This is a genomic window from Clostridium sp. OF09-36, from assembly GCF_003481985.1.
GTDB lineage: Bacteria > Bacillota > Clostridia > Lachnospirales > Lachnospiraceae > Brotaphodocola.
The window spans coordinates 114,859-220,362 of sequence record NZ_QUMD01000003.1 but is presented as its reverse complement, the minus strand read 5'-3'; the positions used below and the strand labels follow the sequence as shown (position 1 = coordinate 220,362).

General features: G+C 48.9%; 95 protein-coding genes, 3 tRNA genes and 6 pseudogenes (1 of these 104 only partly in view). 15 read left to right on the top strand and 89 right to left on the bottom strand.

Annotated features, from left to right (window positions below):
* Positions 1–82: 82 nt before the first annotated feature.
* The 3 genes from DXA97_RS04375 to DXA97_RS04365 form a co-directional block, all read right to left on the bottom strand.
* Positions 83–454, bottom strand: a complete 372-nt coding sequence (locus DXA97_RS04375; protein ID WP_118718714.1) for a hypothetical protein — start codon at positions 452–454, stop codon at positions 83–85.
* Positions 455–712: 258 nt separating this feature from the next.
* The gene (locus DXA97_RS04370; protein ID WP_118718713.1) at positions 713–2,062 is read right to left on the bottom strand and encodes an MmgE/PrpD family protein; all 1,350 of its coding nucleotides are present in this window, start codon (positions 2,060–2,062) and stop codon (positions 713–715) included.
* Positions 2,063–2,074: 12 nt separating this feature from the next.
* Positions 2,075–3,334: an MFS transporter gene (locus DXA97_RS04365; RefSeq protein WP_118718712.1), complete on the bottom strand. Its 1,260-nt coding sequence runs from the start codon at positions 3,332–3,334 to the stop codon at positions 2,075–2,077.
* Positions 3,335–3,490: 156 nt separating this feature from the next.
* On the opposite strand from DXA97_RS04365, the gene DXA97_RS04360 reads away from it, so the two are divergent.
* The gene (locus DXA97_RS04360; protein WP_182436795.1) at positions 3,491–4,405 is read left to right on the top strand and encodes a LysR family transcriptional regulator; all 915 of its coding nucleotides are present in this window, start codon (positions 3,491–3,493) and stop codon (positions 4,403–4,405) included.
* Between the two features lie 12 nt (positions 4,406–4,417).
* Here the strand turns inward: DXA97_RS04360 and DXA97_RS19890 are convergent, their stop codons facing one another.
* The 4 genes from DXA97_RS19890 to DXA97_RS04345 form a co-directional block, all read right to left on the bottom strand.
* A complete protein-coding gene (locus tag DXA97_RS19890) occupies positions 4,418–4,741 on the bottom strand; it encodes a hypothetical protein (protein ID WP_147355537.1) in 324 nt (107 codons plus the stop codon).
* 304 nt (positions 4,742–5,045) lie between these two features.
* Entirely contained in the window at positions 5,046–5,189 is a 144-nt protein-coding gene (locus DXA97_RS20025) for a hypothetical protein (protein ID WP_182436794.1), read from the bottom strand.
* A gap of 13 nt (positions 5,190–5,202) precedes the next feature.
* Positions 5,203–6,621, bottom strand: a complete 1,419-nt coding sequence (locus DXA97_RS04350; RefSeq protein WP_118718709.1) for a sodium:solute symporter family protein — start codon at positions 6,619–6,621, stop codon at positions 5,203–5,205.
* Between the two features lie 36 nt (positions 6,622–6,657).
* The gene (locus tag DXA97_RS04345) at positions 6,658–7,824 is read right to left on the bottom strand and encodes a mandelate racemase/muconate lactonizing enzyme family protein (protein WP_118718708.1); all 1,167 of its coding nucleotides are present in this window, start codon (positions 7,822–7,824) and stop codon (positions 6,658–6,660) included.
* Between the two features lie 265 nt (positions 7,825–8,089).
* Here DXA97_RS04345 and DXA97_RS04340 point away from each other — a divergent pair, with 265 nt between their 5' ends.
* A complete protein-coding gene (locus tag DXA97_RS04340; protein ID WP_118718707.1) occupies positions 8,090–8,365 on the top strand; it encodes a hypothetical protein in 276 nt (91 codons plus the stop codon).
* A gap of 289 nt (positions 8,366–8,654) precedes the next feature.
* Here DXA97_RS04340 and DXA97_RS04330 read toward each other — a convergent pair.
* A pseudogene (locus DXA97_RS04330) lies at positions 8,655–9,241 on the bottom strand (SpoIVB peptidase S55 domain-containing protein).
* Positions 9,238–9,450, bottom strand: a complete 213-nt coding sequence (locus DXA97_RS21885) for a hypothetical protein (protein WP_347561450.1) — start codon at positions 9,448–9,450, stop codon at positions 9,238–9,240. Before DXA97_RS21885 ends, DXA97_RS04330 begins: the two are co-directional and overlap by 4 nt.
* Before the next feature lie 273 nt (positions 9,451–9,723).
* Here DXA97_RS21885 and DXA97_RS04325 point away from each other — a divergent pair, with 273 nt between their 5' ends.
* Positions 9,724–9,993, top strand: coding sequence for a hypothetical protein (locus DXA97_RS04325; RefSeq protein ID WP_118718705.1), 270 nt, complete (start codon positions 9,724–9,726; stop codon positions 9,991–9,993).
* A gap of 365 nt (positions 9,994–10,358) precedes the next feature.
* Positions 10,359–11,444, top strand: a complete 1,086-nt coding sequence (locus DXA97_RS04320) for an IS110 family transposase (RefSeq protein WP_118718704.1) — start codon at positions 10,359–10,361, stop codon at positions 11,442–11,444.
* 146 nt (positions 11,445–11,590) lie between these two features.
* Here the strand turns inward: DXA97_RS04320 and DXA97_RS04315 are convergent, their stop codons facing one another.
* A complete protein-coding gene (locus DXA97_RS04315; protein WP_118718703.1) occupies positions 11,591–11,809 on the bottom strand; it encodes a helix-turn-helix transcriptional regulator in 219 nt (72 codons plus the stop codon).
* A gap of 138 nt (positions 11,810–11,947) precedes the next feature.
* On the opposite strand from DXA97_RS04315, the gene DXA97_RS04310 reads away from it, so the two are divergent.
* The 4 genes from DXA97_RS04310 (at position 11,948) to DXA97_RS04295 (ending at position 14,461) form a co-directional block, all read left to right on the top strand.
* Positions 11,948–12,364 carry a helix-turn-helix transcriptional regulator gene (locus DXA97_RS04310; RefSeq protein WP_118718702.1) on the top strand — a complete coding sequence of 139 codons (417 nt, stop codon included), beginning with the start codon at positions 11,948–11,950 and terminating at the stop codon, positions 12,362–12,364.
* 15 nt (positions 12,365–12,379) lie between these two features.
* A complete protein-coding gene (locus DXA97_RS04305) occupies positions 12,380–12,604 on the top strand; it encodes a hypothetical protein (protein ID WP_118718701.1) in 225 nt (74 codons plus the stop codon).
* A 64-nt stretch (positions 12,605–12,668) separates the two neighbouring features.
* Complete coding sequence (locus DXA97_RS04300) at positions 12,669–13,133, top strand: Uma2 family endonuclease (RefSeq protein WP_347561449.1); 465 nt, start codon at positions 12,669–12,671, stop codon at positions 13,131–13,133.
* Positions 13,134–13,420: 287 nt separating this feature from the next.
* On the top strand, positions 13,421–14,461 hold the full coding sequence (locus tag DXA97_RS04295; protein ID WP_118718700.1) for a site-specific integrase: 1,041 nt from the start codon (positions 13,421–13,423) through the stop codon (positions 14,459–14,461).
* A gap of 127 nt (positions 14,462–14,588) precedes the next feature.
* Here DXA97_RS04295 and DXA97_RS04290 read toward each other — a convergent pair whose 3' ends face one another.
* Both DXA97_RS04290 and DXA97_RS04285 read right to left on the bottom strand, forming a co-directional pair.
* Positions 14,589–15,872: a lactate racemase domain-containing protein gene (locus tag DXA97_RS04290; RefSeq protein ID WP_118718699.1), complete on the bottom strand. Its 1,284-nt coding sequence runs from the start codon at positions 15,870–15,872 to the stop codon at positions 14,589–14,591.
* A gap of 53 nt (positions 15,873–15,925) precedes the next feature.
* Positions 15,926–17,218 carry a GntP family permease gene (locus DXA97_RS04285; protein WP_118718698.1) on the bottom strand — a complete coding sequence of 431 codons (1,293 nt, stop codon included), beginning with the start codon at positions 17,216–17,218 and terminating at the stop codon, positions 15,926–15,928.
* Between the two features lie 470 nt (positions 17,219–17,688).
* Here DXA97_RS04285 and DXA97_RS04280 point away from each other — a divergent pair.
* Positions 17,689–18,170: pseudogene (locus DXA97_RS04280) on the top strand (GNAT family N-acetyltransferase).
* Positions 18,171–18,264: 94 nt separating this feature from the next.
* Here the strand turns inward: DXA97_RS04280 and DXA97_RS04275 are convergent.
* The 25 genes and pseudogenes from DXA97_RS04275 to DXA97_RS04160 all read right to left on the bottom strand — a co-directional run bounded on the left by DXA97_RS04275 (position 18,265) and on the right by DXA97_RS04160 (position 44,468).
* On the bottom strand, positions 18,265–19,551 hold the full coding sequence (locus tag DXA97_RS04275; RefSeq protein WP_118718697.1) for a DUF1576 domain-containing protein: 1,287 nt from the start codon (positions 19,549–19,551) through the stop codon (positions 18,265–18,267).
* Between the two features lie 11 nt (positions 19,552–19,562).
* Positions 19,563–20,396 (bottom strand): undecaprenyl-diphosphate phosphatase, encoded by an 834-nt coding sequence (locus tag DXA97_RS04270; RefSeq protein WP_118718696.1) that lies wholly within the window; start codon positions 20,394–20,396, stop codon positions 19,563–19,565.
* 15 nt (positions 20,397–20,411) lie between these two features.
* A complete protein-coding gene (locus DXA97_RS04265; RefSeq protein WP_118718695.1) occupies positions 20,412–21,098 on the bottom strand; it encodes a uracil-DNA glycosylase in 687 nt (228 codons plus the stop codon).
* 170 nt (positions 21,099–21,268) lie between these two features.
* Positions 21,269–22,030, bottom strand: coding sequence for an imidazole glycerol phosphate synthase subunit HisF (gene hisF, locus DXA97_RS04260; RefSeq protein WP_118718694.1), 762 nt, complete (start codon positions 22,028–22,030; stop codon positions 21,269–21,271).
* A 25-nt stretch (positions 22,031–22,055) separates the two neighbouring features.
* Complete coding sequence (hisH, locus tag DXA97_RS04255; protein WP_118718693.1) at positions 22,056–22,664, bottom strand: imidazole glycerol phosphate synthase subunit HisH; 609 nt, start codon at positions 22,662–22,664, stop codon at positions 22,056–22,058.
* Between the two features lie 98 nt (positions 22,665–22,762).
* Entirely contained in the window at positions 22,763–23,533 is a 771-nt protein-coding gene (locus DXA97_RS04250) for a hypothetical protein (protein WP_118718692.1), read from the bottom strand.
* Complete coding sequence (locus DXA97_RS04245; protein WP_118718691.1) at positions 23,530–25,488, bottom strand: ABC-F family ATP-binding cassette domain-containing protein; 1,959 nt, start codon at positions 25,486–25,488, stop codon at positions 23,530–23,532. Before DXA97_RS04245 ends, DXA97_RS04250 begins: the two co-directional genes overlap by 4 nt.
* A gap of 67 nt (positions 25,489–25,555) precedes the next feature.
* Positions 25,556–26,560: an MBL fold metallo-hydrolase gene (locus DXA97_RS04240; RefSeq protein ID WP_118718690.1), complete on the bottom strand. Its 1,005-nt coding sequence runs from the start codon at positions 26,558–26,560 to the stop codon at positions 25,556–25,558.
* A 154-nt stretch (positions 26,561–26,714) separates the two neighbouring features.
* Positions 26,715–27,737, bottom strand: coding sequence for an electron transfer flavoprotein subunit alpha/FixB family protein (locus DXA97_RS04235; RefSeq protein WP_118718689.1), 1,023 nt, complete (start codon positions 27,735–27,737; stop codon positions 26,715–26,717).
* Between the two features lie 29 nt (positions 27,738–27,766).
* Entirely contained in the window at positions 27,767–28,564 is a 798-nt protein-coding gene (gene etfB / locus DXA97_RS04230) for an electron transfer flavoprotein subunit beta (RefSeq protein ID WP_118541787.1), read from the bottom strand.
* Positions 28,565–28,584: 20 nt separating this feature from the next.
* Positions 28,585–29,729: pseudogene (locus DXA97_RS04225) on the bottom strand (acyl-CoA dehydrogenase family protein).
* Between the two features lie 68 nt (positions 29,730–29,797).
* Positions 29,798–31,414, bottom strand: coding sequence for an AMP-binding protein (locus tag DXA97_RS04220; RefSeq protein ID WP_182436793.1), 1,617 nt, complete (start codon positions 31,412–31,414; stop codon positions 29,798–29,800).
* Positions 31,415–31,529: 115 nt separating this feature from the next.
* Positions 31,530–32,774, bottom strand: coding sequence for a CaiB/BaiF CoA-transferase family protein (locus tag DXA97_RS04215; protein ID WP_118718687.1), 1,245 nt, complete (start codon positions 32,772–32,774; stop codon positions 31,530–31,532).
* A 42-nt stretch (positions 32,775–32,816) separates the two neighbouring features.
* Positions 32,817–33,941, bottom strand: coding sequence for a hypothetical protein (locus DXA97_RS04210; protein WP_118718686.1), 1,125 nt, complete (start codon positions 33,939–33,941; stop codon positions 32,817–32,819).
* A gap of 127 nt (positions 33,942–34,068) precedes the next feature.
* Positions 34,069–35,178, bottom strand: a complete 1,110-nt coding sequence (locus tag DXA97_RS04205; protein WP_118718685.1) for a 2-hydroxyacyl-CoA dehydratase family protein — start codon at positions 35,176–35,178, stop codon at positions 34,069–34,071.
* 2 nt (positions 35,179–35,180) lie between these two features.
* Positions 35,181–36,416: a 2-hydroxyacyl-CoA dehydratase family protein gene (locus DXA97_RS04200; RefSeq protein WP_118718684.1), complete on the bottom strand. Its 1,236-nt coding sequence runs from the start codon at positions 36,414–36,416 to the stop codon at positions 35,181–35,183.
* 169 nt (positions 36,417–36,585) lie between these two features.
* On the bottom strand, positions 36,586–37,365 hold the full coding sequence (locus tag DXA97_RS04195; protein ID WP_118718683.1) for an acyl-CoA dehydratase activase: 780 nt from the start codon (positions 37,363–37,365) through the stop codon (positions 36,586–36,588).
* Positions 37,366–37,795: 430 nt separating this feature from the next.
* Positions 37,796–38,497 (bottom strand): GntR family transcriptional regulator, encoded by a 702-nt coding sequence (locus DXA97_RS04190; RefSeq protein ID WP_118718682.1) that lies wholly within the window; start codon positions 38,495–38,497, stop codon positions 37,796–37,798.
* A gap of 202 nt (positions 38,498–38,699) precedes the next feature.
* Positions 38,700–39,808 (bottom strand): annotated as a pseudogene (gene acrA / locus DXA97_RS04185) (acryloyl-CoA reductase electron transfer subunit beta).
* A gap of 20 nt (positions 39,809–39,828) precedes the next feature.
* Positions 39,829–40,629, bottom strand: a complete 801-nt coding sequence (gene acrB / locus DXA97_RS04180; RefSeq protein WP_118718681.1) for an acryloyl-CoA reductase electron transfer subunit gamma — start codon at positions 40,627–40,629, stop codon at positions 39,829–39,831.
* A gap of 13 nt (positions 40,630–40,642) precedes the next feature.
* Positions 40,643–41,785, bottom strand: a complete 1,143-nt coding sequence (locus DXA97_RS04175; RefSeq protein ID WP_118718680.1) for an acyl-CoA dehydrogenase family protein — start codon at positions 41,783–41,785, stop codon at positions 40,643–40,645.
* Between the two features lie 272 nt (positions 41,786–42,057).
* Positions 42,058–42,351 carry a hypothetical protein gene (locus DXA97_RS04170; protein ID WP_182436792.1) on the bottom strand — a complete coding sequence of 98 codons (294 nt, stop codon included), beginning with the start codon at positions 42,349–42,351 and terminating at the stop codon, positions 42,058–42,060.
* Positions 42,348–42,488 carry an AMP-binding protein gene (locus DXA97_RS21490; protein WP_182436791.1) on the bottom strand — a complete coding sequence of 47 codons (141 nt, stop codon included), beginning with the start codon at positions 42,486–42,488 and terminating at the stop codon, positions 42,348–42,350. The genes DXA97_RS04170 and DXA97_RS21490 overlap by 4 nt, the downstream gene beginning before the upstream one ends.
* Complete coding sequence (locus DXA97_RS04165) at positions 42,485–43,675, bottom strand: AMP-binding protein (protein WP_118718678.1); 1,191 nt, start codon at positions 43,673–43,675, stop codon at positions 42,485–42,487. Before DXA97_RS04165 ends, DXA97_RS21490 begins: the two co-directional genes overlap by 4 nt.
* 106 nt (positions 43,676–43,781) lie before the next feature.
* The gene (locus DXA97_RS04160; RefSeq protein ID WP_118718677.1) at positions 43,782–44,468 is read right to left on the bottom strand and encodes a GntR family transcriptional regulator; all 687 of its coding nucleotides are present in this window, start codon (positions 44,466–44,468) and stop codon (positions 43,782–43,784) included.
* A gap of 225 nt (positions 44,469–44,693) precedes the next feature.
* Here DXA97_RS04160 and DXA97_RS04155 point away from each other — a divergent pair, with 225 nt between their 5' ends.
* Both DXA97_RS04155 and DXA97_RS04150 read left to right on the top strand, forming a co-directional pair.
* A complete protein-coding gene (locus DXA97_RS04155; RefSeq protein WP_118718676.1) occupies positions 44,694–45,380 on the top strand; it encodes a hypothetical protein in 687 nt (228 codons plus the stop codon).
* A gap of 59 nt (positions 45,381–45,439) precedes the next feature.
* Positions 45,440–45,751: a hypothetical protein gene (locus DXA97_RS04150; protein ID WP_147355536.1), complete on the top strand. Its 312-nt coding sequence runs from the start codon at positions 45,440–45,442 to the stop codon at positions 45,749–45,751.
* Between the two features lie 123 nt (positions 45,752–45,874).
* Here DXA97_RS04150 and DXA97_RS04145 read toward each other — a convergent pair whose 3' ends face one another.
* From DXA97_RS04145 to DXA97_RS04095, 11 genes are all read right to left on the bottom strand, one after another.
* Positions 45,875–46,891, bottom strand: coding sequence for an AEC family transporter (locus tag DXA97_RS04145; RefSeq protein WP_243107552.1), 1,017 nt, complete (start codon positions 46,889–46,891; stop codon positions 45,875–45,877).
* A 77-nt stretch (positions 46,892–46,968) separates the two neighbouring features.
* Positions 46,969–48,105: a glycerate kinase gene (locus DXA97_RS04140; RefSeq protein WP_118718674.1), complete on the bottom strand. Its 1,137-nt coding sequence runs from the start codon at positions 48,103–48,105 to the stop codon at positions 46,969–46,971.
* A gap of 146 nt (positions 48,106–48,251) precedes the next feature.
* Entirely contained in the window at positions 48,252–49,151 is a 900-nt protein-coding gene (locus DXA97_RS04135; protein WP_118718673.1) for a dihydrodipicolinate synthase family protein, read from the bottom strand.
* Positions 49,152–49,262: 111 nt separating this feature from the next.
* On the bottom strand, positions 49,263–50,147 hold the full coding sequence (garR, locus tag DXA97_RS04130; RefSeq protein WP_118718672.1) for a 2-hydroxy-3-oxopropionate reductase: 885 nt from the start codon (positions 50,145–50,147) through the stop codon (positions 49,263–49,265).
* Positions 50,148–50,484: 337 nt separating this feature from the next.
* Positions 50,485–52,401 carry a PrpR N-terminal domain-containing protein gene (locus DXA97_RS04125; protein ID WP_118718671.1) on the bottom strand — a complete coding sequence of 639 codons (1,917 nt, stop codon included), beginning with the start codon at positions 52,399–52,401 and terminating at the stop codon, positions 50,485–50,487.
* A gap of 60 nt (positions 52,402–52,461) precedes the next feature.
* Positions 52,462–53,136 carry a GntR family transcriptional regulator gene (locus DXA97_RS04120; RefSeq protein WP_118718670.1) on the bottom strand — a complete coding sequence of 225 codons (675 nt, stop codon included), beginning with the start codon at positions 53,134–53,136 and terminating at the stop codon, positions 52,462–52,464.
* On the bottom strand, positions 53,114–54,031 hold the full coding sequence (ispE, locus tag DXA97_RS04115; RefSeq protein ID WP_118718669.1) for a 4-(cytidine 5'-diphospho)-2-C-methyl-D-erythritol kinase: 918 nt from the start codon (positions 54,029–54,031) through the stop codon (positions 53,114–53,116). The genes DXA97_RS04120 and ispE overlap by 23 nt, the downstream gene beginning before the upstream one ends.
* Before the next feature lie 202 nt (positions 54,032–54,233).
* Positions 54,234–55,007: an enoyl-CoA hydratase-related protein gene (locus DXA97_RS04110; protein WP_118718668.1), complete on the bottom strand. Its 774-nt coding sequence runs from the start codon at positions 55,005–55,007 to the stop codon at positions 54,234–54,236.
* Positions 55,008–55,171: 164 nt separating this feature from the next.
* The gene (locus tag DXA97_RS04105) at positions 55,172–56,551 is read right to left on the bottom strand and encodes a GntP family permease (RefSeq protein ID WP_118718667.1); all 1,380 of its coding nucleotides are present in this window, start codon (positions 56,549–56,551) and stop codon (positions 55,172–55,174) included.
* A 339-nt stretch (positions 56,552–56,890) separates the two neighbouring features.
* Complete coding sequence (locus tag DXA97_RS04100) at positions 56,891–57,346, bottom strand: MaoC/PaaZ C-terminal domain-containing protein (protein WP_118718666.1); 456 nt, start codon at positions 57,344–57,346, stop codon at positions 56,891–56,893.
* A 108-nt stretch (positions 57,347–57,454) separates the two neighbouring features.
* On the bottom strand, positions 57,455–59,032 hold the full coding sequence (locus DXA97_RS04095; RefSeq protein ID WP_118718665.1) for a CoA-transferase: 1,578 nt from the start codon (positions 59,030–59,032) through the stop codon (positions 57,455–57,457).
* Between the two features lie 234 nt (positions 59,033–59,266).
* On the opposite strand from DXA97_RS04095, the gene DXA97_RS04090 reads away from it, so the two are divergent.
* Complete coding sequence (locus DXA97_RS04090) at positions 59,267–60,754, top strand: sigma 54-interacting transcriptional regulator (protein WP_118718664.1); 1,488 nt, start codon at positions 59,267–59,269, stop codon at positions 60,752–60,754.
* Positions 60,755–60,998: 244 nt separating this feature from the next.
* Here DXA97_RS04090 and DXA97_RS04080 read toward each other — a convergent pair.
* From DXA97_RS04080 to murC, 29 genes and pseudogenes are all read right to left on the bottom strand, one after another.
* Positions 60,999–61,072 (bottom strand) — tRNA-Arg (locus DXA97_RS04080).
* Between the two features lie 250 nt (positions 61,073–61,322).
* Positions 61,323–62,627, bottom strand: coding sequence for an ATP-binding protein (locus tag DXA97_RS04075; protein WP_118718662.1), 1,305 nt, complete (start codon positions 62,625–62,627; stop codon positions 61,323–61,325).
* Positions 62,628–62,792: 165 nt separating this feature from the next.
* A complete protein-coding gene (locus DXA97_RS04070; RefSeq protein ID WP_118718661.1) occupies positions 62,793–63,023 on the bottom strand; it encodes an HPr family phosphocarrier protein in 231 nt (76 codons plus the stop codon).
* A 154-nt stretch (positions 63,024–63,177) separates the two neighbouring features.
* Positions 63,178–64,191, bottom strand: coding sequence for a response regulator transcription factor (locus tag DXA97_RS04065; protein ID WP_118718660.1), 1,014 nt, complete (start codon positions 64,189–64,191; stop codon positions 63,178–63,180).
* Positions 64,188–64,712, bottom strand: coding sequence for a response regulator (locus tag DXA97_RS04060; RefSeq protein WP_182436790.1), 525 nt, complete (start codon positions 64,710–64,712; stop codon positions 64,188–64,190). Before DXA97_RS04060 ends, DXA97_RS04065 begins: the two co-directional genes overlap by 4 nt.
* Positions 64,713–64,826: 114 nt before the next feature.
* Positions 64,827–66,404, bottom strand: a complete 1,578-nt coding sequence (locus tag DXA97_RS04055) for a histidine kinase (protein ID WP_118718658.1) — start codon at positions 66,402–66,404, stop codon at positions 64,827–64,829.
* Complete coding sequence (locus DXA97_RS04050) at positions 66,391–67,641, bottom strand: extracellular solute-binding protein (RefSeq protein WP_182436789.1); 1,251 nt, start codon at positions 67,639–67,641, stop codon at positions 66,391–66,393. The genes DXA97_RS04055 and DXA97_RS04050 overlap by 14 nt, the downstream gene beginning before the upstream one ends.
* Positions 67,642–67,724: 83 nt before the next feature.
* Positions 67,725–68,153, bottom strand: coding sequence for a DUF3783 domain-containing protein (locus tag DXA97_RS04045; protein ID WP_118718656.1), 429 nt, complete (start codon positions 68,151–68,153; stop codon positions 67,725–67,727).
* A 153-nt stretch (positions 68,154–68,306) separates the two neighbouring features.
* A tRNA-Leu gene (locus tag DXA97_RS04040) sits at positions 68,307–68,391 on the bottom strand.
* Between the two features lie 17 nt (positions 68,392–68,408).
* Positions 68,409–68,490 (bottom strand) — tRNA-Tyr (locus DXA97_RS04035).
* Between the two features lie 245 nt (positions 68,491–68,735).
* On the bottom strand, positions 68,736–70,808 hold the full coding sequence (locus DXA97_RS04030) for a glycoside hydrolase family 13 protein (protein WP_118718655.1): 2,073 nt from the start codon (positions 70,806–70,808) through the stop codon (positions 68,736–68,738).
* Positions 70,809–71,335: 527 nt separating this feature from the next.
* A complete protein-coding gene (gene ftsH, locus DXA97_RS04025; protein WP_118718654.1) occupies positions 71,336–73,144 on the bottom strand; it encodes an ATP-dependent zinc metalloprotease FtsH in 1,809 nt (602 codons plus the stop codon).
* A gap of 12 nt (positions 73,145–73,156) precedes the next feature.
* Positions 73,157–73,687 (bottom strand): hypoxanthine phosphoribosyltransferase, encoded by a 531-nt coding sequence (gene hpt / locus DXA97_RS04020; RefSeq protein ID WP_118543183.1) that lies wholly within the window; start codon positions 73,685–73,687, stop codon positions 73,157–73,159.
* A complete protein-coding gene (gene tilS / locus DXA97_RS04015; RefSeq protein ID WP_118718653.1) occupies positions 73,677–75,374 on the bottom strand; it encodes a tRNA lysidine(34) synthetase TilS in 1,698 nt (565 codons plus the stop codon). Before tilS ends, hpt begins: the two co-directional genes overlap by 11 nt.
* A 112-nt stretch (positions 75,375–75,486) precedes the next feature.
* Positions 75,487–76,893 carry a SpoIIE family protein phosphatase gene (locus DXA97_RS04010; protein WP_347561447.1) on the bottom strand — a complete coding sequence of 469 codons (1,407 nt, stop codon included), beginning with the start codon at positions 76,891–76,893 and terminating at the stop codon, positions 75,487–75,489.
* Positions 76,894–76,984: 91 nt separating this feature from the next.
* Positions 76,985–77,317 (bottom strand): septum formation initiator family protein, encoded by a 333-nt coding sequence (locus DXA97_RS04005; RefSeq protein ID WP_118718652.1) that lies wholly within the window; start codon positions 77,315–77,317, stop codon positions 76,985–76,987.
* Between the two features lie 40 nt (positions 77,318–77,357).
* Positions 77,358–77,687 (bottom strand): spore cortex biosynthesis protein YabQ, encoded by a 330-nt coding sequence (yabQ, locus tag DXA97_RS04000; protein WP_118718651.1) that lies wholly within the window; start codon positions 77,685–77,687, stop codon positions 77,358–77,360.
* Positions 77,687–77,971: a sporulation protein YabP gene (gene yabP / locus DXA97_RS03995; protein ID WP_182436788.1), complete on the bottom strand. Its 285-nt coding sequence runs from the start codon at positions 77,969–77,971 to the stop codon at positions 77,687–77,689. Before yabP ends, yabQ begins: the two co-directional genes overlap by 1 nt.
* An 89-nt stretch (positions 77,972–78,060) precedes the next feature.
* Positions 78,061–78,300: an RNA-binding S4 domain-containing protein gene (locus tag DXA97_RS03990; RefSeq protein WP_118718649.1), complete on the bottom strand. Its 240-nt coding sequence runs from the start codon at positions 78,298–78,300 to the stop codon at positions 78,061–78,063.
* Positions 78,301–78,517: 217 nt separating this feature from the next.
* Entirely contained in the window at positions 78,518–78,793 is a 276-nt protein-coding gene (locus DXA97_RS03985) for an HU family DNA-binding protein (protein WP_118718648.1), read from the bottom strand.
* A 226-nt stretch (positions 78,794–79,019) separates the two neighbouring features.
* Positions 79,020–79,952 (bottom strand): hypothetical protein, encoded by a 933-nt coding sequence (locus DXA97_RS20720; RefSeq protein ID WP_243107551.1) that lies wholly within the window; start codon positions 79,950–79,952, stop codon positions 79,020–79,022.
* Positions 79,913–80,764, bottom strand: a complete 852-nt coding sequence (locus DXA97_RS20715) for a hypothetical protein (protein ID WP_243107550.1) — start codon at positions 80,762–80,764, stop codon at positions 79,913–79,915. Before DXA97_RS20715 ends, DXA97_RS20720 begins: the two co-directional genes overlap by 40 nt.
* A 141-nt stretch (positions 80,765–80,905) precedes the next feature.
* Positions 80,906–81,661, bottom strand: a complete 756-nt coding sequence (locus DXA97_RS03975) for an exodeoxyribonuclease III (protein WP_118718647.1) — start codon at positions 81,659–81,661, stop codon at positions 80,906–80,908.
* Positions 81,654–82,577, bottom strand: a complete 924-nt coding sequence (locus DXA97_RS03970) for a sugar phosphate nucleotidyltransferase (RefSeq protein ID WP_118718646.1) — start codon at positions 82,575–82,577, stop codon at positions 81,654–81,656. The genes DXA97_RS03975 and DXA97_RS03970 overlap by 8 nt, the downstream gene beginning before the upstream one ends.
* A 195-nt stretch (positions 82,578–82,772) precedes the next feature.
* Positions 82,773–83,393, bottom strand: coding sequence for a signal peptidase I (gene lepB / locus DXA97_RS20710; protein WP_347560252.1), 621 nt, complete (start codon positions 83,391–83,393; stop codon positions 82,773–82,775).
* A 321-nt stretch (positions 83,394–83,714) separates the two neighbouring features.
* Positions 83,715–84,886, bottom strand: a pseudogene (locus tag DXA97_RS03960) (ribose-phosphate pyrophosphokinase).
* A 217-nt stretch (positions 84,887–85,103) separates the two neighbouring features.
* A complete protein-coding gene (locus tag DXA97_RS03955; protein ID WP_118718645.1) occupies positions 85,104–86,108 on the bottom strand; it encodes an ATP-binding protein in 1,005 nt (334 codons plus the stop codon).
* A gap of 73 nt (positions 86,109–86,181) precedes the next feature.
* Positions 86,182–87,267: a DnaD domain protein gene (locus DXA97_RS03950; protein ID WP_118718724.1), complete on the bottom strand. Its 1,086-nt coding sequence runs from the start codon at positions 87,265–87,267 to the stop codon at positions 86,182–86,184.
* A 266-nt stretch (positions 87,268–87,533) separates the two neighbouring features.
* Positions 87,534–88,912, bottom strand: a pseudogene (gene murC, locus DXA97_RS03945) (UDP-N-acetylmuramate--L-alanine ligase).
* Between the two features lie 238 nt (positions 88,913–89,150).
* Between murC and DXA97_RS03940 the strand changes: the two are divergent.
* Both DXA97_RS03940 and DXA97_RS03935 read left to right on the top strand, forming a co-directional pair.
* Positions 89,151–92,069: a transglycosylase domain-containing protein gene (locus DXA97_RS03940; RefSeq protein WP_118718644.1), complete on the top strand. Its 2,919-nt coding sequence runs from the start codon at positions 89,151–89,153 to the stop codon at positions 92,067–92,069.
* Between the two features lie 3 nt (positions 92,070–92,072).
* Positions 92,073–92,639 carry a hypothetical protein gene (locus DXA97_RS03935; RefSeq protein ID WP_118718643.1) on the top strand — a complete coding sequence of 189 codons (567 nt, stop codon included), beginning with the start codon at positions 92,073–92,075 and terminating at the stop codon, positions 92,637–92,639.
* Positions 92,640–92,738: 99 nt separating this feature from the next.
* Here the strand turns inward: DXA97_RS03935 and DXA97_RS03930 are convergent, their stop codons facing one another.
* The 7 genes from DXA97_RS03930 to DXA97_RS03905 form a co-directional block, all read right to left on the bottom strand.
* A complete protein-coding gene (locus DXA97_RS03930; protein WP_118718642.1) occupies positions 92,739–93,242 on the bottom strand; it encodes a QueT transporter family protein in 504 nt (167 codons plus the stop codon).
* A gap of 276 nt (positions 93,243–93,518) precedes the next feature.
* Complete coding sequence (locus DXA97_RS03925) at positions 93,519–94,391, bottom strand: YitT family protein (RefSeq protein ID WP_118718641.1); 873 nt, start codon at positions 94,389–94,391, stop codon at positions 93,519–93,521.
* 412 nt (positions 94,392–94,803) lie between these two features.
* Complete coding sequence (locus DXA97_RS03920) at positions 94,804–95,754, bottom strand: M20/M25/M40 family metallo-hydrolase (protein ID WP_347561446.1); 951 nt, start codon at positions 95,752–95,754, stop codon at positions 94,804–94,806.
* Positions 95,751–95,978, bottom strand: coding sequence for a hypothetical protein (locus DXA97_RS21880; protein ID WP_347561445.1), 228 nt, complete (start codon positions 95,976–95,978; stop codon positions 95,751–95,753). Before DXA97_RS21880 ends, DXA97_RS03920 begins: the two co-directional genes overlap by 4 nt.
* Before the next feature lie 118 nt (positions 95,979–96,096).
* Complete coding sequence (locus tag DXA97_RS03915) at positions 96,097–97,494, bottom strand: Na+/H+ antiporter NhaC family protein (protein ID WP_118718640.1); 1,398 nt, start codon at positions 97,492–97,494, stop codon at positions 96,097–96,099.
* Between the two features lie 196 nt (positions 97,495–97,690).
* Entirely contained in the window at positions 97,691–98,632 is a 942-nt protein-coding gene (locus DXA97_RS03910; protein WP_118718639.1) for a LysR family transcriptional regulator, read from the bottom strand.
* Positions 98,629–99,075, bottom strand: coding sequence for a hypothetical protein (locus DXA97_RS03905; protein WP_182436787.1), 447 nt, complete (start codon positions 99,073–99,075; stop codon positions 98,629–98,631). Before DXA97_RS03905 ends, DXA97_RS03910 begins: the two co-directional genes overlap by 4 nt.
* Before the next feature lie 209 nt (positions 99,076–99,284).
* Between DXA97_RS03905 and DXA97_RS03900 the strand changes: the two genes are divergently transcribed.
* Entirely contained in the window at positions 99,285–99,818 is a 534-nt protein-coding gene (locus DXA97_RS03900) for a DNA-deoxyinosine glycosylase (protein WP_118718723.1), read from the top strand.
* A 35-nt stretch (positions 99,819–99,853) separates the two neighbouring features.
* Here DXA97_RS03900 and DXA97_RS03895 read toward each other — a convergent pair whose 3' ends face one another.
* From DXA97_RS03895 to tkt, 5 genes are all read right to left on the bottom strand, one after another.
* Entirely contained in the window at positions 99,854–100,384 is a 531-nt protein-coding gene (locus tag DXA97_RS03895; RefSeq protein WP_118718638.1) for a shikimate kinase, read from the bottom strand.
* Positions 100,381–101,061, bottom strand: coding sequence for a flavin reductase family protein (locus DXA97_RS03890; protein WP_118718637.1), 681 nt, complete (start codon positions 101,059–101,061; stop codon positions 100,381–100,383). The genes DXA97_RS03895 and DXA97_RS03890 overlap by 4 nt, the downstream gene beginning before the upstream one ends.
* Positions 101,062–101,076: 15 nt before the next feature.
* Positions 101,077–102,744: a putative manganese-dependent inorganic diphosphatase gene (locus DXA97_RS03885; RefSeq protein ID WP_118718636.1), complete on the bottom strand. Its 1,668-nt coding sequence runs from the start codon at positions 102,742–102,744 to the stop codon at positions 101,077–101,079.
* A 340-nt stretch (positions 102,745–103,084) separates the two neighbouring features.
* Positions 103,085–104,062, bottom strand: a complete 978-nt coding sequence (locus DXA97_RS03880) for an ROK family glucokinase (RefSeq protein WP_243107549.1) — start codon at positions 104,060–104,062, stop codon at positions 103,085–103,087.
* A 195-nt stretch (positions 104,063–104,257) separates the two neighbouring features.
* Positions 104,258–105,504, bottom strand: partial view of a transketolase gene (gene tkt, locus DXA97_RS03875; protein WP_118718635.1) — the 3' portion only. The gene runs 742 nt beyond the window's last position; only the last 1,247 of its 1,989 coding nucleotides appear in the window; its start codon lies beyond the right edge, outside the window; it ends in the stop codon at positions 104,258–104,260.

Below are 105,504 nucleotides of genomic sequence, written 5' to 3'. Positions count from 1 at the left end.
AATCATCGTTGCCAAACCATCTATGCCCCTGCGCAGGTCCGTATAGCCAGCTGCAAGATAGATCTTTTTTAACCCGGTTGCATCATTCAGCATGAAGTAACACCTCCATAGTGCCTCGGATGACATCCATAGAAGCGTGGTTATAAATTTCAAGTGTCAGCCCTCTGGAGTTTCGAAGAACGGCTGCCGGTTTAACATCAAGGAAATCTGCTGATGAGATTGTTTCTGATGCTGGCACTGGAAGTTCCACAAAAGCCGGTTCTGGATTGCAAGCTTCCAGGCATGCTTTTCTAACCCGGCGTAAGCGATAATAATAATTCGCTTTGGTAATGCCATGCTCACTGCACCAGGTTTCAACTTTCATATCTGTGGGACGGTTCTGGCATTCCTGTATCTGTGCGGCCCACTGCCGTAGCCGAACCTGCTCAGCTACCAAACTTGTTTGACTGCTCATAGTCTGACCTCCATAGTCAGTCAAAAAAGTTAAGTGCTCAACTTTTTTAACTCTGTGTTGTATGAGACTATTATTACAGAAAATGAATCAGAAAAACAGGTACTTACTATAGTGCGTTTACGAAACATGCGCCCGCTGGGCGCACAAGTAAAAAAGAAGCCCCAACGGGACTTCTTTAAAAATCAGATATTAATCAGCTGTAAATAGTAACATTTTAATAATAAAAATCTGTTCAACGTTTTTCTGTAAAGCACTGCTTTATAACCCAGCAAATAAATCTCTTACATTATCCAAATCTTCCAGTTTCAGACAACGTTCCCATAACAATTCTGCCGCTTTATCAGAAATCACTCCTTCCGCCAACTGCTTATATTTCACTTTTAACTTATCCAGAGGCATGGCATCTCTCAAATCTCCCCAGGGTTCTTTCTCTACGATCTTAAACGAACCTCGTGCAGTTTGAACCTCCACAGCCGCTGCCCACTGTCTTGGATAATTTTGGGTCATCTCATCATCTATCTGTATTTCCGTCTTAGCAACTAAATCCAGAAGTTCAGGCTGCACAATCGATTCCATAGAAAATGTGTTTTTATCCACCCTTCCACGAAGCAGCGCTGCTGCTGCTCCTCCGGAAATACTGAATTTAGCCTCGCGGGAAGTCATAAAGGTTTTATTGTTTCTTGCCGTGATAGGCGCATCTTTATATGTAGTGATGATAATTTTGTCAATTTCTTCCGCTTTTATATCGTACTTCTCCTTCAGCTGCAGAGATGCGCTGATTGCTGCATGAGTGTGGCTGCAGGACGGAAAAGGCTTAATAGACAACATCTCTATCATATATTCATTGCCAAGCGTCTCAAAAAAGCGTTCTGGATTTTTCTCCTCTGAATGAGAAACGATAAATCCTTTTTCACCTTCTATGATTTTCCTGGCTCCCGTATAGCCTCGCTTTGCCAGCATAGAAGCCAGAAGACCATCAGCAGCCGCCTTTGCACAATGTAAGTATTTTGTCATGGCACCTTCCTGATTAAACTGCCACAGACCTGCCGCCATAGTACCGGCATTTCCCAGTGACCACACAAGCTGATCCCTGTCCAGTCCCATAATAATGCCGGATGCCATAGCCGCTCCAAAAACACCGCATGTTCCCGTACTATGCCAGTACTTATTCTGAGACACTCCCGCTGCCAAACTAATTCGGCAGGCTGCTTCGATCCCCAATACAATAGCACGAATCAGTTCTTTCCCTGATGCACCATATTTTTCTGCTGCTGCAATGGCTGCCGGTAAAATCGTGGTTCCGGTGTGCATACCTCCCGCTCCGTCATCAAACTCCAAAATATGACACCGATAAGCATTGGACATAGCAGCATAATGAGCAGAACTTTTTTTCCAACTGCCTACCAAGGTAGCCTCCGCCGGGGCTGCAGCCTCAAAAACCAAATCATCTATAATCGCAGCCTCGGCACTATCCGCTGCCCCCAGAATGCAGCCCAAATAATCAATCACTGCATCTTTAGCCTTAATCTTAGCTAGTTCAGGGATATCGTCATAAACCAATCCCAATGAAAAATCTGCAAGTTTTTCTGTAAGTGTACGATTATCCATGGCAACCTCTCATTATTTCTCTTCTGCTGCTTTTCTGCTCTTTATGATTCTAAACATAACAAATGTCATGACAAGAGAAAATGCACCAAACACAAGGAGGATTACGATAAATGTCTCCATAGCCGCTGTTGCATCCATGGTATCCAAAAGTTTTCCGGATATAATAGGAAGGAACGTATCTCCAGAATAGCCAATTGTTGCAATCAGACCAGTAGCAGTTCCGGAAAGAACCATCGGAACTCCAGCTTCACGAAGGGGTCCATAATATTGTCCTCTGGCTGCGCCCCGGAATCCGGTAAATACCAGATAAGTAAGGATAAATGGAATAGCCATAGCTGGAGACTTCGGCAGGAACAGAACAACCGCGGTAGTGCACATAAGCCCTAAAGTGCTGAGAGCCAATGCCTTTGTTGCACCCATTTTATCACCTAACCAGCCACCGATAAAGGAACCAACCGGCTGCATGTAGGTACTGATCATAACTGCTACTGCTGCCATCTGTACGGACAGAGAGAATTTGCTGGTACCAATCTTTGTAACATAACCTGACAGGTTTGCACTCATAGAATATGTACCCAAAACAATAAGAGAAACTACCCAGACTGCCGGATTCTTTAAGCACTGTGCCATCTGCTTTATAATGCTCTCTTTATATACAGCGCTTTCTTCCTCAGAATCATCGCTGAACACAAACCAGGAAGCAACACCGCAGGCTAATGTGATTACAGCGTCATAACGAAGAACTGCGACCAGACCATCCTCAATGGCAGCGAATCGGCTGAACAGCCACACTGCAACAGTTGCGATCAGCATCTTGCCCACATTACGGACACCTTCCTGGAAACCAAGGGCTTTACTCTCTCCGGCCATAGCCTTTCCAAATTGCCTGGTTGCTTTCACAAGAGCCGCCCAGAAAGTCAATGTCGTTGTAGCACCCATTGCCCCAAAAATAAAGACACCTACTTCATAGGACGGGAATGTACTCTCCCACAGAGCCAGAAGGGCCGTACTGATAAAAGAAAAGGTGAGCAGTTTTCTCGGTGAGAATTTATCTGCAATAATGCCGCCCGGGAAATAAGCAATCAATGACACGATAGAAAATGCACTGAACATCGTTGCAAACTGCGTATTAGTGATATTAAATCCCTGTATAAATGCCTCATAGTAAGTATTCTTTTCATAAATAGGCTGATAAATAATGTAAGCCCCTATTCCCAGTACAATAAACTGTATAAGCGCTTTAAAAGTTAATTTACTCTTTTGTACTGACATCTCATATACCTCCACCTTTTTATTTTTCTCACAGATTCTAGCTAAAATCTTTATAATTTGATTGTATTATACCGTTGTCATAAGTTCAAATATATATTATTATATGTGTATATAAGTTGTATCTTATTTCTTATGCCATAAAGGAGGGAACTTATGTTGAATCAGAAACAGGCAGAATATTTTCTGGAAATTGTCAACTGCGGCAGCATCACAGAGGCTGCCAAAAATCTTTTTATCTCCCAGCCTGCTCTCAGCCAAACCATCAAAAATATTGAAAATGAACTGCAGTTTCCTCTTTTCATCCGCGGGACTTCCCCGCTCCAACTGACTAAAATGGGCGAAAGAATGCTTCCCATTGCCCGGAGCATCATTTCCTTCAACCAGAATATCGAAAAACAGATCAAGGCCCTTCAGGAACTTCCTACACACACGCTGCGCATCGGAGTTCTCTCCGGCCAGGCCCAGGGAATCATCACTCATATTCTGACTGATTACATTGCCTCTCATCCCCAGGTTGAGGTATCCATCACCGAAACCGGCTCTCATGTAATTGAACAGCTGCTTATGGACGGAAAGATTGATATCGGAGTTTTAAGCGGAGCTCCGACTAACTCTTCCTTTAATTATGTCTTCATCCGAAATGACACCATGGTAGTGCTTGCACCTAAAACTTCTGATTTTGCTAAAAGACATGCCAATGCCTCTGCGATTAACTTTGACGAACTTTATGACCAACAACTTGTGGCAAAGACTATAGGAAGCTATTCCCGTCTTTTATTAGACACCTTGTCTCATCTGTATGGCATACCGCTGAAAATCAAATACGAATTTGAAAACCTGGCTCCCATCGTACCCAATTTCCCCAAACTAGGATGTCTTACTTTTTTGCCTATATCTTACTATAATGTCACTCCTGAATTATACGAAACCTCAAATTACTATTATATCAACTGCTCAGAAATCCATTACAGCGAATTTCTCTGTTTTCATAAAAGCCTCCACATATCGGATTATATTTCTGATCTTCTGGATGTAATGCAGAAACACCTCGCTCAAGCAAACAAGCAATAACCATCTTGTCCTTTATCGTTTTATAGTAAACCCATCTGCTGCATAGGGGCGGCAAAGCATCTTGCCATCTGCTCTGGCCTCCCCGAAATATACTGCCCAGAATGGCCGATAAACACTGGTAACGCCTGTAAATTCTATAGTCCGGCAGCGCTTTCCCAGCATTTTTCTGCTGAAGATAACCGCCACCTGCTTGGAGTCGAATTTCATATCCTCAGGTTCATAATCCTTTGGTTGAATCATACTTGCTGGTACATCTTTCACTTCAAGAGACGGGAGCATTTCCAGAAGGGCCACACTTCCTGTGCTGCCATTTCCAATCATGCGGATTGACTGCATGTTTTCTTGCTCCCTATTGCCACTTAACATTGTGCCAAGATTTTTTCGAAAACTGATTTTGTATTCCAAAATCAGATACTCTACATATTTCAGTTCAATATTGGACACTGTCCGTCCGCATGTAAACAACTTATTCAGCCATAAAGTTCCCTTTTTCTGAAGTTGTTTCTCCAAATCTTCTTTACTTAACGTGATAGATGTACACTCAATCTGCATATTCAATCCCTATCCTTTTCCTCTTGTTCCTGCGGGTTGGTATGTATAATTTTGATGATGTAGTTTATAAACACTGCCGACACGATAATCACCAGGCACCCGGTATTCCGAATTCAATCATAAAATTACTGCGCACATAAATAGATACCGTCAAAATCAGGACAATTACAAAATACAAAATCACCAACAGCCAATCAATGACCATAGAATCTCTTTTGTTCTTATCTTTCATGACCTCGCCCTTCCTATCCTTTCGCACATTCTCTTGTATATTCCTTACCAAACCGGCTGCCAATCAGAAATGCAATCAATGAAACAGGTACTGCAAAAAACGCTCCGTCAATATTGCCGATAGGTGTCACCACAGGATAGCAGAACTTAATCACAAAAAACGTAAGTCCGCCGCTTATCATAGCAGCCCAGGCGGCAACGTCCGTCTTCCTTCCCCGATAGAATAATCCCATAATTGCCATAACAAATTGAACTGACATCGTCATAGTTCCAAAAAACTTGGTAACATCTACAGAACGGGTAAAGTAAAATGCCCCCATGTATCCGATCAAAGCAAAGGCAGCGATAGAAATCCTTCCACACAGAATATTCTTCTGGTCCGACAGCGGAATCAGCTCACCAATGATGTCATTAGCAATCATCATGGCGCATGCCAACCAGACACTATCAAGCGTAGATATAATCGCGCCTAAAAGCCCCACAGCAAACATCCCTCGAATGCCTGATGGAAGAACCTGACACACCATTGCGATATATGATTGTGCAATATTGGTTCCTGGGCGCTCAGTCCCTACTACCAGCCCGGCAATGGTCAGCAGGAAATCCATCATAATAAAGATACAGAAACATGCTAAATAAGATCTGGCAGCTGAACGTGGACTGTCAGCAGCGGAAAACCTCTGATAAAGATTGGCATGCACATACACCTTCAAAGACACAAACATCAATGTTACGACTTCCAGCGTATTGGCTCCATGGAAAGGGTTCAGCATATCCTGCGTCGTATCTGGTCCATAGACCGCTGTCAGTTTCTGTATTAATCCTTCCCAGCAACCTACATTGCCCCAAAGAGCAGAAGTGGCAGCCGCAATCGAAACACACATACAGAAAAACAAAAGCATATCTGTCACTGCGACTCCCATCATTCCGCCGAAAATTGTCAAAACCACAACTCCCATCAGAATCAGCGGAACCACCCAGGTCACGCTCTCGCCAAACAAGCCTGCCACAACATTTTTTAACGCAACAATCTCTGAAATGGAAAGAAGCGTAATCAGCATATAAATTGCCATAAAGAAAGACACTTTCTTACCATAAACCTTTTTCAACATCTGCGGAATAGTCATCTCTGTACGCATACTGACTGCCGGTGCCACCCAAAGGGCCAGCGGAATCCTGGCCACATGAGCACCTACACACCAGATTCCCCAAGCAGCAAGGCCCGACATCGCCGCTGTCTCAACTGTATTCAGCAGCCCCGGCCCTCCATACCAAGATGCCACCAATGTCCCCACCAGAAGTGAAAATGGGATACTACGTGAAGCCACATAATAACTCTCTGCATTTTTGATTTTAGAAGCAAATTTCTTAACAATCAGAACCAAAAAACAAATAATCAGAAGAATCACAAGCCAGTCAATCACATTCAGCATAGTTTTCCCCCTCCATATCTCTTATCTTGCCAACCCTTAACCTACGAAACCGCCGTCCACACCTGTTCTCATCCGAATCGGATACTGATCATAAGGGAACTTCTTTTCTGCATCATCCACCAAATCAATTCCCAGACCTGGTGCATCCGGCACAATCAGATATCCCCTGTCACATTTAATGGTATCTGTCACAATCTCATTCAGCGGGAACTTCTCTCCAGTACCCGGCTGAGTCCTCATACGAGAATCATTTGGATATTCCTGAATTGCAAATGCGGCTGTAGAAGCATCCACATGAACGCTGGCTGCCGTACAGATTGGACTGCAAGGATTATGCGGCACAATCAGAAGGTCATTGGCCTCTGCCAGAACTGCAATCTTCTTCAGCCCTGTAATACCGCCGCACAGGATTACATCTGCCCTTAAATATCTCAATGCCTTGCGGTTTACAAGCATCATGAATTCCTGCAGCGTGTGGATTCTTTCACCGGTTGCAATAGGGATTTTAATATTGGCCGCCACCTCAGCCATGGCATCAAAGTTATCCGGCCGCACCGGATCTTCATAGAAATATGGGCGGAACGGTTCAATCTCATTGCCAAGGATGATAGCCTCTGCCGGATTCATGAATCGGGAACATTCCACACAGATATCCACATCATCGCCAATGTTTTCACGAACACGTCTCACGACGTTCACCGCATCACTGATCTTCCTTACATAAGACTTATTATATACCTTGTCCATAGGCTCGTCCAGAAATGGACATAAATGTCCCACCGCGGTAAACCCCTCCTCAATAGACGCCTGGCAACGTTCTAAAAGTTCCGGCAGCGTCTTACCCCGCACATGACTATAAGTTCTGATTTTCTCTCTGACTTTTCCTCCCAACAAACTATGAATTGGAACATTATAGTATTTTCCGGCGATATCCCACAATGCGATATCTACGGCGCTTACTGCTCCCATCAACGCCGCTCCCCGGAAATAGTTGGAATGCACCAAAAACTGCCAATGCTTCTCAATTTCCAATGGGTTTTTCCCAATCAGGTAATCCCGAAACAATGTATCGATAATAATGCCGGATGCCTTTAAAAATCCCCAGGCACCTGATTCTCCAATACCTGTAATCCCTTCATCTGTATAAATTTTTACAAACAAAAACTGGTTAACAGGAATAACTTTTACATCGGTAATTTTCATATTTTATTACCCTCCACCAACTTTTTATCATGAGTTTTTCACGTGAATTTCTCTCTGTAAGTTGATTATAATATGGAGGCAGACATAAAATCAAATATATGTTATTATATTTATACATAAGCATAAACTTATGAAAAGATGTTATTATTGATTTCTGTATGATAATCCAGTATAGTGTGAACAACATTTATATTGTTAGGTGCACTACGATATACTATAATTCATTAGGAAACAAAAGAGTGAACTGGTATTTAAGGAGAAAATTATGCATAATGCAACTCTTCGAAATATTGGTATCATTATCGGTGTCATTATCGGTTTGATCTCTATTTTAGCAATTGAGACACTTGTCTATTTCAGATATTTTGCATTCGTTCCCGACAAAAACGGTATGGAGGCAAAGTATTTCCTGCTGAAGGTTACCCCGTACAATAGCGGTACGAATGAATTCGGGGAATCTGTCGGCTATGGAAAGGGGAATCCAAAGATTATGAAATATCAAACGGTGATATTTTTTATGAGGATTTTGATGATACGTTAGTGCAGAATCCCAAGAAATCTGAAATCCCTGATATGATTGGTTTGTTGTTCCAGGTAATATCTTTGGATGAGGACAATGTGACACTTCTCATCAATCAGGAAGAATGTACGATAATGTACGGAGAAGAATTTGTTGTCTGTTCCTTGCTTGAAGTTCAAGATGGTGCCTCAACCAGTTATCGAGTGCAAATAACGCCATGATCTAACCACCATTTTAGACGAAAACCTTTTCTTTTGAATATAAAAAGCAGGTATTACAATGAAATACTCATTGCATTACCTGCTAAGGATCATTCCGCTGCCTCTAACATATTTTCAATAAATATTCCATATCCTCTGGTGGAGTCTTGAACAAATACATGGGTTACGGTCCCAATGAGTTTTCCGTTCTGAATAATAGGCTTCCGCTCATGCCCTGGACAATGCCGCCGGTAAGTTCCAGAAGTTCCGGGTCAGTGACCTGGATGACCAGGCTTTTATTCGTATGATTGCTGGAATAATCTACTTTCAGAATCTCTATCTCATAATCTTTTATCTCACCTGACACGCCGATCCTTAAGTATGCCAATCCTTTCGTCACATCCTGACGGTATCCGATTTCCACAGGCTCCTGAGTCACATTCTTCACAAACCGGTCATTGACAGTACCAAAGATTCCGGACTCTGTGTTGACCCTGACTTCTCCCAAAAGGGAACCGGGACCATAATAAATCACACCGGACATCACCCCCGGATTGCCAATCGTCCCTTTTTCAATACCGATGATTTCCGTATCATAAAGATTTCCCTGGGAAATTTCCACCACTTCTCCCGTATCACTGTCGCTGATGCCATGCCCCAACGCTCCAAAATTGCCGTTCAAATCAAGATAAGTCATAGTTCCAATTCCCTGGGTGTCGCTGCGGACTGCAGAAGCCCTGCTGCCGGTTCTACACTCATGCCTTCCTGATTAATCAGTTCTCCGGTTCCTATGACCATAACGCCATCGGATTTTAGATAAATTCCCACCGGAGCCCCACAGGGAATGGCGTAACGGGTGTCTACCACATCAACCTGAATTTCCTTCAGACGGATAAATCCAAACAAATCCAGTCCCAGCTGGTAACTTCCTTCCGTTTTTCTGCATAGGCTAAACGCCTGATTCCTTATAATCGTAATCTGGTCTGACGGGATATTGGGTTACTATTCACAGCTGATTAATATCTGATTTTTAAAGAAGTCCCGTTGGGGCTTCTTTTTTATCGTCATATTGCACTATATATAGTGGATATATTTGTAATCATTTATAGCCACTATATTTTGACGTTTTATGATGGTTGTGATATTATAAATATAACCACTATCAAAAGGAGATGCACTATGCCGACCATCGTTCAACACTACGACAAGAAAACTGGAAAGACCCGTGTTTATGAGTCTACTCCTCACTATGATCCTGTTACCAAACAATCGAGACCCAACCTTGCCAAATCCACTGCTCAACAAGCTGATATCTTGAAAGAGCAACTCGACTTCGCAAAGTCTGAAGCTGAATCAGCAAAGAAAGAGGCTCTCTTTGCAAAGATCACTTCCATTGTTGCTATTCTGGTAAGTATTGCAGCCGTTATTGTGCCAGTACTACTCGGATGATTATTAATGCAACCGCACAAATGACTATAGCTGCCACTGACAAAACACTCGCCTGGCGGCTATATTCCCGTGCATTGCGAACATCCTCCACAATTTTCCGCATAGTATCCTGCTCTGTCGGATTCATGCCCCTCGCCTCCTCTCTATATCAGATTTACGGTTTCAATCTTGTCTTCCGCATCTCCCCAGTGATATACTTTCTGTACAGGCGTTGCAGCGCCAAGTACAAAAGAAAGGAGCTTCCTGTATAATTCAAATGTAGGGGCCGCCAAGAAAGAAGGTTGAGAAAAAAATACCTCAGTGTAAAATAAGGTTACTGACTTTGCAGGGTTAGTAAAAATCTTATTAAACAAAGAGGTATCGAAATGAATTATAACACGCAGAACGCAAAAATTGCATCCATAACTGAAAAAACTTTGATTGTAGGAATCGATGTCGGCAGTGAAACTCATTATGCCAGAGCATTCGACTGGCGGAATTATGAGTATACGAAGAAACCGCTGGAGTTTAGCAATACAGAGGCTGGTTTCCTGACATTTAAAGCATGGATGGAGGATCTTGCAGAAAAGCATGGAAAAAACGTTGTGATTCCCGGAATGGGGCCAACAGGACACTATTGGTTTGCATTGGGAAAGTTCCTGCAGGACAACGGAATGAAGCCTGTGCATGTAAATCCGCACCATGTTAAAAAGTCAAAAGAACTGGATGATAACAGTCCAAGCAAGAATGACCGAAAAGATCCCAAAACAATCGCAGCGTTGGTAAATGAAGGAAGATTTTCTTATCCTTATATACCAACCGGTATTTACGCAGAGATCAGAAGCCTGTCGAACCTGCGCTTCCAGACGCAGGAAGAACTTACCCGAATAAAAAATCGGATTGCCAGATGGTTTTCTATCTATTTCCCTGAGTATAAAGACGTTTACGGGGATGTAAAGGTAGTAAGTGGCCGAAAAGTGCTGCAGATAGCACCGCTTCCAGAAGATATAAAAAAACTTGGAGCAGAAGGTGTAAACCAGATTTGGAGAGACGCAAAGCTGAGAGGCGCAGGAATGAAAAGGGCAAAGACCCTGGTATCAGCAGCCGAGCATAGCGTTGGAAGCAAAGAGGCACCGGAAGCAGCAAGAATAGAACTGAGACATCTTCTGAATGACCTGGATGTATATGCGACAAGATTAGATGAACTGCTTCATAGAATTGAAGCGATACTTGGGGAAATTCCATATGTTGATAAGCTGATGGAAATCAAAGGAATCGGTCTGATCACAGTCAGTGGATTTCTTGCAGAAGTTGGAGATATCAAGCGTTTTGATAATCCCAAACAGCTGCAGAAGTTAGCTGGATATGCAATTGTGACAGACCAATCAGGGAAGCACAATGGAGAAAGCCGGATCAGCTATCGTGGCCGGAAACGGTTAAGATATCTTCCGGAGACATCGATTGATCAATAACTTCACTTAAATGATTTCGAATTGTGTCGACCATAATCTCTGTCGATACCTTTTTAGGCTCCAGGTAACTCCGAATTGCCTGGAGCTCTTTTCTTATGGCAACAAGCTCAAAATAAATCTTTTTCAGCACTCTCTTCGCCTCCCCTTTATCTACTTTTTGTAGAATAACAGGGTAAAAAAATATAGTCCTGCGGAATTCCATATAAACGAGACATCATTTCTACCTCTGGAATACCCAGAATCACTTTACCTTTTTCCCAGTTAACTACAGTAGTTTTGCTTACTTTCATTGCTCTTGCTGTATCTTCCTGAGTCATATTGGCATTTACTCTGGCCGCCGCAAGGCTAATCTGAAATTCGGCCAATCCTATCACCTCCTCGATCTGTAATTTATTTTACTCTACTTTTTGTAAACTGTCAATACTTTTTGTAGAATTATTTTAATTTCAGTATTGTTATTTTTCTACTTTCTGTTATCCTATAGACATAGGAGGTAAGAATTAATGCCCGAAGAAATTTATAAGAAAATCTTTTCTAAAAATTTAAATCACTATATGGAAATAAATCAAAAATCGCAGACCGATATAATTAATGACCTTGGTTTCAATAAATCCGCTGTTTCAACCTGGTGCAATGGAACACGGTTACCAAGAATGGATAAGGTCGAAGCACTTGCTAAATACTTTGGAATAAATCGCTCAGATCTTATAGAAGAAAAAGACAATGCAGAAACCTCTGACGAGCCTTACTACTTAAACGATGAGACCCGCCAGATTGCACAGGAAGCATTTGAGAATCCAGAGCTGCGCACCCTCTTCCACGTTGCCAGAGACATCCCTCCAGAACGTCTGAAAGCACACATCGAATTTATGAAGAGCCTGAAAGCTCAGGAAAAGGGCGATCCGGACGAACCGTGCTAAGCAAAGGAGAACTATATGAATAACCCACTGCTGACAGAAGCCATCGGGGTATACTTTCTTGATATGGATACCGCTGTGGAAGAAGAAGTGCATCTAAACGAAGACGGCAGCTTTACCATTATCATAAACGCCCGGATCAGCCAGGCCAGGCAGATGATTGCATATCAGCACGCTCTGGAGCACATCATGCGGGATGATTTCAGCAAAGCCGATGCAGATGAAATTGAAAGGGCTATGTAACCCAGCACTGATTGTCATAGAAAAGTTTTAAAGAGCAATACTATTGCAGAAAGGAAGTGTTTTTATGCCATTATTAAAAGACTACTACACCGCAGAAGACTATTGGAATCTGCCAGAGGGTGAACGTGCGGAGCTGATCGATGGAAAATTCTACGACATGGCACCGCCAAGCCGGATTCATCAAAAACTCGTATCGGGCTTGCACTTCATTATTCGAAAATATATTTCAGATCACCACGGTTCCTGTGAAGTCTATCCTGCTCCATTTGCTGTTAACCTCGATGCTGACGATAAAGATTGGGTGGAACCGGATGTTTCTGTAATCTGTGATCCAAACAAGCTGACTGATCGCGGATGTTCTGGAGCTCCGGATCTGGTTTTCGAAATTGTATCCCCGTCCAGCCGAAGAATGGATTATAACCGAAAAAATACACTCTATTCCGACGCAGGGGTCCGCGAATATTGGATTGTCATCCGGCAAAAGAGCGCGTCACCGTTTACCACTTCGAAGACGATGCAGCTCCAGTGATTTATTCCTTTACGCAGGATATTCCGGTCGGGATTTATCCGGGACTGACAATCAAAATCAACGATTTACTGTAACCGTATGGAATTCTAGACAACTTAAAAATGCAAAAACCGCCCGGTATTGGCATACCGAACGGCTTTACATAGATTTCTCTTACCGGATTGCTCCGGCTTGATATATCAGCTTGAACACCTGAATTATATCATTCTCAGAGCGCTCTGGCAAGGGGTGTTATTTTTGTACCTATTTCTACCGTTGCGACATCGCAACGACCACACGAGAGGAGAATGATATATGCAAAGGCCAAAAAACTGAAATCCGGTTCCTATCGCTGTCTGGTCTATGATTACACAGATGGAACAGGAAAACGGCACTATGAATCGTTTACGGCCGACACACGCCGCGAAGCGGAACGTCTGGCCGCAGAATATGCGGCAACCAAAGAAATAAAGAAACGTCCTGATAACATGACAGTATACGAAGCACTGGACAAATACATCCAGGTAAAAGAGGGCGTGTTGTCTCCCACTACGGTCCGTACATACAAAAGCGCAAGACGGACACACTTTGACGATATCGGCAACCTGTCTATTCGGGATATTACAAACACCACCATACAAGCATGGGTCAGTGATCTCACCAAACGGCTGAGCCCGAAGACGATTGCAAACACCTACGGTTTTCTGGCGGCCACGCTGGATATGTTTCTTCCAGACCTGCGTCTGAAGATCGTTCTGCCGCAGAAAAAGGACACGCACTTCTACACTCCGTCCGATGCCGACATCAAAACCCTGCTGATGCAGATCTCCGGCACTGAGCTGGAGATTGCCGTGTTACTGGCTGCGTTTGGAACACTCCGACGTGGGGAAATCTGTGCGCTGACAGATCAGGACATCCGCGGGGACTATATTACAGTCAATAAAGCCTATGTGCGGGACGAGCATAACGAATGGGTCTTAAAAGAGCCCAAAACCTTTTCCAGCAACCGCACCATAGAGCTGCCGCACTTTGTCATCGAAAAAATGTCCGGTATCTCCGGGCAAATCATCAAAGTACATCCGGATGCACTCTCTGAGCGTTTCCGGCGCGCGATCCGATCATCCGGACTGCAGAAGTTCCGTTTTCATGATCTCCGACACTACTCTGCCAGCATCCTGCATGCCATTGGTGTGCCGGATCAGTACATCATGCAGCGCGGCGGCTGGGCTTCCGACCATGTTATGAAAGCTGTTTACCGGAATACGATCGATGAAGAAACTACAAAACAAAATGCGAAAATCATCAGCCATTTTGAGGGCATGCAACACGAAATGCAACACGAAAATTGAGAAGCCGCATAAACACTAGGTTTTTAGGCAATAATGCGTAGGTTCGATTCCTATCAGACGCATTTTTCTTTTACCAAAAAATCCCTGTGGCACATCATTCCATGTGCCACAGGGATTTTTTTAATACTTAATCCATCATTCCATTTTCATCAAAATACATCGGGGTCGGACCGCTTACATAGCTGATTCCGTCCATATCCTTAATGGAGTCATAAAGAGCCTCCGATACCTGGATTTCATCCAGACACAAGGTATTCTTGATGTGTACCACTCTTGCCTTCTTGTAATCCAGGTTGTGACAGCAGCGGATGCACATCAGCACTGCCTCTTTATCGGTATTGACATACAGCGGGATCGGACATGCATCCATGATTCCGGTAGTCAGCACGTTGGTCCAGGTCACTTCCCAGTCTACATCATTTAAGCAGCGTCTGGTCGTTACATCTGCAGAACCAAGACCGCAGCCATTATGATGAGCTTCCGGCGTGATGCCGCGGATAAACAGCTTCTTTAAATTCAGGGTCGCACCGAACGTATGCGTAATATTACGTCCGGTCACATTCGGATCATGACCGTTTCCGCTGATATTCTTTCCAATCTCATCAATGATCAAAACGTCAATATCATTGAATTTGAATTTTGCCATACGCTCTTTTGCAACAACCAGAAGACGTGCATCGGTCTCCATGAAATTGTCCTTGCCGCAGACTTCCATTGCACAGATATCATCGTATGCGTTCTGCACTACGCCAACGCCGAAAGCAAACGGACATTTTTCCAGGAACTGCTCTGCCACCTGCGGGATCAGTTCCGTAAAACGATGGAATCCAAAGCTGTGGAACATGCTTGCGCCTTTATGCTTTGCAATACCGATTGCTATCATCTTCGCAAGACCGCTCTCGTGAGGGCCTCGGAAATCGGTATGCGGCTTAACCTTATTAAAGATTACGATTCCGTCGGATTCGTAAGCATATTTATCGCAGTAAAGCGGAATGCCGTTCAGTTCACCATACTGCACCACCTCCATGGATGACAGGATCGGTACGCCCATGCTCTCCTCCGTGATATTATAACCGGCCAGCATCTCCAGCTGTCCCTCAGCACACGCGCCGCCGTGGCTTCCCATGGACGGAATGATAAACGGCTCTGCTCCCCAGCTCTTTAAGGTATCGCAGATGGTGCGCAGCATCACATCCAGATCCGGAATGCCGCGGCTTCCTGCTGTGATACAGATCCGTTTTCCTTTATAGCTTTCTTTGTTTTCTACTTTTTCAAGCTCTGCCAGCATATGTCCCTTAATATCTTCGATCTTGGTCGGATCATAGCTCTGGCGAATCGTTACCATATTCGGGATTGGAACATTCTCCATTCCCTGAATTGGTGTATGGACTTCTGGAAACTGAATAAACATTTAGTATCTCCTTTCACAAAACCGCTGTCATGTTTCTTTTTCGTACCCCTCTTTTATGCCATTCCGAATAAATAAAACAGCAGGATCATAAATACCAGTGTGATCAGTGGAATCAGGCAGGTAGTTACGAAGATCGGGAAGTAGGAATGACGGTGATCATTCTCAGTTACGTTCAGCACGGATACAACCAGGCCGTTGTGCGGAAGAGAATCCAGGCCTAAGCTTGCCAGCGCGCTGACACGGTGCAGTGCCTCAAGGTTTACGCCAAGCGGAACAAAGTAATCTTTAATGATCGGAAGCGCAATGCCAAGACCGCCGGAGCCGGAACCGCAGACACCTGCCAGTACAGTAACTGCCAATGCAGATGCGATCAGCGGGCTTCCTCCGATTTTCGTCACCGAACCGATCAGGGTATCGAAGGCCGGAGTTGCCTGAACCAGAGAGCCAAAACCAACAACTGCTGCCGTGTTAAACAGAGAACCTGTACCATCTTTTGTGCCATCGCCGAGATGTTTCCAGATTTCCTTCCACGGGATCTGTTTTGCATAGCAGATCAGACCGGCAATAAAACCAACAAACAATGCGAGCTCTGCGCTGAGCTTGAAACCATTTAAAGCAACAAGAAGGATGATCATCGGAAGCAGCGCAACCACAATGTTCGGAAGCTCTTTTCCTTCTTTCAGTTTCAGCATAGCCTCATCCTTCTCAGTCATCTCGAAGTGAAGGCCTTTTTTCTTGGTATAACCAACATACCAGATCATAAATCCAAAGACCAGAATTGCCTCAAAAACTGCTGCGATTATTCCCGGAACGAAAGCTGCAGTGGCCGGAGTGCCGAGGATCTGACCCGGCATCAGGTTCTGGATCTGCGGAGAACCCGGCATCATACCAGTAAAGGTACCTGCGCCTGCAAAGTATACTGCCGGAATCAGAGTACGAGAGATATCCCCCTTCTTAAACAGAGAAACCATCAGCGGGTACAGAGTAAACATACATACGAATACGGACACACCGCCATAAGTCAGAATCACACCTGCAAGCATAATAGACGGAACGATGAAGCGGTCACCCAGCTTATCGATCACGACCTTTGCTACTGCATCTGCCGCTCCGCTGATGTCAGTCAGCTTGCCGAACAGCGATCCCAGAACGAAAATAAAGAAAAACTTTCCGAAATAGTTTGCCAGTCCTGTTACATATGTCGTTGTAATCTGTTCTACCGGATTCATTCCGGCCGTAACCAGAAGAAAAATACCGGAAATCATTGCACCGAAAAAGATCGGAACCCCTTTGAAACATAGATAAATAAGTAATACCAGACTGAGTATAACCAGTAAGATCTGCATAATATCTCCTTCTCATTTTTCATTTTCTCAATGCTTCTGTTTTGATTACCTTCCCCTCAGAGATACGCTATCCGTATCGTGCCATGACTCACCCTCCTTTTCTTCTTTTTTCATTTGTTATTTTTTTCACATTTAGCGCCCGTGATTCCCAAGTTTACTAGTATACAAGTTTTGTAAAAAAAAAGATGCCGATAATCATCTCTTCCGGTCTCATTGTCGCATGTCATATATTACCAATTTTTTTTCATAATGTAAAGTATTTTTTTATTTTTTTCACATTTCTTTATTTCAGTTTTTAAAATGGTATGTCCATTTGGTCTGTTCTCTGTTTTCATGTACGAATTTCATTTTGTTATTTTTTTGTCTTTCACATGCCAAACCACGTTTGCCGAAACTGCCGGCTAGATTTTTCAAAGCCACCATGCTACAATACCATCTGTCTTTAGAAAAAAATCAGGAGGACTTTCCCTATGTTAATCAGAACCGCCACCATAGAAGATCTTGATGCAATCACCGCCGTTGAGGCTGAATGCTTCCCACCCACTGAGGCTGCCACCCGCAGCGATTTTAAACAGCGCCTGGCCCATTACAGTAACCATTTTTGGCTCATGTTCGATGAAGATAAGCTCATTGCCTTTGTAGATGGCATGGTCACCGATATGGCTGACCTGACCGATGAAATGTATGAACATGCCGCTCTCCATAAGGAAGACGGTACCTGGCAGATGATCTTCGGCGTCAATACCATCCCGGAGTACCGCAGACATGGCTATGCCGGAGCCTCATACAACGTGCCATCTCAGATGCCAGAGCTCAGGGCCGCAAAGGACTTGTGCTCACCTGCAAAGATAAACTGATCCATTATTACGCAAAATTCGGCTTCGTAAACGAAGGAGTGTCCGCCTCCGTACATGGCAATGTAACATGGTATCAGATGCGGCTAAGTTTCTGAGCGCAATATTGCAATTTAAATGTATGACAAAGGCCGTGTGAGTTGCCTTTCGGCAACTCACACGGCCCTATTAAAATTAATCAAATTATTATTGTTACAGCGATAATCCGCCGCGTGCTCTTGCCCGTCTGTCGCGGATGGACTGAATCACCGGAACCAGGAACATAGCCACAAGGCCGCCTGCGAATCCGTTGTTATAAAGATTCATACCTCCATATACGATTCCCACATTCAGTGCTACGGAGGAATGTAAAAATCCTGCGATCACACCGGCAATGATTCCAAACTCACCGGCAATCGGTGCCAGGGTCGTAGATAACAGCAGTGCCAGGATCGCGGACGGATCCGTGATGCTCCAGCTTTTCGCCTCGCTGGCGATCAGCACACCTGCCATGACCGGCAGGATGTTGCGCAGATGCTTACCGGTGGCACTGAAGCCCACGACGGTAAAGATTCCGCCGATTGTCGGGCCGTTTAAGTCCCCGCCGACCATAACGACAAACAGCATGGCAGCCAGGCCGTTCACGCCCATATTAATCATGACAGCCGCGCCGCCCTCCGACTTATAATAATCCGTACCGCCCAGGCCATAGGACCGCAGGATGCTGCGATAATCCTCCAGTGCCATCGGATCCGTCAAAATGCCGTAGGCGATCATGGTTCCGAACAGAATGGACAGCAGAAGGATAAAGGTCTGGTTCTGCCCGGTAAACCAGATCAGGCGCGATTCAATGGTCACGCCAAATGATTTCAGGATAGACACGATGACTGTCGCGATGATGCCGCCCGCAAATCCCACATTATAAAGGGAATAACCTTTATGGGAATAATGGACATGGGTACTGAGAGGCGGTAGCACAAAGCCAATGATGATCCCTGTTGCCGCACAGAGCAGCAGTCTGAGCGGAAGCGGCAGGTTCACGATATGCATGACCTGGCTCACGATCGGTGAGAGGCTCGTCCCATAAAAGCCCACATACAGGTAACGCTTCACCGTGGTCTTATGGTATTTCGCATAAAGAAATACTCCAAGCAGGATCATCCAGATGTTCAATAGGTTTTTCCCAAACAGGGAGAATCCAAACATCAGACAGGTCGATGTGATCGTATGTCCGTCAAAGTTCATATCCAGGGCATACATGATACCGATGCAGATCAGTGTCAGGACACCCGCGTTGATAAAAGCCGCACCGACACCACCGATCACAAAGTAGTCTGTGATCAGAAAGTCCGGTTCCCGTATGATTTCCACAATCCCGTGAAAAATTCCGTCTATCGGCTGCATAAATAATCCGGCCACAATAAAATAAACCGGAAGCAGGGACAGGATCAAAAAGCATTTGTTTTTTGAAAGTGGTCTCTGTATTCCAAATCGGTTCATCAATTCCTCCATTATCCAAGAAATGCAGTTACCCCGAAATAGAACAGCACGATGACGCCCAGTACGATCCGGTAATAACCAAATACCTTAAAGTTGTTTTTTCTGATGTAGCCCATCAGGAATTTGATGGAATACACCGATACCACAAAGGCGATCACCATACCGGCAATCAGGTAAAACAGCTCCAGCCCGGTAAAGTGGAAGCCAAACTTCACCAGCTTTAACAGACTTGCCCCGAACATGACCGGGATTCCTAAGAAGAAGGAAAACTCTGCTGCCGCACTGCGGGAGCAGCCAAGGATCATGGCACCAAGGATGGTGGATCCTGAGCGGGAAGTGCCCGGTACCAGAGAAAGCACCTGGAACAGGCCTATCAGCAATGCTGTTTTGTAAGAGATCTGTCCCGTGCGCTGGATTGGGAAATCTGTATACTGGTTATGGTTCTCCAGAATGATAAACAGCACACCATAGATGATCAGCGTCGCCGCTACCACATAGCCGTTATAAAGGTGGGCATCCATCCAGTCATCCAGCAAAAGTCCAAACACCGCCGCTGGTACACAGGCTACAATGATCTTCAGCCAGAGTCGTACAGTTCCCACCTTCTGCGCCCGGCTCTTTCCCGGATCAAATGGATTCAGTCTCCGGAAATACAGCACAACAACCGCCAGAATGGCACCTAACTGGATCACCACCCGGAACATGGACATAAATGCGTCGGTTACATTTAAATGGATGATCTCATCCACCAGGATCATATGACCGGTGCTGCTGATCGGAAGCCACTCGGTAAAGCCCTCCACGATTCCCAGCACCAGTACCTTTAAGAATTCAATAAAATCCATATTTCTGCCTCATTTCTATTTGTCTTTCTCCACATTTTCGATCTGCCAGTCGATCGGGCTAAGGCCATGCTCCTCCAAAAATGCATTGGTCTTGCTGAATGGCCTGCTGCCAAAAAATCCCCGGTACGCAGAAAGCGGGCTCGGATGCGGTGCCTCTAAGATCAGATGCTTCGGATTGTTCAGCATCGCCTTTTTCGCCTGCGCCGGACGCCCCCAAAGAATAAAGACGATCGGCCGGTCCTGCTCATTTAAGATTTTGATCGCTGCATCCGTGAATTCTTCCCAACCGATCCCATGGTGGGAATTCGCCGCATGCGCCCGCACAGTCAGCACGGTGTTTAACATCATCACGCCCTGCTTCGCCCACTTTACCAGATAACCATTGTTCGGTATGTAGCAGCCCAGGTCATCGTGCAGCTCCTGGTAGATGTTGACCAGGGACGGCGGGATCTCCACATCCGGCTTCACGGAAAAGCAAAGGCCATGTGCCTGCCCCACATTGTGGTATGGATCCTGCCCTAAGATCACCACCTTCACCTCCGAAAGTGGTGTAAACTCAAACGCATTGAAAATATCGTTTGGGTCCGGGAAGACCTGTCTGGTCTCGTATTCATGTTTTACTGTCTCATACAGCTTCTTGTAATATGGCTTTTTAAATTCCCCGCTCAGCGGGGCAAGCCAGTCATTTGCAATGGCACCCATTTTTCCATCCTCCAATTTCCGATGTGTTACTGTACATGCGTACAGTAACTTCGATATTTCTCCCTGCCTTCCAAGGTAGCAGTTTTTTCCTCTCTGTTTTTTCTGGTGCCGCTAAAATTCCGGCGCACCGGCATTCCATTTTCCGGCACTGCCAGACATCTAAGCAGCCGCTATAACCGCACGGAAATTCCGCGCTCCCGCAGATACTCCTTCAGATCACGGATCTCCAGCTCTTTATAATGGAACAGGGATGCCGCCAGAGCTGCATCTGCCTTGCCCTTCGTCAGGGCATCGTAGAAATGCTCCTTTGTTCCCGCACCGCCGGAAGCAATGACCGGAACCGACACGTTTTCAGCGATCATGGCAGTCAGCTCATTGTCGTAGCCAGCCTTGGTGCCGTCGCAGTCCATGCTGGTAAGAAGGATTTCCCCAGCACCTAAGGCATCTGCCTTCATGGCCCACTCTACCGCATCCAGCCCGGTATCGATCCGTCCTCCGTTTTTGTAGACATTCCAGCCGCTGCCATCTGCCCTGCGTCTCGCGTCAATGGCTACTACCACACACTGGCGGCCGAATTTGTCCGCTGCATCGCTGATCAGCCTTGGGGTATTGATTGCGGAGGAGTTAATGGAAATCTTATCTGCACCTTCCCTCAGAAGGCGTCTGAAATCCTCCACGGTGCGGATTCCTCCGCCCACAGTGAACGGAATAAATACAGTTTCCGCTACCCGGCGGACCATATCCACCACCGTCTCCCTGGCATCTGAGGATGCTGTGATATCTAAGAATACCAGTTCATCTGCACCGGCCTTATCGTAGGCGGCCGCGATCTCCACCGGGTCCCCGGCGTCACGCAGATTCACAAAATTAACGCCTTTTACCACCCGCCCATTATGAACATCCAGGCAGGGAATGATTCTCTTTGTAAACATATACGGCTCCTAACTGCCTTATTCGTTACAGGCTGATGAAATTTTTCAGGATCTGAAGGCCCACCTCACTGCTCTTTTCCGGATGGAACTGGCAGGCAAAGATATTCCCCTGCTCCACCGCCGCATGAATGTGGGTACTGTACTCCGTGGTAGCTGCCACAATATCCGGGTCCTCTGCCTTCAGGTAGTAGGAATGGACAAAATACACATAGGCACCATCCGGGATCTGGGCAAACAGGCAGGTGTCCGGCTTGATTTTTAAGGAATTCCAGCCCATATGCGGAATCTTAAGGCCCGGGCTGTCCGGAATCTTCAGGATCTCACCCTTTAAAAGTCCAAGGCCTTCCACACCATCGCTTTCATCGCTGCGCTCAAACATAAGCTGCAGTCCCAGACAGATTCCCAGGATCGGGATGCCCTTATCCTTTACCGCCTCCCGGATCACATCCACCAGTCCGTACTGGTGCAGGCGCTCCATCGCATCGCCAAATGCGCCAACTCCCGGAAGGATCAGCTTGTCCGCTGCAAGGATTTCTTCCTTTTTTCTTGTTACAACCGGCTGCTCCCCAAGGGCAAGCAGCGCTTTTTCCACACTTCGTATATTTCCGGCATCGTAGTCAATAATCGCTATCATCGGTCTTCCTCCATGCAGTATTGGTCTGTTCCCGTCCGCAAATACGGGCGGGAACCTTTCTTCTCCCGCATCCTTGCCTTGCGGCTACAGGATTTTATTTATACATTATAATCATTTTTCAGTATCCAGTCTACCGAATTTTGGTGAACACCGGCTGCACGTTCCTTCAGTTCTTCGGTTGTCTGCGGAAAGGTCTGGTTCACCCGCAAAAAGAAGGAGCCCTGGTTAAAAAATGCAGTCTTCTCAAACGGGAAACGGATCACGCCCGGATTCGCAAAGCCCACGCCCAGCTCCAGGATCACCAGGTCCTTATTGAAGGTTTCCGTCAGCCACCGGGTATAGCGGTTCCACTGCGGCAGATAGCCTTCTTCGATATACGGGTGTGCCTCGATGGTATTTCCTGTAAGCGGTGCCCCGCAGTGCGGACAGATGCCGGACGGGATCTCATCCGGCTCCCAGATATCCTTTGTGCACCCGGCAGAGCACTGCTTCCAGGTTTCGTTGCCACACGGCGCCACGATCCGCTGCACCCGCTTATCCTTCGGCTTTTCCTTGACCGGGAAGATACGGTCCATGAGTGCCTGGGTCTTATCATCTGCTGATGGGCAGGAAATCTCCTCCATATGGATTTCTTCTGTCACTGCGGTTTCTGTCTCACTGCCAAGCGCAGTATCAAAGATCAGCGCATCAGTTGCCATGGTGATGATAAAGTAATCCTTGTCCTTCACCAGCTCATAAAGATTCCGGTAAGCCGCCCGAAGGCGCTCCTCCTGTTCCTTGTCACCACGTTTCCATTTCCACTCCTCGCCCAGGCCGACTAAAAGCTTCTGACAGCCCGAAAGGCGCGTACTAAATTCTGCTGTATTCATGATAAATATTCCTCCTCGTATACGTCATACCATTCCATGCACTGTTCATGCCAGCGCTCCCAGGCCTCATCCATTGCCGTTTTAGCTGACACCAGATACTCCGGAAACTCCTGCTGGCATTGCAAGTTCATGTTCTCCTGTACAAGAGCTTCCTTCTCTGCCAGAGCAAGAGCCCAATATTCTGCCGACTGTCTCCACTCTGCAAGAAATCCCTGGTACGCTTCCTCCAGCTGCGCATACCGCTTCTCCTCCGGCTCCAGCTTTTCCATCACCAGACGGAGCTTCCAGTCTGCGTAGATCTCCTCTGTGGAAAATTCCCGCAGCCGGTGGCGTTCCGCCTTCGGCACGGCCCGCATTCCCTCGATCAGGGCTGCATCCTCAGCCTTCACCTGGGCCGAAAGCTCCTCCCCGTACGCCTCGGCCTTACGCTGCTTTTCCAGATAATGCTCGTAGCCAAACGGATAGTACATCGGCCCATCCTCCGAAAAGATCAGGACGCTCTCTGCCACCTGACGGATAAAGTACCGGTCGTGGGACACAAACAGGATCGTTCCTGTGTAGGCCCTAAATGCCGATTCCAGCGTTTCCTTCGCCTGCACATCCATGTGGTTTGTCGGCTCATCCAGGATCAGAAAATTCGGACGGCTCTGTAAAAGCTCCGCCAGCACAAGTCTGGCCTTTTCCCCGCCAGACAGGTCACTCACCCGTCTGGATGCCTGCTTTCCCCGAAATAGATACGCACCCAGCACACTGCGCACCTCTTTCTCTGTCATCGACGGGAATAAGTCATGAAAATGCTCCGCCACAGACTTTTCCGACTGGATCTGTGCGGAATGCTGGTCGAAATACCCGATGGTGATGTGGTTTCCCAACACACACCGGCGCTCCACCGAACGGTCCTTTTCCCGAAACGGCGGCAAAAGGCCGGCAACCGTCTTTAAAAAAGTGCTCTTTCCGGCACCATTGGCACCAAGCAGCCCGATCTTTTGTCCGCGCCGGATCCGCAGGGAGATTTCCAGAAGCGGCCGGTCATAGCCAATCTTTAAATGTTCCGCCTCGAAGACCCACTTGCTTCCTAAAACCAGCGGCTCGATATTTCCCGGAAACAGATGTACCTCATCCTCTGCCGGGCGCTCCACCCGTTCCATACGCTCCAGCTGCTTTTTTTTGGCCCGGGCAAAGGACGCCTTCGTTGGCTTATGACGGAAGCGCTCGATCACGCCATTTAACCGCGCTTCCTCCTCCTGTTGCCGCTCCCAAGCCTTTCGCTGCCGCTCAGTGCGCTTTCTTTTTTCTTCCCGGTACTGGCTGTAATTGCCTGCATACCGGGTCAGCATTCCGCCGGACACCTCCACGACTGTCTCCGCCACCTGGTCCAAAAAGAAGCGGTCATGGGAGACCATCACCACGGCATGCTCATACCGCTTCAAATACTGCTCCAGCCACTGGATCGTTTCGATATCCAGATGGTTGGTCGGCTCATCTAACAACAGGATATCCGGCTTCTCCAAAAGCAGGCGGATCAACGCGATCTTCGTCTGCTCGCCACCGGAAAAGGAACCGATCTTCCTTGTCTTGTCCGTCCGGTGAAAACCAAATCTGGTAAAGATCCGGTCATATTCCTGCTCATATTCAAACCGCTCCCTCGCATAGGTATCCCGGAATGGGCACGCTGCCAGAAGGATCTCCTCCACGGTCTGTTCCCGGTCTGAAAACGCCTGCTGGCGCAGCATGCCCACCGTTAACTGCCGCGACTGGCTGATCCCGGCCCCCTGGCGTTTATCGTCCCGCTCCAGCTGCAATTCACCTGCGATCAGTCTTAAAAGCGTTGTCTTTCCTGCACCGTTCTGGCCCACCAGGGCGATTTTTTCATTGCCCTTTATCTCAAAGTTCACATGGGAAAGAATTACATTTCCTCCCGCACGGACCGTTCCATCTGTAATCTGATATAACATAAAAAGCCTCTTTTCTCTGTCACTGCTAACAGTGTAACAAAAAAAAGAAGCTTTTAAAAGAAAAATCTCACGCTCTGTAGCATATCCCCTGTTCATCCTCTACCGGACGGACCTTGCCTTCTGCCTTCAGATGGTCCAGATGCGCCAGACATTCTCCCAGCGCAAACCAGCGCTGTGCCGCAGGAAAGTCATCCCAGCCTTTGCTGCGGATTTTCCAGTGCATCCTGCCTGTGATCTCATACAGGCAGGGTCTCACGCCCGGCTCACTCTGCAGTGCTTTTACGATCTGTAAGCATTCCGCCAGTCTCCGCTCATGGTGTGCCTTGAGCGCCAGAATGCGCTGCTTCATATCGCCGGCTTCCCGGTGCGAGGGAAGCGGAATGGAGACCTCATACGGGTAGATCTTATCCAGGCTCTTTAAATAATCTCCCAGGGAATCCTCCACACCATCCCAGTCTGTAATGTTCGGCGTAATGTCAAACAGCACATGGTCTCCCAGGATCATGGCACCGGTATTTAAGATTTCAAAGCACAGATGCCCCGGCGTATGTCCCGGTGTCCAGACCGCCCGGACCTGGTAACGTCCGGCCGGAAGCACGGCCCCATCCTCCAAAAGCGTGTAGCCGGTAAAGGAAAGCGGGGCAGCCATCGTCCGGGACGGCGTGCAGGCAAGCATTGCCTGGATCATATCCTCACTGATCCCATGCTCCCGGAAACGCGCAGTTTTATTTCCCTGCAGGCTCCCATCCATATAGCGGTGATCGATCCGGCTTACAAAAACCTTTCCTCCCGGAGCGGTCAGATCTGCCACATTTCCACTGTGGTCTGCATGCAGATGCGTCAGAAGAATGTCGGTATCCTCCATGGAAACGCCTAAAAGCCCAAGTCCTTCCAACACAGCAAGGCGACACCCCTCTGTGCGAAAGCCCGTGTCTACCAGAAGATTCCGCTCCCCGGCTTCCTTTCTTCCACGGAAAAGATAACAATTTAATTCCTTTAAAGGATTTCCTGCCAGAGGAACCGGAATCCGGAACACCTCCGGCAGTACCTCCCTGATATCATCCCCAGTCATGATGTTTTCCTCCTAGTGTCTTATAAACTGCCTGCCGCGAAACTACAGCGCACAAAACGCGCCAGAGCATAGTTTCGTACCCGGCACGTTTCCTATGCAGCAAAGGGCGGGACACAAACGCATCCCGCCCCTTTGATAAAGGTTCCTTTTAAAATCAGTCTTTTGCTTCTACCTTGTCCAGCTCTTCGATGATTGCCGGGATCACTTTGTACAGATCTCCTACAATACCTACGTCTGCGATCTCGAAGATCGGAGCAGACTCGTTGGTGTTGATGGCAACGATCAGCTCAGAGTCCTGCATACCTGCTACGTGCTGGATTGCTCCGGAAATACCGCATGCAAAGTATACCTTCGGTTTTACGGTGGTACCGGTCTGTCCTACCTGGTAGGAATGATCGATCCAGCCTGCATCTACTGCTGCACGGGAAGCTGCTACTACGCCGCCCAGCTTATCTGCCAGCTGCTTTAATAAGTCAAAGCCCTCCGGCTTGCCAAGTCCCATACCGCCAGATACGATGATCTTTGCGTCGGTCAGGGAAACAGTCTCTTTTAAGCTCTTAACGATCTCCAGAACCTTGGTACGGATCTCGCCTTCCTTAAAGGAAACGTTTAATTTTATAACCTCACCCTTACGGCCTGCCTGGTACTGTGCTTTCTCCATAACACCAGGACGTACGGTAGACATCTGCGGTCTGTGATCCGGGCAGATGATGGTTGCCATTAAGTTTCCGCCGAATGCCGGACGGGTCTGCTGAATCTTCTTATCGGTCGGGTCGATCTCCAGCTTGGTGCAGTCTGCAGTCAGACCAGTGTTGCAGTTAACTGCCAGACACGGGCCAAGGTCACGTCCGATATGTGTTGCACCTAACAGAACGATCTCCGGTTTGTATTCCTCAATTGCCTTGCCAATGGTAATGCTGTAAGCGTCGGTACGGTAATCCTTTAATTCCGGATCATCTGCCAGATAAACCTTATCTGCGCCATATGCAAACAGCTCATCGGTCAGTCCTCCTACGTTTTCGCCAAGAAGTACGGCACACAGCTCACATCCAACTGCGTCAGCCAGCTTGCGGCCCTCTCCGAGCAGCTCGATTACTACCGGCATGATCTTGCCTTCTCTCTGCTCTGCAAATACCCATACGCCTTTGTAGGCGCTTAAATCCTTTACGTCTGCCATTTCTTCGTACCCTTTCCTTTCACTTGTGCTTAGATGTAATGCTTCTCGACCAGTTTGCCTACAAGCTTTGCACCCATCTCCTGAATGCTGCCCTCAAGCATTTCGCCCTTGCCCTTCTGCGGCGGGGTGAAGGAACGGAATACACGGGTAGGAGAAGCTTTCAGTCCACAGTCTGCCGGATCCAGGTCAACTGCAACGTGATCCCATACGGTGATCTCTTTCTGGTAAGCATCTACGATACCGCCAATGCTCATGTATCTTGGGGTATTTAACTCTTTCACTGCAGTCAGCAGGCACGGCATGCCAACCTCGATGACCTCGTAGCCATCCTCAAGCTGTCTCTGTACGATAACCTTGTCGCCTTCTACTTTGTAATCCTGTACATAGGTAACAACCGGAACACCAAGTCTCTGGCCGATCTGCGGTCCAACCTGAGCGGTATCACCATCGATTGCCTGACGGCCAGCGAAGATGATGTCAACCTTGCCCAGCTCATTGACCTTGCGGATACCAGCTGCGATGGTGGTAGAGGTTGCGCAGGTATCTGCACCACCGAATACACGGTCGCTTAACAGATATGCTTCATCAGCGCCCATTGCCAGGCACTCACGCAGCATGTAGGTTGCCTGAGGCGGTCCCATGGTCAGGACTGCAACAGAGGTTCCCTCCGGGTCTTTATCCTTTAACTGGAGAGCTGCCTCCAGTGCATTTGCATCATCCGGGTTTAAGATACTCGGAACACCCTCACGGATCAGGGTTCCCTTAACCGGATCAATCTTTACTTCTGTGGTGTCTGGCACCTGTTTTACACATACTAAGATTTTCATTATGGTCTGCTCCCTCCTAATTACTTCAGTAATTTACCAGAAATTACCATCTGCTGTACCTGGCTGGTTCCTTCGTAGATCGTGAATACACGACAGTCACGGAACATACGCTCAATCTTGTAGTCCTTGATGAAGCCATATCCACCATGGATCTGAACAGTCTTTGCAGCGATCTCGTTGCAGACCTCAGATGCATAGAATTTTGCATGGAAGCTGCCATGGAAGCATCCTGACCATTATCGATCAGCCATGCAGTCTTGTAAACCAGGTTCTTGGCTGCCTCAAGCTTGGTTGCCATCTCAGCCAGCATAAATGCGATTGCCTGGAATTTTGCGATCGGACGGCCGAACTGCTTTCTCTCTTTTGCGTATTTGATTGCTTCGTCGAGACAGCCCTGTGCAACACCGATAGACTGGGCAGCAACACCCATACGTCCGGTATCCAGAGTCTTCATTGCATTGATGAAGCCCTTGCCCTCCTGGCCAAGCAGGTTGTCTTTATGTACGCGTACGTTCTCCAGAATGATATCACTGGTTGCGCAGCCTACAACACCCATCTTCTTCTCTGGCTTACCACAGGATACACCCTCCTGCTTCATGTCTACGATGAATGCGGAAATACCCTTGGTTCCCATGCTCATATCGGTCTTTGCATATACAACAGCCCAGTCAGCAAGAGGTGCCATGGTGATGAAGGTCTTACGGCCATTCAGGATGTAGTAATCACCGTCTTTTACTGCAGTGGTCTGCATGCCGCCTGCGTCAGAACCAGCTCCCGGCTCTGTCAGTGCGAAGCAGACTTTCTTTTCTCCGGTTACGACCGGACGTAAATATTTCTCCTTCTGCTCAGCGTTTCCAGAAAGAAGGAACGGACCGCCGGAAAGGGAGTTCGGGGAGGAAACATAGATACTTGCGACACCGGATACTCTCGCGATCTCTTCCATTACGATAACGTAGGAACGGGCATCTCCACCCTGTCCACCGTACTGTTTCGGAACCTTAATTCCAAAGAAACCGGCTTTTGCCATCTTGTCGAGGATTTCCTCTGGGAAAACCTCCTCCTCCTCGACTTTATCGAGGACTTCTTTTGTCAGCTCTGTCTCTGCAAATTCTCTTGCCAGCTTTCTGACCAACTCATGCTGCTCTGTGAAAAATGCGTCTGCCATCTTGCTCTATTTCCTCCTTTATGTTGTTATGTATCAAAACCGGATTTCTCCGGCAATACGCTTACCTGTTAGTGCGCCTCGCAGGCTTCCCGCTGCTTTGCCGCACGCGCTGCCGCCTCCCGGCGCAGCTCCTTTAGATCAATTTTACCGCTTGCATTCATTGGGAATGCATCGAACCAGAATACATAGGCCGGAACCTTATAGTCTGCCAGACGATTCTTTAAATAGGAAAGCATCCGTTCCTGGTTTATACGGGCTCCCGGTCTGGCGATCACACATGCTGCGATCTCCTCCTGGAGTACCTGGGCCGGAACGCCTACCACCTTAACGTCTGCGATGCCTTCATACCGGCGGATCGCATGCTCGATCTCTCGCGGGGAAATATTTTCCCCGGCCCGGATGATCATCTCCTTGATGCGCCCGGTGATATGAAGCTCTTTTCTTTCATCAAAATGACCGACATCTCCGGTTCTGAGCCAGCCGTCCTCCGTGAAGACCTTTGCATTGGCCTCCGGCAGATTGTAATAGCCCATCATGACATTATAGCCACGCACCTGAATCTCACCATCTTGCCCGTCTGCTACCAGGGCACCGCTGTCCAGATCCATGATCCGGGTCTCAACATGCCCGATCACATGTCCGGCGGATACTGCCTTGACTTCGTTTGGATCGTCCCAGTCTGCGATCGCAATACAGGGCGATGTCTCTGTCTGGCCATATGACGGCTGAAGATGCATATGCGGGAATCTCCTGCAGATCTCCAGAAAATCCTCCGGCGTGCACGGTGACCCGGCAATAATGCCCGACTTCAGCTTCGGAGCCTTCCGCTGTGCATACTGCGGTTTGCGGATCAATGCAAGAAACATGCTGGGGACACCATTTAAGATGGTGCATTCATACTTTTCAATGGCATCCCATACATGGGCCGTCCTGAAATACGGGATCAGGCACATGTCCATTCCTCCTGTGATACAGGCGATCACCCCGGCTGTTATGCCAAAGCAATGAAAGAGCGGGACAGTAATGCACATTTTATCGGATGCTCCCCAGTGCATCGCCTCTACCATGGCGCGGCTGTTATTGATCAGCTGCTCATGGCTTAAAAGAATTCCCTTAGGAAGCGAGGTTGTTCCGGAGGTAAAGATCATGCAGGCTGCATCTTCCGGTTTTACCCGGCTCTCTAATTCCAGGATATGGCTTCTTGTCTCAGCAGAACGCTCCCTGTTTCCAAAGCTTTCCACGCTCATCCAGGTGCCTGCTTCCCTCTCATCTAAATGAAGGAAACGCTTTACCTTTGGCGTATCCTGCCGGATCCGGGCGATCACATCGTCGTAAACAATGTCTTTACATCCCATTCCGCAAAACACATATTCTACATCGGAATAATTTAAAATGCCCTTCAGTTCTTCATCCCGGTAACAGGTATTGATCAGGACAGGCACAGCTCCGATCTTCACCAGTGCAAGGAAGGTAAATACCCAGTTCGGGCTGTTGAGACTCCAGATCCCCACATGGGTTCCCCGGGTGACTCCCATTTTGTCCAGCCGGCCTGCCAGCAGGCCGGAAACTTCATCTAACTGGGCAAAATCACAGCTCCATCCAAACATTTCCATTGCGGTATGGCTTCCGATGACAGCTGCCTGTTCTTTCAGATACTGTCCGATTGTTTTTTTCATCAGTTCCATGATATCTCCAACTTGTATACAAGTCATTGCCGCACAGAGGGCTGCCGGACTTATGAAGTCCGTACAGCCCTGTTTCCTTATTCAGATGATAAGGAACACTTACTCATTTTATTTCTTATTCTGCTTTTTTCGGATCTTCCCAGATATAAAGAGTTCCGTTTGCTTTCAGTGCATCAATCTGCTCATCATTATAACCGATTTCCTTCAGAACATCAACACCCTGCTCACCGATTAACGGTCCACGTCTGTAATCCGGAACACCCATATTTTCAAACTTAACAGGTGTACGAACCAGTCTTCTGGTATTGCCATTAGAATAGGTCATATCGTAGAAGCAGTGATTTGCTTCTGCCTGCTTATCGTTACGGATCTCGATCCAGTTCTGGCACAGTGCGAACGGAATATCTGCTGCAGTCAGGATTTCTCTCCATTCTGCTGCGGTCTTCTTTTCGAAAGCTTCCATAACAATATCATAAACTTCCGTAGTCAGACCCTTTTCCTGACAGGTCAGGATCGGGAAGTAATTCTCATTCTCTACCAGATCCTCACGGCCTACTGCTGCAATGAACTTCTTGTAATAAGTGTTGTAATCCGGCATACAGGTCTGAATATAACGGTCATCTGCAGTATGCCATGCGGAGTTGAACGGGTTAGCACCATTGCGGATGTTGATTGGATACTGCTGTGCAATACCTTCATAGTTGGATGCCTGAACCATCATGCCCATGTTGTATACAGCACTCTCAAACAGGGAGGTCTCAACCTTCTCACCGACACCCTTGGTCTTTGCCTGATATAATGCAGCCAGAATACCGGCTACCAGGTTCATACCTACGTTGTGGTCACCGACACCAGGTGCACCGTTAAACGGAACATCGCTTCTCTGACGCAGAGTCTCAAAGTATCCACCTCTTGCAAAGAATGCGGTAAAGTCAAATCCCGGAAGATCCTTATCCGGACCATACTCACCATAACCGGTACAGATTGCATAAACCAGCTTCGGATATCTTTCCTTTAAGGTTTCATAGTCAAGACCAGCTCTCTGAAGAGCCTGTACGCGCCAGTTGGTGATCAGGACATCTGCGGAATCCAGCAGCTTGAAGAATGCCTCCTTGCCCTCCGGAGTTTTCATGTTCAGGGAGATACATCTCTTATTGCCATTCTCCAGATCCCAGGTTGTATTCTCATACATATCTAACGGACGTCCCTCAGACGGAGCGGTATATCTTAACGGATCACCCTTTGCGGACTCAATTTTAATAACATCCGCTCCAAGGTCAGCCATAAATCTGCCTGCGGTTGCCGCAGCGATAAAGGTTGCCAGCTCAATAACTTTTACACCTTCCAATGGTTTGCTCATTTTATGTTACACTCCTTTTTTGAATTATAATGTTCCAGAATCTCAATCTTTGGTATCGAACTTGGTAGCTACCATATGTACCAGATACGGGATCATGATAACCGGGATGGTTAAGTATCCAAGGTACTTATAGCCAACTGCAACGATCTTGTTCAGGCCAAGCTGTGCGATACCGAATGCTACTACGGTACAGATCAGGGTGACAATGATAACCTTTGCGCCCGGTTTTGCAGTCGGGTCAAAGTTTTTGTCCAGAGAAGAACATACACGGTTTGACATACCTGCGATCATGTTTACTGCAGTAGATACGGAGCCAAGTACGATCAGGATGGAAATGATCGGACGAAGGACACCCGGTGCTACGCCTCTGTTTACCAGGATCAGCAGCGGAATGCTCTCGGTTGCGAAGTTCGGATCATTTGCGATTGCCATCAGACCAACAACAGCCATCAGGCAAATCAGAACGTTTACGAAAAATCCCTGAACCATAGAGGTCTTCGCGTCATCCGGAGATGCGAACGGTTTTGCGTGCTGTACTAACAGACCGATGGATGCCAGCTGGAAGGCTGCATATACGAAGCCGATCCACAGTGCCTTGCCAAACGGTGCCGGATTTGCCATGCTCGCGGAAATGTTTGCGGAAATATCACCCCACTGTGCGATGATATTCGGAATATAAACGATCAACAGTCCCGCAACAATCAGTACCGATAAAGTAGCAGCCACTTTACGTACTACGTTGGTGCCATATACAGCTACCGCAAAAATAAAGATTCCTACAAAGATCGTTCCAACCCAGTGATTAATGCCAAACGCACTTTCCATAGTGCTGACGCCGGTTGCGAATGCTGCTGCCGGAGCTACGCAGATCGTCACAATATATACCAGCTCATACAGATTGGAAAAAATCGGTGCGTACTTGCCGTAAAAACTGTTGTTAAAGCTTCTGTAATCGTATACCTCATGCTTTTTTGCATATTTCAGTGCATACCACTGGAAAAAAGCACCCAAAAACTGAGTCATGATACAGGTTACGAATGCCCAGATTCCGAACTGTACGAAATACTGACGAAGCTGGTTGCCTGATGCAAAACCGCCGCCGAACTGTGTCGTAAACCACACAAATGCAACACCTACTGTTACGGACATTTTATCTTTACTGATCATAATGTCTTCCCCCTATTTTTTTCTGCAGATCCTGTTCTATGAAAGGCTTCCCGCCTGACATAGTTCCCACAGTTTCTTTTATATCGCAAAGCGGACGATTCCGGCCCGCCTCTCGATCAACATTTTGTTACAGCATTTCCTTGAACGCCTGGATCATGGTGGCTGCCTGCTCGTAGTTTACCATCTGGCGGTCAACCTCGATATTTAAGTTCATGAGACCTGCTTTCTCACATGCTCTCTTGATCGGAACGTAATCGAACTCTTCCGGATCACAGAACTTGGTCATCAGAACGATGATGCCTTTTGCATTGTGTGCCTTTGCCTGCTCAACAATGTAATCCACACGTTTCTTTTCTTTATCATAAAGCAGTGTGCAGTTGTCCATGTTTGCGAATTTCTGTGCAAGGGCATCGACCGGATTTGCCATCTCCGGAGTATCGGTACGGTACTGTCTGGTCTCGTCTGCAACATCATCTGCAACGATCTGGATACCGTTCTCATCGAAGATCTTTAACAGGCCAGGAGCATCTGCCAGGATACCGCTTACCAGAACGCGTGCGGTGCGGGTGCTCTTCGGTCCGGCTAAGAGCTCTGCAGTCAGCTCTTTTACGATCGCGGTGTGCTCCTCCGGAAGCATGAACCATGCACTCTTGAATACATCGCTTCTCTCTGCTGCTGTGATATCTGCATCTGCTGCAGCCTCGGAGAATGCTCTCATTGCTGCGTTGTGCTCGTTGTATACCTTAATGGACTCAGCCAGTGCAAACTCAGAGAACTGTGCTCCGGTTGCAACGGTCAGGTCGTTGATGACTCTCTCGTAGCCAGCCTTGGTGAACTTAATACCGAAGTCCGGTTTACGGTTCTGCGGATAAGTCATCGGGATGAACGGAATGTCTTTTACTGCATATTTCCAGTTCTGTCCCAGAGTTTTTAAGGAGTCACACAGAGACGGAATGATGATAGCGGAAATACCTTTGTACTCACCCTTGATTCCTAACTCCAGAATGGTCTGCATAATGGAGCAGATGAATGCCGGATAATATTTTTTCGCCTCGTTGATCTCCATGTCTGCGCCCCAGACACCCATCGGTACCAGACCCATGGAATGAACGATCTCCTGCGGTGTATAATAGGTTACTGCAACGACTTTCTTTCCCTCAGCCAGATATTTGTCAAGCTGTTTTCTGGGATTTGCAGCAACTTCATGAAGCTGTGCTAATAATTCCTTTGCTGCCATCTCTATTTCCCTCCTTTATTTGCTTCCATGATCTCTGTCAGGCCCTGTACACGGGTATCGTACTGTGCCTCAGAGAAGTTTCTCGGATCAGCCTGGTCGCCATCGAAGGAAACAACCGGGATGCCGCATGCCTCGCCGATCTGACGGCTCATCTCCGGCATGAATCCGGACCACAGCTTGCAGGAGCGGTTGGTATGTACTAACAGACCTTCTACATGGTTATCCTTGCAGAGCTTGATACGTTTGTCTCTGGAATGCTCAAGGTTCATGGCATTCGGAACGTTTGCGTATGCACGGCACATTCCGTCAAAGTCATCGTAGATGAAGCCGAATGCGTCAGCATAAATGGTAGTTACCATGTTGATGCCTCTGCCCTTTAAGCCGGTAGAGGTAACACGCAGCCACGGCCAGCATGCAATACCTTCGAACATGATACGGTATTTCTCTTCTGCGCGGAAAGTGGAAGTGCCCTTTTCATGGTTCTCTTTGTACTCTTTTAACAGGGTTTCCATAGCGTCGCCTGCCTCTTCTTTACCACGTGCGGTAACCATAACTGCCATGTGGTTTAACAGGTCAAATCCGTTGAACGGAGATGGAACATATTTTGCCTGGGAGGTTGCCTCGATCCATGCGCGGCTTGCGCGTCCGGAGGAAGCCATAACCTCTTTGAAGCGCTCATCGCTCCATTTCTTGCCGGTATACGCTTCCAGACCATGGATAACATCCCAGAACTGAGCCTTGATGTACTCGGTCTCCGCATCGGATACCTCGTAATCCGGGTTGAACGGAATATCGATCATGAACATCGGGATATTCAGTTCTTTTGCAAGGTTCTCATACCATTTGATCATACAGTTACAGATGTTGTTGCAGCAAAGTACGAAGTCCGGCATCGGCATATCCTGCTCAGGAGCGGATTTCAGTTTTGCATAAGCAAGGGAGATACGTGCGTATGCGCAGATATCGTTGGAGTAGCCATCGCCCTCTGCTTCGTTACACATTCTCTCGCCGCCGCCTCTTGCTGCAATGCCGGCTGCCTGGTTCTCCGGGTAGCAGACATACAGGCCAAGTGTTTCCGGGATCTCTACCGGGAAGTTACTTGCGCACCAGCCAACCATCTCTCCGCGTTTCTTGGCCTCCATTGCATCACTGTAAGCCTTTGCCGCGATCTGGCCCAGCTTATACTTTGCCGAGTTCGGATCTGGAGCCGGTCTGCTCTTTTTTACTTCTTCAGCCATTGTGAAAAACCTCCTTTATACATTTTCGTTTTTGTTTCCTGAAATAGGTTTTTGCATTGCCGTTTCCGGTAATGCCTTCTGGCCGTCCGCGCGTCTTGCGGCGCCTGTCCGGTCTGTATATCAGCCCGCGTTCCTCCGCAAAGGAACGCGTTAAGCTTTCTTAAATAACTTATGCCTGGGCAGATTTCCCATATGCGTAGATCGCTGCACCAAGAGCTCCAAGCTCCTGTGCACGCTTGTCGTAGTAGATCTCCACGCCAAGCTCCTTGGCCATCGCATTTCTGACTCCGCCATTCTGTGCAACACCGCCGCTCATGCAGACCTCCTCACGGACGCCCACACGCTTTGCCAGGGAAGCAACCCTGGTTGCCACGGATTGGCAGATTCCTGCGACCAGATCCGGGATGTCCGTTCCTGACGCCAGCTGGGAAATAACCTCAGACTCCGCAAATACGGTACAAGTGCTGGAGATGCTGGCCGGCTTTACAGCCTTTGCAGCCTCTGTTTCCAGCTGGGAAATATCGAGCTTTAAGATATTTGCCATAACATCGAGGAAACGTCCGGTTCCTGCTGCACATTTGTCGTTCATGACGAAGTTTACCATGCGTCCCTCTTCATTTAAAGAAAGGACCTTAGCATCCTGACCGCCGATATCAATGACGGTTCTTGCACCCGGACATACAAAATGAACACCCAGGGCATGGCAGGTCAGCTCACTGACCTGGTAATCTGCACCGTCGTAGGTCTGGCGGCCATAGCCGGTTGCCACTGTGCAGGCCATGTCAGCCTGTGTAAGACCACTCTCCTTCATGACATTGTCGAGTGCCTGGCTGACACCATCTGTTCCAACGGTAGCTACTACGATCGAGGATGCCACAATTTCTGCCCCATCCTTCAGGATGACGGCCTTAGAGGTTGTGGATCCGATATCAATTCCCAGTGTATACATAACTGACACCTCTTCAAAATTTTAAATGTTACCGCTCGCGTGTTATAGTTGTTAAAAATTAAACAAGTTTGAGCAAATAAAAATGACGTCACCTGTGTGGCTTACTTTTGGTATTCTAGTATACAAGATAAACGTCATAAAAAGTTTGTCGTCCTTTTTCCTATTTTGGACAACAAACGGCTTAACTCACGCTCTTATCTTATCAAATTTATCAATAGATGTAAATAGTTTCTTCTGTTTTTTTGTTGTTTTTCTCTAATTTCTTTTTTTCTCCAGTTTTTCCCTTTGCCTTTAGTTTACATAACTTAAGCAGAAATTGTTTATTTTTAAACAGATGCTTCCCGTACTGTTTTTGCCGGAAAAGTACGAAAAGAGCCGGAAATCCGCACTTTTCACGTTTTCCGGCTCTTCTTTTCCCTGCCCAACCGGGTCAACCATTTTTAAAATAGGTCGGGTACTTGGCCGTCGCCCGGTCTGCGATCGCCGTAATGGTCTCCAGATGCTCTCCCATACATTCCTGGGCCTTCTGGATATTTCCCTCCCGGATCGCGGCAACGATTTTTTTATGCTCCTCGATCAGCTGCGGCACACGGTTGTCGAACGCTACATCAAAGTTTCTCCACCGGGACAAATGCAGCATCAGGCTGTCTAACATGCGCATCATGGCACTGCGCCCTACGCTGTCGATCATGATCTTATGGAAATCTGCATCCAGATCTGGGAACCGGCCAAAATAGTCCGCCTCATCCCTATATTTTTCCTGCTCCTGCAAGTTTTTTTCCAGACGCTCCACCATCTGCCTGCGCTCTGCCTCACCCAGATCAGCAAAGATTTCATCGAGCACTTCCTTTTCCACGGCAGTACGCAGCGTCAGAAGATCGGCAATATGACTCAGATCCATAAGACTGACATACGTTCCCCGCTGTGGGTAAATTTCAATAAAGCCCAGCTGTTTCAGGCGCGTAAAGGCAGTCCGAATGACTGACCGGGAGACACCATATTCTGCTGACATCTGGTTTTCACTGATCAGCTGCCCCGGTTCCAGACGCAGCTGGATGATTCTGTTTAATATCTGTTCAAAGATCTCATCCGATGTGATCGGATGGTTCTCCACGGACTTTGCATAGATCATATCCATTCCTCCGCCGCTATTATTCAAAACTCTAAATCCTGTTTGACACAATTCTACGGCAGAATTTCCCACCTGTCAACCGCCCAAAATTTCTCCTTTTAAACAATATCACGCGATAACAAACGAGGGGTGAAAGCTCCCGCAGCCGCCATACATGGCGGCTGCGGGAGCTTTCGCCCCTTTGATTTACTGTGCGTTATTTTTACTTTGCGGCTTTCGCTGCCTTGATCTCCTCGATCATGTGCGGAACTACCTCGAACAGGTCGCCGACAATACCGTAATCTGCACACTCGAAGATCGGAGCTGCCTCATTGCTGTCTACTGCAATGATCGTCTCAGAATCCTGCATACCAGCCTTGTGCTGGATCGCACCGGAGATACCAAGTGCTACATAGATACGCGGATGAACAGTCTTACCGGTCTGTCCTACCTGGTGGTCAGAAGACAGCCAGCCTGCATCGGTAACTGCACGGGATGCGCCTACAACGCCGCCGCCCAGAGCCTCTGCTAACTCCTCTGCCAGCTTGATGCCCTTCTCCGGATCCTTGCTGATACCACGGCCTACACTGACAACGATATCTGCACCGATCAGGTCAACCAGTTTCTTGGTTTCCTTAACAACTTCCAGAACCTTGGTTCTTAAATCAGCATCGGTTAAGGAGAACTGAGCCATCTCGATCTCACATGCATCAGCTTAGCCTGGTCAAACTCTGCTTTCTTCATAACGCCCGGACGTACGGTGGACATGCACGGACGGAAGCGCGGGCAGATGATGGTAGCCATCAGATGGCCGCCGAATGCCGGACGGGTCATCTTTAAGTTGGTATCATCCATTTTGAATTTTACTTTTTCCAGATCAATGGTAGAAGACTCCTTTAAGAACTGCACATAGCGGTCCATATCGATGTCGAGGTGGGTTGCATCTGCAGTCAGACCAGTGTGAAGTCTTGCTGCAACACGCGGACCAAGGTCACGGCCGATGTTGGATGCGCCGATTAAGAGAACCTCCGGTTTTTTCTCCATAACCACATCGCACAGTACCTTGCTGTATGCATCGGTGGTGTAAACTGCCAGGTTTTTATCTGCGCACACGATCACTTTGTCTGCGCCGTATCCGCCAAGCTCTTTTGCGGTGTTCTCGATTCCCTCGCCGCCAAGTAAGATACCTACCAGCTTGGAACCTCTCTCGTCTGCCAGCTTTCTACCTTCGCTGACCAGCTCGAAGTCAGTATTCATCAGCTTGCCATCACGCTGCTCACAGAATACCCAGATATCACTGAATTCATTGATCTCAGCACTATTATAAGACATATTCTTCTTCCTCCCTGTTCCTAGATTGCGTGTTTCTTTGCAAGCAGGCTTGCAAGCTCTTTAGCAGCCTCTTCAGCGGTACCGCCAAGGATCTGTCCTGCACCCTTCTGCGGCGGGGTAAAGGAACGGAATACGTTGGTCGGTGAACCCTTCAGTCCGATGGTGGTCGGATCGATGAGCGGCTCGTCCTTCAAAGCGTTGTAGTCCAGAACAGTCAGAGGCTTGTCCCAGCACTCCAGAATGCCTTTTACGGTCATGTAACGGACTTCGTTTAATTCTTTTACACAGGTAACCAGACAAGGTGTCTGGACCTGAACGGTCATGTAGCCATCCTCAAGCAGACGTTTTACGGTCAGGCTGTTGCCCTCTTTCTTGATGTCTGCTGCGTAGGTAACCTGCGGAATGTTTAATTTCTCTGCGATCTGCGGGCCAACCTGTGCGGTATCGCCATCGATTGCCTGACGTCCACAGAAGATGACATCCTCCGGACCAACACCCAGGTTGTGCAGTGCGCCTGCGATGATCTGGGAGGTTGCGAAGGTATCGGATCCACCAAACTCACGGCCAGAGATCAGGACTGCGTCATCTGCACCCATAGCGATCAGCTCTCTTAACATGCCCTCTGCTGGCGGCGGTCCCATGGTAACTACGGTTACCTGGCATCCGGTAGCGTCTTTTAATTCCAGGGCTGCCTCGGTAGCAGCCAGGTCATCCGGGTTGATGATGGTCTGCATGGATGCACGGTCCAGTGTTCCATCTGCTTTTACAGCAACTTTTCCGGAGGTATCCGGAACCTGTTTTACACATACAAAAATTCTCATTCTAAGCTTCCTCCTACTTTAACAGACTTCTGGAAATAACGATCTGCTGTACCTGGCTGGTTCCTTCATACAGAGTCATAACGCGGGCATCGCGGTACAGGCGCTCTACCTTGTACTCTTTGATGAAACCATAACCACCGTGGATCTGAATTGCCTTTGCCGCTACGCGGTTTGCCATCTCAGATGCATAATATTTTGCCATGGAGCACATAACGGAAGCGTTCTTATCCCCTGCATCCTTTGCCATAGCGGTGTTGTAGATCAGGCAGCGTGCTGCTTCGATCTCAGTTGCCATGTCAGCCAGCATGAAGCTGATGCCCTGGTTGTAGGAGATCGGCTTGCCAAACTGTTTTCTCTCTTTCGCATAGTTGGTAGCTTCCTCCAGGCAAGCCTGTGCAATACCAAGGGACTGTGCGGCAACACCAAGACGGCCACCATCCAGCGTGGACATTGCAACTGCATAGCCTTTATTTAACGGTCCTACCAGATCACTCTTGTGGACTCTTACATTCTCGAATACGATATCACTGGTCGGGTAACCGTTGATACCCATTTTTGCCTCCGGCTTTCCGCAGGAAACACCCGGCAGCTTCATATCTACGAGGAAAATAGAAATGCCCTTTGCCCCCTTCTGGGTCAGGTCGGTCTTTGCGAATACGACTGCGTAATCTGCGATCGGGGCACCGGAAATAAAGCACTTACGGCCATTCAATACAAAATAATCGCCGTCCTCTACTGCCCTTGTTGTCATGCTTCCTGCATCGGAGCCGGCACCCGGCTCAGTCAGTGCAAAGCAGATATGCTTCTCACCCTTCGCTACCGGAATCAGATATTTCTGGAGCTGTTCCTCATTGCCGCATGCCAGGAGCGGGCCGCCGCCCAGGGAGTTGGAGGTGTTTGCATAAATAGCAAGGACCGGACATACCCGTGAAAACTCCTCATTCATCAGGACATATGCGAGACTGTCACCACCCTGACCGCCGTACTTAACCGGGATCTTAATGCCAGGGAATCCGTATTTTGCCATTTTTTTATACATTTCTGAATCGAATCCGCCCTCTTTATCCAGTCTTTCCTGGATCTCGGTCGTAAACTCTGTCTCCGCAAAGTTGCGGAAGTTCTTTCTCATTAACTCATATTTCGCAGAAAGAATCATGTTTTGCCTCCTTTTTCCTACGGAAAACCAGGTTCCGTATTTGCGCTCCGGCTGCAGGTTTCCCCGGACCGGTTTTGTTTGATTTGTTTGTTATTTCTCTAACATATGTATAAATTATAACACATTGCCAACAACATGTCTATAATTACATATCTGACCAGAACACTTTTTCTATTTTTCACAAATTTGCTCATCCAATTTTGTGCATTTTCGCGCATTCCAAAGTCTCTGGATTTTCATTTTTTGCATGATCCATATTTCTATTTCTATTTCTATTTCTTTGTGCTGGTGATCTCCGGATTGGTGCGGATGATCTCTGCTGCCTGTCTTTTTAATTCTCCCAGCATCACCTTCCCGCTGGCATTCACCGGGAAAGATTCCATACGCACAATATGGGCCGGCAGCTTATAGTAGGCAAGATGGTTTTCCAGGTGGCTCATCAGACCGGTCGTGCTGATCGTCATGCCCTCCTCCGGGATGATGCATGCCACGATCATTTCCTGCAGGACTTCTGCCGGAAGACCGATCACCTTGTTTTCCCGGATCCCCGGATATTTACTGATCACTGCCTCGATCTCCCGTGGTGAAATATTTTCCCCTCCACGATGATCATTTCCTTCATGCGTCCTGTCACATGCAAAAAGCCGCGGGAATCCAGATGCCCCAGATCCCCTGTGTGCAGCCAGCCGTCTGCATCGATCACCTTGCCGGTTTCCTGCGGAAGCTATAGTAGCCCTGCATCACCTGGTAGCCACGCACGCAGATTTCCCCGTCTTCTCCGGCAGAAAGCTGTCTTCCTCCGGAATCGAGGATCCGCACCTCGCAATGCCGGATCACTTTTCCCGCTGAGCAGGCGCAGTCCTGGTCAGAATCCTCCACATCGCTGATGCTAACACAGGGGGATGTCTCGGTCTGGCCATAGGAGATATGAAGCTTCAGGCCCGGTATTTCTTCTCTGATCCGGTAATAATCTTCTTCCGTCACCGGGGAACCGGCAATGATCCCGTTTCGCAGGCTGCCCAAATCGAAGTCTTTATGCTTTGGATTCCGGATCACCGCCAGAAACATAGACGGCACCCCGTTTAAGACGGTACAGCGGTGCTTCTGAATTACCTGCAGCACTGTCATGGTCTTATAATATTCAATCGTATGCATCGAACAGCCTGTCTGGATTCCTGCCAGCAGGCTGGCTGTCAGGCCGAAGCAGTGGAACATCGGAACCGCGATCAGCATTTTGTCCTCTGCGGTCCATCCCATATGCCCGCAAATCTCCAGTGCATTATTCACCATGCTGTAATGGCTCAGCATAACGCCCTTCGGCATTGCCGTGGTCCCGGATGTGAAGAGGATTGCTGCTGTATCCTCCGGGCTGACCTTGCGGATGTAACCGCCGATCTCCTTTGTTGCCTTTTTCATGCGCTCTGCAAATACAAAGCTTTTTTCTGTCATCCACTTGCGGGAGGTATCACGGCCGATATAGATCCAGCGTTTTACAACTCCCTCCAGCTGGGTAGAAAGATGCGCCACCATATCCTCATAAACCAGCTTTTTGTAGCCCTCGCCATAGTACACAAACTCTGCCTCTGCGTAGCGCAGCACCTTCGCCAGTTCCTCTGTGCTGTAGCAGGTATTCAGAAGGACCGGAACTGCACCAAGCTTGCTCAGTGCCAGAAAGACAATGACCCAGTTCGGGGAATTCGTGCTCCAGATCCCGACATGGGTGCCCTTTTGGATCCCGCAGGAATGCATTCTTCCTACCATATAATCGCTGAGGGTATCCAGATCCCTCCAGGTATAGCTCTGGCCATCTGCCTCCAATGCAACCCGGTCCGCACTTTCCCTCACCCGGCTTCTAAGACATTCCGCAATCGTCTTTTTTATCAGTCTCATAACAACTCCCTTATTTCTTGCACACTTGTCGACAAGTTATTCTGTTAATAACTTAACACCTTTTAGGACTCATTGCAACTGTTTTTTCGGCCAGCTTCATTTCTTCTTATTCATAATAGATAAAATACTGGGATGACACCTTTTCTTTGATATACTTCTGTCGGTTTATCGTATTCAAATGTGCATGGAGGATCTCGTGGGCTTCCTTGGTCTTATTCTGCACCAGCGCTTCCATGAGAGCTGTATGCTCTTTTATGATCCCAGCCTGGCGCCCGGTCTTGATCACATCAAAATTTCTCCACCGCCTGAAATGGACATAATCCTCCCCGATGAACGCCATTGCTTCGCGCTTGCCAACAGCCTCCAGCAGGCATCCGTGGAATGCATTATCCAGCTCATAAAATGCATCCATATCGATCTGGCGGTCAATTGCCTCCTGCTGGCGTTTCAGACAGTTCTTCATGGATTCCCCCATCTTATCCCGGACCTCCTGTGCCTCGAACTGTAAAAGGCGGACTGCCTCCTGTTCTACCGCCTCGCGGATAAATAAGATCAGTTCTACTGATTTCATATCGATCAGGCTGACAAAGGTTCCCCGCTGCGGATACACGGTCAGAAGAGCCCGTTCTTTCAAACGTCCGATCACGGTACGGATGATATGTCTTGACACACCATATTGTCTGCAAAGTTCGTTTTCGCTGATCTTGTCTCCAGGAAGATAGACAAGCTTTTCTATCTTACTGCATAGATCCATATAAATCTCATCACTGTCCATGGCATTCTGTGGTATCATAATTTTCTCCCCATTTATACATTTTTTGCATGAATATTCTATCTTTTTACAGACATTATACGGTATCTGCTGTTTTTTTACAAGACAGGGAGTAACTCTGGACTTTCCATCCGGTCTATGCTACGATAACAGACAGTTTATTATAGAAAAGAGGGGTTTTATGATCACACCAGAACAGGCACGGGCCGATTACGGCTTTGCCGACTGTACACACGGGAAGATAATATGACGCTTGGTCTTTACCACGCTGCACAGGGACTTTTTTCCAACCGGCTGATGCAGATTGCCGAATACTCTGCGCCCTTAGTCGTTATCTTTCTTGCTCTGGCAGCGCTGGCCGGCATTATCACCGCAGGCTTAAGTCCTATGCTGCTTTTGATTCTCGGGGCACTGGCCATTGCCTTTATCCCGCACTACCTGAGGCTTTCCAAATTACGGCGTGAAAACTCCGGCATGTGCCACATCCGCTCCGAGCTTGGAAACCACTTTTTGATCAGCTATGGAACCTGTTCCAAAAAAGAAACCAGGACCCGCCATACCCTGTTTGGCCCGGTTACAGACTACACGCTGCGCATTGTTTTTTCCAAGCACGTCTATCTGGACAATGTCCGGATCATGAAGGAGCTTTATGAGCAGGTCGGTGAAGGTGCCCGCGTCTGCCTGATGATGGCAGACAGCCCAAAGGCCAGCCAGATCATCGCAGCTCCCACGAATTTCACGGAAACCGTGATCGACAAAAAGGGCATTGCCGCCCAGCAGTTCGAAGCTCCAAAGACAGAGCTGGTCCGCGAGCTCAGCGAAGCAGAGCGCACCATGTACATCAGCCAGTACCAGGACCAGATCCAGGGCTGGAACCGTAATTACGGAAAAAATACCTGTTTTCCATTGTTCTCTTCTTTATTTTTGGTCTGATCACCCTGTTCTTTGGTATGCAGGGCGCAACAACGATCTCCTGGGTTTTAGTGGTTGCCGTGCTTTTTGCTCTGCTGTCCCAGAAAAAGGAATTCCGCTACCATAAGACTTTCTTACAGAAGGAACCGGTCCTGACCGCAGTGGATGTTCTTGCAGAACGCGAGGATTCCTACACAAGCAGCAATGGAACAAAAAAACGTCCCAATTCTGCAGTACACTTCAAGGACCGCCGCGGTGCCGTTCTCTGGACCCTGCGCACCTCGGAGGATTTAAAGAATTTCCAGCCGCACGAACAGGCAGTCCTGATCATCCACGGAAATGAAATGCTTCCGCTGCACAAGGACAGCGCACAGTTTACTCTTTCCCGGTAAACACAACAAGAATGTAACTGCCACACTCTTACGCCTGGGCGCATTTCCTGCAAAACAAAAGGCATGTAAAAAATGAACCGTTTCCCATCAAGGGAGCTTATCATTTTTTACACGCCTTTTTTATTATCCCAGGACCATAGCCCAGACCGGAATGGATACCAGGGACAATAATGTAGAGATTACGATACATTTTGTCGCAAATTTATAGTCACAGCCATATTTTGCCGCAAGGATCGCAGAAGTACTTCCAGCCGGCATACCTGTGATAATGGTACATACACCTGCCAGGAACGGATCGATCCCGACAAGACGACAGCCGGTCAGGACAATGGCCGGCAGCACAACCAGACGGAGTGCGGAAATAAACATGGTATTTTTATCGATCATGCTCCGTAGGGACATACCGGAGAACATCATACCGATCAGGACCATAGTCATGGCTGTGGTACAACCACCGGCAGAACGGATTCCCTTATCCAGCGCGCCAATGAGGACCTTAGCCAGCTCCGGGACCAGTGGAAGGTTACATCCAAGCACCGCTCCATAAAGCTGGTTCAACGGATCCTGAAAGATCATCAGGCCCAAACCGATGTACACCGCAATGATGCACGGATGAACGACCAGCTTCTTCACGACGCTCTTCATATCCGGGCTTTCCGTAAAGCAGGCAATTCCTGCCGACCACATCATGACACGCATCGGAATGATAAAGACAGACGCGTACATCATTCCCTCTGCACCATAAATTCCCTGCGCGATCGGGAGTCCCAGAAAGCCGGAGTTGGAAACGATCGTGCAGTACTGCATAACACGCTTTAATTCCTTCGGCACATGGTTATATAACAGCTTGCTGAGCGTATAGCTCACAAACTGGACAGCCAGGGAGATTCCCAGGACTACCGCAAATTTTTTTAAGATTTCCAGATTAAATTCCATCCGGAATGAGTTTATAATATTGCAGGGAAGGAACAGATATAAAACCAGATCCGTCAGGACCGGCTTCGCATTATCTTTTAAAATTCCCTTGCTGGTCAGAATAGCACCTGCAGCCACCAGAAGAAACATCATGACCTGCAGGGTCCACAAATTACTGATATCCATGGTATACCCCCGTTTTCCTATAATCATCGGACGCGCCACCGGCGCCTCCTCGATATGCCAATCAAAAATGCGGCTGGTCAGTAAACGACCGGCCGCACCTAGTAATCTTTTTTATCTTATTTCATCTGCATACCAACACGGATCATGCGGAAGGTTCTGTCTGCTGCGTTTGCGTAAAGCTCCTCAGCACGCTCTAATGCTTCCTCCAGATCCATTGCACCGTTGATGGTCGGAACAATGCTCTCTACGCCAAACTCATAGATCTTCTCTGCGCCGGTTCCCATGCCGCCTACGATAGCCACAGCCGGAACACCCTTTGCCTTACAGCGCATACCGATACCGCTCGGTACCTTACCGAATGCAGACTGCCAGTCGATACGTCCCTCACCGGTCACTACCAGATCGGTACCCTCTAACAGGCCATCGAAATCGATCAGATCCAGCACGGTCTCGATACCGGATTTTAAGTTTGCTTTTAAGAAACCGCAAAGGGCTGCACCAAGTCCGCCTGCTGCGCCTGCGCCTTCCTTATTCTCAACATCCATGCCTTTTGCACGCATAACAGCTGCATAGTTCTTCATGCCAGCTTCCAGACGGTCCAGGATCTCCGGGGTACCGCCCTTCTGTTTGCCGAAGGTGTAGGTTGCACCATCCGGTCCGGTTAACGGATTGGTTACATCGCACATAACGGTAATCTCAGCCTCGGCTACTGCCGGATGCAGGCCGCTCATATCGATATCTGCTACCTTCTCCAGATCAGAACCAACACCGGTCAGCACATTGCCCTGTGCATCCAGGAAACGAACGCCCAGTGCACTCATAGCACCCATACCGCCATCGTTGGTAGCGCTGCCGCCAATTGCGATGGAAAGCTTACGGTAGCCGTTATCCAGAGCATCCTTGATCAGCTCACCGGTACCATAGGTTGTTGTATTTAACGGGTTTCTCTTCTCGGTCGGAACCATCGGAAGTCCGGATGCTGCTGCCATCTCGATGATAGCAGAATCGCCATGGAACACACCATAGGAAGCCTCTGTCTCCTCCATGAGCGGTCCATGTACCTTTACCTTGCGGTAATCGCCCTTGGTTACTGCGATAACTGCGTCAACAGTTCCCTCGCCGCCGTCCGCAACCGGAACACCAACAGTCTCACAGCCCGGGAATACACGCTGTGCGGACTCATTTAACAGCTTAATGATCTGGTCAGAAGATAAAGTTCCCTTGAAAGAATCGGATGCAAACAGTAATTTCATAAATCCTCCTTATACATAAGTGAAATCAGCGAACACACCATCAGCGTCTTCGCAGCATGACAGACAATGAAAAAACGGACCGGCATCCAAGAAGAATCGCCGGTCCATCATCAATGCCGTAGTTTCTATTCAGTTAAACGAAACGATTAAAGCAGACCAGCCTTGGTCATCTCAGCTTTGATCTTGTCTAATACCGGACCCTCCGGAGTAGCCAGGTTCGGGGTGTACGGAAGGCCTACGTTACGGCCGCGTAAGTTAGCCATATCCTTTGCTGCTACCGGGAAGCTTGCGCCGTCCATGGACAGACGTACCGGATTTAATTTGAACTGAGCCTCAAGGGAGCCCTGAAGATCGCCTGCAACATACTTGTTGTATACATCAGTAATCAGCTCCGGCATGAAGTTTGCTGCGGTACATACACCACCTACTGCGCCGTGGCACATGGAAGCATAAAGCAGGGTGTCTTTTCCGCCGAATACCTTGAAGTTTACGTCTCTGTTTCTGCGGATGAACTCAGAAGTCTGGGTGATATCACCACTGGTATCTTTCATACCTACGATGTTCGGAACCTCATGAGCCAGTCTCTCAACCAGGTTTGCAGACAGGGTGTAGCCTACACGTCCCGGGTTGTTGTAAAGCAGTACCGGAGTCTCCGGAACAGCGTCTGCGATTGCTTTGAAGTGAGTAAACAGCTCGGTCTCAGTTGGCTTTAAGAACATCGGCTGCAGAACAGATACGCTTGCTGCGCCGTTTGCTACTGCCATCTTTGCAAGACGGATGCACTTTTTGGTGCTGATAGCGCCGATACCGAAGTATACCGGAACACGTCCAGCTGCCTGATCTACAACGATCTTTAAGCCTCTCTCCATCTCATCTTCTTCTACTACATAGAACTCACCGTTGCTGCCGAATAACAGGATGCCGCTTACGCCGCCATCGATTACATAATCAACCTGGCTGCGGATTGCAGCTTCGTCGATCAGCTCATCTTTGTCGATCGGGGTGATCATCGGGACAACTACGCCCTTAATAAAATCTGTATTCATACTATCTCCTTCCAGCGCACATGACGCCTTATCTGACACACTGCTGCCCACGGACCCGTAAGCAGCAGTGCATGATGACTTTTCTTAAATTATTTTATCTGGTAACGCTTATTATTTAACGATGCTGGTACCAGAAATCTTCTCGTAGTACTTAACGATGCTGGAGTGATCGTCTTTGTCGCATCCCTCAGATCTTAAGAACTGCATGATCTCCATCATCTCAGCGGTTAACGGAGCCGGAGAGCTGATTGCATGAGCTGCGTTCAGAGCATTGTTCAGGTCTTTGATGTGAAGCTCGATACGGAAGCCCGGCTTGTAGTTGCCAGCTAACATCATCGGAGCCTTAGCATCCATAACGGTAGATCCAGCCAGACCACCGCGGATTGCCTGGTATACTAACTCAGGATCGGTGCCAGCTTTCTTAGCGAAGGTCAGAGCCTCAGCTACAGCTGCGATGTTGATAGCTACTACCATCTGGTTAGCCAGCTTAGCTACGTTACCGGAACCAAGGTCACCAACGTAAACTACAGAACCAGCCATAACCATCAGCATGTCATAGTACTTGTCGAACAGCTCTTTCTTACCGCCGCACATAACGGAAAGGGTACCGTCGATTGCTTTCGGCTCGCCACCGGATACCGGGCAGTCCAGCATATCGATGCCGTGCTTAGCCAGCTCAGCGCCGATTGCCTTGCTCTCGGTTGGGTCGATGGAGCTCATATCGATTACAACAAGACCCTCTTTTGCACCCTCAACAACACCGTTCTCGCCCAGAACTGCTGCTCTTACGTGCGGGGAGTTCGGAACCATGGTGATAACAACGTCAACCTGAGCTGCCAGGTCCTTGTTGCTCTCTGCTGCGGTTGCGCCGCAGGATACCAGGTCTGCTACTGCATCTTTATTGAAATCGAAAACAACCAGCTCGTGACCTGCTTTAACCAGGTTCTTTGCCATCGGTCTTCCCATGATACCTAATCCGATAAATCCAATTTTCATTTTGAATTCCTCTCTTTCTTAAATAAAAAAGTAAAACATCATTTGGTTTCCCTGACAGGATTCGTGCTTTCGCATTTCTTTCTGTCAGCTTATGTCTGAATTATAATCAAACCGGTTCCGCCAAACAATAGGCAGAATATCCAAATCCAGATCAAAAAATGAAGCAAATGTGATATTTTTGCATTTTTATTTCATATTTATTTCATTTCGTTTTATTTTCATTGCACCCGCATGTCATTTTCTCAATATCCGGTTATTGGGGGCATTATTTTCCCCGTTCTTGATTTCTTTTCCCGTTATCTCCGCAGTTTATTTTTTTCACGGCATAATCACAGGATCAGGTGATATCATACTTTTTCATATGGCGCCAGAGCGTTGCCTTGCTGACTCCAAGCTCCCTGGCTGTCTTCTCCCGGTTCCCGCTGAATTTATGCAAAAGCTGCAGGATCCTCTGTGCCTCATCTGGCAGGGTATCCCACTCCCGCGCCAGTGCTTTCCCCTTTTCTGCGGTCTTTTCCTGCTCCTTCTTGAAATCGTCTCCCATCGCCTGCTCCGGATACAGCTCCTCTAAAAGCCTGCGTACTGCAATCTCATCAATGGAACGTTTTCCGGCCATCAGGATCAGACGCTCGCAAAAGCTCTCAATCTGGAACAGGTTTCCTTTCCACGGATAATCCAGAAGCACCTCCATGGCTCCCTTCGTCAGGACATGATATCTAGAATAATGCTCACAGCAGTCATGGATCGTGTCTTCGATTTTATCGAAAAGATCCTCCCTGCGTTCGCGAAGCGGCGGGACAAACAGTTCCAGTCCTGATAAAAGATAGTAAAGATCCGGGCTGATCTTGCCCTCTGCCATCAATTCAGAAAGCGGGCAGCCGATCGTCACCATAACCCGCACATCCACCTTCCGCAGGCTTCCAATATCTGCACCGTGGCAGACCCTAAAACGGATCAGCTGGTAAAGCCGGTACTGGTTGGCCGCCGTCAGCTCTTCCACATCACGCAGTAAAAGTGTCCCGCCCTGTACCTGAAGCACCGCGCCGCGGTTTCCGAAGATCATGTTCTTCTGCTCCTCCCCGGAAAGTCCCTCACACGGCACATCGAGAAATGGCCCCTGTGCGCGGATACTGCTGTTGTGGATACTTTCTGCCAGCATGCGTTTTTCCGTCCCGGGCTCTCCGATGAGTACCACCGGGTGCTCGGAAAGCGCATACAGGTTTGCCTTGCGGATACATTCCTGCATAGCCTTTGATTTCTGGAGGATATCTTCAAACTGTACCAGTGGGGGAAGTGCCCTTTCACTTTTCTCTTTCCGGATCATCCGAGACCGGTCAGGTGTCACGGTCTTTTTCTTCATTTTATGGCAGGTGGCAATGGCGCCGTCCACGCGGGATTCGTATAAGACCGGAGCCAGCACTGCAAAGATCGGAGTCTGGTTCCACTCAAAGAACAGGGAATAATCCTCTCCCTCCTGGAAGACCCGGTTCCACGCCTCTTTGCCGATCATAGGCGCTGCTTTCCGGATATCCTGGCCCTTTAACTCGCTTTCCGTTTTGCCGATCATATCTTCCATCAGCGGGTTTACCGCAGTGATGATGCCATTTCCATCCAGACGGATAACTCCGCTGTAGGAATAATCCAGCAGGGTCTCCAGCTGTGCTGCAGTTTTCTTTTCCACATTCATGGCATATTCCATGTTTTCTGCTGTAGAAAATGCCTGCCGCATGGAATCCTCCGTCATGGAAAGGAACAGAGACGGTACCCCGGCCTCTGTTGCGATGGAAACCGCCGTGTCTCCGCCGATCACAACATCAGCGCCATCTAAAATTGCCCTGCGCACCGCAACCGGAAGCTCCGCTCCCTGATCCGCAAAATACGTTTTCAGTTCAATATTATAAAGCTCATCAAAGTAAGACATATCACAGAACATATTCCGGAACCCGACCACGGCCACGACCGGCTTTTCCTTTCCAGCGATCTGCTTGGCACGCATGACCAGAAGCGCCATCTCCTGCGCCGTCAGGACGATCTCAACGACCGGGATATCTGTATACTGTTTGATGATGGAAGCCTGCAACCCGCGGGCAATGATGATCGTTGCCCCGTCCGCAATAGACCGCCGGGCCTCCATAACGGTATCCTCCGTATGGATCACCCGCATTTCCTGGATTTCAAATTTCTTCTCCTGCAAAATGTTATGGGCCTGGTGGATCATCTCCTCCCTGGACACCAGAAGTGCTATCTTTCCCACTCGTTTACCTCATTTTTAAAATATGCCGCCACGCTTAAACGGCGGGCGGCACAGATTTGTTTACTGCTGCTCTTTGATATTCTTAGATACCGTGATCTCCTGGTTATCAATATGCTCACGGATGGCTTTCTTTGCCTCTGCCACGTGTCTGGAACGGATCGCTTTTAAGATATAATCGTGCTCGACTACCAGGATCTGACGCTTATCTGCATCCTTGATGTACTCCAGGCGGTAACGGTACATCTGTTCACGCAGGTTATTCAGGATCTGGACCAGGCGGTTGTTGCCGGTTCCATTGTAAATGATGTCATGGTAATGCTCGTCGGTCTCTGCGATGGTCATGGCATCTGCACTCTGGATAGCATTGCGGAATGCCTCCTGTGCCTCCTCCAGCTCTTTGATGTCCTCTTCCGTCATACGCTGGCATGCCAGCTCGATCGCAAGCTCTTCTAAGGAACGGCGGACCTCCAGCACATCACGCAGGCTCTTTTCGGAGATTTTTGCAACCTCAGCACCCTTACGCGGGATCATGAGGACCAGTCCCTCCAGCTCCAGCTTGCGGATCGCTTCACGGATCGGGGTACGGCTGACACCCAGACGGTCTGCAAGCTGAATTTCCATCAGACGCTCGCCCGGCTCCAGCTCTCCCTTTAAGATTGCCTGACGCAGGGTATTAAACACCACGTCTCGCAGCGGCAGATATTCATTCATATTAACCTTCAGCTTGTTTTCCATGATTTCTCTCCTTCTGATTGTAAAAATTCGTCAAATATACCTGTTTTGCCAGCTCTGCGGATTTCCCGAAGCGCAGCTCCTCATAGGCCTCCTGTGCAGCCTTCGGGTTTGTGAATAACCCGAATACAGTCGGGCCGCTTCCGCTCATCAAGGAACCGATCGCACCATATTCCAGCATTTTATCTTTAATTTCCTGAATCACAGGGTATTCCTTTATGGTAACCGTTTCCAGAACATTGCCCAGTCTTCCGGCAATCCCCATGAAATCCTGATCCCTGATTGCCTGGATCATTCCATCGATATCCGGGTGGGCATCCGGGCTCAGGTCATTGGCATGCAGATTTTCGTATACAAATTTCGTGGAAACATTGATCCCTGGCTTTGCCACCAGCACCTGGCACTGCGGAACCGGCGGAAGCTTCGTCAGCACCTCGCCAATTCCTTCCGACAGGGCAGTTCCGCGCAAAATACAATAAGGTACATCTGCGCCGATCTTTACGCCGCGCTCCATAAGCTGCTCTGTAGTCAGCCCCAGACGGAACATTTTATTTACGCCAAACAATACTGCTGCCGCATCGCTGCTGCCGCCCGCCATTCCGGCTGCCACCGGAATAAATTTTTTCAGCCGGATCAGCAGGCCATCCTGGACCTGAAACTCATCCATCAAAAGCTTTGCCGCCTTATAAACCAGATTATTTTCATTTACCGGCAGATAATAGAGATTTGTTTCAACCTGGATTCCCGGCTCTTCCTTCCAGACCAGATCTACCCGGTCAAAGATACCGACTGTCTGCATGATCATACGCACATCATGGTAGCCATCTTCCCGTCTGCGCAGTACATCAAGACCCAGATTGATCTTGCCATACGCCTTGAGACTTAAATGCTTTATCATTGCTTTTCTCCATTTAGGTTCTTTTGCTGATTGTATTTATTCGTTACATTGTATACAGTATATTATAATGCTGGATACGCAAATCTGCAAGGTATTTTGCTATTCTTTTCGCTTTTGTCACATTTTGACAAAATAACAGGCCGTGGGAGCTGCCTTTCGGCAACTTCCACGGCCTGTCATCTTATCATGATCATGCAATTATTTAGCGGAACTTTGCTGCTCTCTTTTCCTTAAATGCAGTAAATCCTTCGATCTGGTCCGGCGTGCCAAAGCATGCTGCCATGTAGCCCAGCTCGATATTCTTGCCGATATCAATGTCCATATCAGCGCCGACATTGATCATAGCCTTTGCCATTGCGATCGCGGATGCAGAATTGTCTGCGATCTGGTTAGCCATTGCGTAAACCTCGTCCATCAGATTCTCCGGCTCGGTTACCTTATTTAAAATGCCAAGCTCCAGTGCATCTGCAGCGGTCAGCATCTTTCCGGTAAAGATGATCTCCTTTGCTTTGCTCATGCCAACACATTTCGGCAGACGCTGGCTTCCATTAAAGCCAGGGGTAATGCCAAGGGTAACCTCCGGCAGACGGAGCTTTGCCTTGCTGTTTGCAATACGGATATCGGTGCAAAGTACAAACTCAAAGCCGCCGCCGAACGCATAGCCATTGACTGCAGCAATGGTAGGCTTATCCATCAGCTCGATCTTACGGAATACAGCAGCACCCTTGCGGGAATAACGGATTGCTTCCATTGCGGTATCGCCGTCCATCTCTTTGAGATCTGCACCGGCAATAAAGGATTTTCCTTCGCCTGTAAAGACAACAACACGTACCGCATCATCTGCGGCCACATCGTCTACTGCAGCATTCAGGTCATTCAGTACATCGCTGTTTAACGCATTCAGTGCCTCTGGACGGTGAAAGGTGATCGTTGCGATCCCATCCTTTTTTTCCAGTAAAATATACTTTAATTCCATATCCATATCTCCTTTCGAATTTATAAAGCCCTCACTTAAAAACCCAGAAAAGACATAACACCCTTTTGCGTTGTCTGTACGCAAAAGGGTGTCTTTTATGCCAACCATTTTATTCAGATAAGACTGTTTTTATACGCACAAACCTGTTTGAATCTGTATTGCGTTTATACCGGGATATAAGTCTGGCCGGTTACTACAATGAACAGTAACATCAGGATTACTGTGATGATCGGAGCAAGAACGAATACAACTGCACATGGCATGTAAGAGCTCTTGTGGCTGTTTCCGGTGTAGCTCAGTACAGATACGACCAGTCCGCAGTGCGGAAGGGAATCCAGAGTCAGAGCTGCGATAGAAGTACAACGGGACAGAGCTTCCAGGTTTACATGGTTCGGGTTGGTTGCAAGATCGCCGATGAAGTTTTCAATAACAACCGGCATTGCAAGACCGATACCACCGGTACCAGAACCGGTAACACCTGCCAGACCACCTACGGTAACAACAGATGCAACGATCGGGTTGCTGAATGCGCCAACCAGCAGGCCGCACAGGGTAGCGTAAGCCGGAACCATCTTTACAACGGAACCAAAACCTACGATTGCTGCGGTATTGAACAGGGAGGATACGCCACCCATAGCACCGTCGCTCATCATCTTCCAGAAGTTCTTAAGATCGAAGCTCTTGAAGAATAAGATAACAGCGGCCAGAATACCAACCAGCAGGGACAGCGGAACTGCTAATTTCACTACATTCAGGACGATCATTAAGATCAGCATCGGAGCCAGTGCTAACAGGAAGGACGGTCTGTTGGAGATATCCTTTGCAGCCTTCTCCTCCATAACCTTTTTATCTGCCTCAGTCAGCTCGAAATGCTCGCCGTTTTTCTTGCAGCGTGCGGTATACCAGAATACGAATACTACAACAAGAGCAGTCTCAAAGATTGCAAAACATACACCAGGAACCAGCCATGCAGTCGGTGCTACACCTAATGCAGTAGACGGGAGCAGGTTATGTGCCTGCGGAGATCCTGGGATCCATCCTGAAGAAGTACCTGCGCCTGCGAAATAGAACAGCGGCAGAAGTCTTCTCGGGATATCAGCCTCTTTGAACAGGGATAACATTAACGGATACATTGCAAAGAATGCAACGAATACGGAAACGCCGCCGAAGGTTAAGATCCAGCCAACCAGGATGATTGCCGGGATAACAGCCTTTGCGCCAAGCTTTGCAACGATAGTCTCTGCGATCGCATCTGCTGCACCGGAGTTATCGAATAACTTACCGAAGATTGCACCAAGTACGAAAATGCAGAAGTTGCTGGTGAAGTAACCACCTAAGCCCTGTACATAAGATGTATTGGCTGTGTCAGTCATGCTCTGTAAGAGATACTTGCCAACACCTACATCTACTCCTGCACCTGTGAACAGCGCTGCGGTCAGCAGGCAGAACAAAGATGCGATGAATGCGGAGTAGAAAACCGGGACACCTTTGAATACGAGCAGGATAACAATTGCGATACTCAGAAGAATCAGAAAAATGCCCATGAGTTGAACCCCCCTTCTTTATTTTGCATATTACCATTCCTGAACAATCCTGTAAGCTTACGCGATCCGCTGGTCAGACGTACTGCTCTCTGCAAACGTTCCTGCTCAGAATCCGGACGGCTCTGCCTTATCTGTTCAAAGCCGCCGGACAATCTCTTTTATTATATTTGTTGGATATTTTTTTGACAATAGCATTAATCGACAAAAAACTTGTCTACTAGTTGGTTAGTTTTGACAATGATTTCACAAAATGGTAGTGGCAATTGCAAGGGCCAATTTCATTGTGCTTCACGCAGTGAAGCTGTTACGGTTCGCACAGGCGTGCCACAGACAGGACAATCAGTCTCTTGCTTTCATCATAAAGGTCCATGCCATATCTGTGATCACGGTACCCTCCTGGTTTACCAGCTTCGCGGTGCATTTTAAAATACCTCTGCCCGGCTTTTTGCTGTGGTGTGCATCGTCCGGTGTCATCTCCAGATGAACGGTATCACCGATGCACAGCGGTGCAAGATATTTTGCAGTCAGCTCCAGAAATGCGATGGTCGTTCCCTCGAAAATTCCCATCTGGTTGGATAAGCCGGTAGAAATGATCAGTCCCAGTGCGCCATGGGCAACACGTTTTCCAAACATATTGTTTTTTGCAAACTCGTCATCCATATGGAGCGGGTTGAAATCACCAGAGACTCCAGCGAAATTTACCACATCTGCCTCCGTAATGGTACGTCCTACGCTCTCATAGCATTTGCCGATCTCAAAATCCTCCAGATAATAACCCTTTGCCTCGTAAGCCATTTTTTTTTCCTCCTAATCGTTTATGTTTTTTATCATATAAAGAACTTTTTCCATCATGCATTGCTGGGAAGTGTTCCCCGCCTTTTCCAAATGCATGATATCTTTGCCTTAAGCCTCTGCCTTTGCCTTCAGGATCTCTTCCAGTCCGAACGGCTCCGGTGCAAACAGGCGTGCATCCATCAGCGCAACCTTCTCCGGGATGACCGGCTTGAATTCCATATAAGGAAGGATATCCTTCTCAATGTCAATGCCAGGTGCAACTTCAGACAGCTCCAGGCCCTGATCGATTACCTTGAATACGCAGCGCTCGGTAATGAAGAGCACATGCTGTCCTTTCTTCCGGCTGAAATCTGCACTGAAGGTGATCTGCTCTACAGACTTTTTAAATTTAACCTTCTTGCCTTCCTGGAGGATGACAAGCTTTCCATCACGCACTTCTTCCTTTAAGCCGCCTGCAGTCATGGTGCCGCAGAAGATCACATTATGGGTAGACTGGGAAATATCAACCAGACCGCCGCAGCCTGCGATACGGGTACCAAACCGGCTCACATTGACGTTACCTGCATTATCTACCTCTGCGAAGCCCAGGCAGGTCATGGAAAGGTTGCCGCCGTTATAATAATCGAACTGGGAAGTCATCGGAAGAGCCGCCCATGCATTCACTGCACAGCCGAAGTCCTGTCCGCCTGTCGGTACACCACCGATCAGTCCACTCTCGATGCTTAATGTGATCTGGTCACCGGCACCTTCCTCTGCTGCTACTGCTGCCACGCCCTCCGGAATACCGATACCAAGGTTTACAACGGAATTCGGCATTAACTCTAAGGATGCACGGCGTGCGATCACCTTACGCTCGTCAAATGGAAGGGATGCAAAGCCGACACCATCCAGCTTGTAATGTCCAGCCAGTACCGGGTTGTAGTAAGAGCCTGGAGTCTGACGGTGGTTTTCTTCTGGATTTTCACTGACAACGATCGCATCAACCAGGTTTCCAGGTACCACAACCTGGGTACGGTCTACGGATCCGGAGGCTACATAGTTTTTCACCTGTGCGATTACCTTGCCGCCCATTGCCTTTACAGCCAGGGCTACATCCAGGGCATCGATCGGAGCACCCTCCTCTTCCATAGTGATATTGCCATGTTCATCTGCTGTCGTACCACGGATAAGGCCAATGTTTAATTTCGGCATCTGGTAAAACAGATACTCTTCCCCAAGAATATCTACCAGCTTTACCAGATCGTCCTTGGTGGCATCGCTCATCTTACCACCCTGCAGACGCGGGTCGCAGAATGTACCAAGACCGATCTTTGTGATCTCACCTGGTTTTCCTGCTGCTGCCGCACGGTACATATGGGAAATAACACCCTGCGGGAAGTTCCATGCCTGAACCTTGCCGGCATTGACTAAATCTACCATTCTGGTGTTGTTTGCGAAATGTCCGGTTATGTAACGTGTGATGAGACCTTCATAGCTCATCTCACAGATACCCTGGTCTTTATTATTTCCATTGCCGGCTCCATGCATCAGTGTAAGTCCGCACGGATGACCGGTCTCCTGAAAGCGCTCCCCGATCGCGCGGTAAATCTCGCGCGGCACAGTCATCAGCATAAATCCGGAAACCGCTACGCTGTCTCCATCATGGATCATGTCCAGTGCTTTATTCATGTCTACTCTTTTACCCATTTTTACATACCTCCTTTGTGATACTTTATTAAGCAAAATCCATGCCAACTTACCGGCTGCATTTTCGCCACGCATTTGACACATTTTTAACATCTTTTTTCAAAATCCCTTGTTCGGAAGTTGCAGTTTTGCACATTTCCGCGTTGCAGTTTTGCAATATTCGTTGCATATTAGCAACATTTTGTTTATAATCAGATTTAGAAAAACAACACATTCAACGGATAGGGGTATTTTATGGATACAAACAGAACAAACGGATACGAACATAGTTATTTGTGTGAAAAAATCATCGAGGAGTGTTACGACAGCATCGTAGTGACCGATGCCGATGGACGCTATATCATTGCAAATAAAGCGACTGAAGAATGTATGGGACTTTCCAAGGAACAGATTCTTGGAAAACGTCCTGACGATATGATGGCAAAGCATGTATACACCAATTCCACCATTCTGGAAGCCATGCGCACAAAAAAAACCGTCACAGGTCTGGTGAATGTGCGGGGTGTCAACCGGCTCTCTACCAGTCTTCCATTTCTGGATGAGCAGGGCAATGTCGAATTTATCATGACCAACAACCGTTCCAATATCATCATGGACGAATTTGCCAGACAGCTTGCCTACGAGCAGGAGCAGCACGACCGTTACCGCAACATTGCGGATTATCTCTACACCTCCAACGAAACCGATATGGTCTGCAAAAGTGAAAAAATGCACGCCCTGCGGCGGGACTGCGCAACCATTGCCATTGCCGACAGCTCCGTTATGCTGATCGGGGAATCCGGGGTCGGAAAAGAACTGATAGCCAAATTCATCCATTCCCAGAGTTCCCGCAGCATGCAGGCATTCATCGCCGTAAACTGCTCTGCCATTCCCCCAGAGCTGTTCGAATCTGAATTTTTCGGTTACCGCCCCGGCGCCTTCACCGGTGCAAGCGCCAAAGGAAAGCCTGGCTTTCTCCGCATGGCCCACGGTGGTACCCTCTTTCTCGATGAGCTTGGGGAGCTTCCGCTTTCCATGCAGTCAAAGCTTCTGCGCTTCACGGAAAGCGGGGAATTCTACCCGGTCGGAAGCACACAGACTGAAAAAGTCGATGTGCGCATCATCACGGCAACCAACCGGAATCTGATGCAGATGGTAAAAGAAGGAAGCTTCCGCAGCGACCTTTATTACCGTCTCCATGTCATCCCGATCCGTATTCCGGCTCTGCGGGAGCGCCCGGAGGACATTGAAGCCATTGCTGCCTACTACATAGAACGCTACAACAAAAAATACTGTAAAAAGACCTGCCTCTCCGAAGACAGCTTAAACCTGCTGCTGCAGTACCGCTGGCCCGGAAACGTGCGGGAGCTGCGCAATGTGATCGAGCGTGCTGTTCTCATGTCACAGGCTGGCAGTCCGGACCTTCCCTTACGGCCCATGCTCCATTCCGACTGGGACGCCAGAGAACTGCGGGAGCAAGACCTCACTGGACAAAACCAGGAAATGTCAAACGCACTCAAATCCCTGGAAGCTTCCGTTCCTTCCATCCCTATGCCAGATCCAGACCTGCCTCTTGCAGATGCCATAAAGCTCTTTGAGCAGCACTATATCGACGCAGTCATCGCCCGCCATAACGGAAAGCTCAGTGAGGCAGCCAGATCCCTTGGCATCCACCGCACCACCCTTTACCGGCGGCAGAAAGCCATAGATGGTCTAAGCGGTGCACCTTCTGGGAAATTCTGATTATAGATCATACAAAGCAGCAAACCCCCGGACCTGTATCTGCCAGAAACCAGCTTGCCGCTGACATTTTCTGCCAGAAGCGAAAAAACGAAGAAATTCTGCCAGAAGCGAAAAAAGACGGAGAAATCCAGCAAACTGGATTTTCCCGTCTTTTCTTCATTTCTGTTAAATTAACCCGCAAATCACATAAAACAAAAATCATATAAAACAAAAGGCACTCCTTTTCAGGAATGCCCTTTTTATACGTGCGCGAGAAGATTCGAACTCCCGACACCTTGGTCCGTAGCCAAGTGCTCTATCCAGCTGAGCTACGCACACATATTTGTTATTTTGTTGAGCTCTTGTTCGCTGCAACGATGTATATGATACCGCATGTTTCCTGTTTTGTCAACACTTTTTAAAAACTTTTTTCAAAAAAATTTTAAAGCCGTTTTTCACGGTTTTCCAGTACCGGTCGACTGCGGGAAAAATGGCTTAAATACGCCATTTCCCGCAGTTTTCTCTTTCGCCGGTATGACACAGGAATCCAAACTTTTCTTTTCCCGGTCTTATGGAATGACTAAATTTTTTACACGGTTCCCAGCAGATAATTGATAAACTGCTGTGCAGTACGTCCGGAAATTCCGCCATGGCTTAACTCCCACTTGTTTGCTTCCGCACGGAGCTCGTCATCTGACATGGCCAGTCCGGCACGGTGTGCCAGCTCTACGACAATGTTGAAATACTCCTTCTGGGACGGCTTAGAGTAATTGATGGTAACGCCGAAACGATTTACCAGGGAAAGCTTTTCCTCCATGGTGTCGGAGCGATGCATGCCGTTCTGGCTCTCAACATCGTCGCGGTCACTCCAGTTTTCTTTGATGAGGTGTCTGCGGTTAGAGGTTGCATAGATCAGGATATTATCCGGCTTGGTCTCTACGCCACCCTCAATGACTGCCTTCAGGAACTTATACTCAATCTCAAATTCCTCGAAGGAAAGATCATCCATATAGATAATGAAACGGTAGTTACGGTTCTTGATCTGGGCGATCACAGAAGACAGGTCCTTAAACTGGTGCTTGTAGATTTCGATCATGCGCAGGCCCTGGTCATAAAACTCATTGACGATTGCTTTGATACTGGTAGACTTACCGGTACCGCTGTCACCAAAGAGCAGAACGTTGTTGGCCTTTTTGCCCTCCACAAATGCCAGGGTATTGTCGACCAGCTTTTTCTTCTGGATCTCGTATCCGATCAGGTCATCCAGCATGACGGCATCCATGTTGTTGATCGCGCAGAAGTTTACGCCGCCATCTTCCCTGGACTGGATGCGGAATGCCTTATTCAGGCCAAACATACCAACGCCATAAGCTTTATAGAAGTTCGTCACTGCGTCAAAGAACTTGTCCTCATCCGGTGCAGCCGCCAGCTTTTCACTCAGCATACGGACCTTCTCGCTCACATTTTTATTATACATCAGTTCTTTTTTCCCAATTGCCTTATAATCGGTCAGGCGGGTGAAACAGTCAATCCCCAGGTATCCCTCCAGACCACTGAAATCATAATGGAACAGCTCCATAAATGCTTTAAAATCACTCTTTGCAAAGTAATTAACACTTCCATCGTTAGCGCCCACCTTCTCGCAGGTAATGCTGAACGGGTTCTCATTGGTGATCAGCAAAAATGTCAGGTAATTCTGCCATAAATTCTTGTCAAAACCATAATCGGTTGCCACCTGGAGCAGGTGCTTTACCTGGGTAAATGTTCTGGTAACCAGCTCTTCCTTTGTCTGGCTTTTGTCATCTGCCTTCCGGGTGATATCTGCCAGCTGCATTAAGATGGTATCCTTCGGCATATCGCCGTAAATCAGTAACCGTGAAACAATCTTGTACATTTCTCCCCTCACCTTTCTTCGTTACTGTTCAGTAACATCTTTTCTTCTAAAACGTGATCATGTCCTCGTGACATTTTACCACATCTCTCCATAAAATAAAAGACAGAACAGCTTGCGCCATTCTGTCTGGTATGGGGGAACAAATAAATTGAAAGTCTCGTATTCTTATGCTGCTTTGTACTTCTCGATGTTGTGGAAAAGATCTGTGCAGTCGTTGCTGTAGATTTTTAAGTTTACAGTCTGGTTAAAACCAAGATTCATGATTCCCAGTAAAGACTTTGCATCTACTACAACACTTCCACGGCAAAGATCCATATCAAAAGGATACTGCTCTACCGTTTTTACAAACTCCAGTACTTCATCCGGATTCCGGAAAGTCAGATTTATCTCTCTCATAATGGTCACTCCTTTAAATCTGCGAAAAACGAAAAATATGATCAATTTGTTTTATGTCATCTTCTTTATGTTGACATTATTCTACCATTTTCGCAGAAAATGCAAAGAGGAAATTTTTAAAAAAGGAGTAACTATTTAAGGTGTTATTCCTTTATCAATGATTTTCTTTCCGGAACTGTGCAGGAAGCATGCCAACCTCCTCTTTAAATACCTTGCTCATATACTTTGGGTCCGAATATCCCACCATTTCCGCGATCTGGTTCAGTTTCAGCCCGGAATGCAAAAGAAGCTCTTTGATGCGCTCGATCCGCATCTTCCGCACGGTTTCTGTAAAAGACATGCCCGTTTCTTTTTTGATCAGCATGCTCAAATACTCATCTGTCACGCAAAGACGCCCGGCCAGCTCTTCCAGCGTGATTCCCTGACTGTAGTAAGCTTCCATCATGGAGAGAGCCTTCTTTACCAGCAGGCTGACATTTTCCGGACGCTCTAATCCTCCTGTGATTTCCTCATAAAAATGCTGCATCAGCTCCCTGATACGCTGCCATGAAATTGCCTGGGACAATTCCCCGACAATGTGCTGCATGGAAATGTTATCGGTTCCGCGCCCCATCGAGTCAGAAACAGTAACCAGGGCTACCACCAGCCTTGTCCAGGATTCCCGGATCTCATCTGGATGATGCGGCTCTTCTACACAGTACGCAATGATCTGCTCCAGAATACGGTCATATGCTTCCTTATCCCGCTTCACCACAGCCTGCTTCAGCTGGGACTCTAAATCCAGTGAATATTTTATCGGCACTGTCTGGGTCGCACCAATCTGTTCTTCCGTCATCAGGTTTCCTTCCGGGAAGCATAGCTTCCACATTCTGGCATGCTCCAGCTTCTCAAATCCCGCTGAGAATTCCGCCAGTCCCTGACAAATTGTCCAGCTAAAGATCGGAGCATGCTCCAGCGTGCGGTAAGCTGCCGGAATCACCTGCTTCTCATACCAGTTCCTGATCTTTTCCGGATCCTTCATCTGGTAGAAGATCACAACGATCGCCCGGTAACGCACCGTTGTCAGCATACAGGCCTTATATTCACTTCCTGCCTTCACATACGGCTCCAGAAAGCGTTCAGCAGGCTCATAATAATTGTCATAGTAATCGCTGAGATAGGCCATCATGATTGCAAAGGTACCATGCTGTCAAGACCATACGCCGCTTCTGTATAGTTTTCCAGTTCTTCGTCCACATCCAGCTCCGCAAGCAGGGCGGAACGGAAAATCTGCTCCAGTGAAAGCAGCTTTTCCTGGATTTTTCTGGTTCCTGCAGCCTGCTTTAAAGACGCACTGACTCCCTGGAGAGTCTTTTTCAGCTCCTCAATCTTGATCGGCTTTAACAGATAATTCTCAATTCCCAGCTCAATGGCCCGCTTTGCATAGGAAAAATCAGAGTATGCCGTTAAAACGATCGCTTTCCCCTGAAACCCGTTTTCCCGCAGCTTCTCCAGCATCGTCAGACCATCCATCTCCGGCATTTCAATATCCATGATCACCAGATCTGGATTTTCGCCGGAAATAAGCTGGTATCCTTCCTGTCCGTCCTTTGCAGCACCGGCTACCTCATATTCTGGATCCAGCTTCGGCAGCATCCTTGCAAGTCCGCTGCGAATAGACTTTTCATCTTCCACTATTATTATCTTCATCCTGACTGCCTCCACGTATCGCACGAATAAACAGATGCACACTGGTTCCTGATCCTTCCCGGCTCTCGAAGTACATCCCGTGATTTTCCCCATAATAGAGCTCCAGACGTTTTCTTACATTGGCAACGCCACATGTGCCCCGGCGCTGCTCTTCTTATTATTTAATTCTCTCACAAGTTCGGGCGAAATGCCACACCCATTATCATGAATCTGGATATAAAACTGCTCTCCGGATAATTTCATGGAAATTTCAATCCGGCATGGCTCCTTCATGCGGCGGAATCCATGATTGATCGCATTCTCTACAAAAGGCTGTAACAGGAGCTTGTGGATCCGGTATCCCATCAGCTCCTTGGGGATATCCGTAACAACCGAAAGAGGCTGGTCCAGCTTTTCCTTCTGCAGCATGATATAACGCTCCAGCCAGGATAATTCCTGGCTGATGCTCACCATATCCCCAGGGTTCCGGATAGAATAGCGCAAAATATCTGCCAATGCCCCAACCATACTGCTGATTTCAAATTCATCGCACTCCAGAGCTTTCCAGTTAATGGTATCCAGGGTATTATACAGAAAATGGGGATCGATCTGCGCCTCCATGGCCTGAAGCTCTGCATTTTTTTGTTCCACGGTAGACTGCTTTACTGCCTCCATCAGCTTCTTTAGCTGAACAGACATCTCGTTAAAACCGGCTGAGATCCGCTCCAATTCATTGGCAGGCTGGGATGCTAGTGGGATCTGCACGGAAAAATTTCCATTTTCAATCTCTGACATCGCATATCCTAAGCGGCCCACCTGCTCCAGCATGGGGCCTGTCATCAGACTGACCAGTGTTAGGGAAAGCAGCATCAGGGCTGCAAGTGTTCCCAATCCAATGCAGATATTGGTAAATACCATCTGCTCAAACTGGGCCGTCTCATAAAAATGATAGACATCCCATCCTGTTTTTTTATTTTTTGTCTGCAGCACCCGGTATCCCCGCTGCGGCTTCGATAAAATACTGCTTCCAATCTGCTTCGTATCAGCGGCAGCAATGATCTGTCCCGATTCACAGACATAAACCGATGACTGGGCACTGACCTGAATCTCCTTCCATAGTACAGACTGGTCCACACTCAGGATGACGGTTCCGATCCTGCGGTTGATATTCCGGTAATCTGCCAGACGCCGGACCAGCTGGAACATATGAACCGGATGCTCCGCCTCACCGATGACCTCAGAACTCCCGCGGTACAGCGCCATCTGATCCTGTATATCGCTGACCGAAATCCGGTTTGCCCACTTTGTAGAAACAAAAGAGGCTGCTCTCTTATCATAAAAGCAGACCTGTCCCGATTCTGTTATCAGGGTGATTCCCTCTACCCCTTCATTCCGGTTACAGATGTGTGCCAGATTACGCCGGATCTGGTACTTTAGCGCATCAGATGGTTTTTCCGATTCATTGATGTCTTCTACCAGCTCGATCATCGCATCGTCCGTGCAGAAATCGTAAAGGACCATATCATATTTGTCCACAATCATCTGCAGTATATGGTCGGCCGTATTCAATTCCCCGCTCAGCTCCCGCTGCAGGTTGTGTTTCATGATCTTCCAGGTCTGTGCCTGCAGGTAAAGGGAAAAACACAGGATCGGAATCACCAGGACAACCGCCAGAAATATGATCATAGACCGCAGGCTTCTACTCTTTTTCATAACTTTCCCTCCTGATCCGGTTGATCCGCTCAGACAGCTGCTCTAATTCTTCTGGTTCATCTTGCCCCAGAATAACCCGGTTGATGCTTTCCGCAAGCTCCATGGAAAGCGACGGCCAGTAAGCCTCTCTCTCCCGGAGCTTCGCTTCCTTTAAGTAATCCCAGCACGCTTTCTTTTCCGGATTGTTCTGAATCTGCGCCTTCAAAAGATCCTTTCTGGCAGACAGGTATCCCATGCTTTCTATATACTGGCTAGTCTGTTCCGGCTCTGCCATATATCTCACAAATTCCCTTGCCTCTGCCTCATGCTCCTGGCAAGCCACGGCAAGCACCTCTCCACCACTGACTGTGATCGAATTTTCCCCACATGGAAGTCTGGTCACTGCAAAATGAAGATCTGGATTTTCTTCCCGGATCTCATTTTCATAGCCCGATATCATAAAGACCATAGCAATGTTTTCATTGGCAAATTCCCATGCAATATCGGAAAGAGTCATATTTACGTTGTCCTCGCTGAGTGCCCCATTCTCGGCCAGCTGCTTCAAGAAGCCAAATGCCTGCTCTCCAGCCAAAGAGTCGATCTGTGCCAGCGTTCCCCCATAATTCCAGAGAATTGGTAAAAAGCAAAAACTGCTTTCCTCACTCTGCAATGCAGGAAATGCGCAGCCAGATACCCGTTCTGAGGTAACACGCTCTGCAGCCTTCACGAATTCTTCCAGTGTCTTAGGCGGCTCTACGCCAGCCTGGCTCAAAATATCTATATTATAATAAAACATCAGACAATTCATTCCCAATGGCAGACCAACCAGATGCCCGTCTTCGCGGTGGCAGCTGATCAATGCCCTGGACAGGTAATCTTCCTTACGGATATCAGATGACAGGTCCTGTAAGATTCCTGCCTTATCGTAATACTGGATATCCGAAGAATCAACCACGACCAGATCTGGAGTTTCCCCCTCTGCTGCAGCAAGAATCAGCCTTTTCTTAAAATCTTCATCCGCAATATAATTTGCCTGGATTTCAATCTCTTCATGGGTTTCATTAAATTTCTGAATCAGCGATGCAAGACAATGCCTGGCATCTTCGCTTCCCCAATAATGCCATAGCTGAAGCACCGTCTTTTTCTCCGGCTGGCTCACCACCTCCGGTATACAGGCCGTAAGACACACTACCATACAAAGCAGCATGAACAGAACCATTCTTTTGTCTATTTTCTTTCCTGTTTTCTTTCCTGGCATCTTCACCGTCCTCTTTGTCGCCTTCCTTCCCATCTTCACCACCTTCTTCTCATCGTTCCGGTTTCTATGGCAAAACATTGTCTCTATTTCTGAGGCTCTGCCGCAGACTGTTTCATGCGCTCATGTTCTTCCTTTATTTCCTCATATAAATGGTAAAAGGTCCAGCTTGCATTAGTTGGTGTGATAATTGCTTTTAATTCCACCTTAGGTACTCCGGCCTTCCGCAAGGCAGCTAACAGTTCATCGATCCGGCGGCTGGTAAAGCCATGCATGACCAGCACTTCCTCCGGTATCACCTTTGCTGGATTCTCGTTTCCCTGTTCCTCCAAATTTCCCACCTTTTCAAACCCTGCAAGACCTGCAAGCGCACCCACTGTTTCCATCACCTGTTCCGGACCTACATTGCGGATCCGGATTCCCATACGCACCAATACCCCTTTTAGCTTCATTACCTTTGATGATGGCTGCGGATTATAATAAAGGATCATCTCGCGTGCTGAATTTCGAATCATGTTCTTTACCTCTTTTCTTTATTTTTTGTCCACCGCATGCAAGCATGCGTGTCCACATGTGTTCCACGTTCACTTTTGCCTTCGCGCACATTATACACGATTCACGAAAAAAAAGGTATCTCTGTAAGTACAGAAATACCTTTTTCACGTAAATGCCGCAGGCGGAATCGAACCGGCACGGGAGATTAGTCCCGCAGGATTTTAAGTCCTGTGCGTCTGCCAGTTCCGCCACTGCGGCATATCCTTTTCAGGAAATGGATGGAGGTGGATTCGAACCACCGAAAGCACAGCTAACAGATTTACAGTCTGCCCCCTTTGGCCACTCGGGAACCCATCCATACTAGCTTCGACAAGCAAAAATTATATTATCATACCAACTGCCAAAAAGCAAGCAGTTTTTTGCTTTTCCATTTACTTTCCATTTACTTTTATATATACAAATTGCCAAAAAAGGCCTCCGCACCGTGGTAAGTTCCCGGTACGAAGGTCTTTTCTTTATCTGATTTACATCATTTCTCTATATTCTTCCGCAAAACTGCAGTCTATATGCGTTCTGTCATACAGACACCGGCCGAACATTCCTTACACCAGCACCCCACTGGACAACAGCACGCCGCTGTGCGCCGGTACCTCCAGTGTCAGATATCCGTGGTCTGCATGGTAGTCTACCCGTCCTGCGTTATAGCCGCTCTCATAGGACATCATCATGCGGGTGATCACATCTTCATCGGTAATGCCAAGCTCCCAAACCGGCACGCTGACGGTTCTGCCATCGCCGCGGTTGTTGATGATGATCGCGCACTTATTTTCCCCGCTCATGCGGCCATACATGATGAGCTGGCGGTCTGCCTGAAGCTGCTTTAAGGAGCCGCGGCGCAGGGCCGGAAGCTTCTTGTGCAGGTCAATGAGATAACGGTAATACTCGATCAGTTCAAAATCCTCGGATCCCCACGGATACGTCCGGCGGTTATCCGGGTCAGTCCAGCCGCACACGCCTGCCTCGTCTCCGTAATACAGGGTCGGTGCGCCAGGCCAGGTCATCTGCACCATGATGGCTTCCCGGAAGGTTCCGTAATTAATTCCAAATTCTGCCATCTTCGCACCCGCACTGGCCAGACGTCCCACGATCTGGTTGGTCCTGGTCAGGAAACGACTATGGTCGTGGTTTGACAACTGGTTCATAGCCACCAATACAGACTGGGTCTGCATCCGGCTCATGTGGTAATACATAGATCGGAAAAAGCTGACGCCATCACCGTAGAGGGCACCATTATACTCATCGCTGTGCTTTTCCATACCGGTTAAAAACCAGGTAAGCGGCTCCATAAACGCATCGTAGTTCATGACGGTATCCCACTGGTCTCCGGCCAGCCAGCTGCTTGGGTCCCCGTAATGCTCTGCCAGAATGATAGCCTCCGGATTTGCCTCTTTGACATGCTTCCGGAATTCCTGCCAGAATTTGTGGTTATACTCACTGCTATGGCCCAGATCGGCTGCCACGTCCAGACGCCAGCCGTCTACCTGGTACGGCGCAGATACCCACTTACGGGCAATCTTCATAATGTATTCGAACAGCTTCGGCGAATCCTCGTAGTTTAACTTCGGCAGGGTATCGTGTCCCCACCAGCCGTCGTAGGTACCGTTATCCGGCCACGCATCCTCATTATAAAACTTAAAGAAGCTGCAGTACGGACTCTCTTTGCTCTCATAAGCACCTGGTTCGTAGCTGCCCTGGTTGCTATAGATCTTCTCGCGGTCCAGCCACTTGTTAAAGGAACCACAGTGGTTAAACACACCATCGATGATAACGCGCATGCCGCGCTTGTGGACCTCTTCCATAAAGCGGGCAAAAAATGCATCGCTGGCAGCCAGGTTTTCCGGGTCTGCGCTGCGCATCTGGTAGCGGGTTGCATGGTCATTGTTCACTGCATTCTCTGCCACCGCTTCTCCGCCGTCTTTAACGATCACGCCATAGTGCGGATCGATGTGGTCATAATCCTGGCTGTCATACTTGTGGTTGGATGGGGAAACAAACAGCGGATTGAAGTAGATGACCTCCACCCCCAGATACTGCAGGTAATCCAGCTTGTCCCACACGCCCTGCAGGTCACCGCCGTAGAAACAGCCTACATCCATCGTAGACGGGTTAGTGCTCCAGTCCGTAACCCGGTGTACCGGACACCCAATGTAGACATACTCACACTCTGTCACATCATTGCTCTTGTCTCCATTGCAGAAGCGGTCCACAAAGATCTGGTACATGACTGCGCCCTTCGCCCACTCCGGCGTATGGAATCCCGGGGTGATGCGGAATGCATAGCAGCTCTGGATGTCCATGGTAGCTCCTAATCTGTTAAAATAGCAGATTTCATTGTCCTTCACCACCTGGAAATAATACCGCTGTGGCTCACTGTCCGCCTCCATCCGGTATTCATAGTAATCAAACAGGCGGTCCGAAGATACCTTTCGCATCTCTGCCTGAATATTTTTATCTTCCTCAATATAAAAAACCCGGTCGACATCGTCCTTCGCGGTGCGAAAGCGGAGCGTTACAGTCTCGCCCGCGTTCGGTTCTTCCGGTCTGCGGTAATCCTGCGTCTCATCCGTAAACAATGCCTGCCGGTTCATTCCATTTTCCTGATGCTCATCAAACATAACCCCTGCTCCTTCCTCCCGGGTTTTTTGTTTCTGCCCTGATCCTGTCTGCGCGTTACGCAAATAAAACTTTTGTATGACTATTTTCCCCGATGGAATCGTATAATCTCATTTTATATGATTTTCATGTCAATGACAACATGTTTATTATCTGAAAACAAACATCTACCATTTATGGGTAGGAATTTTCTGAACTGAAAATTCCGTACAGTACAGTCGTGGTAGCAGATTTTGCCGATTTGGAATGCAAAGCATCGGCAAAATCCGCTGTTGTTTGCGCATTGCGCAAATAACAGCGAAAGAGCCAGCGGGGTAGCTGGCTCTTTCAGGAGAAGGTATTTCGTTTCTTATGGGGTGTAGCAAAAACTATATAATGTATTGGGGGGTTTACGTGTATTATAATAGCACGGACCAACCAATAAGTGTTAACAAACATGAACAAATTTCAAAACTTTTTTTGTGCACTTTGCATAGTTTCATTTGTTTTGCCCCGCTAAGCAAACGCATCTATGCCTTCTGACTTCTTTTTATTTCTGGAACAATGCCTCAAACTCTTCCTGTCCGATTTTCTCTTTCTCGATCAGCAGGGCGGTACAGCTCTCCAGCACATCCCGGTGCTCCAGGATAACGTTCTTTGCTTTTGCGTAGCACTCGTCGATGATACGCTTTACTTCCGCGTCAATGGAAGCGGTCACCTCATCACTGTAAGCACGCACATGACCGAAGTCTCTTCCGATGAATACCTCATCATCGTCGCTGCCGTAATCGATCATGCCAACCTTCTCGGACATACCATACTGGGTCACCATGGCACGCGCGATCTTGCTGGCATGCTTGATATCCTGGGAAGCACCGGTCGTCACATCACCGAAGATGATCTCCTCTGCGATCCGGCCGCCTAAGGATACCATGATATCCTGCAGCATCTTGCCCTTGGTGTTGAACATCTCGTCCTCACCCGGGAGCGGCATGGTGTAGCCTGCTGCCCCGACGCCGGTCGGGATGATGGATACCGTGTGAACTGGTCCCACATCCGGCAGTACATGGAACAGGATCGCATGACCAGACTCGTGGTATGCAGTAATCTTCTTCTCTTTCTCGGAAATGACACGGCTCTTCTTCTCCGCGCCGATGCCAACCTTAACAAATGCGCGGTCGATATCGCTCTGGCGGATAAAGCTGCGGTTTTCCTTTGCCGCAAGAATGGCGGCCTCATTCATGAGGTTTTCCAGATCAGCTCCAGTAAAGCCGGAGGTTGTCTTTGCCACGCGTGCCAGGTCTACGTCTTCTCCAAGCGGTTTTTCCTTGGAATGCACCTGAAGGATCTCCACGCGGCCCTTCACGTCTGGACGGCCAACTGCAACCTTACGGTCAAAACGGCCCGGACGTAAGATAGCCGGATCCAGGATATCTACACGGTTGGTCGCTGCCATGACAATGATGCCCTCATTGACACCGAAACCGTCCATCTCAACCAGAAGCTGGTTTAAGGTCTGCTCGCGCTCGTCGTGGCCTCCGCCCATGCCAGTACCACGTCTGCGGGCTACGGCATCGATCTCGTCGATAAATACGATACACGGTGCTGCCTTCTTGGCATCCTCGAACAAATCGCGGACACGGGAAGCACCGACGCCGACAAACATCTCTACGAAGTCAGAACCGGAAATGGAGAAGAACGGCACACCAGCCTCACCAGCTACTGCCTTGGCAAGCAGGGTCTTACCGGTTCCAGGAGGGCCCACCAGGATCACACCTTTCGGGATCCTCGCGCCTACACTGGTGTACTTCTGGGGATTTCTCAGGAAATCCACCATCTCTTCCAAATCTTCTTTCTCTTCCTGGAGACCTGCCACATTTTTAAATGTCACATTGCTGGTGTTTGTCATGCGGGCACGGCTCTTGCCAAAGTTCATCATCTTGGCATTGGTACCACCGCCTGCACCGGCTCTCATGTTCATGATGACCATCATCAGAATCACTGCGCCTACAGAGATCACAACCGGAAGAATGATGCTCATCCAGTAACTGGTCTGCGGAACATCGTTCATACTGTAATCAATGTCTGCATTCTGAAGCATCTGCTGGACCTGGTTTACATCAGAAACATAGGTCACATAAACCTCACCTGCACGGTTGGAAAGACGCACCTCACCGGTCGGTGTCTGCTCATTCTGGTAAATGACCAGACTTCCGACATCTCCATTTTCCAGTACCTGTTTAAACTGCTGGTAACTCAGCTCATTCTGTTTGCGCCCCGGCATAAACGCCAGCGCCAGTACGATCAGAAGCAGCGGAAAAAGCAGCCAGCTGCCCCGAAAACCACTTTGCTGTTTCACTCACCGGCCTCCTTACTGATCTACCTCAACCACACCGATAAACGGCAGGTTGCGGTATTTCTGGGCGTAATCGAGACCGTAACCTACTACGAACTCATCCGGGATGGTGAAGCAGGTATAATCGACCTTGACCTGCTTTTTCACACGGCGCTCCGGCTTGTCAAGCAGGGTGCACAGGTGAATGCTCTTCGGTCCGCGCTGCTTCAATACCTCGATCAGGTAAGAAAGGGTACGGCCGGAGTCGATGATATCCTCCACGATCAGGACCTCTTTTCCTGCCAGGGACTCATCCAGGTCTTTTACAATACGGACAACGCCGCTGGATTTGGTGTCATCTCCATAACTGGAAACAGACATGAAATCCATGGTAACCGGAACGGTAAGGCGTTTTGCCAGCTCACAGGTGAAAAATACGCCACCCTTTAAAATGCAGATCAGATGGATTTCTTTTCCCTCATAATCTTTGCTGATCTGTTCTGCCACTTCGCTGATTCGCTTGTTTACATCTTCTTCCGGCAACAATACTCTGATCTTATCTGCCATAATCTTTTCCTCCGTCGCAGGTTACCTGCAATATGTTTTTTGTTTTGTTATCTATCTTATAGTATTCGCTGATCCGGTAACCCACCACCCACAATACATGATCGTTCTCTGCAAGAAGCAGAATGTGGTCCCGGTCTTCTTTTGGGATCTTTTCGTCGATCATAAAACGGGCAATGGTTTTACGTCCTCCGGACGGCAGGATCAGGTAATCCCCCGTCTTTCGGGTTCTAATGGACAGCGTACCTTTGATTTTATCATAGTCAAACCATTTCGTATACTGGTTTTTAGGAATTTCCTGGCCTTTTTGGCGAGAAAATACTGTCATTTGGAGCGCTTGGTCCATTTCCAGACTATATTCTTCACCGTATCCGGGACCTGCTGCTTCTGTTTTCCGGGAAACCATGTCCGGTCCGGTATTTCGGGTCAGCGCAAGCGTCTCATATCCAATCATTGCGATCAGACCTCCCGGAAGATTGATCCTGCTTCCCACCTGCTTTTCTGCCAGCTCCGTGATCTGATGGAAATGTCGGCTGGTTATATTTTTCCAGCCCGGATGAAGCAGGTTTAACATATGCCGGATCAAGTAGGTTTTCAGAATGTCTGGCTGCGTTCGGAATGTGGCAAGGGGGATTTCTGCGCGGACGCAGTCTTTTGCAGCCTGTTTTTCCGAATCCCAGAACTTTGCAGAATCCTTGTTTCCAGAATCGCAGGAAGCATCTCTTTTCTCCTTGCCGTACAGCGCCCCGGCTCTCTTCCAGATTTCTGCTGCCTGATCTGCCAGATACGCATCTGCCTGCCCGATGATCTGCCCGGCCTGCAGAATGTGTTCCTCTGCCTGTGCGTTCACCGCACGTTTCAGCAGAGGCAGCACCTCGTTCCGAATCCGGTTTCTGGTGTAATCACCGGACTGGTTCGTGCTGTCCTCGCACCAGCCAAGGCCCTCTGCCCTTAGATACTCACGGATTTCCCCGCGCCCCACACAAAGAAGAGGCCGGATACGCCGTCCCTGCACCGGGCGGATGCCGGAAAGTCCCGTCAGGCCGCTGCCACGGAGCAGATGATGCAGAATCGTCTCTGCATTGTCATTCAGATGATGCGCCAGCGCAATCTTCACCCGGTGTTTTCCTGCATTGCCCGGACCCGCTGCCGGATCAGCCAGACATTCTCCTGCATTGTCCGAACCCGCCGCCGAATCGTCCTGGCTCCCTGCTGACTCCGTCTGGTTTCCCACAGGTGCTTCCTGTTTTCCCACCGAAAGCTCCTGCTCCCACGCCGCAGCCTGCTCTTCCAATATCTGGTAGCGCAGGATCCGTCCCGCTTCTTCCTCCGAAAGTCCATGCTCTGCCGCATATTCCGGGACCTGGCAGTGTGCCGCCAAAAACGGGATCTGAAGCATTTTGCAAAGCTCCCTGGCGAAGGCTTCATCCCGGTCTGCCTCCGCACCGCGGATCCCATGGTTTACATGAACCGCACGTAAGTCGAAACGGATCTGCTGTTTTTCTGTTTCTGGCCCAGCTACAGTTCCTGTAACCTCTGCAGCCTGGCATTCCAGCCCCATCTGCGCCAGCTCCTTTAATACTACCAGAAGACACACCGAATCCGCTCCACCGGAAAGCGCCACGATCACACCGTCTCCCGGCTGTATCATGTTCTGTTCCCATATATAGTTTCTTACTTTTTGTAACATCTTATCCTTCCTGTACTCTGGTTTATACCTGTATTTTGTTCCTGCCGCAAGCAGTGATTCCGCTGCTGTTCACACATGCGTGCCCAGCAATGGGTGTTTGCCCTTTCATTCGCTACCGTTTCCAGATACCCGCCACCAGCACTGTCATGTCATCATTCATGCCACCATTCTGGCAGGCAAACCGTAAGATCCGTTCCGCCATATCCTGGGGTGTTTTTACCGGCATGGATTCCAGATACTCCTTCAGGGTTGCTTCTTTTTCCAGACCCGGACAAGCCTCCAGCACTCCGTCTGTCATCATAATGATCCGGTCATCGTCCCAGAGCTTCCGGGAGAGCAGCACAGGCTCTGCCTGGGAGAGCACTCCCGCCGGAAGATTTCCTGCCTCCAGCACCTCTGCCGTTCCGCCGCTTAAAATAAACGTAGCAACGGCCCCCATTTTCATAGCCTCCAATAGCCCGCTGCAAAGATTTACACAGCAAAGATCCAGTGTGGCCGGATGCTGCTCCACTCCGGCCAGCAAAAGAATGGTATTCACCATTTTTAGTGCTGAGCGGGCGGAAAATCCTGTTTCCAATAGCTGCTGCACCAGCTCGATCACCTTCTGGCTTTCCCTGGCAGCCGTTTCCCCACTTCCCATTCCGTCGGACAAGCTCATGATAACCTGCCCGGGCAGGCTTCCGAAATACGTATAGTTATCCCCGGAAATGCCTGTCCCATTCTTCGGCATACGTGCTACCCCATAGATCATCCGGTATTCTCCCGGTTCCAGGAAACGCACGATCCCCGGCTGCTTTGTGATAAGCGCACGAGTATCTGATGGCGCATACCATCCCTTTCCGCCCACAGCCTGTCCAAACAGCCCTGCCGCATCCTTCGCTGTCATACACCGGTTTCCAAGCGTGTGAAGAGTCACATAAGCCTCCCGGTACCGGTCTTCATGCTCCAAAAGCAACATATTATCTACCGAGACCTGATGCAGCCGGAACAGGCGGCGGACCGCCTCCAGCTTCTGGTCCGTAATATCTGCAGCCTGTCCCATTTGCTCTGCAAATTCATCGAGCATGGCCGCCAGCTCCCGAAACTGCACCATGACCGTATCACGGCTTTCTAAAAAACGGTTCTTCCATTCCAGATTCATCGTGGCCCGCCCCAGGTTCCGGTTTAACTGGGCCAGATATTCCTCTTTGTTACGGCAGGTTTCCAAAAACAGTCTCGGCATATCTTCATACTCCACCCGCCCTTTCTGTTCAAACGAGCGGAGGAGATAATATAAATAATAACTGTCTTCCTTGTTTGCATCGCAATACAGGTTACAGCGGCTGCACTGGCCACACACCATTGCGGCTGCCGTCTGCATAGCCGCCTGGGCATCCTCCCTGGTCAGCCCTTTTTCATCCTCCATCCGGTCATTGCAGGCTCTGGCCAGGCATTCTAACGACTGGGCCATCTCACGCAACCGTTCTGCTGTATAGATATGAACATCCGCCATGTCCCGGCGCCGTTTTCGCTTCCACACAAAAAATCCCCTCCTGAACCACAATATATGCTTCAGGAAAGGATCCTATGCCTGTTATTTTTCTGCAACCACAACTGTATGGTACGGCAGCTTAGTTGTTTTTAGGTGCAGGTTTTAAAAGGATTTCATCTGGCTTGACCAGACCCAGCTTTTGCTTGGCCACTTCCTCGATATACTGCTTGGTCTGTACATAGACCCGGCGTTCCTCCAGCTCTGCCGCCCGCTTCTTTTCATTTTCAACCTGGCGAGTCAGGGCTTCTTCTTTTGCCTGATACTCCATAACCTTCTTTTCCATGGAAGTATTCTTGACATTCACAACCACTGCCAGGCTAAGTACCACGACCGAGATGCCGATCACGGCCAGACGGTTTCCCAACCGGTCCTTATTCTTGCGCTTTCTGCGCCCTGTTTCCCGCGCTTTCATATTCCTCACCAACTTCTTTGTTCCCTTAACCTTATTTATGTTACCTTCGTAATTTCATTCTAATGCATCGAACCGCCCTTTTCAAGACCTTTCGCAAATTTCTGCTGATAATCCGGTCATAAAAAAGCATCGAACAAAAAATACTGCCTATGATGTAAAAGCGCAGTGCCCCGTCATTTTCCCGGTACAAAAACAAAAACGTAAAAAAACCGGACCAGATCCAGTAGCACAGATCTTCCAGCCCGGTCACCAGGTTCTTGTGCGGAACCAGAAACCGGAACAGCCGAAGCCCGTCATACACCACCATCAGGACAATCCCAACGCCAAGCCCAAGAAGCAAAAGCCGTGCTTCCCGGCACACCTGTGCCATTAGCCAAACAGCCGGGTCAGAATCGACTGTCCGGCCTTCCGGTAAGCTTCATTTGAAGAATAGGCCAGGCTGTCCACCTGCCCATCCACCTCCAGCTCTCCCTTTTCTACCGTAAGGCGGCTGACATGAAGCTCCTTCCCCTTGATCGTCAAAAGCCCCATGTCCGTGTCCACCACCACCTGGTTTTCATCGAACGATACCACTTCCCGCACCCCGGTCAGGCTCGCCGCGCTCCGGTTTTCCAGCCGACAGGCATGGGCACGGATTCCGGATTTTTCTTCCACGAAAAAACCTCCCCACCTGAACTCATGGTTTAGTATATGGGGAGGCTGGTGGTGTTTATGCTTCATATCACATATTCACGCTCACTATCTTAAAGATACTCGAACATTTCCTTTGCATCTTCCTTGCGGATGGTTTCCTGCACGCTCGTGATGCGTACTTTGACGGATTTATTGCCGAAGGCAATTTCGATCACATCTCCGGCCTTGACGTCCGCACTGGCTCTTGCCACTTTATCATTGAGCATCACGCGACCACTGTCACAGGCTTCATTCGCTACCGTTCTCCGCTTGATGATGCGGGATACTTTCAGATACTTATCCAGACGCATATCGTGTCTCCTTCTAATGGATGAATTCCCCTGCAATGTCAATTGCGCTTCCAGCAGATCAATTCCTGTGCGCCAATTCCTTGCTAATGGGTAAAATTCCCCCTATCACGCGAAACGCATTCTAGGGGGAATCTTTATTTTACTTTACATTTTAAACTAAATTTTCTTGGCTGTGCTAATTACCGGAATTTTTTTAGTTACTACGTTTATTTGCAAATTAAGCGTTTACAAGATCCTTTAATGCCTTACCAGCTTTGAACTTCGGGGTCTTGGATGCCTCGATGATCATGGTCTCGCCGGTTCTCGGGTTGCGGCCTTCTCTTGCTGCTCTCTCAGATACCTCGAAGGTACCGAAACCTACTAACTGGATTTTATCGCCTGCCTTCAGAGCCTCTGCAACTACATCGGTAAATGCCTTTACTGCAGCCTCTGCGTCCTTCTTGGAAAGGCCTGCCTGCTCAGCTACTGCTGCTACTAATTCTGTCTTGTTCATTATTAAATTCCTCCTAAATGCGATAACGGCCTGAACGGCCGTTTTTTCGTAATTCATTTTGCCCTTTCATTTATATCTGTTTTGCTATGCTTTGTCAAGGTTTTTCGCCTTTTTCTTTCCCTTAAATACCAGAACGCAGCGGGGCGGCACCATGCAGTTCTTCTGGTTGGAAACCTTGCGCTCCTGACCCTCCGCATAAAAGCCTCCGGCTGCGCTGTCGCTGGTGTCAAATGACAGACTCCACTCCAGGTCCTCGGAAGGTTTGGAAGGGCAAAGCCGTGCGGCTCCCAGTGCATGTTGAAGATGACAAAGAAAAAGGCATCGTTTTGCCCGTCTGACTTCTTCGCATAATTTCCGCAATAGAGGATGCCGATCTGGCGGCGGAAATTCTCAAACTCCGGCTGCCAGGCATTGACTCCATGGTAAGAGATGTCCGGGTGGCCGCAGGCAGGTAATCCATCACTCTCGGTTCCTGCTCCATGTGAAAGACCGGATGTGCCTTGCGGAACGCGATCACATGCTTCACAAATTCTAAGAGCTCCTGGTCCCATTTATTTAAATTCCAGTTGATCCAGGAGGTTTCGTTATCCTGGCAGTAGGCATTGTTGTTGCCGTTCTGGGAATTGCCGGATTCATCGCCCGCGAGGAGCACCGGGGTTCCCTGGCTTAAAAAGAGCATCAGCATGGCATTGCGCAGCTGTCTCGCACGCAGCTCCTGGATTCTTTTCTTGCGCACCGGGCCCTCTGCGCCGCAGTTCCAGGAATAGTTGTAGTCGCTTCCGTCCCGGTTATTTTCCCCGTTGGCCTCGTTGTGCTTCTGGTCGTAGGAGACCATATCCAGCATGGTAAAGCCATTGGTCCCCGCCATAAAGTTTAGCACACCACATTCTGCCGGGTTTCTGCGGTTGCGGAAGATCAGGCTGCTCATCTGCTCCTCATCGCCCTTTAAGGCACGGCGCATATCAATCAGAAAACCTTCGTTGTATTCGCCCAAATGCTTCTTTTCCCCGGCTGCAGGCTTTTCCGCCTCCCAGGAGATCGCCCAGAGCTTGGTGTCGGCCAGATACGGGTCCTTTGCAAGAAGTGCTGTCGGCGCATAACCGGTTAAGTGGATCCCATCTACATGGTATTCACGCACCCAGAAGCGTACCGTCTCCAACACAAACTCCGGCACTTCTTTCCGGAAAAATAAAGCTCCAGCACAATTTCCAGCCCAGCCTTGTGCAGCTCCCGCACCATATACTTAAACTCGGTCACCGGATTACTTCCCTGGTCCGCATAAGATGCCTTCGGCGCAAACATGCAGGCTTTTGTATAGCCCCAATAATTCAGGCGTCCCGTCGGCTCACTGTTTCCATAAGGATTTCCTTCCACATTCTCCGGCATCATAACTTCCTGGAATTCCACCGCCGGAAGCAGCTCCAGCGTCGTGATCCCTAACTCCTTCAGATACGGGATCTTGTCCACCACGCCCCGGAAGGTGCCGCGGTGCTCTGTGCCGGAGGAGGCATGCTTTGTCAGCCCGCGTACATGTGCGCGGTAGACAATGCAGTCTTCATACGGAATATGAAGCGGCCGGTCCCCCTGCCAGTCAAACTCCGGCTCCACGACCGGCGCCAGCAGAAGATTCTTTGCCTGGCTTAATTTGCCCCAGCGCTCCCGCCCGGCAAACGAGCGGCCGTATGGATCCGGGAAACGTTTTCCATCTGCTTCAAATGCATAGAAAAAAGAAGTAAAGTCTCCCTTCAGTGTCATAGACCAGACATGTCCGGTCTTTCCGGTTTCCGGAAACGGGATGTGAAACACCTCGTGAAACTTTACTCCTTTTCCGCTTTTTTCTTCTTTTGCAAACAAAAGCAGGCTGCAGGCCTTCGCTGCAGCCACAGTTGTTACATGGATCCCCCCGTCTATCCTTGTGAGGCCCATTGGATACACTTTACTGTCATGTAAATCGATCTGATACGGCTCCAATTTTGCCCACCTTTCCCGCTACAGAGTATTCCGCCTCCATAGCGTACTGTTTTTTATTTTTGCCTGCCAGCTTATGTTTCTTACGGTCAGCACAGCGCATGCACCAGTAAGCACAAACCTGCTTAACCGTTACTTACGGTCTTACTTCAGGCACAACTCTACCGGACAGTGATCCGATCCGAATACCTCTGTGTGGATCTTTGCGGACTCCAGGCGGTCTTTTAAACGGTCAGAAACGCAGAAATAGTCGATACGCCACCCTGCGTTCTTCTCCCGGGCTTTAAACCGGTATGACCACCAGGAATAAATACCCTCCTGCTCCGGGTAAAAGTAACGCCAGGTATCGGTAAAGCCTGCTGCCAGAAGCTCGGTAAATTTGTTTCGCTCCTGGTCAGTAAAACCAGCATTATTCCGGTTTGTCTTCGGATTCTTTAAATCGATCTCCCGATGTGCCACATTGAGGTCTCCACAAAAAATGACCGGCTTCTTTTCATCCAGTCCCTTCAAATAAGTCCTCCATGCATCTTCCCATTCCATGCGGTAGTCCAATCTGGCTAACTCATTCTGGGAATTCGGCGTATAGCACGTAATTACATAATATTCCGGAAACTCTGCAGTTATGACTCTTCCTTCGTGGTCATGCGCTTCTATGCCGATCCCGTATGTCACGGAAAGCGGCTCCTCTTTCGTAAACAGCGCAGTTCCGGAATACCCTTTCTTTTCCGCATAATTCCAGTACTGATGATAGCCGGGAAGTTCTAAGTCGATCTGGCCTGCCTGCAGTTTGGTCTCCTGCAGACAGAATACATCGGCATCTGCCTCGTGGAAAAAGTCCAGAAAGTTCTTTCCGACACAGGCCCGCAACCCGTTGACATTCCAGGAAATCAGCTTAGTCATACAAGTTCTCCTTATACACGCCGTCCGCGATCAGCTTCCGGATGGAAGCAACAACCGCTTCCTTGTCCTCTTTATAGGTAACACCAAACCACTTATCCCTGGTCTCCAGCACACGCACCTGCGCCTTGCCAGCCTTAATCTGCTGGTCGATGATCTTCGGGAGCAGATACTCTGCCTTTACATCGCCCTCTTTGATGCTGTCCAGAAATTCCGGGAATCCTGCTTCCAGCGCATCTAAGAACTTCGGCGGAAGTCCCCACATATTCATGGAAACATACTGTTTTTCGTCAATCAGCACTGGATTTCCCTGCTCATCATTCGCAAAAAGGCCGTTTCCGCGCCGCTCGATATCGTAAGTCTCGGTTACATCTTTTAAGGTTCCGTCCGGGTTTACCTGGCAGACTCCGCGGGTTACCGTGCCGTTTTCACTCAGCGTATTCTCCAGAATGAAGCCACCCATGCACATGTCATACACGTCACCATCGGTCTTCATTTCGTTGACCATGTAGTCATGGATCTTAAAAAATCCTTCCCTGCCATAATAATCATCCGCATTGATGACCAAAAATGGCTCATGCACCATATCTTTTACCGTCAGGACAGCCTGACCGGTTCCCCAGGGTTTCTTTCTGCCTTCCGGCACCTGATACCCTTTTGGAAGCGCATCCAGTTCCTGAAATGCATATTCCACATGGGCGATCTTCTCAATGCGGTTTCCGATGATCTCGCGGAAGTCCTTCTCCAGGTCTTTCCGGATAATAAAAATGATCTTGTTGAATCCGGCCTGCAGCGCATCGTGAATGGAATAATCCATAATAATCTCGCCTCCCGGTCCGACCGGTGCCAGCTGCTTAATGCCGCCGCCAAATCTGCTGCCGATTCCGGCTGCCATAATTACCAATGTTGTATCCTTCATGATTGTTCCCTCTCCAAATACCCGACGTATTCTGGTGCCGGATGCCGGCACCTTGCCATAATGTATCTAAAATCATAACACAAACCGCGCCAAATAACAATATCACACAGTAACGAACGAGGGCCGAAGGTTTCGTCCCCGCCATTCGGCGGGGACGGAACCTTCCGGCCCATTTGTGTTTACTGTACAATATTGTTACTTCAATACTCCCGGCTTCGGGAAGTAGCGGAACAGTACCTTTGCGATGATCTTCTCACGCTTTACATAGGTATTTTCCCAGCGGCGTGCATCCATGGAGTAGTTCCGGTTATCTCCCATCATGAAATAGCAGCCCTCCGGCACTTCAAAGTGCATCGGTGCTTCCGGGATCATCGGCTCGCGGATATACGGCTCGTCGAGCGGTGTGTCGGAACCGTCGATATAAACCTTTCCGTCTATGATATCGACTGTTTCACCCGGAAGACCAATGATACGCTTTACATAGTAGATCGATTCGTTATCCGGGAAACGGAAGATCGCGATATCTCCACGCTTCGGGTCACCAAAGTGGTAGGAAAGGCGGGAACCGATGACACGGTCACCCGTCATGATCGTGTTTTCCATAGAACCACTTGGCACTTCGCTGTTTGCGATGATAAACGTATTCAGTACAAACGCAATGAGTGCTGCAGACACAATGATCTTGACCCACTCAAGGATTTCCTTTAACCAGCCGCCTGACGGCTGCTGCTCCTCTTTGCGGGAACGTTTCTTCTGGCTCTTTACAGGCTCCGCATGCGGTACTTCTGTTTCTTTCTGTGTGTTACCAGTCTTGATTGCTTCTCTCCGGAGCTCCTGTGCGATTTTCTGTGCTTCCAGCTCAGCAGTCTGTATTTCTTTCCCAGAAAATGCTTCTGCATCTTTTCCTGCCGTGCCCGGAGCCGCTGTATGTTCTTTGGCAGAAAAACTTTCTGCGTTTTTTTCTGTCTTTTCTGCCGGATCCGCAGCTGCTGTATCACTTTCCGCAGAAGCCTGCTGGCCTTCTGTATGTTTCAGGCTGTCCGGTTCCCCGGCCCAGTGCTGTCCGGCCCGCATGCCGTCGAGTCCGCCCAGAAGCGGATCCTTGTTTGTTCTGTCTTCACTCATGAAATAACCACCTTATTTATTGCGGTACTTGTCCAGGAGCTTGTTGATGCGCTTGGTCGGGCTCAAAAGCTCGCTTAAGGAATCATCGTGATTTAAGTTGTCGATGATCAGGGCAATGTACTTACTCATATCTACATCAATGTAGTACGGTCTGGATAACAGCTCCGGAGTCTGGTAAACCACATTGGTGGTCAGGATCCGGTCAATCAGGCCGTTCTCATAATATTCATCAAATTTTGCCAGTCCGTTTGTGAACAAGCCGAAGGTTGCGCAGATAAATACTTTTCTTGCTTTTCTGCGCTTTAATTCTTTTGCGACATCTAGCATGCTCTCGCCGGAAGAGATCATGTCGTCGACGATGATCACATCCTTGCCCTCTACGCTGGAGCCTAAGAACTCGTGAGCCACGATCGGGTTGCGTCCGTTCACGATCTTGGTGTAGTCACGGCGCTTGTAGAACATACCCATATCGAGTCCGAGCACGTTTGCAAAATACACAGCACGGCCCATACCGCCTTCATCCGGGCTGATGACCATCATGTGGTCACTGTCGATCTCAAGCTCGGTCTCGTTCTTTAACAGATGCTTGATGAACTGGTAGATCGGCTGAACGGTCTCGAAGCCCTTTAACGGGATCGCATTCTGCACACGCGGGTCATGCGCATCGAAGGTGATGATATTCTCGACGCCCATGTTCATCAGCTCCTGCAAAGCCAGGGCGCAGTCTAAGGACTCACGGCCGGAACGCTTATGCTGGCGGCTTTCATAGAGGAATGGCATGATAACATTGATACGGCGTGCCTTACCTGCTGCTGCCGCAATGACACGCTTTAAGTCCTGGTAATGGTCATCCGGAGACATATGGTTGGTCATGCCGCACAGGGAATAGGTCAGGCTATAGTTGCACACATCTACATGATGTAAAGGTCATCGCCTCGAATAGAAGATTCAATGGTTCCCTTGCCTTCGCCGGAACCGAAACGCGGGGTTTTTGCATCAATAATGTAAGAATCTCTCTGATATCCTGCAAACGCGATGGTTGATTTATGCTCACTCTCGCGCTCTTTTCTCCACTCGACCAGCCAGTCGTTTACCTTTGCGCCTAATGCGGAACAGCTCTTTAACGGGATCAGTCCTAATGGTCCTACCGGAATGGTCTCAATGGTCTTCTCTTCGTAAATCATCTTATCCTCCATGCTCTGTGTGTATTTATTTGTTTTGGGCAGCAATCAATATTTATTGCCGCAATATCGCTTCTTTTATATCATTATGCCTCAGTTAAGTCAAGACAATCCCCACAAACTTTCGCTTTTAAGCTGGGACTGATTTCTTTTTCACAATCTTATGCCGGATACCTGCCCGAAAGCAGCTATCCGCCTGCATACCATAAGCAAAATCTTTTCATGTTCCCTGTTTCCGGGCCATCACACGCTTCTTCATGCGGATATCTGCCCCGTAAAGAGGAATGATCCGGTAACTGCTCATGATCCGGGAAGTCACACGGTCGGAATAAGTGTCCTTTAACATGCCCATGGAGAGATTCGTGGAAATGATCGTCCCCTTCTTTCTGCCAATGCGCTCGTTGATGCAGTAAAAAAGCTGGGAAGAAACAAAGGAATTATTTAACTCCGTTCCCAGGTCATCGATGATCAGCATGTCGCACTCCACAATGTAGCGATAGCTCTCCTCGATATCGTCCTCGCTGTCGCGCCCGAATTTGTATTTGGAAAAGATCTCAAACAGCTCGTTGGAGGACAGATAAATAACAGAGATGCAACGGTCGATCAGCGCCTTTGCAATGCAGTTGGTAAGAAATGTTTTGCCGACGCCGGTACCGCCGGTAAACAGAATGCTGTTTCCTTTCTGCGGATACTGCTCTGCAAACTCCCGGCACTGCCGCACCACAATCTCCATGTAGGCGCGTTCTGTCATGCCAAGCTGCGGCACCTTTTCCGTATCATCGTAAAAGTCGAAACGGAGACGGTCGAAATTTTCCTCTTTCAGGATTGACTCGATGTTGGACTGGGCGTAGAGAATGTTCAGCCGCTGGCGTTCAAAGCAATGACAGCGTTTTCCATTCACATAGCCGGTGTCCTGGCAGTCCGGACAGTCATAGCGCAGCTCCATATAATCTGCCGGAAAACCGGCCGCCTTTAACAGTGCCAGCTTCTGCTCCCTTAAGTCTGCCAGTTCTTCCTTTAAGTGTACGCGGGCATTCAGGTCTCCACCAAGGACTCTTCTGGCACAATCTGCTGCCTGGCTGCTGATCTGCCGGTCCAGCTCCTGAATTGCCGGTACTTTCTTATATACTTCCTCGACCCGCGCTTCCATGGCGCGGCGCTGTAAGCGCTGCCGTTCTTCATACCCGCGCATAACTGCGTTGTACTGGGAATTGCTCAGTGCCATTGTTTGCTCTCCTTCTTAACTGCTAATTGCTGTTTTCTACCGCCCACAGTCCCTGCGGCAGTCCCTTTTCTATTTACTGTTCCCCGATCCAGTCCTTCACCTGGTTTAATACCATGGAATCGTAATCGGTATTTCTCTGTTCAAAATTCAGGAACTGGTTGTTCGGCTGCCGGTTGTTTTTCTGGGATTTCTGATTCTTCTGGCCTTTATACTTTTCGTCCAGCACGGAAATATCCGTCAGGCTGTGCACGCCGGCTTTTCTCCACTCGGAAAGGATCCGGTCCGCATAGCGGAAGCTCGGATTGTGTGTCGCCTCAATGGTGCGGTTGCACGCTTCCAGAACCACCTCTTTGGTAAACCCATACTCGCCAAACCAGCGCTCGATCATTTCCCGCTCCATTTCCCCCGGGTTTCTTCCGGTCAGGCCAAATGCCCGCATGACGGAAAACGAGTTCTTCGTAAAGCCGCTTGCATAAGCCTTGGCCTGCTCCACGGTCGCAAAGCCCTTTTCGTGCCAGCTGATGGCAACCGTCTCTATATAGCGGATGCTGGTGTGGCCTCCCTGCACACAATGCTCCACCAGGTATTCCAGAAGCTCAGCCGACATATGAAGCCCATCGTAAAGATAGGCAAATACCTCCAGCTCTCTCTGGGTAAATATCTTATTCAGATAACGCTGGGCAATGTAGAGCAGCTCTGCAAATTCCCCATCGCCCTGCAGGCGGTTTACCTGGTCCTGGCTATACACCGGACGCGTCGTTTTCGCCCCGGCACCGCCAGCTGCCAAAGTGGCAGACACCTCACCAGTCCGGCCCACACGGCGGATATCTTCTGTCCCGTTCTGGGAAGCCGCAGCCGTCTGGTCTGATGCCGCTTCTGCTGTCCCGTTTTTGCTGGCAGCCGTACCCTTTGCAGCAGCCAGTGCTTCCCCGGTGCTGATCACGCCAAGCTTTTCCCAGTAGGCCAGCGCACGCCGGATATCTGCCTCTGTATGGTTTAAACCGTCCGCGATCTTTCCGGGACTCATGGGTTCGTCCTTGTGCCGGAGCAGATACAGGTATACCTTCACATATTCCCCGTTTGCTTCCGCCAGATACCGGTCAATAAATTCGTTGGAAACCAGGGTTGCATCCACCTGGAAATGATATGTAAAACTCATAAAAACCTCACCTTTCCTGTCTGCTAACATCTTACCACATCCAAAATTAAAAAGAAATAGCTGAGTTTATCCACAGAATTCCTTGTGGATAATGTGGATAATGTGGATATAATGTTTTCCCATGTCCCGAAAAAAGGCGCGAAAACCGTCGAATTATAGATAAAACCGTGGTTTTTTAAATTTTCAGATACTTTCTTATGTAAATTAAAAAATCCACATAGGCCCTTTACATAAAAAGTGGAAAACTATGTGGATAATGTGGATAACTATTTGTTAAGAAGCTTTTCCCCAACTTTTACAATGTCTCCGGCGCCCATAGTTATCAACAAATCACCGGTGGAACAATTTTTTAAAAGAAATGCTTCAATTTCTTCAAATGATGGGAAATAATGCACTTCCGAGCCCAGCTTTTCGATGCGGGAAGCGATATCTGCGGAGCTGATGCCCAGCGTATCTGTCTCCCGCGCCGCATAAATATCTGCAAGAACAACGGCATCTGCCGCAGAAAGTGCCTCTGCAAACTCATCTAAAAATGCCTTGGTCCGGGTATAAGTATGCGGCTGGAATACACACCAGAGTTTTTTGTGTGGATAATTCTTTGCAGCCTTTAGGGTTGCTGTGATCTCCTGTGATGATGTGCGTAATCATCGATGATGGTAATGCCATTCAGCTCGCCCTTCTTCTCAAAACGGCGGTCCGTTCCGGTAAAATGAAGAAGTCCTTCCGCGATTGCCTCATCCGGGATAGCCAGCGCCTTTGCCGCAGCGATAGCAGCCAGTGCATTGTATACATTGTGCTCACCAGGAACACCCAACGTGATCGTTCCGGCTTTCTTTCCCTGCTCCATAACCGTAAAGGCCGGGCGTGCGAACGCATCGTATGTAATCTCTGCCGCGCTGTAGTCACTCTCTGCGCTATGACCAAAGGTCACCACCTTGCAAGGCAGCCCGCCGCAGATCTCCTCATAGTTTTTGATATCACGGTTAATGATCAGAAGTCCCTTTTCATCCAGCTTCTGTGCAAACAGGCGGAAGGAATGGCGGATATCATCCAGATCCTTAAAGAAATCCAGATGGTCTGCTTCTATATTTAAAATGATCTCCATGGTCGGGAAGAAAGAAAGGAAACTGTTGGTGTACTCACATGCCTCGGTCACAAACAGCTCCGGTCCGCCCACACGGATATTGCCGCCGATGGAATGCAGGATTCCGCCGACAGAAATGGTCGGGTTCTTTTCGGCTGCCAGTAAAATCTCGGTCAGCATGGAGGTTGTCGTAGTCTTTCCGTGGGTTCCGGATACCGCGATCGCCTCTCCGTAGTTTTTCATGATCTGACCTAAAAGCTCTGCACGGCTCATCATCGGGATACCACGGCGCACAACCTCGGCATACTCCGGGTTATCCGCATGGACTGCTGCGGTATAAACCACCAGATCGATATCATCGGTGATGTTTGCTGCTGCCTGGCCATACATGACCTTAGCACCTGCCGACGCAAGGTGATCCGTCAGTTCACTCTCATGCGCATCGGAGCCGCTGATGCGAAAGCCCTCCTGCATTAAAATCTCTGCAAGTCCGCTCATGCTGATGCCGCCGATGCCGATAAAGTGAATGGCAATGGGTTTCCTGAAATCTATCTGATACATAATGGCTTCCATCCTTTTCCTTATTAATTTCATGATTAAAATTCTTCTTATATATTATATTGCCTCATATTCTTTTCCTTTTTACTTCCTTTTGCGGGAAAAGTCAATGTTTTTCTAGTCTTTCCATGGAAATTGTAATATAATCGTATAGAAAAAACCGTTGCTGTCTGCACGATAGCCACAGCATCCGGTAAAAGAAAAGAAAGGAGAAACAGTCTGTTTACAGAGGTATCTTACTATGAAATCTAACCATACACCGAAATCGCTTGCTGGTGCCGTTCCCGGCTTCTTTGTCAGCCTGTTCGGCATCCTCGGATGGCTTTTTCAGTCCATTCTTCACCTGTTTACCTGCGGGCTGATCCTCTGCGGCCTCATTGGCCTGCTAATCTATGCCAAGGTGCGCCCGGAGCTCGACCACTGCCGGGAAGTTGCCTACGATAAGCTCGCACAGATGCAGCGCCAGGACTTCAGTATGCTGTCTGACACGGAAATATACGATAAAAACGACCAGCTCATCGGGCTGATCAATGCCGGACATTACGAATATGTCCCGATCAGCCAGATCAGCATGAATCTGCAGAATGCTTATATTGCCCAGGAGGACCGGCGTTTTAAATCGCACACCGGTGTCGACTGGATCGCGACCTTCCGCGCCGGTCTTGCCCTCATCAAAAACCGCGGTGAGATCACCCAGGGCGGAAGCACCATCACCCAGCAGGTGGTAAAGAACACGTACCTGACCCAGGAACAGAGCTTTACCCGCAAGATCGTGGAGATCCTGCTGGCGCCGGAGATTGAGAAAAAGTATTCCAAGGCAGATATCATGGAATTTTACTGCAACACCAATTTCTACGGCAACCACTGCTATGGCGTGGAAGCTGCCAGCCGCTACTACTTCGGCAAGGATGCCAGCGACTTAGAGCCTTACGAGGCCGCTGTGTTAGTCGGCATCAGCAACAGCCCCACCGCCTACAATCCCGTCCGCAACCCGGAGGCTTCTTTGGAAAAACGAAACGATGTCCTGCACAGCATGCTGGAGGTGGGGTATCTTACGGAAGATGCTTACAACAGCGCCATCAGCCAGCCTTTAAACATCGTTCAGGAGGAAGGCGAGGGAAGCAACGAGAATTACATGAGCAGCTATGCCATCCACTGCGCAGCCCTGACGCTCATGAAGCTGGAAAATTTCCCATTCCAGTATACCTTCAAAGACAAATCCGATTACGACTCTTATATGGAAAATTACCAGGCTACCTACACGGAAAAAGCCGATGATATCCGCGCGGGCGGCTACCGCATTTACACCACACTCGACCAGAGTCTCCAGCAGGCCTTACAGACCCAGCTGGACGATGTCCTCTCCCCGTACACGGAGCTTCAGGATAACGGAAAATATGCCCTTCAGGGTGCCGGAGTCATTGTGGACAACCAGACCGGCTGCGTGGCTGCCATTGTCGGCGGACGCGGCACCACAGACCCTTACAACCGTGCATACTTAAGTGCAAGACAGCCGGGAAGTACCATTAAGCCGCTCATCGACTACGGTCCGGCGTTTGATACCGGCGAATATTATCCGGCCCGCTTAGTCAACGACCACAAATTTGAAGGCGGCCCTTCCAACAGCGGCGGCTCCTACTATGGCAACGTATCCGTGCGGGAAGCCTTAAACCGGAGCTTAAACACCGTAGCATGGCAGATCCTGACCGATATCGGGGTCGATTACGGCCTGAACTATCTGAGAGAAATGGAGTTCCAGAAGCTTACTTATATCGATAACGGAGTTCCGTCCTTAAGTATCGGCGGATTCACCAACGGCGTCCGCGTTGTGGACATGGCTAAGGGCTACAGCACACTGGCAAACGGCGGCATCTATAACGACCAGACCTGCATCCGCAGAATTGATCATGAACATAACGGAGAATTAACAAAGAACTTAAAGCCGCATACCCAGCTGGTCTACCAGCAAGATTCCGCCTATATGCTGACCGATGTCCTGAAAGGGACTTTAAACGAGCCCTACGGAACCGGTTATGGCCTGGCACTGGAAAGCGGCATGCCTGCCGCCGGTAAGACCGGTACCACCAACAGCAGTAAAGACACCTGGTTCTGCGGCTATACCCGCTACTACACCACCGCAGTCTGGGTCGGCTACGACACCCCGCGTGCGATGCCGGGTATCTACGGAAAAACCTACGCTGGAAGGATCTGGAAGCAGGTCATGGACCAGATCCACGAGGGCAAGGAGCTGTCAGACTGGGAACAGCCTGTTACCGTGGAAATGACAACCGACTCCAAGAGCGGCATCACCGATCTGTTCAGCTCCACCTTAAATGAACGGGCACAGCAGAGCCTCCACGATAAGGAACAGCGCAAGCTGGAAGCAGACCTGGAAACTGCAGTAACCGCATTTGAAGACAAGACCATCGAGACCGTGGAAGACACTTACTGGGTCAAGGAACAGTATCAGAGCATCATCTCCAGGCTGAACCTGATGGACGGAAGCGAAAAACGGACCGAGCTTCTGGAGCGCATGACAAAGCGCAACGAAGAATTCACCCCGATCATCAACGACATGAAAGACACCATTGCCCTTTACGAAGTACAGAAAGCAAAGGAAAAAGCAGAAGCCCAGAAAAAGGCAGAAGAAGAAGCCATTACAACACGGAAAAACCTGGAGATCCAGACCCGGAAGAACACCTTCTTAAGCGCCCTGCGCGATGTAGAAAACCTGGAATACCAGTCTGAGGATGCCGAAGACATTGCACAAAATGCCATCGACAAACTTTCCCTGGTAGAAAGCTACGAGGAAGCTGCTTCCTACAAAGAACGGCTCCAGAAAGCCATTGACCGCATTGCCACCCTGCCGACGGAAGACGAATGGGAAGCAGAGCAGGAAAAGAAGGAAGAAGCAGAAGTAACCGCACAGGCTGCGAACGAGCAGAAGATCGGTCTGGAGCAGCAGTCCCTGCGGAATTATTTAAGCCAGGCAAAACGCAGCTGGACCACCTGGTCTTCCCAGATGACCGACAATGCAGGACCCGGAATCGATCATAATTCCGGAACATCCCGCTTCCCGGGATCCGGCACAACCACTGCCCCCGGCTCTGGCAGTTCCCAATCAGCCGTCACTACAGGACCAACAGGAGGAGGAAATTAAACGATGAATCAATATAATCCTGGCAAACAGGCTGAGGCGATCGACAACGTAACATCCACCTCTGGCAAATCGGCTGAAATAATCGACACCGCGAAAATCCAGGCTGCTCTGGAAAAACGGGCCGACCAGGAGACTACTGCTCTCCCACGCCTGACCGTTCCGGATATCAGCGAAGATCCTTCTTCCCCAGATCCGGAACCGGCCGCCGGCCACACAACCGATCTCTCCGGTAAGATCCGGACTGCCAGACAGATCTCCGAATCCGGAGCAGGCAAAAAAACTTTCTTTAAAAAACGCAGCACCGGCCACTCCGCAAGAGAACGCTGGTGGGACCCTTCGGTCCGCTCCTGGTTTTATACTTTCATGTGCATGAACATGCCGGTTGTCGGCTGGTTCTACCTCTTCCATGAAGCGAAACACGAAGAAGACCCGCAGCGAAAGGAATTCGCCCGGGCCTACCTGTTTTACAAACTCGTATTTCTCATTACGGGACTGGTTGTCCTGCTGATCCTTTTGTTGATCGGGCTGGGACTCTTAGACCAGCTGCTTGCATACATGGAGATGCTGTAACAATATCACACAGTAAACACAAATGGGCCGGAAGGTTCCGTCCCCGCCGAATGGCGGGGACGAAACCTTTCGGCCCTCGTTCGTTACTGTGCAATATTGTTACTGTGCAAATACCGCTCTGTGATGCCGCTCCAGCGCGAGCAACAGAATATTTCCGAGCACTCCGACTGCCAGGATCTCTCCGATTCCAACAGTTACCATAGCGAACGGAATCAGATCTGTGGAGCCATAGGCATAACGCAGGACCCACGGAATGATGATGGTGTTGGAAAGGATCGGCGGAACACATACCAGCCATTTGCTTTTCTTTCCAAGATAGTAGGAACCCAGTGCCCCGATGAGGGTTGCGATGCTGCCGAACACCACATCGAGCGGTGCTGCTCCGCAAAGCAGGTTTGCGAGGAAACAGCCGATGGTAATGCCTGGTACTGCACCCGGAAGGAAATACGGAAGCACGCACAGTGCTTCGGAAATCCGGAACTGGATCGGTCCGAATGCAATCGGTGCCACGATCATGGTCAGTGCCACATAAATGGCTGCAATGGCTGCACTCTGGGTGAGACGGCCGGTTACAGAGTTGTAGTTGTACCTCTCGTTCATCATATGATTCTCCTTTAGTTTTGTTTTACGAGTGGAAGGTCACGAACACTCGATTCATTTTCGCGCAGCAATGTTCCAGGCAAACACGTTATATGTGCATCTGGCAACTGCTGCGGAGGCATATACCAACGGTATATGACCTACGCCGGAAATCGGCGATAGCCCTGTAAGACCTTGTTTTTATGGGCTTTGCAACGTGGAAGAGTATAGCATAGGCTCTATGCAAAATCAAGAATAAAGTTCTGCGATTCTCTGTTTACAATTTATTATTCATTCATCTTACAAGTTCCGGTAACCCCCCAGGAATCCTTCCCCATAGGTTTCCTTGGTCGGTGACACGATAATAAAGGCCTTCGGATCATGCCGGTCAATGATCTCTTTTACCAGGTGAAACTGTTTGCGGTCCACGGCGCAAGTCAGGGTCAGGCCTTCTTTCCCGCTGTAGCCGCCGATGCTCTTATAAAATGTAGTTCCACGGTCCAGGGTTTGCATGATTTCCTGGGCGATCTCTTCGTTCTTTTCGGAGTGGACCGTGATCATGCTTCCCCGGTTCATACCGTAGAGAATGGTATCCATGGCCTGGGTTGTGCAGACAATGGAGATGATACCGTACATGGCTGCCTCAATCTCACCAAACACCAGAATGGAAGCACCGACAACCACAAAATCCACCAGCATGATTGCATAGCCGGTCTGCATATAAGGACGGAGCTTCTGCAAAAGCTTGGCCAGGATATCGCCGCCGCCCGTTGTGGAATTACGCATGAAGATCAGTGCCATGCCGACTCCGGCAAAAATTCCGCCGAACGCGCAGGCGATCAGACGGTCTCCTTCATACTGCCATATTCTGGACGCAGAGACAAAATCCTGGACCACACTCATCCAGATAACCGTGCGGATCGTTTTGAGAGTCATTTCCCGGTCCAGTAAAAACCAGGAAGCCAGAAGAAGCGGGATATTAAATACCAGACTCATTGTACCAATCGGCAGGGAAAACAAATGGTTTAACATCAGCGCAATACCAGACACGCCGCCCGGCGCAACGTGGCTTGGCTCGATAAAACACCAGATTCCGATTGCCTGCAAAAAGGCCCCGGCAAAATCAAACAATGCATCCAGTCCCAGTTCTTTCCATTTTTTCTTTCTACTCATCACATATCTCCTTCCTGCGTCTGGCGCCCAGCCGTCCAACGCTAAGTTATTCCTTCATGATTCTCCCTGGTTGCTTCAGCAATCAGCCGCCTTAGCGCAAGTATACTGCTTCGCGGTTTTCTTTGACCGGTGCACAACAAGAACCACGGTCCCTCGATACGCACCGTAATAAAAAAGAGGACCAACTTTCCCGTCAGCCCTCTTTTCATTCATGTAGCCGCTGCACGAAAATAGTCTCTTCGCGGCTGCAAGAGGTTTTGTACCCTCGCAGCTGCGTCTCTTCTATAATCCATGCAAGCAGCATTTCTTTTCTTTCTCGTGACTCTGTCACTCGCTTGTCTCGCCGTTTGCCAAGATCGTGCACGCACGCTCCTGGCTCACTTGCGCTCATTATACCATATTTTGTCGTTTGTTACTGGTTTTTCTTTCTATTTTCCGCAAATTCTTCCTTGATCTGATCCATCAGTCCGTCTGTTGTGATCAGGTCGTAGCAGGCACCGGCAATGGCTTTTGCACCATAGATCACACAATTATGTGCGTTCTCGCTCTTGCCCGCATCTACGAACTCCTGGGAATGGGAAGCAGTTCCCTCCGGTACGAATGCCACACGGATGCAGGAACCCGGGATCTCATACATGACATTGCCAAAATCAGTGGAACCGGTCTTTTCTCTCGGCGGTGCCAGCTGCGGTGCTCCCGCAAGCTCAGCATTCTCCATCAGAAGCTTGTTTAAGCCAAGCACCGGAATCTTATTGTAGAAGAAGGTTCCTTCCTCGATCTCATAAGTAACGCCTGCGATCAGCGCAGCGCCCTTGATGATGTCCTGGAAGCGCAGGCTGACTTCTTCCAGTTCCTTTCTGGAGAAGGAACGCAGGGAAAATTCACCTTTTGCGGTAGCCGGAACTACATTGGACGGACCCGGAAGTTCGGTCATGCAGTAGTGCATGCGCACATCATCCGGCACATGCTCCCGTAAGAATTCTACGCCCTGGAATGCCACCAGCATTGCATCGAATGCACTTCTGCCCTTTTCCGGCGCGAGCGCTGCATGGGCGCGGTGTCCGTGGAACGTAACGTTGTAACTTTTCTGTGCCAGACACTTGATATCGGTACAGGTATTCGGGCCGCCGTGCATCATCAGTGCAACATCCAGCTCTTTGAAGCAGCCATTCTGGATCATCTGGACCTTGCTTCCGAAGGTTTCCTCTGCCGGAGTTCCATATACCACTAACTGGAACGGCTTATCAGTATCCAGGTTCTTTAAGGCAACTGCCGCGCCAAGGCAGCCCGGACCCTGCATGTGATGTCCGCAGCCATGACCAAGATTGCGGAGCGCATCGTACTCACACAGAATGCCAATCACTGGGCCTCCTTCACCATGGCTGTAGGTGGCACGGAACGCAGTTTGAAGCCGCCAACGCCCATCTGCACATCAAAGCCATTCGCAATCAGATAATCGGTCAGAAGACCGCTCGCAAAAACTTCTTCGCCCTCATACTCCGGGTTATCAAAAATCTGGTCTGCCATGGAGCACAGCGTATCCCGCTGCGCATCGATGGCCTGAAACAGGGATTTCTTATCACTCATGATTTCCACAATTCCTCCTTTTATACATTACGGCCCACACGCTGCACAAACAGCAGCGCGCCAACCGTACCTTTTATGCAACTTCCGGATATCCTCGCATGTTGCAATTGTTGTAACTTTACATTGGTCCGTAATTGATCAGCTGTGCAATCACAAGCAGAACCGTACCGACAACCAGCCAGATTGCGAACATCTTCCACATGAAACGCATCCAGCGGTCATACGGGATGTTGCAGGCGCTGATGATACCCATCAGTGCGGTAGAGGTCGGCAAGATGTAGTTACAGAAGCCGTCGCCGAAGTTGAATGCCAGGACTGCGGTCTGTCTGGTAACACCGATCAGGTCGGAAAGCGGTACCAGGATCGGCATAACAGCTGCTGCCTGTCCGGAACCAGAAGTTAAGAATACGTTGATGATGGTGTTTGCGATCAGCATAGCCGGTGCCTGTAACAGGGTCGGCACGCTGCCAAGGCCGCCAGCCAGGGCATGGACAACGGTATCGATGATCTTACCGTCAGACATGATCGTGCTGATGGACTGTGCCAGACCAATGATGATCATGGCAGACATCATCTTCTTGCAGCCTTCCAGGAAGTTCTTCGAAATGGTCTCAGTATCGAAACCGGAAATAAATCCTACGATGATCGCCAGCCAGATAAACATAGCTGCCATCTCCGGCATATCCCAGCCAAGCTTGATGCTGCCGTAAATAACAACACCCAGGGAAACAACCAGAGCAATGATGCTTAAGACCTTGCGGGTATCGATGGTTCCGAAATCATCCAGACCGCCTCCGGCACGAAGCTCACTGGTCTGGTCCAGATCGTACATCGGGCTCTTGGTGGGGTCCTTTTTGATCTTTAACGCATAGCGTACCAGGAAAATATTGGTGATCACATAGTAAACAGCAAAACATACCCAGCGGTATCCGATACCGGAGTAGAGCGGAAGCTCAGCAATCTTCTGCGCAACAACTGTGGTATTCGGGTTTAAGGTACCGGTGGAAAATCCGATCGCGCCGCCCAGCAAAATGATGGCTGCGCCAGTGATGGAATCCAGTCCGATTGCCAGAGCCAGCATGACCATGACCGGAGCAAATGCGATGAACATGTTAACAGCCTGGGTGGTGCAGATCAGACCAAACATCAGGGTCAGAATCGGAATGAACACATACAGGTTGTTGGAGAATTTTTTTGCCAGCTTTGCGATCACTGCCTGCAGTGCGCCAGACTGGGTCAGCATGTGGAATGCACCGCCGGAGAATAAGATAACCAGCATGATATCTACACGTTTTACAAATGCTTTTACAATGTACATCGGGATCAGCAGCGGGTTAACCGGCGTTCTCTGGATGTAACTGAACTGGGTCGGATCAATGACCTTAATGCCATCCGCATTCTCCACACGGACATACTCACCGGCCGGAATGATCCAGGTTAAGAGCACAGCTGCAATAATAATAGAAAATACGATCACGAAACTGTGCGGTACGCGAAACTTTTTCTTGGTACTCATACAAAAAGCCACCTCCTGTTAAACTTTATTGTGTTAAAGTATAACAGGAGCGGCAATTTTTTTCCATTTTGTTTTTTTTAAAGTATCTTTAAATTTTTTGAATTGTTTGTCGAATTCGTGTAGTTTTTGTCATGTTTTGCATCCACTCCACATGACTTTCGGAATGCTGGTGATAGACCGGCGAAAGTTTCCTCACTTATTGCGCATCCATCTGGTATCGCTGGCGGATCGTATCCTCTAAAATATCCATCAGATACTGCTCGCATTCTGATATCACATGTCCTTTGCGGTAAACCAGTACCAGGCTGGACTCGTATGTATCTTTCCCGATCAGAAAATAGCGCACATGGTCGAATTTCTGCATATCCTTAATGTAGCCGAGCCGGTTAAAGCCGACTCCGAGTCCCTGATTTACCATGCTCATGATAATATCGAAATGCCCGATCTCGATCAGGCGCCCCGGGCGGATCCGGGCCTGTTCAAAAATGTGGTTTGCTGTTCTGCGCATACTCTGCGACTGCGTAGGAACAATAAAAGTCTCCCGGTTTAAATACTGCATATCCAGATGCAAAAAATCATCTCCCTCAACCGGGTATGCATACTGGATTGCCGGGTGGGTATCCGGCAATGCCAGAAGTACCTGTTCTTTCGCAATCTCCCTATAGACCGCATCCGGCAATTCATCCCGGAAAATGGAGATCATAAAATCCACCGTTCCATCCCGGTACATCCCCGTCAGATCTTCAAGATTTCCATCCCGGAAGATCACGTCCACATCCGGATAACGTTCCATGAAACGCTGCAGCGCCTCCGGTACAATGGAAATGGCGCGCCGCTGCTGGATCCCTACCCGGATCGTCGCATGGCTTTTATGCAGTTCGTTTTCCAAAAGGCCATCAAACTCTGCCTTTAATTCCAGCATTTTTTCTGCGCGCACCACATACTCTTCTCCAATAGACGTCAGCACAAATGCTTTTCCCTTACCCGTCCGCTCAAACAGGCGGACTCCCAGATATTTTTCCAGATTGCTGATATAGACACTTAGTGCCGACGGTGAGATAAAAAGCTCCTCTGCTGCCCGGGAAATACTCTGGCACCGCGCCAGCGTGCATACATATTGCTGTTCTTTTAAATTCATGCTGTCTCACCTTCTGTATTTTCTTCCAGCTGCATACAAAGCTGCCCGTCACAGGTTCTTTCCCTATCCAGATTTGTCTCAATCAGTCCAAAGCGGGAAAACAGCGGATAAATATAGGAAACTCCGCGGATATCTCCCAGCGCCTTTGGCCGTTTCACATAAGGCTTCCCGCCATCTGGAAGAGCTTCTTTCATCTTCAATACGTTTTGAAATGCCATCCGGACGGAACTCCAGGTAATGGACTTGCTGTTTTCTCTGCGGTCTACCCACAATTCTCTGGTAAAGCCACCGCGTTTTCCCTGTTTCAGCGTATAAGTATAGGGAAGTCCGGACATCGTCAAAAACGATTCTCCCTGAAACGCCACAATGCACTCCCAGAGATGTTCCTCCGAAAAGTCTTCCAGAAGTCCTGACACTGCGTTCTGTTTCTCATCCAGCTCCATGATCTCACCCTTTCTTTTTCCTGCTGTAGTTTCTCCCTGATCAAGAGTAACCGCACTTCTCGCGTTATATAAGATATAGTATAGCACAGGTTACAAGGAAAAAATTGACTTTCCGACAGAAAAAGCATACAGTTAATGACAACCAGACAAACACAATTCACAAGCAGGAAGAGCCAAATATCAGCGACTCCCGCAGAAAGAAGGTTTTTATGAATTCCGACACCCTGTCCCTGCCGCCAGGTTATACCCACGTTCAGCACACCTTTGAACCTGTTTTTGACACACACTCCCGTATCCTGATTCTGGGAAGTTTCCCTTCCGTAAAGTCCCGGGAAAACCAGTTCTATTACGGACATCCGCAGAACCGGTTCTGGAAACTCATGGCCCGGCTTCTGAATGTTCCGGTTCCTCAATCCATAGACGAAAAAAAGACCATGCTTCTTACACATGGTCTTGCTCTCTGGGATGTCATCGCATCCTGCGATATTAAGGGTTCCAGCGACAGCAGCATCAAAAACGCGGTCCCGGCAGATATCAGCCGCATCTTAAAAACAGCGGATATCCACACAATCATCGCAAACGGCGGTACTGCATTTAAGCTTTACAGTCGTTACTGTGAACCGCTCACCGGACGGCCTGCCATTCTCTGCCCGTCCACCAGTCCGGCCAATGCTGCCTTTTCCCTGGATCGGCTGGCTGAAAGCTGGGAGCCGGTCATAAAACCAGTCATTTCCGGTTTCTGACTGTACGGAGCCCTTTGCATGGAACACGCAAAAATCTATGGGCGCGCCTGCTTTCCGTCTTCCATCCGCTGTTCCATAATCTTTCGCAGCTCATCGACACAGGCACCAAGGGTTTTTCCTGTCTCATCGATGGTCACATCTGCATACTTCTCGTAAAGCGGCACACGTTCCTTGTAAAGGTCCAGAAGTGTCATACCGTCTTTTAACGCTACGCCGCGGTCTTTTAAATCGCCAAGACGCTGCTTTACATCTTCATAGCTCAGTTTCAGGTACACAACCGTGCTGATCTCATGCAGGTGTTCCATCGCCTTGGGGCCGTAGATAACACTGCCGCCCGGGGCGATCACGGAATGCTCCAGTTCCAGTCCTGCATTAACATCTTCCTCGACTTTTAAAAAGCCTTCCGTCCCGCGCTCTGCAATGATCTCTTTTAATAACTGGCCGGTCTTTTCCTGGATCACAATATCTACATCAACAAAAGAATAACCCAGGCGCTTTGCCAGCAAAACGCCGATGGTGCTCTTGCCGGAAGCCGGCATGCCTACTAAAGTAATGTTTGATTTCATTTTGCGTTCCTCCTGCGTGTGTGCTTCGCTGCTTCTGAAAGTTTTCCGCTTCTATTTCCAGTTCTGCCGGAGGTTTTTGCGGATTCTTTTTTCTTTTTCGTACCAGCTTTTGCCGAATCTTTCCGCACCGAATATCCAAACGTTCCGATCTTTTCTCCGAGCTCAAAATAGGTTCCGTGGGAATAGCTCACCAGCTTCGCATCATTTAAATGGAAGGTTCCCTTCGCATCCATGTAACGGTCATCCACCGTCACACCCACGATCTCCGCGATGAACATGTCATGGCTTCCAAGCTCCACCACCTGTTTCACGCGGCACTCCAGGTTCAGCGGGCTCTCGGCAATGCCGGGTGCGCTGATGTGCTGCGATGGCAGGGGTGTCAGCTTCATCTCTTTGAACTTATCGGTGTCGCGGCCGGATTTCACACCGCAGTAATCGGTTGCAAAGACCAGGTCTTTTGTCACCAGATTTACAACAAACTCTCCGGTCTCCTTTAAGATGTCGTAGGAATAGCGCTCCTTGCGCACGGAAATGGAGAGCATGGCCGGGGCAGAGCAGACGGTCCCGGCCCAGGCTACCGTTATGATATTTGGTTTTTCGCCAGGCCGTGCACAGCTTACCATTACGGCCGGTACCGGGTACAGCATATTGCCGCCCCGCCAACTCTGTTTTCCCATAATAATCTTCTCCTCTTATGCCTCGCTGGCAATCATGATCGACGGGATCAGCTGTTTCTTTCTGGATACCACGCCCGGAAGCTCTACGACATTCGCCTCTGCATCATCACTGGCATTTTCCATATGGAATGCCAGACGGATCAGATCTTCTGCACCCTCGCCCTCGCAAAGAAGAGAGGTGGATTCTGTCAGAATGTTGGTCAGCATGAAGAAGATCATATCTACCCCGTGCTCCTCGTGCGGCTTCTTTAAGAACGGAAGCAGACGGTCTTTTAACTCAGTCAGCTCGTCTGCGTTTAAGGAGCTGATCTGACCTACGCCGTAGCTGATCTTGCCGGAATTGAACAGTTTGAAATCCTGATAGAAGATTTCCTCATTGCTCTTGCCGCGCAGGTTGCTGCCTGCTGAGAACATATCTGCCGCATAACGGTCCATATCGATCTCAGCGATCTTTGCAAGCTCGGTTGCTGCCATCTTGTCGACCGGGGTGCAGGTCGGAGAGCGGAATAACAAGGTATCGGAAATGATCGCACTGCACAGCATGCCTGCGGTCGCTTTGTCAATCTCTACATTATTCTCATGATACATCTGGTATACGATCGTTGCGGTACAGCCAACCGGCTGGTTGCGGAAGAATACCGGGGAGATGGTCTCAACGGTTCCCAGCTTATGATGGTCGATGATCTCCTGGATGTCGGCATTTTCCAGACCGTCTACCGCCTGGTTTTTCTCGTTGTGGTCTACCAAGATGATCTGCTTGCCCTTTGCGCCCAGTAAGTTTCTGCGGGAGATCATGCCGAGGTACTTGCCATCTTTATTTAAGATCGGGAAATCACGGTGACGCTTGCTTGCCATAACCTCTTTGATGTCATCGATAAAATCACTGTCCTCAAAGGTGATCAGGTCTTCGGTCTTCATGAAATGTCCGATCGGCATACTCTGGTTGATGAGACGTGCTGCGGTGTAAGCATCGTACGGAGTGGTCATAACGGTGCAGCCATGCTCCTGTGCCAGCTTGCGAATGGTCATGGAAACGGCAGCACCCTCACAGACGATAATGCAGTCTGCCTCCATCTCAATCGCGCACAGCTGGGATTCGTAACGGTTTCCAAGGATAACCAGATCATGCTCGGAAATATAATACTCCATCATATCCGGGTTTGCAGCTGCAATCAGAACCTTACCCTGATCGAAATAGTCGTTCTCATCGCCGACTACCATTGCACCTTCCAGTGTCTCCAGAATGTTCTTATACTGGGTATGTGCCTTAGACAAAATGCTGCTGTCTAAAACGTTCATGTAGGATTTGGTGATATCGCCAACAGTGATGAGGCCTTCCAGCACGCCGTTTTCACTGACTGCCGGTAAGGTTGTAACGTGGGCATCCTGCATCAGGTTCCATGCCTTCTTTAAGGAAATGTTGCGGTTTACACCCTTGGTCGCACGGATCTCGATATCCTTGACCTGTGTCTTTACGCTCTCGATCAGCTGCGGTGCCTCTACGTTAAAATAGTTCAGCACATACTGGGTCTCCTCATTCACATGACCTGCACGGCCCGGAACATACTCTTTTCCGGTGATCTTGGATTTTAATGCTGCATAGCAGATTGCGGAGCAGATGGAATCGGTATCCGGGTTTTTATGACCGATCACGATCGTCCGTCTTCTTCTCTCTTCTGACATAATGTCCTCCTCTTAGTGGTTGTTACCAATTTTTCTTTTTGCTATTTTCACAAAGAAACTGCACTTCACGAAAGATAATTATTAATTTTGCACTACTTTTTACATTTTGTTCATGTGTCGTTCATAATTTATTCACAACTTTTTCCTATACTGAAAACAACTTAAGAAAAGGTTGTAACTTGATGAAACAGTCAAATTGCACATAGATTTTTCATAATTGCCCCGGCTGGACGAAAGTCCACCGGGGTCTCCTCATTTTATACGATTTTACGCGGTTTTGCAATAGTTTGCCCGGAGCAATCATGCTCCGGGCGTTTCTTTTTTTGATACATGTGAAGTTCTAACCAAGAACCAGACGGGCTGCCCCGTAGATTCCCGCATCATTTCCCAGCTTTGCCAGACCAATAACGCCCTTGTTCTCTGAGATCGGGGTGTAATGCTGGTAATACTTGTCGATGATATCGATCAAAAACTGACCAGCTTTTGATACACCGCCGCCAATGACAAACATCTGCGGATCGACTGTCATGGCAATGGTTGCCAGCGTCAGTCCCAGATAACGTCCTACCGTCTCGACAACGGAAAGCGCCAGCTCATCCCCTGCCTTTGCCGCATCCAGAACATCCTTTGCGGTTACGTCATCGCCATACTGGCGAAGTGCGGAAGGAGTCTCTTCTGCCGTCATACGGCGTCTTGCTTCCCTGGCAATGCCGGTTGCGCTGGCAATCTGCTCTACACAGCCTACACCGCCGCAGTTGCAGTGCTCCCACTCTTCATCGCGGACATGGATATGACCGATTTCGCCGCCCAGTCCATGCTTGCCTGCAATGATCTTTTCATCGATAATAATGCCGCCGCCAACGCCGGTCCCGAGCGTTACCATGACAATATCGGTAAAGCCCATACCACCGCCACGCCACATCTCACCAAGCGCTGCCACGTTGGCATCATTTCCGCTCTTAACCGGAATGCCGTCTAACAGGGCGCTTAATTCCTTCTGCGGATTCAAATCTCTCCAGCCAAGGTTTACGCAGACCTCCACGTAACCGTCCGGCAGGACCGGTCCCGGAATGCCGAGTCCGGCTCCCAGGATATCTGCTAAATGAATCTCCCTTTCCGCCAGCACTTCCCGGATGGAAGCAGCCACATCCTCTAAAATATACCGGCCGCCCTCTTCTTTTCTGGTGGGAACTTCCCACTTAAACCGTAAGGTACCGTCTGTCTCAAATAAACCAAGCTTGACGGAGGTTCCCCCCACATCAACACCAATACATTTCTTTCCGTTTTCGCACATGGCCAAACTCCTTTCTCCGATCATGGTCTTCCCCTGTTCCTCTTTCTTTTTAGAAACAGGCACCCCTTTTCCAAAATCCTGTATTTCTTGTATGTAGTATAAAAGAATTCTGAGATGAATGCAAGAAAAAACCGCCCGGCAGTTTTTCTGCCGGGCGGTATCGTGTTACTTGTTCACGCATTACTGTTTACGCAATGCGGTATCAATTGCAAATGAATGTTACAGGCTGCGTGCTACCTCAGCAACATGCTCTGCGGTGAATCCAAAATGCTCAAAGAGCTGGGAAGCCGGGCCGCTTGCTCCAAAACCGGTCATGGTGACACATGCACCGTCCAGGCCAACATATTTGCCCCATCCGAAGTCGCTCAGTGCCTCTACGGCAACACGCTTGCGCACTTCTTTCGGGAGTACGGACTCTTTATATTCAGCAGACTGCTCCTCAAAAAGATCCATGCACGGCATGGATACGACGCGGACCTTCTTGCCCTCTGCTGCCAGGATTGCTTTTGCCTTTACAGAAAGCTCTACCTCGGAACCGGAAGCGATGAGGATCAGATCCGGGGTTCCCTCGCAGTCATCGATGACATAACCGCCCTTTAAAGCATCCTTGCAGCTTCCCGGCATCGGAGCCAGGTTCTGTCTGGACAGTACCAGTGCGGTCGGTGTGGTCTTGGAGGTTACTGCGCTGTACCATGCAGCTGCCGTCTCGGTTGCATCACACGGGCGGAATACATGGAAGTTCGGCATTGCGCGGAACATAGCCAGCTGCTCGATCGGCTCATGGGTCGGGCCGTCTTCGCCGACACCAATGCTGTCGTGGGTGAATACGAAGGTTAACGGCAGCTTCATCAGAGCAGACAGACGTGCCATCGGCTTGGTGTAATCACTGAATACGAAGAAGGTGGATACGTAGGTACGCAGTCCTCCGTGCAGCATCATACCATTTCCGATTGCGGTCATAGCCAGCTCACGCACGCCAAAGTGCATATTTCTTCCGGCATAGTCTGCCTTGGAGAAATCACCTGCATCGCTCATATTGGTCTTGTTGGACGGTGCCAGGTCAGCAGAACCGCCGATCAGGTTCGGCATGCGGTCTTTTAACTTGTTGATGACTTTACCGGAAAGGTTACGGGTTGCTTCAGCTTTCTCGCTATTTGCCCAGAAGGATTCATCCTCCATGAGAGCCTTTGCCAGCTCGTCGGTACCGCCGTAGTACTGGTTCCAGAGTGCTTCCATCTCCGGGTACTCCTGGCAGTATGCAGCAAACATCACATTCCATGCTGCCTCAGACTCAGCCTTCTCCTCAGCTGCCTTCTTGTAGTGGTCATAAACCTCCTGCGGTACATAGAACGGCTCTTTGGATGGCCAGCCGAGGAAGTCTTTCATAGCCTCAATGTTTTCCTCACCTAACGGCTCTCCATGTGCACTTGCCTTGCCCTGTTTTGCCGGACAGCCATAGCCGATCT

Coding starts and splice junctions, on each gene's coding strand:
- DXA97_RS04265 (WP_118718695.1), bottom strand. CDS start 21,098: ATGGGTGCCATTGCAAATGACTGGCTTGCCCCGCTGAGCGGGGAATTT.
- DXA97_RS03905 (WP_182436787.1), bottom strand. CDS start 99,075: ATGGAGCTGGATGAGAAACAGAACGCAGTGTCAGGACTTCTGGAAGAC.
- DXA97_RS04275 (WP_118718697.1), bottom strand. CDS start 19,551: ATGAACCGATTTGGAATACAGAGACCACTTTCAAAAAACAAATGCTTT.
- DXA97_RS03900 (WP_118718723.1), top strand. CDS start 99,285: ATGAATTCCGACACCCTGTCCCTGCCGCCAGGTTATACCCACGTTCAG.
- DXA97_RS04200 (WP_118718684.1), bottom strand. CDS start 36,416: ATGGCTGAAGAAGTAAAAAAGAGCAGACCGGCTCCAGATCCGAACTCG.
- DXA97_RS03910 (WP_118718639.1), bottom strand. CDS start 98,632: ATGAATTTAAAAGAACAGCAATATGTATGCACGCTGGCGCGGTGCCAG.
- DXA97_RS03915 (WP_118718640.1), bottom strand. CDS start 97,494: ATGAGTACCAAGAAAAAGTTTCGCGTACCGCACAGTTTCGTGATCGTA.
- DXA97_RS03950 (WP_118718724.1), bottom strand. CDS start 87,267: ATGAGTTTTACATATCATTTCCAGGTGGATGCAACCCTGGTTTCCAAC.
- DXA97_RS04095 (WP_118718665.1), bottom strand. CDS start 59,032: ATGGGTAAAAGAGTAGACATGAATAAAGCACTGGACATGATCCATGAT.
- DXA97_RS04210 (WP_118718686.1), bottom strand. CDS start 33,941: ATGATCAGTAAAGATAAAATGTCCGTAACAGTAGGTGTTGCATTTGTG.
- DXA97_RS04310 (WP_118718702.1), top strand. CDS start 11,948: ATGCCCGAAGAAATTTATAAGAAAATCTTTTCTAAAAATTTAAATCAC.
- DXA97_RS04240 (WP_118718690.1), bottom strand. CDS start 26,560: ATGACTGGGGATGATATCAGGGAGGTACTGCCGGAGGTGTTCCGGATT.
- DXA97_RS04320 (WP_118718704.1), top strand. CDS start 10,359: ATGAATTATAACACGCAGAACGCAAAAATTGCATCCATAACTGAAAAA.
- DXA97_RS04220 (WP_182436793.1), bottom strand. CDS start 31,414: ATGGAACTGATGAAAAAAACAATCGGACAGTATCTGAAAGAACAGGCA.
- DXA97_RS04305 (WP_118718701.1), top strand. CDS start 12,380: ATGAATAACCCACTGCTGACAGAAGCCATCGGGGTATACTTTCTTGAT.
- DXA97_RS03940 (WP_118718644.1), top strand. CDS start 89,151: ATGAAATCTAACCATACACCGAAATCGCTTGCTGGTGCCGTTCCCGGC.
- DXA97_RS03930 (WP_118718642.1), bottom strand. CDS start 93,242: ATGATGAACGAGAGGTACAACTACAACTCTGTAACCGGCCGTCTCACC.
- DXA97_RS03975 (WP_118718647.1), bottom strand. CDS start 81,661: ATGACTAAGCTGATTTCCTGGAATGTCAACGGGTTGCGGGCCTGTGTC.
- DXA97_RS04060 (WP_182436790.1), bottom strand. CDS start 64,712: ATGAAGATAATAATAGTGGAAGATGAAAAGTCTATTCGCAGCGGACTT.
- DXA97_RS04375 (WP_118718714.1), bottom strand. CDS start 454: ATGAGCAGTCAAACAAGTTTGGTAGCTGAGCAGGTTCGGCTACGGCAG.
- DXA97_RS03925 (WP_118718641.1), bottom strand. CDS start 94,391: ATGAGTAGAAAGAAAAAATGGAAAGAACTGGGACTGGATGCATTGTTT.
- DXA97_RS04290 (WP_118718699.1), bottom strand. CDS start 15,872: ATGTTTATTCAGTTTCCAGAAGTCCATACACCAATTCAGGGAATGGAG.
- tilS (WP_118718653.1), bottom strand. CDS start 75,374: ATGTTACAAAAAGTAAGAAACTATATATGGGAACAGAACATGATACAG.
- DXA97_RS04365 (WP_118718712.1), bottom strand. CDS start 3,334: ATGTCAGTACAAAAGAGTAAATTAACTTTTAAAGCGCTTATACAGTTT.
- yabQ (WP_118718651.1), bottom strand. CDS start 77,687: ATGGCACAGGTGTGCCGGGAAGCACGGCTTTTGCTTCTTGGGCTTGGC.
- DXA97_RS04075 (WP_118718662.1), bottom strand. CDS start 62,627: ATGTACAAGATTGTTTCACGGTTACTGATTTACGGCGATATGCCGAAG.
- DXA97_RS04110 (WP_118718668.1), bottom strand. CDS start 55,007: ATGGAATTAAAGTATATTTTACTGGAAAAAAAGGATGGGATCGCAACG.
- DXA97_RS04190 (WP_118718682.1), bottom strand. CDS start 38,497: ATGATCTATGCAAAGTCCGTGGAGAACCATCCGATCACATCGGATGAG.
- DXA97_RS03985 (WP_118718648.1), bottom strand. CDS start 78,793: ATGAACAAGACAGAATTAGTAGCAGCAGTAGCTGAGCAGGCAGGCCTT.
- DXA97_RS04135 (WP_118718673.1), bottom strand. CDS start 49,151: ATGAATACAGATTTTATTAAGGGCGTAGTTGTCCCGATGATCACCCCG.
- DXA97_RS04160 (WP_118718677.1), bottom strand. CDS start 44,468: ATGATACCACAGAATGCCATGGACAGTGATGAGATTTATATGGATCTA.
- DXA97_RS04140 (WP_118718674.1), bottom strand. CDS start 48,105: ATGAAATTACTGTTTGCATCCGATTCTTTCAAGGGAACTTTATCTTCT.
- DXA97_RS04300 (WP_347561449.1), top strand. CDS start 12,669: ATGCCATTATTAAAAGACTACTACACCGCAGAAGACTATTGGAATCTG.
- DXA97_RS04325 (WP_118718705.1), top strand. CDS start 9,724: ATGCCGACCATCGTTCAACACTACGACAAGAAAACTGGAAAGACCCGT.
- DXA97_RS04205 (WP_118718685.1), bottom strand. CDS start 35,178: ATGGCAGCAAAGGAATTATTAGCACAGCTTCATGAAGTTGCTGCAAAT.
- DXA97_RS04245 (WP_118718691.1), bottom strand. CDS start 25,488: ATGTTATATCAGATTACAGATGGAACGGTCCGTGCGGGAGGAAATGTA.
- DXA97_RS04345 (WP_118718708.1), bottom strand. CDS start 7,824: ATGAAAATTACCGATGTAAAAGTTATTCCTGTTAACCAGTTTTTGTTT.
- hisF (WP_118718694.1), bottom strand. CDS start 22,030: ATGTTTACAAAGAGAATCATTCCCTGCCTGGATGTTCATAATGGGCGG.
- hpt (WP_118543183.1), bottom strand. CDS start 73,687: ATGGCAGATAAGATCAGAGTATTGTTGCCGGAAGAAGATGTAAACAAG.
- DXA97_RS04350 (WP_118718709.1), bottom strand. CDS start 6,621: ATGCTGAATGTGATTGACTGGCTTGTGATTCTTCTGATTATTTGTTTT.
- DXA97_RS04120 (WP_118718670.1), bottom strand. CDS start 53,136: ATGGAAAACAAGCTGAAGGTTAATATGAATGAATATCTGCCGCTGCGA.
- DXA97_RS03885 (WP_118718636.1), bottom strand. CDS start 102,744: ATGTCAGAAGAGAGAAGAAGACGGACGATCGTGATCGGTCATAAAAAC.
- DXA97_RS04155 (WP_118718676.1), top strand. CDS start 44,694: ATGACGCTTGGTCTTTACCACGCTGCACAGGGACTTTTTTCCAACCGG.
- DXA97_RS04030 (WP_118718655.1), bottom strand. CDS start 70,808: ATGTTTGATGAGCATCAGGAAAATGGAATGAACCGGCAGGCATTGTTT.
- DXA97_RS04045 (WP_118718656.1), bottom strand. CDS start 68,153: ATGATTCGAAATTCAGCACGCGAGATGATCCTTTATTATAATCCGCAG.
- DXA97_RS04100 (WP_118718666.1), bottom strand. CDS start 57,346: ATGGCTTACGAGGCAAAGGGTTATTATCTGGAGGATTTTGAGATCGGC.
- DXA97_RS04005 (WP_118718652.1), bottom strand. CDS start 77,317: ATGAAAGCGCGGGAAACAGGGCGCAGAAAGCGCAAGAATAAGGACCGG.
- DXA97_RS04250 (WP_118718692.1), bottom strand. CDS start 23,533: ATGAATACAGCAGAATTTAGTACGCGCCTTTCGGGCTGTCAGAAGCTT.
- DXA97_RS03955 (WP_118718645.1), bottom strand. CDS start 86,108: ATGGCACTGAGCAATTCCCAGTACAACGCAGTTATGCGCGGGTATGAA.
- DXA97_RS03935 (WP_118718643.1), top strand. CDS start 92,073: ATGAATCAATATAATCCTGGCAAACAGGCTGAGGCGATCGACAACGTA.
- DXA97_RS04370 (WP_118718713.1), bottom strand. CDS start 2,062: ATGGATAATCGTACACTTACAGAAAAACTTGCAGATTTTTCATTGGGA.
- DXA97_RS03890 (WP_118718637.1), bottom strand. CDS start 101,061: ATGGGAAAACAGAGTTGGCGGGGCGGCAATATGCTGTACCCGGTACCG.
- DXA97_RS03880 (WP_243107549.1), bottom strand. CDS start 104,062: ATGATCGGAGAAAGGAGTTTGGCCATGTGCGAAAACGGAAAGAAATGT.
- DXA97_RS04340 (WP_118718707.1), top strand. CDS start 8,090: ATGCATAATGCAACTCTTCGAAATATTGGTATCATTATCGGTGTCATT.
- DXA97_RS21880 (WP_347561445.1), bottom strand. CDS start 95,978: ATGAGTGATAAGAAATCCCTGTTTCAGGCCATCGATGCGCAGCGGGAT.
- etfB (WP_118541787.1), bottom strand. CDS start 28,564: ATGAAAATCTTAGTATGTGTAAAACAGGTGCCAGACACCACAGAAGTA.
- DXA97_RS04055 (WP_118718658.1), bottom strand. CDS start 66,404: ATGAAAAAGAGTAGAAGCCTGCGGTCTATGATCATATTTCTGGCGGTT.
- garR (WP_118718672.1), bottom strand. CDS start 50,147: ATGAAAATTGGATTTATCGGATTAGGTATCATGGGAAGACCGATGGCA.
- DXA97_RS04195 (WP_118718683.1), bottom strand. CDS start 37,365: ATGTATACACTGGGAATTGATATCGGATCCACAACCTCTAAGGCCGTC.
- DXA97_RS04270 (WP_118718696.1), bottom strand. CDS start 20,396: ATGGATTTTATTGAATTCTTAAAGGTACTGGTGCTGGGAATCGTGGAG.
- DXA97_RS04050 (WP_182436789.1), bottom strand. CDS start 67,641: ATGCCAGGAAAGAAAACAGGAAAGAAAATAGACAAAAGAATGGTTCTG.
- ispE (WP_118718669.1), bottom strand. CDS start 54,031: ATGATAAAGCATTTAAGTCTCAAGGCGTATGGCAAGATCAATCTGGGT.
- DXA97_RS20025 (WP_182436794.1), bottom strand. CDS start 5,189: ATGAAAGATAAGAACAAAAGAGATTCTATGGTCATTGATTGGCTGTTG.
- DXA97_RS03990 (WP_118718649.1), bottom strand. CDS start 78,300: ATGCGTCTGGATAAGTATCTGAAAGTATCCCGCATCATCAAGCGGAGA.
- DXA97_RS04235 (WP_118718689.1), bottom strand. CDS start 27,737: ATGGCAGACGTAAAGGATTTAAGCGCCTACAAAGGCGTATGGGTATTT.
- hisH (WP_118718693.1), bottom strand. CDS start 22,664: ATGATAGCGATTATTGACTACGATGCCGGAAATATACGAAGTGTGGAA.
- DXA97_RS04090 (WP_118718664.1), top strand. CDS start 59,267: ATGGATACAAACAGAACAAACGGATACGAACATAGTTATTTGTGTGAA.
- DXA97_RS04070 (WP_118718661.1), bottom strand. CDS start 63,023: ATGAGAGAGATAAATCTGACTTTCCGGAATCCGGATGAAGTACTGGAG.
- DXA97_RS04175 (WP_118718680.1), bottom strand. CDS start 41,785: ATGATTCTTTCTGCGAAATATGAGTTAATGAGAAAGAACTTCCGCAAC.
- DXA97_RS04065 (WP_118718660.1), bottom strand. CDS start 64,191: ATGATGGCCTATCTCAGCGATTACTATGACAATTATTATGAGCCTGCT.
- DXA97_RS04295 (WP_118718700.1), top strand. CDS start 13,421: ATGATATATGCAAAGGCCAAAAAACTGAAATCCGGTTCCTATCGCTGT.
- DXA97_RS03895 (WP_118718638.1), bottom strand. CDS start 100,384: ATGAAATCAAACATTACTTTAGTAGGCATGCCGGCTTCCGGCAAGAGC.
- DXA97_RS19890 (WP_147355537.1), bottom strand. CDS start 4,741: ATGCAGTCAATCCGCATGATTGGAAATGGCAGCACAGGAAGTGTGGCC.
- acrB (WP_118718681.1), bottom strand. CDS start 40,629: ATGAGAATTTTTGTATGTGTAAAACAGGTTCCGGATACCTCCGGAAAA.
- DXA97_RS04215 (WP_118718687.1), bottom strand. CDS start 32,774: ATGAGCAAACCATTGGAAGGTGTAAAAGTTATTGAGCTGGCAACCTTT.
- DXA97_RS03970 (WP_118718646.1), bottom strand. CDS start 82,577: ATGAAGGATACAACATTGGTAATTATGGCAGCCGGAATCGGCAGCAGA.
- DXA97_RS04165 (WP_118718678.1), bottom strand. CDS start 43,675: ATGAGACTGATAAAAAAGACGATTGCGGAATGTCTTAGAAGCCGGGTG.
- DXA97_RS04105 (WP_118718667.1), bottom strand. CDS start 56,551: ATGGGCATTTTTCTGATTCTTCTGAGTATCGCAATTGTTATCCTGCTC.
- DXA97_RS04285 (WP_118718698.1), bottom strand. CDS start 17,218: ATGCAGATCTTACTGGTTATACTCAGTCTGGTATTACTTATTTATCTA.